At 71.5% G+C, this 114,577-nt stretch carries 95 protein-coding genes, 1 tRNA gene and 2 pseudogenes (1 of these 98 cut by a window edge); 50 read left to right on the top strand and 48 right to left on the bottom strand.

What is annotated here, in order from left to right; all coding sequences use genetic code 11:
* The 7 genes from ACIP79_RS38170 to ACIP79_RS38140 form a co-directional block, all read left to right on the top strand.
* Positions 1–1,681, top strand: the 3' portion of a protein-coding gene (locus tag ACIP79_RS38170) for an FAD/NAD(P)-binding protein (RefSeq protein ID WP_401231418.1). Its footprint begins 146 nt before the window's first position; 1,681 of the gene's 1,827 nt are visible here — the last part of the coding sequence; the start codon falls outside the window, past its left edge; its stop codon occupies positions 1,679–1,681.
* A gap of 102 nt (positions 1,682–1,783) precedes the next feature.
* Positions 1,784–2,665, top strand: a complete 882-nt coding sequence (locus ACIP79_RS38165) for an amino acid ABC transporter permease (RefSeq protein ID WP_401231415.1) — start codon at positions 1,784–1,786, stop codon at positions 2,663–2,665.
* Positions 2,666–2,712: 47 nt separating this feature from the next.
* Positions 2,713–3,465, top strand: a complete 753-nt coding sequence (locus ACIP79_RS38160; RefSeq protein WP_401231562.1) for an amino acid ABC transporter ATP-binding protein — start codon at positions 2,713–2,715, stop codon at positions 3,463–3,465.
* Positions 3,466–3,525: 60 nt separating this feature from the next.
* Positions 3,526–4,503, top strand: coding sequence for an ABC transporter substrate-binding protein (locus ACIP79_RS38155; protein ID WP_401231413.1), 978 nt, complete (start codon positions 3,526–3,528; stop codon positions 4,501–4,503).
* Between the two features lie 171 nt (positions 4,504–4,674).
* Complete coding sequence (locus tag ACIP79_RS38150; protein ID WP_401231411.1) at positions 4,675–5,754, top strand: LLM class flavin-dependent oxidoreductase; 1,080 nt, start codon at positions 4,675–4,677, stop codon at positions 5,752–5,754.
* Entirely contained in the window at positions 5,751–7,049 is a 1,299-nt protein-coding gene (locus tag ACIP79_RS38145; protein ID WP_401231408.1) for an NtaA/DmoA family FMN-dependent monooxygenase, read from the top strand. Before ACIP79_RS38150 ends, ACIP79_RS38145 begins: the two co-directional genes overlap by 4 nt.
* Before the next feature lie 4 nt (positions 7,050–7,053).
* Entirely contained in the window at positions 7,054–7,836 is a 783-nt protein-coding gene (locus ACIP79_RS38140; protein WP_387186888.1) for a DUF1684 domain-containing protein, read from the top strand.
* A 74-nt stretch (positions 7,837–7,910) separates the two neighbouring features.
* On the opposite strand, the gene ACIP79_RS38135 is transcribed toward ACIP79_RS38140, so the two are convergent.
* On the bottom strand, positions 7,911–8,774 hold the full coding sequence (locus ACIP79_RS38135) for a hypothetical protein (RefSeq protein ID WP_401231405.1): 864 nt from the start codon (positions 8,772–8,774) through the stop codon (positions 7,911–7,913).
* A 74-nt stretch (positions 8,775–8,848) separates the two neighbouring features.
* Positions 8,849–9,559: a GntR family transcriptional regulator gene (locus ACIP79_RS38130; protein ID WP_401231402.1), complete on the bottom strand. Its 711-nt coding sequence runs from the start codon at positions 9,557–9,559 to the stop codon at positions 8,849–8,851.
* Positions 9,560–9,791: 232 nt separating this feature from the next.
* Between ACIP79_RS38130 and ACIP79_RS38125 the strand changes: the two genes are divergently transcribed.
* From ACIP79_RS38125 to ACIP79_RS38110, 4 genes are all read left to right on the top strand, one after another.
* On the top strand, positions 9,792–10,331 hold the full coding sequence (locus ACIP79_RS38125) for a YbhB/YbcL family Raf kinase inhibitor-like protein (RefSeq protein WP_401231399.1): 540 nt from the start codon (positions 9,792–9,794) through the stop codon (positions 10,329–10,331).
* A gap of 572 nt (positions 10,332–10,903) precedes the next feature.
* The gene (locus tag ACIP79_RS38120) at positions 10,904–11,806 is read left to right on the top strand and encodes a S1 family peptidase (RefSeq protein WP_401231398.1); all 903 of its coding nucleotides are present in this window, start codon (positions 10,904–10,906) and stop codon (positions 11,804–11,806) included.
* A 179-nt stretch (positions 11,807–11,985) separates the two neighbouring features.
* Complete coding sequence (locus ACIP79_RS38115) at positions 11,986–12,930, top strand: slipin family protein (RefSeq protein WP_401231560.1); 945 nt, start codon at positions 11,986–11,988, stop codon at positions 12,928–12,930.
* Between the two features lie 278 nt (positions 12,931–13,208).
* On the top strand, positions 13,209–14,291 hold the full coding sequence (locus ACIP79_RS38110; protein ID WP_401231395.1) for a S1 family peptidase: 1,083 nt from the start codon (positions 13,209–13,211) through the stop codon (positions 14,289–14,291).
* A gap of 230 nt (positions 14,292–14,521) precedes the next feature.
* Here ACIP79_RS38110 and ACIP79_RS38105 read toward each other — a convergent pair whose 3' ends face one another.
* Positions 14,522–15,565, bottom strand: a complete 1,044-nt coding sequence (locus ACIP79_RS38105) for a DUF3533 domain-containing protein (protein WP_401231392.1) — start codon at positions 15,563–15,565, stop codon at positions 14,522–14,524.
* A 410-nt stretch (positions 15,566–15,975) separates the two neighbouring features.
* Here ACIP79_RS38105 and ACIP79_RS38100 point away from each other — a divergent pair, with 410 nt between their 5' ends.
* From ACIP79_RS38100 to ACIP79_RS38090, 3 genes are all read left to right on the top strand, one after another.
* A complete protein-coding gene (locus ACIP79_RS38100; protein WP_401231390.1) occupies positions 15,976–19,458 on the top strand; it encodes a DNA polymerase III subunit alpha in 3,483 nt (1,160 codons plus the stop codon).
* An 89-nt stretch (positions 19,459–19,547) separates the two neighbouring features.
* Positions 19,548–20,534 carry a DNA polymerase thumb domain-containing protein gene (locus ACIP79_RS38095; RefSeq protein ID WP_401231557.1) on the top strand — a complete coding sequence of 329 codons (987 nt, stop codon included), beginning with the start codon at positions 19,548–19,550 and terminating at the stop codon, positions 20,532–20,534.
* Between the two features lie 195 nt (positions 20,535–20,729).
* Positions 20,730–21,587, top strand: coding sequence for an esterase/lipase family protein (locus ACIP79_RS38090; protein WP_401231388.1), 858 nt, complete (start codon positions 20,730–20,732; stop codon positions 21,585–21,587).
* Positions 21,588–21,645: 58 nt separating this feature from the next.
* On the opposite strand, the gene ACIP79_RS38085 is transcribed toward ACIP79_RS38090, so the two are convergent.
* Entirely contained in the window at positions 21,646–22,719 is a 1,074-nt protein-coding gene (locus tag ACIP79_RS38085) for a lytic polysaccharide monooxygenase (RefSeq protein ID WP_401231554.1), read from the bottom strand.
* A gap of 515 nt (positions 22,720–23,234) precedes the next feature.
* On the opposite strand from ACIP79_RS38085, the gene ACIP79_RS38080 reads away from it, so the two are divergent.
* Positions 23,235–23,918, top strand: a complete 684-nt coding sequence (locus ACIP79_RS38080; protein WP_401231385.1) for a class I SAM-dependent methyltransferase — start codon at positions 23,235–23,237, stop codon at positions 23,916–23,918.
* 60 nt (positions 23,919–23,978) lie between these two features.
* On the opposite strand, the gene ACIP79_RS38075 is transcribed toward ACIP79_RS38080, so the two are convergent.
* Positions 23,979–24,488, bottom strand: coding sequence for a DUF402 domain-containing protein (locus tag ACIP79_RS38075; protein ID WP_401231382.1), 510 nt, complete (start codon positions 24,486–24,488; stop codon positions 23,979–23,981).
* The gene (locus ACIP79_RS38070) at positions 24,469–25,398 is read right to left on the bottom strand and encodes a GNAT family N-acetyltransferase (RefSeq protein WP_401231380.1); all 930 of its coding nucleotides are present in this window, start codon (positions 25,396–25,398) and stop codon (positions 24,469–24,471) included. Before ACIP79_RS38070 ends, ACIP79_RS38075 begins: the two co-directional genes overlap by 20 nt.
* A 71-nt stretch (positions 25,399–25,469) precedes the next feature.
* Here ACIP79_RS38070 and ACIP79_RS38065 point away from each other — a divergent pair, with 71 nt between their 5' ends.
* Positions 25,470–25,838, top strand: a complete 369-nt coding sequence (locus ACIP79_RS38065; protein WP_401231377.1) for a GntR family transcriptional regulator — start codon at positions 25,470–25,472, stop codon at positions 25,836–25,838.
* 156 nt (positions 25,839–25,994) lie between these two features.
* On the opposite strand, the gene ACIP79_RS38060 is transcribed toward ACIP79_RS38065, so the two are convergent.
* Entirely contained in the window at positions 25,995–27,089 is a 1,095-nt protein-coding gene (locus ACIP79_RS38060; protein ID WP_383684321.1) for a DUF5925 domain-containing protein, read from the bottom strand.
* 216 nt (positions 27,090–27,305) lie between these two features.
* On the opposite strand from ACIP79_RS38060, the gene ACIP79_RS38055 reads away from it, so the two are divergent.
* Positions 27,306–28,721 carry a xylan 1,4-beta-xylosidase gene (locus tag ACIP79_RS38055; RefSeq protein ID WP_401231374.1) on the top strand — a complete coding sequence of 472 codons (1,416 nt, stop codon included), beginning with the start codon at positions 27,306–27,308 and terminating at the stop codon, positions 28,719–28,721.
* Positions 28,722–28,784: 63 nt separating this feature from the next.
* Here the strand turns inward: ACIP79_RS38055 and ACIP79_RS38050 are convergent, their stop codons facing one another.
* The 7 genes from ACIP79_RS38050 to ACIP79_RS38020 all read right to left on the bottom strand — a co-directional run bounded on the left by ACIP79_RS38050 (position 28,785) and on the right by ACIP79_RS38020 (position 38,797).
* Positions 28,785–32,855, bottom strand: a complete 4,071-nt coding sequence (locus ACIP79_RS38050; protein ID WP_401231372.1) for a lipopolysaccharide biosynthesis protein — start codon at positions 32,853–32,855, stop codon at positions 28,785–28,787.
* Complete coding sequence (locus ACIP79_RS38045) at positions 32,848–33,669, bottom strand: polysaccharide deacetylase family protein (RefSeq protein WP_401231370.1); 822 nt, start codon at positions 33,667–33,669, stop codon at positions 32,848–32,850. Before ACIP79_RS38045 ends, ACIP79_RS38050 begins: the two co-directional genes overlap by 8 nt.
* Positions 33,666–34,682: a glycosyltransferase family 2 protein gene (locus ACIP79_RS38040; protein ID WP_401231369.1), complete on the bottom strand. Its 1,017-nt coding sequence runs from the start codon at positions 34,680–34,682 to the stop codon at positions 33,666–33,668. Before ACIP79_RS38040 ends, ACIP79_RS38045 begins: the two co-directional genes overlap by 4 nt.
* Positions 34,679–35,497 carry a glycosyltransferase family 2 protein gene (locus ACIP79_RS38035; RefSeq protein ID WP_401231366.1) on the bottom strand — a complete coding sequence of 273 codons (819 nt, stop codon included), beginning with the start codon at positions 35,495–35,497 and terminating at the stop codon, positions 34,679–34,681. The genes ACIP79_RS38040 and ACIP79_RS38035 overlap by 4 nt, the downstream gene beginning before the upstream one ends.
* 368 nt (positions 35,498–35,865) lie before the next feature.
* On the bottom strand, positions 35,866–36,960 hold the full coding sequence (locus ACIP79_RS38030) for a GNAT family N-acetyltransferase (protein WP_401231363.1): 1,095 nt from the start codon (positions 36,958–36,960) through the stop codon (positions 35,866–35,868).
* A gap of 1 nt (position 36,961) precedes the next feature.
* On the bottom strand, positions 36,962–37,402 hold the full coding sequence (locus ACIP79_RS38025) for a hypothetical protein (protein ID WP_401231360.1): 441 nt from the start codon (positions 37,400–37,402) through the stop codon (positions 36,962–36,964).
* 186 nt (positions 37,403–37,588) lie between these two features.
* Positions 37,589–38,797 (bottom strand): S8 family peptidase, encoded by a 1,209-nt coding sequence (locus ACIP79_RS38020; RefSeq protein ID WP_387186868.1) that lies wholly within the window; start codon positions 38,795–38,797, stop codon positions 37,589–37,591.
* A gap of 310 nt (positions 38,798–39,107) precedes the next feature.
* Here ACIP79_RS38020 and ACIP79_RS38015 point away from each other — a divergent pair, with 310 nt between their 5' ends.
* Positions 39,108–39,917, top strand: a complete 810-nt coding sequence (locus tag ACIP79_RS38015) for an SGNH/GDSL hydrolase family protein (protein WP_383684334.1) — start codon at positions 39,108–39,110, stop codon at positions 39,915–39,917.
* 61 nt (positions 39,918–39,978) lie between these two features.
* On the opposite strand, the gene ACIP79_RS38010 is transcribed toward ACIP79_RS38015, so the two are convergent.
* The 4 genes from ACIP79_RS38010 to ACIP79_RS37995 form a co-directional block, all read right to left on the bottom strand.
* Positions 39,979–41,616 carry a serine/threonine-protein kinase gene (locus ACIP79_RS38010; protein ID WP_401231355.1) on the bottom strand — a complete coding sequence of 546 codons (1,638 nt, stop codon included), beginning with the start codon at positions 41,614–41,616 and terminating at the stop codon, positions 39,979–39,981.
* A gap of 57 nt (positions 41,617–41,673) precedes the next feature.
* Positions 41,674–43,437: a sulfite exporter TauE/SafE family protein gene (locus ACIP79_RS38005; protein WP_401231353.1), complete on the bottom strand. Its 1,764-nt coding sequence runs from the start codon at positions 43,435–43,437 to the stop codon at positions 41,674–41,676.
* Complete coding sequence (locus tag ACIP79_RS38000) at positions 43,434–45,119, bottom strand: hypothetical protein (RefSeq protein ID WP_401231350.1); 1,686 nt, start codon at positions 45,117–45,119, stop codon at positions 43,434–43,436. Before ACIP79_RS38000 ends, ACIP79_RS38005 begins: the two co-directional genes overlap by 4 nt.
* 207 nt (positions 45,120–45,326) lie before the next feature.
* Entirely contained in the window at positions 45,327–46,862 is a 1,536-nt protein-coding gene (locus ACIP79_RS37995) for a DUF4331 domain-containing protein (protein WP_401231347.1), read from the bottom strand.
* A gap of 275 nt (positions 46,863–47,137) precedes the next feature.
* On the opposite strand from ACIP79_RS37995, the gene ACIP79_RS37990 reads away from it, so the two are divergent.
* The 3 genes from ACIP79_RS37990 (at position 47,138) to ACIP79_RS37980 (ending at position 48,850) form a co-directional block, all read left to right on the top strand.
* On the top strand, positions 47,138–47,680 hold the full coding sequence (locus ACIP79_RS37990; RefSeq protein WP_383683310.1) for a sigma-70 family RNA polymerase sigma factor: 543 nt from the start codon (positions 47,138–47,140) through the stop codon (positions 47,678–47,680).
* The gene (locus ACIP79_RS37985) at positions 47,677–48,465 is read left to right on the top strand and encodes an anti-sigma factor domain-containing protein (protein ID WP_401231343.1); all 789 of its coding nucleotides are present in this window, start codon (positions 47,677–47,679) and stop codon (positions 48,463–48,465) included. The genes ACIP79_RS37990 and ACIP79_RS37985 overlap by 4 nt, the downstream gene beginning before the upstream one ends.
* A 115-nt stretch (positions 48,466–48,580) precedes the next feature.
* Complete coding sequence (locus ACIP79_RS37980) at positions 48,581–48,850, top strand: hypothetical protein (protein ID WP_401231341.1); 270 nt, start codon at positions 48,581–48,583, stop codon at positions 48,848–48,850.
* A 380-nt stretch (positions 48,851–49,230) separates the two neighbouring features.
* Here ACIP79_RS37980 and ACIP79_RS37975 read toward each other — a convergent pair whose 3' ends face one another.
* The 3 genes from ACIP79_RS37975 to ACIP79_RS37965 form a co-directional block, all read right to left on the bottom strand.
* A complete protein-coding gene (locus tag ACIP79_RS37975; protein ID WP_401231338.1) occupies positions 49,231–50,427 on the bottom strand; it encodes a CaiB/BaiF CoA transferase family protein in 1,197 nt (398 codons plus the stop codon).
* A 205-nt stretch (positions 50,428–50,632) separates the two neighbouring features.
* Complete coding sequence (locus tag ACIP79_RS37970) at positions 50,633–51,415, bottom strand: ABC transporter permease (protein WP_401231336.1); 783 nt, start codon at positions 51,413–51,415, stop codon at positions 50,633–50,635.
* Positions 51,412–52,410, bottom strand: a complete 999-nt coding sequence (locus ACIP79_RS37965) for an ATP-binding cassette domain-containing protein (protein WP_401231333.1) — start codon at positions 52,408–52,410, stop codon at positions 51,412–51,414. The genes ACIP79_RS37970 and ACIP79_RS37965 overlap by 4 nt, the downstream gene beginning before the upstream one ends.
* A gap of 63 nt (positions 52,411–52,473) precedes the next feature.
* On the opposite strand from ACIP79_RS37965, the gene ACIP79_RS37960 reads away from it, so the two are divergent.
* Positions 52,474–53,190 (top strand): TetR/AcrR family transcriptional regulator C-terminal domain-containing protein, encoded by a 717-nt coding sequence (locus ACIP79_RS37960; protein WP_383683320.1) that lies wholly within the window; start codon positions 52,474–52,476, stop codon positions 53,188–53,190.
* Positions 53,191–53,196: 6 nt separating this feature from the next.
* On the opposite strand, the gene ACIP79_RS37955 is transcribed toward ACIP79_RS37960, so the two are convergent.
* Genes ACIP79_RS37955 through hmgA form a run of 3 tightly spaced genes read right to left on the bottom strand, consistent with a single transcriptional unit; the run spans position 53,197 to position 56,533 of the window.
* Positions 53,197–54,393 carry a type ISP restriction/modification enzyme gene (locus ACIP79_RS37955; protein WP_401231330.1) on the bottom strand — a complete coding sequence of 399 codons (1,197 nt, stop codon included), beginning with the start codon at positions 54,391–54,393 and terminating at the stop codon, positions 53,197–53,199.
* Between the two features lie 24 nt (positions 54,394–54,417).
* Positions 54,418–55,167, bottom strand: a complete 750-nt coding sequence (locus ACIP79_RS37950; protein ID WP_401231327.1) for a GntR family transcriptional regulator — start codon at positions 55,165–55,167, stop codon at positions 54,418–54,420.
* A gap of 49 nt (positions 55,168–55,216) precedes the next feature.
* Positions 55,217–56,533 (bottom strand): homogentisate 1,2-dioxygenase, encoded by a 1,317-nt coding sequence (hmgA, locus tag ACIP79_RS37945; RefSeq protein ID WP_401231325.1) that lies wholly within the window; start codon positions 56,531–56,533, stop codon positions 55,217–55,219.
* A gap of 150 nt (positions 56,534–56,683) precedes the next feature.
* Between hmgA and ACIP79_RS37940 the strand changes: the two genes are divergently transcribed.
* The 7 genes from ACIP79_RS37940 to ACIP79_RS37910 all read left to right on the top strand — a co-directional run bounded on the left by ACIP79_RS37940 (position 56,684) and on the right by ACIP79_RS37910 (position 66,007).
* The gene (locus ACIP79_RS37940; RefSeq protein WP_401231323.1) at positions 56,684–57,319 is read left to right on the top strand and encodes a hypothetical protein; all 636 of its coding nucleotides are present in this window, start codon (positions 56,684–56,686) and stop codon (positions 57,317–57,319) included.
* Entirely contained in the window at positions 57,316–57,966 is a 651-nt protein-coding gene (locus ACIP79_RS37935; RefSeq protein WP_401231320.1) for a TetR family transcriptional regulator, read from the top strand. Before ACIP79_RS37940 ends, ACIP79_RS37935 begins: the two co-directional genes overlap by 4 nt.
* Before the next feature lie 188 nt (positions 57,967–58,154).
* Positions 58,155–60,413, top strand: coding sequence for a molybdopterin oxidoreductase family protein (locus ACIP79_RS37930; protein ID WP_401231319.1), 2,259 nt, complete (start codon positions 58,155–58,157; stop codon positions 60,411–60,413).
* A gap of 149 nt (positions 60,414–60,562) precedes the next feature.
* The gene (locus ACIP79_RS37925; protein WP_401231316.1) at positions 60,563–62,014 is read left to right on the top strand and encodes a CitMHS family transporter; all 1,452 of its coding nucleotides are present in this window, start codon (positions 60,563–60,565) and stop codon (positions 62,012–62,014) included.
* Positions 62,015–62,129: 115 nt separating this feature from the next.
* Positions 62,130–63,386, top strand: coding sequence for an MFS transporter (locus ACIP79_RS37920; protein ID WP_401231313.1), 1,257 nt, complete (start codon positions 62,130–62,132; stop codon positions 63,384–63,386).
* 132 nt (positions 63,387–63,518) lie between these two features.
* Positions 63,519–64,907, top strand: a complete 1,389-nt coding sequence (locus tag ACIP79_RS37915; RefSeq protein ID WP_401231311.1) for an aldehyde dehydrogenase family protein — start codon at positions 63,519–63,521, stop codon at positions 64,905–64,907.
* 11 nt (positions 64,908–64,918) lie between these two features.
* The gene (locus tag ACIP79_RS37910) at positions 64,919–66,007 is read left to right on the top strand and encodes a Zn-dependent alcohol dehydrogenase (RefSeq protein WP_401231308.1); all 1,089 of its coding nucleotides are present in this window, start codon (positions 64,919–64,921) and stop codon (positions 66,005–66,007) included.
* 354 nt (positions 66,008–66,361) lie between these two features.
* Here ACIP79_RS37910 and ACIP79_RS37905 read toward each other — a convergent pair whose 3' ends face one another.
* The 3 genes and pseudogenes from ACIP79_RS37905 to ACIP79_RS37895 all read right to left on the bottom strand — a co-directional run bounded on the left by ACIP79_RS37905 (position 66,362) and on the right by ACIP79_RS37895 (position 68,934).
* Positions 66,362–67,291, bottom strand: a complete 930-nt coding sequence (locus ACIP79_RS37905; protein ID WP_401231305.1) for a DMT family transporter — start codon at positions 67,289–67,291, stop codon at positions 66,362–66,364.
* 219 nt (positions 67,292–67,510) lie between these two features.
* Positions 67,511–68,235: pseudogene (locus ACIP79_RS37900) on the bottom strand (ArsR/SmtB family transcription factor).
* 39 nt (positions 68,236–68,274) lie between these two features.
* Entirely contained in the window at positions 68,275–68,934 is a 660-nt protein-coding gene (locus tag ACIP79_RS37895) for a TetR/AcrR family transcriptional regulator (protein WP_401231302.1), read from the bottom strand.
* Between the two features lie 67 nt (positions 68,935–69,001).
* Between ACIP79_RS37895 and ACIP79_RS37890 the strand changes: the two genes are divergently transcribed.
* From ACIP79_RS37890 to ACIP79_RS37880, 3 genes are all read left to right on the top strand, one after another.
* Positions 69,002–70,153, top strand: coding sequence for an acyl-CoA dehydrogenase family protein (locus ACIP79_RS37890; RefSeq protein WP_387186851.1), 1,152 nt, complete (start codon positions 69,002–69,004; stop codon positions 70,151–70,153).
* A 59-nt stretch (positions 70,154–70,212) separates the two neighbouring features.
* Entirely contained in the window at positions 70,213–70,500 is a 288-nt protein-coding gene (locus tag ACIP79_RS37885) for a YiaA/YiaB family inner membrane protein (RefSeq protein WP_383683344.1), read from the top strand.
* Between the two features lie 82 nt (positions 70,501–70,582).
* A complete protein-coding gene (locus ACIP79_RS37880; RefSeq protein ID WP_387186850.1) occupies positions 70,583–71,209 on the top strand; it encodes a TetR/AcrR family transcriptional regulator in 627 nt (208 codons plus the stop codon).
* Positions 71,210–71,316: 107 nt separating this feature from the next.
* Here the strand turns inward: ACIP79_RS37880 and ACIP79_RS37875 are convergent, their stop codons facing one another.
* Positions 71,317–71,778: a MaoC family dehydratase gene (locus tag ACIP79_RS37875; protein ID WP_401231298.1), complete on the bottom strand. Its 462-nt coding sequence runs from the start codon at positions 71,776–71,778 to the stop codon at positions 71,317–71,319.
* Positions 71,779–71,885: 107 nt separating this feature from the next.
* On the opposite strand from ACIP79_RS37875, the gene soxR reads away from it, so the two are divergent.
* Complete coding sequence (gene soxR, locus ACIP79_RS37870; RefSeq protein WP_401231295.1) at positions 71,886–72,416, top strand: redox-sensitive transcriptional activator SoxR; 531 nt, start codon at positions 71,886–71,888, stop codon at positions 72,414–72,416.
* A 75-nt stretch (positions 72,417–72,491) separates the two neighbouring features.
* On the opposite strand, the gene ACIP79_RS37865 is transcribed toward soxR, so the two are convergent.
* From ACIP79_RS37865 to ACIP79_RS37855, 3 genes are all read right to left on the bottom strand, one after another.
* Positions 72,492–73,559 (bottom strand): RNA ligase (ATP), encoded by a 1,068-nt coding sequence (locus ACIP79_RS37865; RefSeq protein ID WP_401231292.1) that lies wholly within the window; start codon positions 73,557–73,559, stop codon positions 72,492–72,494.
* Positions 73,560–73,661: 102 nt separating this feature from the next.
* Positions 73,662–74,396, bottom strand: coding sequence for a 3-keto-5-aminohexanoate cleavage protein (locus ACIP79_RS37860; RefSeq protein WP_401231288.1), 735 nt, complete (start codon positions 74,394–74,396; stop codon positions 73,662–73,664).
* Between the two features lie 363 nt (positions 74,397–74,759).
* Complete coding sequence (locus ACIP79_RS37855; RefSeq protein WP_383683356.1) at positions 74,760–75,365, bottom strand: hypothetical protein; 606 nt, start codon at positions 75,363–75,365, stop codon at positions 74,760–74,762.
* A 326-nt stretch (positions 75,366–75,691) separates the two neighbouring features.
* On the opposite strand from ACIP79_RS37855, the gene ACIP79_RS37850 reads away from it, so the two are divergent.
* Positions 75,692–78,484: a penicillin acylase family protein gene (locus ACIP79_RS37850; protein ID WP_401231285.1), complete on the top strand. Its 2,793-nt coding sequence runs from the start codon at positions 75,692–75,694 to the stop codon at positions 78,482–78,484.
* Between the two features lie 130 nt (positions 78,485–78,614).
* Here the strand turns inward: ACIP79_RS37850 and ACIP79_RS37845 are convergent, their stop codons facing one another.
* Positions 78,615–79,853 (bottom strand): exo-beta-N-acetylmuramidase NamZ domain-containing protein, encoded by a 1,239-nt coding sequence (locus tag ACIP79_RS37845; protein ID WP_401231283.1) that lies wholly within the window; start codon positions 79,851–79,853, stop codon positions 78,615–78,617.
* A 246-nt stretch (positions 79,854–80,099) separates the two neighbouring features.
* On the opposite strand from ACIP79_RS37845, the gene ACIP79_RS37840 reads away from it, so the two are divergent.
* The 3 genes from ACIP79_RS37840 to ACIP79_RS37830 are packed head-to-tail and all read left to right on the top strand — an operon-like array spanning position 80,100 to position 83,156.
* Entirely contained in the window at positions 80,100–80,864 is a 765-nt protein-coding gene (locus ACIP79_RS37840) for an SDR family oxidoreductase (RefSeq protein WP_401231280.1), read from the top strand.
* On the top strand, positions 80,861–82,528 hold the full coding sequence (locus tag ACIP79_RS37835; protein ID WP_401231279.1) for an AMP-binding protein: 1,668 nt from the start codon (positions 80,861–80,863) through the stop codon (positions 82,526–82,528). Before ACIP79_RS37840 ends, ACIP79_RS37835 begins: the two co-directional genes overlap by 4 nt.
* Before the next feature lie 34 nt (positions 82,529–82,562).
* Positions 82,563–83,156: a TetR/AcrR family transcriptional regulator gene (locus ACIP79_RS37830; RefSeq protein WP_383688621.1), complete on the top strand. Its 594-nt coding sequence runs from the start codon at positions 82,563–82,565 to the stop codon at positions 83,154–83,156.
* Positions 83,157–83,255: 99 nt separating this feature from the next.
* On the opposite strand, the gene ACIP79_RS37825 is transcribed toward ACIP79_RS37830, so the two are convergent.
* The 3 genes from ACIP79_RS37825 to ACIP79_RS37815 form a co-directional block, all read right to left on the bottom strand.
* A complete protein-coding gene (locus ACIP79_RS37825) occupies positions 83,256–84,470 on the bottom strand; it encodes an acyl-CoA dehydrogenase family protein (protein WP_387188528.1) in 1,215 nt (404 codons plus the stop codon).
* Positions 84,471–84,476: 6 nt separating this feature from the next.
* The gene (locus tag ACIP79_RS37820) at positions 84,477–85,499 is read right to left on the bottom strand and encodes a phosphotransferase family protein (protein ID WP_401231275.1); all 1,023 of its coding nucleotides are present in this window, start codon (positions 85,497–85,499) and stop codon (positions 84,477–84,479) included.
* 164 nt (positions 85,500–85,663) lie between these two features.
* Entirely contained in the window at positions 85,664–85,960 is a 297-nt protein-coding gene (locus ACIP79_RS37815; RefSeq protein ID WP_401231273.1) for a hypothetical protein, read from the bottom strand.
* A 123-nt stretch (positions 85,961–86,083) separates the two neighbouring features.
* Here ACIP79_RS37815 and ACIP79_RS37810 point away from each other — a divergent pair.
* Positions 86,084–86,927 (top strand): annotated as a pseudogene (locus ACIP79_RS37810) (NADP-dependent oxidoreductase); the annotation flags it as partial.
* 276 nt (positions 86,928–87,203) lie between these two features.
* Here the strand turns inward: ACIP79_RS37810 and ACIP79_RS37805 are convergent.
* Together ACIP79_RS37805 and ACIP79_RS37800 are read right to left on the bottom strand one after the other, a co-directional pair.
* Positions 87,204–87,611 carry a DUF202 domain-containing protein gene (locus tag ACIP79_RS37805; RefSeq protein WP_401231270.1) on the bottom strand — a complete coding sequence of 136 codons (408 nt, stop codon included), beginning with the start codon at positions 87,609–87,611 and terminating at the stop codon, positions 87,204–87,206.
* Positions 87,608–88,000, bottom strand: coding sequence for a YidH family protein (locus ACIP79_RS37800; protein WP_383688193.1), 393 nt, complete (start codon positions 87,998–88,000; stop codon positions 87,608–87,610). Before ACIP79_RS37800 ends, ACIP79_RS37805 begins: the two co-directional genes overlap by 4 nt.
* A gap of 52 nt (positions 88,001–88,052) precedes the next feature.
* Here ACIP79_RS37800 and ACIP79_RS37795 point away from each other — a divergent pair, with 52 nt between their 5' ends.
* Positions 88,053–88,847: a hypothetical protein gene (locus ACIP79_RS37795; RefSeq protein WP_401231267.1), complete on the top strand. Its 795-nt coding sequence runs from the start codon at positions 88,053–88,055 to the stop codon at positions 88,845–88,847.
* Here the strand turns inward: ACIP79_RS37795 and ACIP79_RS37790 are convergent.
* Both ACIP79_RS37790 and ACIP79_RS37785 read right to left on the bottom strand, forming a co-directional pair.
* Entirely contained in the window at positions 88,829–89,344 is a 516-nt protein-coding gene (locus tag ACIP79_RS37790; protein ID WP_401231264.1) for an NUDIX hydrolase, read from the bottom strand. The genes ACIP79_RS37795 and ACIP79_RS37790 overlap by 19 nt on opposite strands.
* A 57-nt stretch (positions 89,345–89,401) precedes the next feature.
* A complete protein-coding gene (locus ACIP79_RS37785) occupies positions 89,402–90,295 on the bottom strand; it encodes a DMT family transporter (RefSeq protein WP_401231261.1) in 894 nt (297 codons plus the stop codon).
* 362 nt (positions 90,296–90,657) lie between these two features.
* Between ACIP79_RS37785 and ACIP79_RS37780 the strand changes: the two genes are divergently transcribed.
* The 3 genes from ACIP79_RS37780 (at position 90,658) to ACIP79_RS37770 (ending at position 93,861) form a co-directional block, all read left to right on the top strand.
* The gene (locus ACIP79_RS37780; RefSeq protein WP_401231258.1) at positions 90,658–92,313 is read left to right on the top strand and encodes an FAD-binding dehydrogenase; all 1,656 of its coding nucleotides are present in this window, start codon (positions 90,658–90,660) and stop codon (positions 92,311–92,313) included.
* Between the two features lie 145 nt (positions 92,314–92,458).
* Positions 92,459–93,232 carry a molybdopterin-dependent oxidoreductase gene (locus tag ACIP79_RS37775; RefSeq protein WP_401231255.1) on the top strand — a complete coding sequence of 258 codons (774 nt, stop codon included), beginning with the start codon at positions 92,459–92,461 and terminating at the stop codon, positions 93,230–93,232.
* Positions 93,232–93,861, top strand: coding sequence for a cytochrome b/b6 domain-containing protein (locus ACIP79_RS37770; RefSeq protein ID WP_383689269.1), 630 nt, complete (start codon positions 93,232–93,234; stop codon positions 93,859–93,861). The genes ACIP79_RS37775 and ACIP79_RS37770 overlap by 1 nt, the downstream gene beginning before the upstream one ends.
* A gap of 210 nt (positions 93,862–94,071) precedes the next feature.
* Here the strand turns inward: ACIP79_RS37770 and ACIP79_RS37765 are convergent, their stop codons facing one another.
* Together ACIP79_RS37765 and ACIP79_RS37760 are read right to left on the bottom strand one after the other, a co-directional pair.
* Positions 94,072–95,469 (bottom strand): gluconate:H+ symporter, encoded by a 1,398-nt coding sequence (locus ACIP79_RS37765; RefSeq protein ID WP_401231253.1) that lies wholly within the window; start codon positions 95,467–95,469, stop codon positions 94,072–94,074.
* Positions 95,470–95,513: 44 nt separating this feature from the next.
* Positions 95,514–96,041, bottom strand: coding sequence for a gluconokinase (locus ACIP79_RS37760; protein ID WP_401231250.1), 528 nt, complete (start codon positions 96,039–96,041; stop codon positions 95,514–95,516).
* Positions 96,042–96,199: 158 nt separating this feature from the next.
* On the opposite strand from ACIP79_RS37760, the gene ACIP79_RS37755 reads away from it, so the two are divergent.
* A complete protein-coding gene (locus ACIP79_RS37755; RefSeq protein WP_401231247.1) occupies positions 96,200–96,901 on the top strand; it encodes a FadR/GntR family transcriptional regulator in 702 nt (233 codons plus the stop codon).
* A gap of 3 nt (positions 96,902–96,904) precedes the next feature.
* On the opposite strand, the gene ACIP79_RS37750 is transcribed toward ACIP79_RS37755, so the two are convergent.
* From ACIP79_RS37750 to ACIP79_RS37740, 3 genes are all read right to left on the bottom strand, one after another.
* On the bottom strand, positions 96,905–97,279 hold the full coding sequence (locus ACIP79_RS37750; protein ID WP_401231245.1) for a YchJ family protein: 375 nt from the start codon (positions 97,277–97,279) through the stop codon (positions 96,905–96,907).
* A 34-nt stretch (positions 97,280–97,313) separates the two neighbouring features.
* Positions 97,314–98,693, bottom strand: a complete 1,380-nt coding sequence (locus tag ACIP79_RS37745) for a M1 family metallopeptidase (RefSeq protein WP_401231242.1) — start codon at positions 98,691–98,693, stop codon at positions 97,314–97,316.
* Between the two features lie 77 nt (positions 98,694–98,770).
* Positions 98,771–102,772, bottom strand: a complete 4,002-nt coding sequence (locus tag ACIP79_RS37740) for a Pls/PosA family non-ribosomal peptide synthetase (protein ID WP_401231239.1) — start codon at positions 102,770–102,772, stop codon at positions 98,771–98,773.
* 644 nt (positions 102,773–103,416) lie between these two features.
* Between ACIP79_RS37740 and ACIP79_RS37735 the strand changes: the two genes are divergently transcribed.
* A complete protein-coding gene (locus ACIP79_RS37735) occupies positions 103,417–104,616 on the top strand; it encodes a N(5)-(carboxyethyl)ornithine synthase (RefSeq protein ID WP_401231236.1) in 1,200 nt (399 codons plus the stop codon).
* Positions 104,617–104,696: 80 nt separating this feature from the next.
* Here the strand turns inward: ACIP79_RS37735 and ACIP79_RS37730 are convergent.
* A tRNA-Leu gene (locus ACIP79_RS37730) sits at positions 104,697–104,784 on the bottom strand.
* A 186-nt stretch (positions 104,785–104,970) separates the two neighbouring features.
* Here ACIP79_RS37730 and ACIP79_RS37725 point away from each other — a divergent pair.
* From ACIP79_RS37725 to ACIP79_RS37715, 3 genes are all read left to right on the top strand, one after another.
* The gene (locus tag ACIP79_RS37725; RefSeq protein WP_387181488.1) at positions 104,971–106,296 is read left to right on the top strand and encodes a M20/M25/M40 family metallo-hydrolase; all 1,326 of its coding nucleotides are present in this window, start codon (positions 104,971–104,973) and stop codon (positions 106,294–106,296) included.
* Between the two features lie 177 nt (positions 106,297–106,473).
* The gene (chpH, locus tag ACIP79_RS37720; RefSeq protein WP_365434825.1) at positions 106,474–106,707 is read left to right on the top strand and encodes a chaplin ChpH; all 234 of its coding nucleotides are present in this window, start codon (positions 106,474–106,476) and stop codon (positions 106,705–106,707) included.
* A gap of 199 nt (positions 106,708–106,906) precedes the next feature.
* Positions 106,907–107,716, top strand: coding sequence for a chaplin (locus ACIP79_RS37715; protein ID WP_401231233.1), 810 nt, complete (start codon positions 106,907–106,909; stop codon positions 107,714–107,716).
* A gap of 99 nt (positions 107,717–107,815) precedes the next feature.
* On the opposite strand, the gene ACIP79_RS37710 is transcribed toward ACIP79_RS37715, so the two are convergent.
* On the bottom strand, positions 107,816–108,004 hold the full coding sequence (locus tag ACIP79_RS37710) for a DUF5703 family protein (RefSeq protein WP_030053310.1): 189 nt from the start codon (positions 108,002–108,004) through the stop codon (positions 107,816–107,818).
* Between the two features lie 47 nt (positions 108,005–108,051).
* Between ACIP79_RS37710 and ACIP79_RS37705 the strand changes: the two genes are divergently transcribed.
* A complete protein-coding gene (locus ACIP79_RS37705) occupies positions 108,052–108,738 on the top strand; it encodes a hypothetical protein (RefSeq protein ID WP_383685287.1) in 687 nt (228 codons plus the stop codon).
* A 256-nt stretch (positions 108,739–108,994) separates the two neighbouring features.
* On the opposite strand, the gene ACIP79_RS37700 is transcribed toward ACIP79_RS37705, so the two are convergent.
* Positions 108,995–111,241 (bottom strand): helix-hairpin-helix domain-containing protein, encoded by a 2,247-nt coding sequence (locus tag ACIP79_RS37700; RefSeq protein ID WP_401231228.1) that lies wholly within the window; start codon positions 111,239–111,241, stop codon positions 108,995–108,997.
* Positions 111,238–112,221, bottom strand: a complete 984-nt coding sequence (locus ACIP79_RS37695; RefSeq protein ID WP_401231225.1) for an aldo/keto reductase — start codon at positions 112,219–112,221, stop codon at positions 111,238–111,240. The genes ACIP79_RS37700 and ACIP79_RS37695 overlap by 4 nt, the downstream gene beginning before the upstream one ends.
* Before the next feature lie 151 nt (positions 112,222–112,372).
* Between ACIP79_RS37695 and ACIP79_RS37690 the strand changes: the two genes are divergently transcribed.
* Positions 112,373–113,428: an LLM class F420-dependent oxidoreductase gene (locus ACIP79_RS37690; protein ID WP_401231222.1), complete on the top strand. Its 1,056-nt coding sequence runs from the start codon at positions 112,373–112,375 to the stop codon at positions 113,426–113,428.
* A 226-nt stretch (positions 113,429–113,654) separates the two neighbouring features.
* Positions 113,655–114,443: a ferritin-like domain-containing protein gene (locus ACIP79_RS37685; RefSeq protein WP_401231551.1), complete on the top strand. Its 789-nt coding sequence runs from the start codon at positions 113,655–113,657 to the stop codon at positions 114,441–114,443.
* Positions 114,444–114,577 lie beyond the last annotated feature (134 nt).

Here is a 114,577-nt window from a genome sequence, read left to right as displayed (position 1 = left end):
CGCGGGCGCCGGGGACGACCCGGGGTTCGACATCCATCTCGTCGACCCCCATCCGCCGGGCGGCGGACGCATCTGGCGCGAGGAGCAGTCGCCGCTCCTGTGGATGAACTCGCAGGCCCAGGACGTCACCATGTTCACCGACGAGACGGTGGCCATGGACGGACCGGTGGTCGAGGGCCCCACGCTGCACGAATGGGCGGACCTCGACGGACGCGTCTTCGCGGACCGGCAGCGCCAGGGCGGCTACCTGCGCTGGGTGTACGAACGGACCGTGGACGCCCTGCCGCCGGGCATCCGGGTGCGGCACCACCGGCGCCGTGCCCTGCGCGTCGAAGGACCGCGCGGAGGCCGCCAGCAGGTGTGGCTCGAAGGCGTGGCCCGGCCGCTCGCCGCAGACCTCGTGGTCCTCACGCTCGGCCACCTCGACGCCGAACCCGACGATGAGCAACGGGACTTGGCGGCGTACGCGGAGCGGCACCACCTGGTGCACCTGCCGCCTGACTTCACCGCCGACAGCGACCTCTCCGCGCTGGAGGCGCGCGAACCGGTGCTGGTGCGCGGCTTCGGACTCGCCTTCGTCGACCTGATGGTGCTGCTGACGGAGGGGCGTGGCGGACGGTACGAGGGCGACACGTACATCCCGTCCGGGCGCGAGCCGATCATGTACGTCGGCTCGCGGCGCGGGGTTCCCTACCACTCCAAGATCGGTTACGACTGGGAGGGCGAACGGCCGCCGCTGCCACGGTTCCTGGGGCCCGCCGAGATCGACGGACTGCTGGCGCGGCCGGACGGGTTCGACTTCCGGCGGGACGTCCAGCCGCTGATCGAGAAGGAACTGGGGTTCGCGCACTACCACCGGCTGTTCGCGGCCCACTCCGAGCGCACGCGGATGGCCTGGACGGACTTCGAGGAGAAGTACGCCGCCGCCGACTCCGCCGAGATCCAGGCACTGGTGGCGTCCGCCGTGCCGGATCCGGGCGACCGGCTCGACCTCGCGGCCCTCGACCATCCGCTGGACGACGTGCGGTTCACGTCGTCCGAGGAGCTTCAGGCGGGCCTGCGCGCGTACATCGAAGAGGACCTGACACGCCGTCATGATCCGGCCGGCAGCCCGGATCTGGCCGTCTTCCTCGGGCTGCTCTCCGTATACGGTCAGCTGGTCAGGCTCGGTGACATCGGCCCGTGGTGGCACGGCTTCTTCAGCTGTCTCGCGTCGGGGCCGCCCGGACCCCGGCTGCGGCAGCTGCTCGCCCTGTCGCGGGCCGGGATCCTGAGGTTCGTGGGCGCCGACATGACCGTCACCGCCGAGGACGGCGTCTTCCGGGCCCACAGCGCCACCGCGCCCGGCGTGAGTGTCGAGGCCCGCGCGCTCGTCGAGGCGCGGCTGCCGCACCCCACGGTCGAGCGCACCTGTGACCCGCTGCTGCGCCGGCTGTACGCGGAGGGCGCCGCCGCCACTCCCGAGGGGCTGCTCGCCGTGGACCCCGTCGACAGCAGGGTCCTGGACCGCTCCGGCACCCCGCATCCCCGGCGTTTCGCGCTCGGTCCGCACACCGACGCGCGCGGCTCGGGGGCGTTCACCCGGCCGCGTACCGGCGGTCCGGCCTTCCGGCAGAACGACGCGGCCGCGCGTGCGGCGCTGGCGTTCCTGCGCGCGCTCTCCTGTCGGGCCGCGGCCTGAAGCTCCGAGCACGACGCGCTCACCACCCGGCTCTCCGCCCCCGGTCCGCCGTACCCGCCCGGCGTTCCGCCCACGTCCCCCTCCTGCCTCCGAGGAACCCTCATGTCTCTGACCAGTGATCCACCCCGCGCCAGAACGGCCTCCGAACCGGAGGACCTGGGTGCGCTCAAGGTCGTGCCGGTCCGCCACCCCTGGCGGTGGGCGGCGGTCGTCGTGACCGCTGTGCTGCTGGCGCAGTTCGCGCACGGGCTCGCCACCAACGCCGGCTGGGAGTGGGAGGTGTTCGCCGACTACATAACGGCGGACGTGGTCCTCAAGGCCGTCTGGGTCACCATCCAACTGACCTTCTACGGGACGGCGTTGGGCTTCGCGCTCGGTATCGTGCTGGCCTTCATGCGACTGTCGGCGAGCCCGTTCCTGAAGGGCGTGGCCTTCGCCTACATCTGGGCGTTCCGCTCGATCCCGCTGATCGTGCAACTGCTCTTCTGGTTCAACCTCGCCTACCTCTACCAGGAGTTGCGGTTCGGCATCCCGTTCGGGCCCGGCTTCTTCTCCTTCCCCACGATGGACCTGGTCGGGGCCATGAGTGCCGCCGTGCTCGGGCTCGCGCTGCACCAGGCGGCCTATGCGGCGGAGATCGTGCGCGGCGGCGTACTGGCCGTGGACGGCGGGCAGTTGGAGGCCGCCGCCGCGCTCGGCATCCCCCGGCTGCGGCAGATCCGGCGGATCGTGCTGCCGCAGGCGATGCGGTCGATCCTGCCGAACGCCGCCAACGAGGTGATCTCCCTCTTCAAGGGCACCTCGATCGTCTCCGTGATGGCGATCGGCGAACTCTTCTACCAGGTCCAGGTGATCTACGGCCGCAACGGCCGGGTCGTGCCGCTCCTGATGGTCGCCACCGCCTGGTACATCCTCCTGACCACGGTGCTCTCGATCATCCAGTACTACGTCGAACGACACTTCGCGAAGGGGACCACCCGATGAGCGCCACGGTCACGAAGGACGAGGGCACCCAGGACCGGACGGGACCGATGGTCGACATCAAGTCCGTCCACAAGAGCTTCGGTTCGCTGGAGGTGCTCAAGGGTGTCGACCTGGAGGTGCGCACCGGCGAGGTGACCGTCATCCTCGGCCCGTCCGGATCCGGCAAGTCGACGCTGCTGCGCACCATCAACCATCTGGAGAAGGTCGACCAGGGCTGGATCAGCGTCGACGGCACGCTCGTCGGCTACCGGCGCTCCGGGGACAAGCTCTACGAACTGCGCGAGCGCGAGATCCTCAGGCAGCGCACCCGGATCGGCTTCGTCTTCCAGAACTTCAACCTCTTCCCGCACCTCACCGTGCTGGACAACATCGTCGAGGCACCCGTCTCCGCGCTGAAGCGGCCGCGCAGGGACGCCGTGGAGGCCGCGGGCAGACTGCTCGACCGGGTGGGTCTCTCCGACAAGGCGGACGCCTACCCCAAGCAGTTGTCCGGCGGTCAGCAGCAGCGCGTCGCGATCGCCCGTGCGCTGGCCCTGGAGCCGAAGCTGCTGCTCTTCGACGAGCCGACCTCCGCGCTCGACCCCGAACTGGTCGGCGAGGTCCTCGACGTCATCAAGGACCTGGCCCACCAGGGCACCACGATGATCGTGGTCACGCACGAGATCGGCTTCGCCCGCGAGGTGGCCGACACCGTCGTCTTCATGGACGACGGCCGCGTGGTCGAGCAGGGCGCCCCCGGTGACGTACTCGACAAGCCACGGCACGAGCGGACCCGGGCGTTTCTCTCCAAGGTCCTGTGACGAGCCCTCAGTTCCTTCTCGACTCATCAGTAAACCCCTGCAAACCCAAGGAGTTCGCCCATGTTGTCCCGACGTACCTTCGCAGTCTCGGTTGCCGCCCTCGTCACCGCACCGCTGCTCAGCGCCTGCGGCGGTGACAGTGACGCGGCGACCGGGACGGGCGGTTCGGACACCAAGAAGGTCGGCAGCATCAACATCGGCCCCGACCAGAACCGGGTCCGCGGCAAGAAGGTCGACGAGATCGCCGCGCTCGTGCCGGCGGCCATCGCCGAGCGCGGCACGCTGAAGCTCGGCCAGAGCGCCGACGCCTCGCCGCCACTCGGGTTCTACGCGACCGACGACAGAACCCGGATCGGCTCGGAGATCGACCTCGCGACGCTCGTCGCGGACACCCTCGGACTCAAGCTCGACAACGAGGAGGTGTCCTGGGAGAACCTCTTCGTCGGGCTGGACAGCGGCAAGTTCGACGCCGTGTTCTCCAACGTCACCGTCACCGAGGAGCGCAAGGAGAAGTACGACTTCGCGACCTACCGCCTCGACAACATCTCCTTCGAGGCGAAGAAGGGCGGGGACTGGGCGGTCAAGGAACCCAAGGACGTCGCGGGCAGGACCATCGCCGTCTCCTCCGGCACCAACCAGGAGAAGATCCTCGTCGACTGGAGCAAGCAGAACGAGGACGCCGGGCTGGAGCCCGTGGACATCAAGTACTTCCAGAAGGACACGGACTACTACCTGGCGCTCCAGTCGGGACGTATCGACGCCTACCTCGGCCCGAGCCCGTCGGCCGTCTACCACGTCGCGTCCGCCGGCCAGACCGAGATCGTCGGCACGCTCTCCGGGGCCGGCGACGAGCTCCAGGGCAAGATCGCCGCCACCACGAAGAAGGACAGCGGGCTCGTGGACGCCTACGCCGCCGCCATCGACCACGTGATCGAGAACGGCACCTACGCCGAGGTGCTCAAGCGCTGGGGGCTGTCGACCGAGGCCGTCGAGAAGTCCGAGATCAACCCGCCCGGTCTGCCGAAGACCCAGTCGTAGTGCACTCCGGTCTGCCGTAGACCGGGTCGTAGTCCATCCACTCCGGTCTCCCCAAGGCCCGGTCGTAGTCCGCTCCGGTCCGCCCAAGACCCAGTCGTAGTCCACCCGGGTCCGGCGGGTTCCGCACGGGTTCCGCCGGACCCCAGTTCCTCGCTGAGAGGTCCACCCAAGATGACCGCACCGAACGGCCGGGCGCTTCTGCACCTGGCCGCCGCCCTCGACCAACCGGCGGCGTACGACGCCGCCTCCCACGTGGAGTTGGCGCGGCTCGCCGAGCGCGGGGCACTCGACTTCGTGACGCTCGGCGACACCTTCGCGCGCCCGGGACCCGACGCGCTCGCCGTCCTCGCACGGGTCGCGCCCCTCACCCGCCGGGTCGGTCTGGTGCCGACCGTGACCACCACACACACCGAGCCCTTCCACGTCCAGGCGGCCGTGGCCACCCTCGACTGGGTCAGCCGCGGCCGGGCCGGCTGGCGGATCGACGTGTCGACGTCCGAGGGCGAGGCGCGGCTGTTTGGCCGCCGGCACGCCGCGACCGCCGACGCGCTGTGGCGCGAGGCCGGCGAAGTCGCCGACGTGGCCGCCCGGTTGTGGGACAGCTGGCAGGACGACGCCGAGATACGCGACGAGGAGACCGGGCGCTTCATCGACCGGGACAGGCTGCACCACGTCGACTTCGAGGGCCCGACCTTCTCGGTGAAGGGCCCCTCGATCGTGCCGCGCCCTCCGCAGGGCCACCCGGTCCGGGTCGTCGACGCCACCGAGAGCCACGCCCGGCAGACCGCGGCCCGGTACGCCGACGTGGTGATCGTGCGGGTCGCGGGCCCGGCGCAGGCCCGAGCCCTGCGGGCCGAACTGCGGGACGGCGCCGCGCGGTTCGGGCGGAACCCGGACGAGCTGCGGGTCCTCGCCGGACTCACCGTCGACCTCGGCGACGGCGAGCACGCGGCCGAGCCCGGCCACGGCGGCGGCGGACCCCGGCAGACCGCGCGGGGCCCGCTGTACCGGGGCGGGCCCGTGGACCTCGCCGACCTGATCGCCTCCTGGCACCAGGCCAACGCAGCCGACGGCTTCCACCTCACGCCCGTCGAACCGCACCGTGACCTGGAGCGGCTCGTCAACGGAACGGTGGCGCTGCTCCAACACCGAGGTCTCTTCCGCACCTTCTACCCGGGCAGCACGCTCCGGGACCACCTCGGGCTCGCCCGGCCCGCCAACCAGTACGCCGTGACAGGGGGAACGTCATGACCGTACGCAAGCGACTGCATCTCGCCGCGCACTTTCCCGGCGTCAACAGCACCACCGTATGGGCCGATCCGCGGTCCGGGTCCCAGATCGACTTCTCCTCCTTCGAGCATCTCGCGCGCACCGCCGAGCGCGGTCTCTTCGACTTCTTCTTCCTCGCGGAGGGGCTGCGGCTGCGCGAGCACCGGGGGCGGATCCACGACCTGGACGTGGTGGGGCGGCCCGAGTCGATCACCGTGCTCAACGCGCTCGCGGCCGTCACCGAACGGCTCGGGCTCGCCGCCACGGTCAACGCGACCTTCAACGAGCCGTACGAACTCGCCCGCAGGCTGGCCACGTTGGACCACCTCAGCGGCGGCCGGGCCGCCTGGAACGTGGTGACCTCCTCGGACGCCTTCACCGGCGAGAACTTCCGGCGCGGCGGCTATCTCGACCGTGCCGAACGCTATGCGCGCGCCGCCGAATTCGTCGCCACCGCGCGGGAGTTGTGGGACTCCTGGACGCCGGAGGGGCAGCCACGCCCCTTCGCGCACCGGGGGCGGCACTTCGACATCGCGGGCGAGTTCGCCGTACCGCGCTCGCCGCAGGGGCACCCCGTCGTCATCCAGGCAGGGGACTCGCCGGAGGGCCGCGAGTTCGCCGCGTCCGCCGCCGACGTCGTCTTCACCCGGCACGGCACGCTGGAGGCGGGCCGCGAGTTCTACGCCGACGTGAAGGGGCGGCTCGCGCGGTACGGCAGGGCGCCCGAGGACCTGAAGATCATGCCCGGGGTCACCGTCGTGCTCGGCGACACCGCCGCCGAGGCCCAGGAACGGGCCGCCGAGATCCGCCGGCTGCAGGTCTCGCCGCGGAACGCGATCCTCGCGCTGGAGCAGGTATGGGGCGTCGACCTCTCCTCGTACGACCCCGACGGCCCCCTTCCGGACATCGACCCGGAGCCCGGATCGACCCTGGTCCAGGGGCGGGTGAAGGTCGGCGACCCCTTCGCGGTCGCCGAGAGATGGCGGGCGCTGTCGCGCGAGAAGGGGCTGTCGATCCGGCAGACCGTGATCGAGGCGAGTGGCCGGCAGTCCTTCGTCGGCACCCCGCAGGCCGTCGCCGCCGAGCTCGACGAGTTCGTGACGCGGGACGCCGCCGACGGCTTCATCCTCGTACCCCATCTGACCCCCGGCGGCCTCGACGAGTTCGTGGACCGGGTGGTGCCGCTGCTCCAGGAGCGCGGCGCGTTCCGTACGGAATACCCGGGCACGACGCTGCGCTCACACCTCGGGTTGCCGGATCCGGTGTGGAAAGGTTGATCACATGACGACGGACGCACCCGAGGACTGGAAGCACTGGCACGAGCACCGCACCGCGACGGTGTCGGCGCCCTACGGACCGCTCGCGCTCACGGGCACCCACTGGATCGAGGACTTTCCGGAGGGACAGCTTCCGGGTATCCCGGGACGGTGGGCCGCCGAGGCCGACGCGGTCCTGCTGACGGCGACGGCCGAGGACGGTCTCACCGTCGACGGGAAGCCCTTCACCGGCGAGATCACGCTCGGCGCCGACCTCGGCCCGGCGGACGGGGCCCGGGTCGGGCACGGCGAGCGCAGGTTCGTGGTGCTGGTGCGGGAGGGGATCTGGGGCGTGCGCGACTTCGACCCCAACTCGCCGGGGCGGCAGGCGTTCAAGGGCATCGAGGCGACCGAGTACGATCCGCGCTGGTCGGTGCCGGGGCACTTCACGCCGTACGGCGAGAGCCGCACCGTGCGGGTCGAGAACGCGGACGGGCGGGCGCGCGGGCTGGGACTAGGCGGAGTGCTCGCCTTCACCCTCGACGGGCAGGACCTCACGCTCCAGGTGTCGGTGGAGAGCGACGGCACGCTCTGGGCCGTGTTCGCCGACTCCACGAGCGGGGACAGCAGCCACCGTTTCCGCTTCCTGCGGCCGGCGGCGCCCGACGCCGAGGGGCGTACGACGGTGGACTTCAACCGCGCCCTGCTCCCGCCGTGCGCCTTCGCGGACCACTTCATCTGCCCGTTCCCGCCGCCCGGGAACACCCTGGGCACGCCGATCGCGGCGGGGGAGCGGAACCTGCTCTGAGCGGTCCGACGCGGTCGGTCGGAACCAGGGCGTGCGCGTACGAGGGCACCGGGCTCCCGGCCCGGCCCCGGCCCTCAGCCCTTGCCGAAGTGCACCGCGGGGAAGGCCCCCGCTGCTCGGAGGGTTGCGGAGAAGCCGCCGGCCAGTTCTGTGAGGCGTGCGGTGGCGGCCGGGCCGAGGTGGTCGTAGGGGGCGGCGTCGAGGCGGTCGGTGAGCACCTCGGCCTCGCCGCGCAGGTCTGTGCCCGCGTGCGTGAGGTTGCCTCCCTCGTCCAGCAGGCCGCGCTCGCGCAACCGGTCCCGGGCGGCGTCCCACTGCTGCGTGGACCACCCGCGGGTCCGCGTGAACAGGGCCGAGGTCGGTGCCGTGCCGGTGGCGTTGTGCAGGACCAGCGCCTCGATGCCGGACAGGCCGGCGATCGCCAGGGCGGCGAGGTGACCGTCACCCCGGTGTTCGCGCAGCAGTGTCGCGGCGTGCCACAGGGCCAGATGCGGTTCTTCGGGTACGGGGAGGTCGGCGTTGGCGGCGTACAGCGGCCGTGCTTCTCGGCGGCAGGCTTCGGTGGCGTGCAGGGCCAGTTCGGCCGCCTCGGTCATTTCCGTGGAGATGAGGGCCTCCTTCCCGAGCAGCCGCCGGAGCGTTCGGTCCGCGGCGTGCAGGCGTGCCGTGAGCACCGCCTCCGGTGTGGTGATGGTCCACACCGCGGGGATGTACCGCCGCACATGCTCGTGGTTGAAGTTGTAGAACGTCGCCGTGACGGTGCCCGCGTCAACGGCCCCGAGCGGTGCGGCGCGGCTCGCGAGGTAGACCATGGCTCCGTGCTCCAGTCCCAGTGCCGCGAGTTCCTCCCGCGGCTCCGGCGCGAAGTACACGGATGCGTGCAGAGGGCTGACGGCGTTGTGGCAGTGGCGGCCCGTGCTCGCCTCGAAGGTGGTCATGCTGTGGCTCCGGTTCCGGTGATCAGGTGTCTTGGTTGTGCGGTCAGGTTGTGCGGCCAGGCAGGCAGGGCGCGTCAGGGTTCGTCCGTGGGTTCGGGGTGGGGGCAGTCGGTCAGTCCGGCCGCGGTCTGGGTGAGGTGCTGGGTCAGGACCTGGACCGCGGTGTCGGCGTCGCGGGCGAGGGCCGCCTCCTCCAGTCGGCGGTGCTCCAGGGCGCCGTCCCGGTCGGGGTTGCGGTGCGCCGACCAGCGGCGGGCCAGCTCGCTCGCGGTCCACATCCGGTCGAAGGTCTCCAGCAGGACGAGGTTGCCGCACCCCTCCAGCAGTGTGCGGTGGAAGAGGCGGTGGGCTTCGGCCCATGCGCTGCTGTAGTGCTCCCCCTCCTCCGGTAGGTAGGCCGGGGTGCGGGTCAGACGGTGGTGGGCGGCTCGTACGCGGGCTTCCCAGTCGACGTCGCCGCGTTCGACGGACATGCGCAGCATGGCCGGTTCGACGGTCCGGCGGGCCTCCGCGATCTCCTGCCAGCGGCGGTCGGAGAAGGCCGGGACGGCGAAGCCGCGGTTGGGCAGCCGGTCGGCGAGGCCCTCGCCGACCACCCGCACGAGCGCCTCGCGCACGACGGCCAGGCTCACGCCCTGCTCTTTCGCGAGGTCCTGGGGTTTGAGGGCGTCACCGGGGGCGTGGTCCCCGCGCATGATCGCCTCTCGCAGATGTGTGTAGACCTGCTCGGAGAGCATCTGCTTCCCCGCCGAGGGTGAGGTCGAGGGATGAGGTGTCTGGGTCATGCTTACACAATAGACGATTAGACAGATAATCGATTATCGGTGTTATGGTCGATCTCGGTGGTGAACGGAAGCGCGGCAGCACTGCCTTCCGGTGCCGCCCCGGACGGATCTCCGTCGGCCGCGTCACCACCACCCCACAGCGCATCTGAAACAGCGCGCCTGAAACAGCACGCATGGATCAGCGCACATCGATCAGCACACGTGGAACAGCCCACCTGAAAGGCACGGCACCATGAGCTCCAACGACCCCTTCGCCCGTCTCCCCGAGGCGGCCTCTTTCACCGTTGTCAGCGCCACCGTCACCGACGGCACCGGCTGGCCGATCGAGCAGTACTCCGGCCTCTCCGGCGTTCCCGGCGGGAAGGACGTCTCCCCGCAGTTGTCCTGGAGCGGCGCCCCGGAAGGCACCAGGAGCTACGCGGTCACGGTCTACGACCCCGACGCCCCGACCGGGTCCGGGTTCTGGCACTGGGCGGTCGCCGACATCCCCGCCACCGTCACCGAGTTGCCCGAAGGTGCCGGCGACGACACCGGCTCGGGTCTGCCCGAGGGCGCCTTCCAACTGCCCAACGACGCCCGCGCGGCCCGCTTCATCGGCGCCGCCCCGCCGGCCGGACATGGCCCGCACCGCTACTTCACCGTGGTGCACGCCCTCGACGTCGACACCATCGGCGTCCCCGCCGACGCCACCCCCGCCGCTCTCGGCTTCACCATGGCCGGCCACATCCTCGGCCGCGCGATCCTGACCGCCACCGCGGAGACCCCCGCCTGACGAACGGCCACGCGACCCGCGCCGAGCGCAACCGAGCCCTCCGCCTGAGCCTCCGCCGAGTGGGGGGGCTCAGGCGGGCGTGGATATCCGCGCGGGTCGAGGCGTCCACCTCGGTGCGCATTCTCTAGGCCGTCCTGTCGAAGGCGGAGAACTCCGGCGGCTCCAGCCGGCTTCCGGACACGCGTTCGCGGGTCCGGACCGTATCTCCCTGTGAGACTGCTGTGTTCATGACAGGAATTCGCCAATCTCGGCCACTGTCCGGCGCGCCGGGTGGTGAGGCCCGGTGTATGTGTCAGTCATCGGCGATCAACGCGGTGACATGGTCGGAGCCTGTCAACACGCGTAGCTCGGGGGTGCGGCGGACGCAAGATCAACCCCCTTCCGCTGTCGCTCAGTTGAACCCTGCATGACCGAAAGGGGCCCTTGCGAACAGTGGCCGCGCCGCCGAATACTCCCCCACAGCGCTTGTCAGGAGCACGGCTTGTCCGGAATCCGGACGGGGGTGTCTCTGGCTGCGCCTCACGGGCCCCGACCCCACGCGGGCCCCCGACATCCCCATCGGAGGGACGAACGTGAGGATCAAGCGCACCACCCCCCGCAGCGGTATCGCGAGACGGACCCGGCTGATCGCCGTCACCACCGGACTCGTGGCCGCAGCTGCTGTCACCATCCCCACCTCGAGCGCGAGCGGCGCCGAGCCCTTCAGCGCGTCCGAGCTGAAGAGCGCCAGCTCCTCGGTGCTCAAGGCCGATGTCCCCGGCACCGCCTGGGCGGTCGACGCGAAGACCAACAAGGTCCTCGTCACCATCGACAGCACCGTCTCCGCGGCGGAGATCGCGGAGATCAAGCAGACCGCGGGCGGCAACGCCGGCGCCCTTGAGATCAAGCGCACCCCCGGCAAGATCAACAAGCTGATCCAGGGCGGCGACGCCATCTACGCGACCAGCTGGCGCTGCTCCCTCGGGTTCAACGTCCGCAGCGGTTCCACGTACTACTTCCTGACCGCCGGTCACTGCACCGACGGCGCGGGCACCTGGTACTCCAACTCCGGTCGCACGACGGTCCTCGGCCCGACCGCCGGCTCCAGCTTCCCGACCAACGACTACGGTCTGGTGCGCTACACCAACACCACCATCGCCAAGGCGGGCACCGCCGGCGGCGTGGACATCACCAGCGCGGGCACCCCGTCCGTGGGCACCACGGTCTACCGTGACGGCTCCACTACCGGCACGCACAGCGGCCGGGTCACGGCCCTCAACGCGACCGTCAACTACGGTGGCGGCGACGTCGTCTACGGCATGATCCAGACCACGGTCTGCGCCGAGCCCGGCGACTCCGGTGGTTCGCTCTACTCCAACAGCGGTATCGCCTACGGTCTGACCTCGGGTGGCAGTGGCAACTGCTCCTCCGGTGGCACGACCTTCTTCCAGCCGGTCGTCGAGGCCCTGAACGCCTACGGCGTCAGCGTCTTCTAGGACCGGCCCGCACCACCGAACCCCCCACGGCACCACCGGACCCCCCACGCACCATCTGTGGCCAGCAGCAGACGAGCCCCCGCACGCAACTGCCGTGCGGGGGCTCGCCCTTGCTCGGGTGACGGAGCTACCTTCGACATACATGCCTGATGCGCCCACTTCGGACCCTGGGGGCCGTAATGGTGGAGGAGCTGGTGGCGGCGGGAGTCTCCGTCGCGTCGGTGGGGCTGGTCTACGTGATGGCCGGGGCCCGTGTCGTCAAACAGTACGAACGGGGCGTGGTGCTGCGGCTCGGCAGGCTGCGAACCTCGGTGCGCGGCCCCGGGTTCACGATGATCGTGCCCTTCGTGGACAAGCTGCGTAAGGTCAACATGCAGATCGTGACGATGCCGGTGCCCGCGCAGGACGGCATCACCCGGGACAACGTCACGGTCCGGGTGGACGCGGTCATCTACTTCAAGGTGATCGACGCCGCGGAGGCGGTCATCCAGGTCGAGGACTACCAGTTCGCGGTCTCGCAGATGGCGCAGACCTCGCTCCGCTCGATCATCGGCAAGAGCGACCTTGACGATCTGCTGTCCAACCGCGAAAAGCTCAACCAGGGGCTGGAGTTGATGATCGACAGCCCGGCGGTCGGCTGGGGTGTGCAGATCGACCGGGTCGAGATCAAGGACGTGTCCCTGCCCGAGACGATGAAGCGGTCGATGGCCCGGCAGGCGGAGGCCGACCGCGAACGCCGGGCCCGGGTCATCAACGCGGACGCGGAACTCCAGGCGTCCAAGAAGCTGGCCGAGGCCGCCGGGGTGATGTCCGAACAGCCCGCGGCACTCCAACTCCGCCTGCTCCAGACCGTGGTGGCGGTCGCCGCCGAGAAGAACTCCACCCTCGTCCTGCCCTTCCCGGTGGAACTGCTGCGATTCCTGGAGCGCGCACAGCAGGGGGCCCCGCCGCCCTCCCAGCCTCAGCCCCAGCCCTCGCCGCCCCGATCTTCGCCGCCCTCGCCGGTCTCCTCGCCGTCCTCCCCGCCGGTCTCCTCGTCCCAGCAATCGGTGCGGGAGCAACTCCCGTCCGCCGCGGCCCCGGTGGAACCGGACAGCGGAGAGTCGAAAACAAGACAGGACTAGACCTCACAGGCTGCACAAAGGGTGCTCGCGCTGTGTGTTTGCACTGCGAACCAAGGTGGTGTGACCACGCACAGCCAAGATGCGGGGGGCGTACGCCCCTTGGCGTGCGCGAGTCCTGAAGTCGACCTTGTGTGTCCCCTGTCAGCCTCGCAATAGTGGGCGTCGAACATTGGCATGGACGCGGCTATTTGCTGTGTGCCGGGCCCGTGTCCATACGCCTTCCGGCCGGTGAGGTCCCCACAACCTCTCCGGTCGATCCCCCCACAGGAGGACGTGACTTGAAGCACCGACGTATACCCAGGCGGCGTGTCGCCATCGCGGGTGCGGGCATCACCGCACTGGTCGCCGCGGGCGTGACCTTCCAGACTGCGAACGCGAGCGAGACCCCGAAGACCCCCGCCCCGCAAACGCTTTCACTCGCGGCGGCCGGAAAGCTCGCCTCGGCCCTGGGCGAGACTCTCGGCGCCGACGCGGCGGGAACGTACTACGACGCGAAGGCCGGACAACTCGTCGTCAACGTGCTCGACGAAGCCGCCGCCAAGTCCGCCCAGACGGCCGGGGCCCGCGCCAGAATCGTCGAGAACTCCCTCGCCGAGCTGACGGGCGCCCGCGCGACGCTCAAGAAGGACGCGACCATCCCCGGCACCTCGTGGGCGACCGACCCCGAGAGCAACAAGGTCGTCGTCACCGCGGACCGCACGGTCTCCAAGGCCGAGCTGGCCGAGCTGACCCAGGTCGTCGACGGACTCGGCTCCAAGGCCGAACTCAAGCGGACGAAGGGGGAGTTCAAACCCTTCATCGCAGGTGGCGACGCCATCACCGGCGGCGGCGGTCGCTGCTCGCTCGGCTTCAACGTGGTCAAGGGCGGCGAGCCGTACTTCATCACCGCCGGGCACTGCACCGAGTCGATCACCAGCTGGTCGGACTCGGGCGGCACCGTGATCGGGGAGAACGAGCAGTCCAGCTTCCCCGACAACGACTACGGCCTGGTCAAGTACACCGCCGATGTCGACCACCCGAGCGAGGTCGACCTCTACAACGGTTCCGCGCAGGCCATCACCCAGGCGGGCGACGCCACCGTCGGCCAGGCGGTGACCCGCAGCGGTTCCACGACCCAGGTGCACAGCGGCACGGTCACCGGTCTGGACGCCACCGTGAACTACGGCAACGGCGACATCGTCAACGGACTCATCCAGACCGACGTCTGCGCCGAGCCCGGTGACAGCGGTGGCTCGCTCTTCTCGGGCTCCACCGCGATCGGTCTCACCTCCGGCGGCAGCGGCGACTGCACCTCGGGCGGAGAAACGTTCTTCCAGCCGGTCACCGAGGCGCTCTCGGCCTTCGGGGCGGACATCGGCTGACCGTCTCGTCGCGAACACGGAGTCCCGTCCCCTGCAGGTTAGGGGCGGGACTCTCGTGTGAGTGGGGGGCGGGTGGGTTTCTGGGGGCGGGACTCTCGTACGGGTGAGGGCGGGCGGTTCCTGGGACCGGCTTCTCTTGGTGCGGGTGAGGGCAGGCGGGTTCCTGGGACCGGCCCCTCTGGTGCGGGTGAGGGGCGGTAGGTGTCTGTCCGGATGGGAGTCGAGTTCCCTCAAGCCTCGACCCGCTCCGGGGCACGGTTCGAGCGGAGGGTCGCCGCGAGGAGTGTCACCGCGCTTCCCACCACCGCCCACGCCGAGAGCACCAGCAGTGAGCCGGTCAGGTCGTTGCCCTTGAAGTACGCGATCGAGCGGGCCGCCCAGGTGCCCGCGCCCGGCGGCAGGGCCGGGCCGATCGCCTTCCAGAAGGGCGGCAGCATCGGCAGCGGGAAGGCGCCGCCCGCGCTCGGGTTGCCCGCGATCACCACCAGCAGGATGGCCAGGCCGATGCCGACGATCCCGAAGACGCCCTGGAGGGCGAGCGTGGCGGCGCCGACCGCGAAGGTGATCAGGGCGCCGAGACCCCAGAGGGCGCAGACGCCGCCCGGCAGGGCGCCCAGCACCGGCCCGACGATGACGGCGCCGCCGAGCCCGCCGGTGATCGCGACCAGGGCCATCACGACGAGCCGGATCACCGCGCGTCTCGGGTTCGCGGGCCGCGCGCCGGAGCTGATCGCCAGGATCGACGCGGCGAGGTAGCCGCCCACGCACCAGCCCACGACCAGGTAGAAGGACGAGAGCCCGTCGAAGTCCCGGGCGGAGGCCGGGGCCACGTCGACGGTCCTCACCGTGCGCCGCTCGGCCTTCTCGACCGTGCTGATGAGCGTCTCCAGCGAGGTGGCGAGGACGGTGCCGCCGCCGGAGGCGACCAGGAGCGTGTCGGTGGTCCCCGCCGGGTCGATCACCATGGCGCCGTCGATCTCCCGGTTCAGGATCCGCTCACGTGCCGTGGCCTCGTCGGCGATCGCGCGCGGGTCCAGCGGCTCGCCCGGGATCCGCGCCAGCCGGGTCACCGTCTGCTCGGCCGCCGCCCGCGGCGCGACGACCCCGAAGGGCACGTCCTTGGGCTTCGGGTCGTGCAGCGCGCCCACGTAGGAGGCGATGAAGAGCAGCTGGAGGGCGATCACGCCGATGACCAGCAGTGTGGCCCGCGGGGTGACCGCTTCCCTGACCTCGCCGAGGAAGGACCTGCCTGCTGCGGGAGCTGTCTGCGTCATGCCTTCACGGTCGAGGCCGGCCGGTGTTCGCGCAGGTGGGGCGGGGCCGAACGGATGCCCCGGCCCGTTCGGCCCGGATGCCCCCAGCTCGTTCGGCCCGGATGCCGCCGGATCGAACGGGCCGGCGACGGGACCAGGGCCGGCGTCCTCGCCGCGTGACCAAGCTCATCGTGACGGACGTACGGACGTGATGCGCGGGGCGTCGGACCCCAACTGCGCCGTCGGGTCGTGGAGCTGACGGAGAGGCAGCCTTTTCGGCCACCGTTGTCGGCCCTCCAGATACGTTCACGCGTTCGATTAAGGTCGCTGACCGGGGCTGATGGGGCTAGGGTAATCGAACGAGCGTACGATAGACGTATCGGATGTATCGGACGCATGGCTGAAATGGGGCGGAGGGACGGAGGTGTGGCATGGCGGGCTTCACTCATCTGCATGTCGCGTCCGGTTACTCCGCCCGCTACGGCGCCGCCCACCCCGAGCAGCTCGCCCGGCGGGCGGCCGAGCGCGGCGCGACGGCGCTCGCGCTCACCGACCGGGACACGGTCACGGGCGCCGTGCGGTTCGCGCGGGCCTGTGCGAAGGAGGGGGTCCGGCCGGTCTTCGGTATCGACCTGGCGGTGGAGGCCCTGGCGCCCCCGCCGCCCGCCCAGCGGCGCCGCACCCCCGCGCGCGGAGGCGCGCACGTCGTCGAGCCGCCCCTGCGGTTCGTGCTGCTCGCGCGGGACCGTGCGGGCTGGGCGCGGCTGTGCCGCATCACGTCGGCCGCCCATGTGGGTGCCGTGTCCGGTACGCCGCCGGTGGTGCCGTGGGAGGCGCTGCGCGAGTACGGCGGTCCCGGTCTGGTCGTGCTGCTCGGGCCGCTCTCGGAGCCCGTGCGGGCGCTGGCGGCGGGCCGGGAGGACGTCGCGGTGAAGCTGCTGGCGCCGTGGCGGGAGGTCTTCGGGGAGGGTGTTCGATTGGAAGCCGTTGCGCAGAAACGTTTTGGCACAGGTCCCGGCTCCCTGCGGCTGGCCGCCCGCACGCTCGCCCTGGCCGACCGCACCGGGACGACCGCCGTGCTCTCCAACGCCGTCCGCTACGCCGACCCCGACCAGCACCGGCTGGCCGACGTGCTGGACGCGGCCCGGCTGCTGCGACCGATCGACCGGCGCCGCCTGGACAGCGGGCAGCGCTGGCTCAAGGGCGAGGGAGCGATGGCGGACCACGCGCGGCTGATCGCCGAATGCGCGGGAGCGGGTCCCGCACGGGCGGCCCGTCTGCTGGCGGACACCGCGGCCACCGCGGCCGCGTGCACCGTCGATCCCCGGGCCGACCTCGGGCTCGGCACTCCGCACCTCCCGGAGCCGGCACTGTTCGGCGCCGCTCCGGAAGCGGGCGGTGCGGCCCGGCTGCTACGGCTGAGATGCGAGGACGGCCTCGTCCGGCGCGGCCTCGACCGCGACCGGGCGGCGCTCGAACGGCTGGAGGAGGAACTCGACGTCATCTCCCACTGGAACTACGACGCGTACTTCCTCGCCATCGGCCAGGTCGTCGCCGACATCCGGGCCAAGGGCATCAGGGTCGCCGCCCGCGGCTCCGGCGCCGGCTCGCTGGTCTGCCACGCGCTGGACATCGCCACCGCCAACCCCCTCGACCACAGCCTCCTGTTCGAACGGTTCCTGAGCAAGCGCCGCGAATCGCTGCCCGACATCGACATCGACGTGGAGTCCGCCCGCCGCCTGGAGTGCTACGACACGATCTTCGAACGCTTCGGCAAGGAGCGGGTGGCGGTCACCGCGATGCCCGAGACCTACCGGGCGCGCCGGGCGCTGCGGGACACCGGCCTCGCGCTCGGGATCGCGCCGGCGGACGTGGACCGGATCGCCAAGAGCTTCCCGCACCTGCGTGCCTCGGACATCACGAGCGCGCTCGCCGAACTGCCCGAACTGCGGCAACTGGCCGCCGAGGCGGGCCGCTACGGGCCGCTGTGGGAGCTGGCCGAGGGCCTCGACTCCCTGGTCCACGGCATGGCCATGCACCCCTGCGGTGTGGTCATCAGCGACGCGACCCTCCTGGACCGGCTGCCGGTGCAGCCCACCCCGCAGGGCGACTACCCCATGGCGATGGCCGCGAAGGAGGAGATCGAGGCGCTGGGCAACATCAAGCTCGACGTCCTGGGCGTGCGGATGCAGTCCGCGATGGCCCACGCCGTCACCGAGATCGAACGCATCACCGGCGACCGCATCGACCTGGACGATCCCGAACAGGTGCCGCTCGACGACGTCTTCGCCTTCAAGCTCATCCAGGAGAGCCAGACGCTGGGCCTGTTCCAGCTCGAATCGCCAGGCCAGCAGGACCTGCTGTCCCGCCTGCAGCCCCGGGACCCGCAGGACGTGATCGCCGACATCAGCCTCTTCCGTCCCGGGCCGGTGGCCGGCGGTATGCCCGAGCGGTACATCGCCGCCCGGCACGGCGGCACCCCGGTCTACGCCCACCCGCACCTTGAGCCGGTGCTCGCCGACACCTACGGCGTGACCATCTGGCACGAGCAGATCATCGACACGCTGCACGTGATGACCGGCTGCGACCGGGCGATGGCCGAGATCGCCCGGCGCGCGCTCGGCGACAAGAACCGGTTGCCGAGGATCAGGGACTGGTTCCACGGCCTGGCCGCCGCGCGCGGTTACGACGCGGCGGTGCGGGAGGAGGTCTGGAGAACCGTCGAGGCCTTCGGCGCGTACGGCTTCTGCCGCGCCCACGCGGTCGCCTTCGCCGTACCCGCCCTGCAGAGCGCCTGGCTCAAGGCGCACCATCCGGCGTTCCTGCTGGCAGGCCTCCTCGAACACGATCCCGGCATGTGGCCCAAGCGCGTCCTGGTCTCCGACGCCCGTCGGCGTGGCGTGCCGGTTCTGTCCGTCGACATCAACCGCTCGAAGGTGAGGCACACGGTGGAGAAGGCCGACGGAGAGCAGTGGGGCGTACGGCTGGCGCTGTTGGCGGTGCACGGCATCAGCGAGGAGGAGAGCGCGCGGATCGAGGAGAGCCAGCCGTACGGATCGCTGTCGGACTTCTGGCAGCGGGCGCGTCCCAGCAGGCCGGTCGCCGAGCGGCTGGCGGAGATCGGTGCGCTCGGCTGCCTGCACGACGGGCGCCTCACCCGACGTGATCTGCTGCTCCAGATCGCCGAGTTGCACCGGCAGTCCCGGGGCCGGTCCGCGGGATCGGGTCAACTGCCCATTGACGCCGGGGCCGTTGGGGGAGCGGAACCAAGTGGGCTTCCGGAGATGACCGGACGGGAGGCGCTCAGCGCCGAGTTGGGCACCCTGGGTATCGACGTCTCCAGGCACCTGATGGAGCATCACCACCGGCTGCTGCGGGAGATCGGCGCGACCGACTCGGCGCATCTGGCCGGGCTGCGCGCCGGTCAGCAGGTGCTGGTCGCCGGTGTACGGGCGTCCACGCAGACCCCGCCGATCGCCAGCGGCAAGCGGGTCATCTTCGTCACCCTGGAGGACGGCTCGGGCCTGGTCGACCTGGCCTTCTTCGAGGACTCCCATCCGGCGTGCGCGCACACCGTGTTCCACAGCGGGCTGCTCCTGGTGCGCGGCACGGTCCAGGTGCGCGGTACCCGCCGTACCGTCGTCGGCACCATGGCCTGGGACCTGGACGAGATCGCCGCGGCCCGCCGTGACAACGGTCCCGAGGCCGCCCTCGCCCTCCTCGGCGAGAGCCGGCCGCACCCGACCCCCGCCCAGCCGGTTCCGGGACGGCCGCACCCGGCCCAGCCGCAGCGCACCCTGGCCAACGGCACCACCGGCGCCCGTCTGCACCCGTACGCCGACCTCCAGCCCGCCGGCACCCGCTCGGCCGACCTGAAGAAGTTCGGTCACCGCAGCCCGGGGAGTGCGGGGTGAACGGGGTGAACGGGGTGAACGGTGCCCACGGGGCGGCGTCGACGGCGTCGCGGCAGCGGTATATCGCCCATCTCCATCTGCACGCGGCGATGGGGGATGCGTGGGAGGCTCAGTACGATGACGTAATCGAACTGATGTCTGGTGTCACGCCTCATGTGCAGGCTGTTCCGCCCAACGCCGTCCAGCTCGATCTGACGTCGGCGCTCAGGTACTTCGACCTGTCTCCCTACGACATGGTCCAGACGGCGATGATGCGGCTGAAGCTGTTCTACGGCATCGACAGCAGTGCCGGTCTCGCGAACAACCGCATGCTGGCGGCGATGGCGGCCGACGCGTCCGCGCCGGGCGGGACCACCTGGATCCGCGACGGGCAGGCTCCCGACTGGCTCCGCCCCCGCCCGGTCACGGCGCTGCCGGGGATCGGCCGGACGGCGGCGGACACGCTCAGCAGGTACGGGCTGCACACCATCGGCCAGGTCGCCGACCTGTCCGCGGCGACCCTGCAACGGCTGCTCGGCGCCCGCTCGGCCCGGCTGCTGGCCGAGCGCGCCCGCGGGCACGACCCCCGCCCGGTCGTACCGTCGGAACCGGCGGCGCACCTGGTGGCCGACCTCGTACTCGAACGGGACTGCCTCGACCCGGCGCAGCAGCACCGGGCCGTCCTGGGGCTCGCCGACCGGATCGGCGGGCGGCTGCGCGGCGAAGGCCGGACCGCCGGCCGGCTCACCCTCACCGTGCGGTACGCCGACCGTACTTCCAGTACGCGGACGCGCACGCTGCCGGAGCCCACCAACCACTCACCCGCTCTCGCCGCGGTCGCGCTGGGCCAGTTGGCCGCCCTGGGGCTGCAACGGGCTCGAGTCCGCGCCTTCGCCGTACGCGCCGAAGACCTGCTGCCGGCCGACACCGCCTACCGTCAGCTCTCGCTGGATCCGGGCGACGCCCGCGCCCGTGCCGCCGAGGCCGCCGCCGACCGGGCCCGCCGCCGCTTCGGCCCGGAGGCCGTACGGCCGGCCGCGCTGGCGGACGACCGGCACTCCGGGAGCCAGGCCCTGACGGCGGGCCGACCCCTGTAGGCCCTGTCGGGCAAGCCTGGTGGCAGGTCGTCAGGGGTGTCACCACAGTTTCTGGGCGCCACTTGAGTCTTTACTGACGCGTAACTTCACACTTGGGCTACTCGCCCGTAACTTGAAGGGTGAACAGCATCCTCGTGATCCGGATCACAGGGCGTACACCGTCGTAACTCCCTTGAGCCGCAAGGAGATCACTCGATGCTGCCCTGGAAGCGCCTGCTCAGACCCCTGACCGCGCTCCTGCTCACCGCCACGGTCGTCCTCGTCCCCGCCGCCACCGCCGAGGCCGCCGCGCCGAGCGCAGGCTGGAACAACTACTCCTGCAAGCCCTCCGCCGCACACCCCCGACCCGTCGTCCTCGTGCACGGCACCTTCGCCAACTCCGTGGACAACTGGCTGGCCCTCGCGCCCTATCTGGTGAACCGGGGCTACTGCGTCTACTCCCTCGACTACGGGCAACTGCCCGGCGTCCCGCTCGTCCACGGGCTCGGCCCGATCGAGAAGTCGGCCGGGCAACTCCAGGGCTTCGTCGACACGGTGCTCGCCGCGACCGGCTCCGCCGAGGCCGACCTCGTGGGCCATTCGCAGGGCGGCATGATGCCCCGCTACTACCTCAAGTTCCTCGGCGGAGCCGCCAAGGTGAACGCCCTCGTGGGCATCGCGCCCGACAACCACGGCACCACCCTCCTCGGACTCACCAAACTGCTGCCGTACTTCCCCGGTGCCGAGGGCCTGATCTCCACCGCCACCCCGGCGCTCGCCGACCAGATCGCCGGATCCCCGTTCCTGACCAAGCTCAACGCGGGCGGCGACACCGTCCCGGGCGTCCGCTACACGGTCATCGCCACCAGGTACGACGAGGTGGTAACGCCGTACCGCTCACAGTTCCTCACCGGACCCGACGTCAGGAACGTCCTGTTGCAGGATCTGTGCGCCGTCGACCTGTCCGAGCACGTGGCGATCGGTCTGCTCGACCGCATCGCCTTCCACGAGGTGGCGAACGCGCTCGACCCGGCGCACGCCACCGCCACCACCTGCGCGTCCGTGATCGGCTGAGCACACGGCCGGGGTCTGTCCGGCCTGAGCCGCCGGACAGACCCCGGAGTCCGCACGATCAGCGGCCGTGGCGTCCGCCGGTCACCGCACGGCGGCGGACCGAGGCGAACAGCGCCGCGGCGCCGAGTGCCAGGGCGGCGGCACCGCCGACCGCGACGTACGTGGTGCTGCTGTCGCCGCCGGTCTCGGCGAGGTTCTCCGAGGCGCCTGCCGCCTGGGCCTGGTTGGCCGTCGTGGCCGCCTCCGTCTCCGCGGACTCCGGTTCCGTGGCGGTCGCGGTGGGCTCCGCGGACGTACTGGCGTCGTTGTCGCCGTGGCCGTGGTGCTCGACCGTCGACTTGTCGGCGCCGGCCTCGATCTGCTCCTCGGAGGGCGCGGAGGCGGTCGGCGCGGGGGCCGGGGAGGAGCTGCTCGTCGTACCGCCGCCGGTGCCCGTGCCGCTGTCGGTGCCCGTGCCGCCGGTGGAGCCGCTGTCGGCGGGAGTGCCGCCGGTGCTGCCGCCGTAGGTGATGTCCGAGCAGGAGTAGAAGGCCTCCGGGCTGTCCGAGCGCTGCCAGACCGCGTACAGCAACTGCTTGCCGGAGCGCTGCGGGAGAGTGCCGGAGAACGTGTAGAAGCCGCCCGACGCGGTCGGGTCGGTGGCCGTCGCGACCGGGTCCTGCAGATCCAGGTCGTCCCAGGCCAGCGGCTGCGACGGGTCGTAACCGGCCTTGGTGACATAGACCTTGAAGGTGCCCTTGTGCGGCGCGGTCACCCGGTACTTGAACGTGTACGATCCGCTGCTCACGCTCGTGGACGGCCAGTCGGCACGGGCCAGGTCCAGGCCCTTGAACTCGTCGCTGTTCGCGCTGCACAACCTGCCGTCCGGGATCAGCGCCTGGTGCTGCCCGTTGGCGTCACCGATGCGTATGCCGTTCCAGTCGTAGAGCGCCTGTGTGCCGCCCGCGGCGACAACTGCCTTGCAGGCGGCCGACTTGGGGCTCTCCGGACCCTCCGCGTAGCACTGGGAGACCCGGCTGACCGGGTCTCCCATCGTGCCGTGCGCGGCGGCCGGTACGGCGGCGAGCGCGGTCAGGGCGAGCGGGGCGACACCGGCGACGGCGATCGCGGCGGCCTTGCGGCGGGTGGACAGGGCGGCGGTCATGGGGGAACTCCTCGAAACGGTCCCGGATGCGTGGGCTGATCCCGTGGGGGGTGATCAGCAAACTAGCCCGGGGAAACCGTCAAGTCGCCTGCTGGAGGCGGGAGATGGAGATCCTTATGGCCGCGTTAAGGAAGCGCTGAGGCTGCGATCAGGTAGCCGGTGTCCGGTGCCGTGACGGCGGGGCGGGCGCCGCCCGCCGGAGGTCGTCCCGTGGCCGCCGCGCGGGGCCGCTCACCCGTCCGGCCACCACGTGCGGTGGATGTCCTTTCGGACTTCCGGACGCTCGACCGGGCGCTCGTCGGATTCGTCCCGCACACGGCGGGAGTCCGACTTCCTCAAGGGCTTCTGCACGGTTACACGGCGCATGGCGGCCTCCTTGCGTCTACCCGTTCCCTTTGTGGTACCCAGGTAGACCGTTTCGGGGAGAGTTCCTCATCGATCCTGTTCTGTCTGTGGTGCCGGTCACGATTCGACTGTCAGTGGTGGGTGTCACCCTGAAGCGCATGATGAGTAACAACGACATGAATCCGGTGATTCCAGCGACCGAAGTCGACTGGGACGCCGAGTCCGCCCATTTCGACGAGGAGCCGGACCACGGGCTGCGCGACCCCGCCGTACGGGAAGCCTGGGCGGCCCGGTTGCGGGCCTGGCTGCCGCGGCGGGCCGGAGACGTCCTCGACCTGGGCTGCGGCACCGGCAGCCTGTCACTCCTCGCGTCCGAAGCGGGACACCACGTCACGGGCGTCGACCTCTCGCCGGGCATGATCGGCCTCGCCCGCGCCAAACTCGCCGGACGTGACGCGGTGTTCCTCCTCGGTGACGCGGCGATACCGCCCGTCGGCGAGCAGCGGTTCGATGTGCTGCTGGGCCGCCATGTGCTGTGGGCGCTGCCCGATCCCGGCCGCGCCCTGCGGCACTGGTGCGGACTGCTGCGCCCCGGAGGGCGGCTGGTCCTCGTCGAAGGGGTGTGGGGCACGGCGAGCCCGGTCGGCATCTCCGCCGACCGGCTCACCGCCCTGCTGGAGCCCCTCGCGGCGGACATCCGGGTCGAGCGGTTGTCCGACGATCCGCTGCTGTGGGGGCGGGAGGTGGCGGACGAGCGGTACGCGGTGGTGGCCACCGACATCCGGGCGGCGGCGGACATCCGGGCGGCGGCGGACGGCAAGGCGAGCGGGTCCGCCGGGTGAGCACGCCCTCTTACATGAGCAGGTTCTCACGTGAGCAGGTTCTCGCGTGAGCAGGTTCTCTTACGTGAGCAGGTCCTCGAAGTCACCGCTGCGGGCGAGGAGTTCGAGTTCGTCCAGGGCGTTCTCGGCGGCGGCCGCCGCCACCGGATCCGTCGTCGCCAGACCGCTCGCCGCGAACTCGTCCTCGTCGAGGCGGAGTACGGCCGTGCCGTCGCCGGAGAGCCACAGGTCCAGGTCGAGATCCTCCACGACGAGCTCGGTGGCGGAGACCGTCGCCGGGCGGGTGATGTCGCAGTACCAGCCCTTCAGTACGCCCTCGGCGTCGCGGACCTCCTTCACCGCGTACCAGCGGTCCCGCCAGTAGTACTCGGTGAAGACGTCACCCGGCTCGAAGCGTACGAAGCCGAAGTCGCGGACGCCCTCGCCGGCCCACGGGGCGCGTACGGTGACGCGGTCGCCGTCGTCGGCGAGCAATTCGGCGGGGTAGCGGATCTTTGTGCGGCCCGCCTTGACGAGGACGATCTCCAGCCCGGCGAACGGGGCGGGGGATTCAGGGGAGTTCGCGGACATGACGTACCTCCGTGGCGCAGATCTCGTAGCCCAGCCACTTGTTGATCGCGATCATCGGGCCGTTGCCCGAGTCGTTGCCCGTGAACGCCTCCGTGAGGCCGGCGGCGCGGGCGCGGTGCAGGGAGTCGGTCTTGGCGAGCTTGGCCAGGCCGCGGCCCCGGTGGGCTCGGGCGGTGCCCGTCATCACCGTGCCGTAGCGGGTGCCGCCGTCCGTGCGGACCGCGCTGAACGCGGCGGGGCGACCGTCGACGACCGCGACCGACGTCAGGTCCGGACTGAACAGCGGGTGGTTCCAGGTCTCCTGGAGCCAGGCCCCGTAGTCCGTGAACTCCTGTGCCACGTCGCTGGGTTCGTCCGCCATGGTCTCCGCGTCGAGCGCGAACAGGGGGCGCGGGTCGGTGGCGTAGTCGGAGCCCGTGCGGAGTTCGACGTCCGGGGGGAGCGGAGGGCGGGGCGGCAGGGTGGCGGTGGCCAGGTCCAGGCGGAGGAAGTGCGCGGAGCGGCCGGCGTGGTAGCCGTGCTTCTCGGCGAAGGCGCGGTTGCCGGGGGAGTCCAGGACCCACGCGAAGAGCTTCCTGGCGCCGAGGGCCGCGAGGTGCTCCTCGGCGGCGCGCACCAGGAGCGAACCCGCGCCCTCGCGGAGGCGGTTCGGGGCGACGTACACGTTGAGGTAGCCCTGGCCCGGGTCCGGGCTGTCGTGCACGATGCCGACCTGGGCCGTGCCGATCGGTTCGCCGTCCCGCTCGGCGAGCAGGGGGCGGTAGTGCGCCCCGGGGTGCGCGTGCGTGACGTCGTACCCGACGGATTCGGGGGTGTGCAGCATGAAGGGGAGCGCGAGGGCGCGTACTCGGGCGAAGCCCTCGGCGTCCCGCCGGTCGTCGGGGCGGACGGCGCGCACGATCACTGTCATGACGGCTCACGCTACGCGGGGGCCGTGTCCGGGTGCCTCTCATTTTCCGCCGGGTGCGGGACAATCACTCCGTGACGCTGAAGATCCACATCGATGAGGGGGCCGCGCCCTACGAGCAGGTGCGCGCCCAGATCTCCGAGCAGGCCCGCTCCGGCGCGCTGCCGGTCGGCTACCGGCTGCCCACCGTACGGGGGTTGGCCGACTCGCTCGGCCTCGCGCCCAACACGGTCGCCAAGGCGTACCGGGCGCTGGAGGCGGACGGGGTGATCGAGACGCGGGGCCGCAACGGGACGCTCGTCGCCGCGGCCGGCTCCGCCGCGGAGCGCGAGGCCGCGACCGCCGCCCAGGCCTACGCCGAGCGCGTACGGCGCCTCGGGCTCACGGAGTCCGCGGCGACGGACGCGGTACGGGATGCCCTGCGGGCGGCTTACGGGGGGTAGGGGCGCGGGTACGCCGGGGGCGCTCCTGGGGTGCACTCGGGGTGCCTGGCAGGGACAACTGACCCCGGGTACAGGCGCCGGGACAACCGCCCCCGGGGCAGCGGGGAACGGGGTGTCGGGTGCTGCCGTGCCCGGATCCCGGCTCGCCCGGGGCGGTTACAGGTACAGCCCCGCGTCCGCACCCTCCCGGGGGTCCGGTACCTGGGTGGGGGACGTGCCTCGGCGGAGGGCGTACAGCTCGGCGAGGGTGGCGCCCTCGCGGGGGATGCCTTCTTCCGTGCCGAGCCAGTTCGTGGCCTCGCGGCGGGTGAGGGGGCCCACCTCGATACGGGCGAGGCAGCGGCCGGGGCGGACGACCGCGGGGTGGAGGCGTTCGAGGTCCTCGTTGGTGGTGACGCCGACGAGGACGTTGCGGCCCTGGCCGAGCAGACCGTCGGTGAGATTGAGCAGGCGCGACAGAGCCTGACCCGCCGTGTGCTTGGCCTCGCCGCGGATCAGCTCGTCGCAGTCCTCCAGCAGGAGCAGCCGCCAACGGCCCTTGCCCGTGCCGTCCTCCTCGCCGATCGCGATGTCCATCAGATAGCCCACGTCGGAGAAGAGCCGCTCGGGATCCAGGACGCAGTCCACCTGGCACCAGTCGCGCCAGGAACGGGCGAGCGTACGCAGGGCGGAGGTCTTGCCCGTCCCGGGCGGCCCGTGGAGCAGCAGCAGCCGGCCCGCGATGTCCTCCGGCGTCGTCTTCATCAGGCGGTCCATCGCGTCCGCCACCGGCGTGGTGTAGTTCGGCCGCACCTCGTCCCAGGTGCCGGCCGAGATCTGCCGGGTGGTGCGGTGCGGACCGCGGCGCGGCGACACGTACCAGAACCCCATCGTCACGTTCTCCGGCTGGGGTTCGGGCTCGTCGGTCGCGCCGTCCGTGGCCTGCCCGAGGACCTTCTCCGCCAGCTCGGTGCTGGTCGCGGTGACCGTCACATCGGCGCCGCGGTTCCAGCGGGAGACCAGCAGGGTCCAGCCGTCGCCCTCGGCGAGCGTCGCGCTGCGGTCGTCGTCGCGGGCCGAGCGCAGCACACGCGCGCCCTGCGGCAGCAGCGTCGCCCCGGACCGTACGCGGTCGATGTTCACCGCGTGCGAGTGAGGCTGCTCGCCCGTCGCGAAGCGGCCGAGGAACAGCGCGTCGATGACGTCCGACGGCGAGTCGCTGTCATCGACGTTGAGCCGGATCGGCAGTGCGTCGTGCGGGTTGGCAGACATGTCGCCATGATCTGTCACCGAGGGAACCTGTGCACGGCATTTCCGCCGCCAGGTCCGGGTGTCCCCCGCGAGGGGCTCCAGCTCAACCGGCGTTCGACCGGCTGTCCGAGCGGCAGCCGCCCGCCCGCGGCGGACACGGCCACCGCGGAAGGGCACGGAGGCGCGGTCATCCGGAACCTGTCACACCGCCGATCCGCACAGTTACTGTTGCCCTTGATGGGACGTCATGGGTGGAATTCGGGGGCACGGCGGTGGCAGCTCACCGCGGTGCTCGGGGTGGGAGCGGCCGCTCTCGCCCTGCTGGTGACGCTGCTGCACACCCTGCCGGGCGACGGCGCGGGCACCGCGGGCACCACTCGCGACGGCGACAAGGTGCACGGCACGCCCGCCGTCCCGGCGAAGGCCGCGGAGCCCGAGGTCGGCTGGGGCTTCACACACACCCAGTTCAGCGCCGACGAGGGCGAGGCCGCGGCCACCGGGCGCGTGAAGGGGCGGCTCGCGGAACGACCGCTGCCGCAGATCCAGCACATCATGGGCTGGGGAGCCGGCAACCCCGAACCGGCCAAGGGGCGTTACGACTTCGTCGAGATGGACCGCCGTATCGACTTCGTGCGGGAGTCGGGCGGCACTCCGGTCGTCACCCTGTGCTGCTCCCCGGACTGGATGAAGGGCGGTGACTCCGGCGACACCGACTGGAGCCAGGCCGCCCTGGAGACCGCCCCGGACCGCGCCCACTACGACGACTTCGCCGCGCTCGCCGCGACCGTCGCCAAACGCTACCCGGACGTACGGCACTTCATCGTCTGGAACGAGTTCAAGGGCTTCTGGAACGACGAGAAGGCGCGTTGGGACTACGAGGGTTACACCGAGCTTTACAACCTGGTCTACAAGGCGTTGAAGAAGGTCGACGAGGACATCATGGTCGGCGGGCCGTATCTCGTCATGGACAGTCTCGACCCGCGCCAGAAGCACGACGCCTCGCCGACGGTGAAGGGCACCTGGGGCACCATGGACCAGCGTGTCCTCGACGCCTTCGAGTACTGGAACGAGCACCGGGTGGGCGCGGACTTCGTCGTCGTGGACGGCTCCAGCTACACCAGGGACGACGACCTGCTGCCCGACGAGTTCGCGGCCACCGACAAGTTCACGGCCGTCGGCGAGTGGGTGCGCGAGCGGACGGGTGACCTGCCGCTGTGGTGGGCGGAGTACTACGTCGAACCGGCCGACGGCGACGACGAGCGCGAGGGCTGGTCCGAGACCCGTCGCGTCGCCGTGCACGCCGCCGGTCTGATCGCGATGGCCCGCGGCGGCGCGACCTCCGGCTTCTACTGGAACCCGGAGAAGGAGAACGGCCCCGACTGCGCCGGCTGCCTGTGGACGCCGGTCGACCGCGCCGACGGTGGCGCGGCGCTGCCGATGTACGGCCTACTGTCCCGGTTCAGCGCCGAGTTCCCGCCGGGGACCGCCTACGCCCAGGTGCCCGTCGCCGCCGCCGACAGGTCCCGTGTCCGTCTCCTCGCCACGGGCACGACCGCCCTCGTGGTCAACACGCTGGACCGCTCGATCAGCGCACGGATCGACGGCAGGCGGGTCGAGTTGAACGCGTACGAGGTGAAGTGGCTACGACGCTGAGCCACTTCACCTGATGAGGGCTCGCCAGGCACGCCGTGCCTGCCGCCTCACCCCCGCCCCCGGCTACTTCATCGTCAGGAACCGCTGCACCAGCGAGGCCAGCAGCACCGCCAGCAGGGGCAGCGCGAACCAGAAACTGCTCTGCAGCCAACGGAGTTGCCGTACACTGGGCCGCACGGCCACCCGCACGACCTCCCGCAGGGTCAGCATCAGGATGAGCGAGACGGCCGCGAGCCCGCCCACCACCGACCACGGCGTCCAGGTCACCTGGGGCCCGATCGGACCGGGATCGGCCTTCGGGATCTCGCCCTCGGGCTGCTCGCGCAGGGTGTACACCGTCGCGTCGTCGTTGACGAACACCTTCTTCAGTTCCTGCCGTTGGTCGAGGTTCCTGACGAGCCGCGACTCCCAGGTCGGCGAGTAGCCCACGTCGAGCTGGAGGTAGACCACCTGGCTCCGGTTGATCATCAGGTACGAGTTCGGGCCGGCGTCCCTGAGCGCCTTGACCAGGCTCGACACCAGGACCGGGTCGACGGGCGCCAGCGTGGGAAGGTACTCCACCTTCTCCATGTCCCGCGCGCCCCACGGCATGGCGGGCGTCACGTTCTCGACCGTGTCGTTGCTCATCCACAGCAGGCGTGCGGTCGGATCGTCGTGCGCGTACACGTAGTCCATGGCGGCCACCTCGCCGGGCCTGATCCGCTCGAAGGACTCGTTGCCCCAACGGGCCACCAGGAAGCCGCCCATGAGGACCAGGCCCGCCATGAGGGCCGCGATCGGGGCGAGGCTCACCCGGTCCCGGTCCCGTTCCTTCGCGGTGACGCCGGTGCGCGGGAAGAGCCCGAGTGCGGCGAGCAGGGCCGCGCCGGGCAGCGCGAACATGAAGACACGCAGGGCCATCTCGCCGCCGTACGACTGCATGCCGAAGCCCAGGAACGGCACGAAGGTGAGGACGAGCAGCGAGCGTTCGCGGTACTTGTTCTCCCGTCGGCGCCACCAGCCGTAGCAGGCGAAGGCCATCACGCCGCCGGCCAGCAGGACCCGCGCGTAGAGGACGAGTTTGTGGGTCGAACTGCCGCCCTCGATACGGCCGGAGACCGACGAGGACACATTGCCGCCGACGCCGCCGATCCCGCCGAACAGTTCGTCGAAGTGGCCCGACCAGTACGGCTCGGCCATGAAGCCGACCCAGGCGGCGACCAGCACGGCGAACAGGATCGGCAGGCCGCGCAGTTCGGAGCGGCCGACGAGGACGAGGGCCGCGAGGACGCCCAGCATCACGAACGGCGTGAGCTGGTGCGCGGGGACGGTCACCGCGAACAGGCCGATCAACACCACGAGCAGCACTGCCTGTTGGCGGCGGTCCGCCGGCTCGACCTCCGCCTCGCCCGGCCGCCTCCTGGTCCACAGCACGCGCGGAGCACGGAACCAGACGAGCAGGATCGCCACGAAGGTGAGATACAGCAGATACGTGAAGCCCTGCGGGGAGAAGTAGTCCTGGCCCACCCAGCCGCTGAGCACGAAGATCCAGATGCCGGTCCACTTGGCGCGCCAGCTCGCCCGCATCGACCGTACGAGCAGGAACATCGGTGCCAGATAAAGGAGTTGAATGGTGAGCGGCCACCAGCGGATCACCTCGGTGAGGTCGGTGACCCCGCAGGCCTTCGCGAGGAACGCGATCACCGCGAAGAAGCCCGGCCAGCTCCAGCGGGCGTCCAGGTCGGGTACGGCGGATCCGGTGCGGTCGATGTAGTCCAGGAACCCGAGATGCTGCCAGGCCGTCGCGAACCTCGGCTCGGTCTCGATCACCGCCGGAAGCGCGTGCAGGGAGACCACCGTGGCGAGCAGGGTCACCAGGAGGAGCGCCCTGTGCTCCCGGGCCCTCCAGAGCAGTGAGGCGAACACGGTGACCAGCAGGGCGGCGCCGACGAGGGTCGGCAGCGGCAGCACCGAGACGAGGCCGAGGCCGCCCATCCGGTCGAGGGCGGCGTCGTCGAGGCTCAGCACGGGTGCCCAGTAGAGGAGCAGTGCGGAGGCCAGCAGGAAACCCAGGAGCACTCCCGGTCCGGACGGGTGTGTCAGGCGCCGGCGCAGGGAGAGGGGCGGGGGCGGGCCGTCCGCCGGGCGCGGCGCCACCGGGGCGGGCCGCACCCATCCGGCCAACTCTCCGGGCATCGCGCTACCGGCCCCCAAGGAGACACCTTCCGCTTCCGAGGACTCGCTACGGGAACCTTCCGACCCGGTGGCCCGGCTACGGGAACCCTCCGACCCGGTGGCCCGGCTACGGGAACCCTCCGCCCCCGTGGCCCGGCTATCAGAACCCTCCGTCCCCGAGGACTCGCCCCGACCGTCCGCCGCCTTCTCCGTCCCCTCCGCCTCCTCCGCCTCCTCCGTCCCGGAGCGGGTGTCCTCCGCCTCCTCCCTCCGGGACTCCTCCTTCGTGAACTCCTCCTCGCTGAAGGGCGCGTCCACCTCCGGCGCCTCCGCGGGGCCGAGTGATGCCTCCGAACCCGGCTCCCGCGCCTCGACGGGCAGCCCGACCGACGGCCTTCCGAGGGCCCACGTCGGGCGGTGGTCCGGCCGCACCCGGGGCGTCCCCGTGGGCGGCGTCCCCGGTCCCGGCCGCACGTCCGGCCGGCGCTCCAGGTGGTCGAAGTCGACGTGGACGCCCAGGGCGAGGGTGTCGGAGTCCAGCGCCCAGGCGGGCCCGCGCCGGGGCGCCGGTACCTCGCGCGTCCCCAGGTCGGCGAGGTCCCCGTCCGGGGCGGCGCCCGCGGGCACCTCGGCGGGCGCGGCCCGCAGGATCCGGTAGAGCCGGGGCGCGGCGATGGCCACGATCACGGCGAGGCTGACGACCTCGGCGACACCCGCGCCGGTCAGGCCCATGCGGGGCAGCAGGATCACCGTCAGCCCGAGCACCAGAGTGCACAACAGGCCCTGCAACCAAGCGAGTCCGGCCGTACGGCTCTGGGCGCGCAGGACCGCGAAGTACGTCTCCATGACGACTCGGAGCAGACCCCCGACGGCGAACCAGCGCAGCAGCGGGGTCGCCGCGTCCGCGTAGGCCTGGCCGAAGACGCGCAGGATGAGCGGCGCGCCGAGGAACAGCAGCGCGCCCACCGGCAGCATGATCCGCGCCATCCGCCTGAGCGCGGCCCGGGTGTTCGCGGCGAGGCGCGCCGGGGCGTGCGAACCCTCGACGGTGAGCGAGGCGCCCATGTTGATGGCGAGCAGGTTGACCGTGCCGCCTATGGTCGCGGTGATGTAGAAGTACGCGTTGTCGGCGGAGCTGACCTGCGAGGCGACGATGACCGGTACGAGGTAGACCACGGCGAGCGAGAACAGCGAGCCGGTGTAGTCGCCCGCGAGGAAGCGCCCGATCTCCCTCGTCGAGGGCGGCTCCGCGTCCTCGCCGGTCGCCTTCACGTGACGGGGGACCAGTCGCCGGAAGACCAGCCAGCCCAGCGGCACCGTGGACACGGCGATCGCCGCGACCCACGACACGAAGACACCGGTCGCGGGGACGGCGGCGGCGACGGCGACCAGCAGCACCAGCTTCACCGCCGAGAACACCGTGTTGCCCACCGGCACCCACAGCGCGCTGCGCAGACCGGTCAGCACCCCGTCCTGGAGCGTCAGCAGCGACCAGGCGACCACGGCGAGCACGAAACCGACGCCGGCCACCGGTCCGTGCAGGAACCGGTACGAGGGTCCCCACACGCTCAGGGTGAGCAGGAAGACGACGGCGGCCAGCGCCACCACCACCGAACTGCCCGCGTACGTACGGAGGATGAGGCGTCCGGTGGAGCGCCCGGCGACCGGGATGAAGCGGGCCAGCGCGCCCGTCAGCGTCACCGCGGTGAGTCCCGCGAGCAGCTTCATCGCGGCGATCGCCGCCGAGCCCTGGCCGACCGCCGTCTCGGAGTAGTAGCGGGCGGCGACCAGCCAGTAGCCGAGCCCGAGCACCGCGGAGATACCGGTGTTGAGCATCAGGGCGTAGGCGTTGCGGAACAGCTGGTTCCCCCCGCTCCCGCCCCGGCCTCGGCCGGGCAGACGGAGGCGGCGGCCCGTGCGCTGTGCGGGCGCCTCGGTCGTCGGCGAAGAGGTGTGCGCTGTGGTCGTCGTGTCAGACACGGGTACGGATGGCCTTTCGGCGGACCTGTCGTGCTCTTCGGACCACGGCGTACCCCTTGGTGAGGGCGCGGTCCCTGGCGAAGTTGAGGGCGATCGCGCGGCCTTGGACCAGCCGTTCGAACTCCTCGATACCGGTGCCGCGGCGCACGGTGACGCGCCGCAGGGCGTACGGCCCCTGACGGCGGTGCGCCAGCGCGTTGCCGACGGCGAGCGCCTGGTCGAAGCCCGCCTCGCGCACCGCGCGGCGCACCCGCGGGCTGGAGTAGCCGTACGGGTACGCGAACGACGCGGGCCGGCCGCCCAGTTCGTCCGCGACGATCTCCCGGCAGCGTGTCACCTCGGACCGCAGCTCCTCGTCGCCGAGCTGGTCCAGCTGGGGATGCGTGTGGCTGTGCCCGCCGATCTCCACCTGCTCGGCGGCGAGTCGGCGCACCTGGTCCCAGTCCAGCATGGTGTCGAGGCCGCCTCCGGTGTCGTACGCGCCCCTGAGCCAGCCCGTCGACACGAACAGTGTGGCGGCGAAGCCGTGTTCGGCGAGCACGGGCAGTCCGTGGCGGTGCACGCCCTCGTAGCCGTCGTCGAAGGTGACCAGGACGGGCCGCCGAGGGAGTGTTCCGCCCTCCCGCCAGCACGCGCCCAGACGGGCGGTGCTGACGGGTGTGAACCCCTGTTCGCCGAGCAGGCCCATCTGCTCGGCGAAGGCTTCGGGGGTGACGGACAGCTCGCGCGTCGCGTCGGTCGGCTCCCGAGCGATCGAGTGGTACATGAGGATCGGCACAGCTCCTCTCATGCCGGTCGGCACAGCTCGACTCATGCCGCGGCCTCCTTGCCGTCGGTCGTCGGGGACGGGACCCCCTCGATCTCCACGACGGAGAAGGTGGCGCCGCCCGCGCGCGCCCGGATGCTCCCGAGTGCGTACCCGCCCGCCGCCGTCAGCACTCCGGTGACGATGGCGACCGCACGGCCGGCGCCGCCCGGACGGCCCAGCACCGTGTCCCGCAGCCCGCGCGCGACCCCGGCGGGCAGCACCCGGGTGGTGTAGCGGCGCTCGGACTCAAGTCCCCTGCCCGCGCCGACACTTCGGGCGACAAGGGCCTTGGAGAGCCCTTCGGCGTAGGTGCGGGTGCGGAAGTACGCGAAGTGCTCGCGCACCGGCGGCACCCGGTGGTGGATCACCGCACGGTCGTCGATCAGCAGGATCGCGTCGGGCCGGGCCCGGGTGAGGCGGATGCACAGCTCCGTCTCCTCGCAGCCCAGCGGACGCTTGTCGCCGTCGCGCCCGATGCCCGTCGCGAAACCGCCCGCCGCGTCGAACGCGGTGCGGCGGAAGGAGGCGTTGCCGCCGAGGACGTTACGGACCCGCACCCGGCCCGGGGGCAGCCCTTTGTACGTGCAGCCCACCACCCAGTCGAACTCCTCGGGGAACCAGGCGGGTCGGCGGCCCGACGCCCAGATCGGCATCGTACGGCCGCCGACGGCCATGACACGCGGATCGTCGTACCCCGCGGCGAAGTGCCGCAGCCAGTCCCGTTCGGCCACGGCGTCGTCGTCGAGGAAGGCGATGATCTCGCCGCGTGCGACGGAGATCCCGGTGTTGCGGCCCGCGGACAGGCCACGGGGGCCCGCGTTGGCGAGCACCCGCACGTCGTCGGCCTCCTTGAACTCCCGGTTCAGGCGGTCGAGGAGCGTGGCGTTGTGATCCACCACCAGGAGTGTCTCCCGGGCGGGCAGGGACTGCGCCCGCACCGAGGAGACCGCCGCGAGGATGTCCTCCCAGCGGTCCTCGGTGTAGACGCAGACCACCACGGAGATGGACTGCTCGCTCAAGACACCTCGCCCCGGGCCGAGTTGAGCTGAGCGGCGTGCGGTGTGCGGCGCAGCGCACGGCGGTTGGAGCGCTCCCCCAGGATCACCTTGAGCACCCGGAGTCCGTCCCGCACGGCTCGCAGATTGCTCGACCCGTGGATGCGGAGGTACTCGTGGCTCGGGATCTCCTGGACCTTCAGGCCCGCCTTGACGACCCGGATGTTCATCAGGGTCTCCACCTCGAAGCCGGTGCAGTCGAGGTCGATCTTGTCCAGGCAGTGTCGCCAGAACGCGTTGTACCCGTAGCAGAGGTCGGTGTAGCGGGCGCCGAACTTGGCGTTGACGGTGGCGCACAGCACGTGGTTGCCGAGCTTGCGGATCGGCGTCATGTCGGACGTGCCGCCGCCGTTGGCGAACCGCGAGCCCTTGGCGAAGTCCGCCCCCGACACCAGTGCGGAGACGTACGACACGATCTCGCTGCCGTCGGCCGAGCCGTCCGCGTCGACCATCACGATGATGTCGCCGGTGCACGCCTCGAAACCGGTGATCAGGGCATCCCCCTTGCCCTTGCCGAGCTGTTTGACGACCTTCACGTCGGGCCGGAGTTCACGGGCCACTTCGACGGTGTTGTCGGTGGAATTGCCGTCGACGAGAACCACTTCGTGAATCCAGCCCGGAAGTGTCTTGAAGACATAGGGGAGATTCTCGGCCTCGTTCATGGCCGGAATCACCACGCTCACCGGAGGCGTTATCGCCAGGTGAGAGGAGATGGGCCGGTACTTTCCGGCCGTGGTCGGATCATCGCCCGAAACCGCTGGGCGCAGGACTGAGCTCATGAGTCTGGTCCCTCTCGTCCGGTGGACCGCCCGCCCCTGGGCGGTCCGGCTCTTTGTCCGGTTCGAAAGGGGGGTTCTCACTTACGGCATGCCGAAATAGATCTCCGTACCTGCCGGGTGAGCTGGCAAAACTGCCGGCTTCCGGAATCGGAAGCCGGGCGCGCGGACGACTCGGCACAACTGGTCACCGAGCACGGCACCCCCCTACCGCGCCCCGCCCCGGGCCATCGTCGCGATCTTGAGCCCTCCCCTAGATCGCATATACGTTGATGAACCGATGCGGGTGAGATGTACGACGGTATTGATGAATGAGACCGTATGGCAAGACCTGGAACGAGGCCTCACGTTTTTGTTGGTTTGACCGTTACCTAACCCCTCGAACGGATCTTGCCCACCCGTTTGAGTATCCTGTCGACCGGTTCGAACAGTTCCGGCCTTGCCAGCACCGCATTGCGCAGTGCCCGGACCGGCGCGCGGCGCGCTCTGTGTCCGATGGCGATCGGGTGACGTCGAGTCACCCACCCCTCGGAAACGGTGAGTTCCCGTGTCTTCAGGGAGTCCTTGTATTCCTTCTGGCCGCGCCCAAGATCCAGATAGGCGATTCCGTCGGCGGCGGCGGCCTCGGCCATCCGCAAATGCAGGATCAGGCCGGGCGAGTATTTCGAGAACGCCGGATCGTACGCCGGGAACCAGCAGGCGAGCACCCGCTCGGAGCGCAGCCCGAAATGCGCGGCCACCGGCCGGCCTTCCGCGTACAGCACCGACAGGATCCCCGCGAACTGCCCGGAGCGGGTGTGGAAGAGCTGCTCCACCAGCCGGCTGATCCAGGGGTGCGCGAAGCGGTCGCTGCGCCCGGTCCTGCGGTACTGCGCCGACTTCCAGCCCATCAGGGTGCGCAGTGCCTCGGGATCGCGCTCGTCGTGGACGTAGCGCATGCCGTCGAAGTCCCGGCCGAGCCTGCGCTCCTTGGCCAGCGTCGACTTCGTGAACTTCGGCGAGCGCTCGCGCAGTTGGCGCAGATACGTCTCGTAGCCCTGGTCGACGTCGATGACCGGGGAGGGGAAGGTGCCGGAGGCTCCCGCCCCGAACGGCTCCTGTCCTTCCACCAGATGGTCGAACTCCCACACGGCGAGCCCGCAGGCCCGCAGCAGTTCCCGGGCGTCCCAGGTGAAGCCGGGCCGGTGCACGATCCCCTGGCAGTCGGAGACGCCGAGGCCGACGGCGCGGCCGATGCCGGTGCCGGTGCGCTGGAACGGGAAGTAGGCCACTCCCTCGCCGTCCTCCCGGACCACCGCGATCCGCACGCCGCGCCGGCAGCGGCCCGCCGCGAGCGTGAACTCGGGGGACAGGAAGGGGTTCGCCAGTTCGGGCGAGCCGTTCAGATGGGCCTTCGCCTGGAAGGCGGTCCATGTCGCCCGGTCGGCGGCGGTCAGCTCACCGGGGCGGTACACGCTGATGTCCACGTCAGGAGTCCCGCTTTCCGGATCGCTCTCCGGCGGTACGGCCGTGCGTGCGCCGTACCGACGCCAGCAGGAGCGTGAGAGTGCTGATCGCGGTCACGGCCACGATGCCCCCGGTCGTCGACCACTGGTGCAGGGCCAGCATGCCTTGGGCCACCAGCATGTTGACGGCCACTGCCGCGGCGACCGACACCAGCAGCCGGCTGAAGGGTTCGAGGCCGCGCAACGCGGCGGCGACGGCCGTCGACGGCGCGGCGAGCAGGAAGAACAGGGTGAACGGAGCGCGCAGCGGCGACTCCACGTCGGCGAGCGCGAGCACCGCGCCGACCACCGCGACGACGGTCGCGGCGCCCCCGAGCAGCGGCAGCAGGTCCCTCCCCGGATCCCGCCCCGTCTCCTGCGTGCTGTCTGACGTAGATGTCCTGATGCGTCGTATGGTCTGCATTGGCGACTTTGCCCCCCGAAGCGCCGGATGCCGGGCTTCAATGTCGCGCAGCGTACGGCGGGCCGTCAAGATGCGGAAGCTGTTCGCAGGACTCACCTCCGCACGGAGACACCAGTTCCCCGAAAGCGCGTCCGCTTCCGGGGAACTGCCGTACGGGTCAGGCGAGTTGGGGAGCCCGCCGGGGTGCTACGGGACGATCTTGAGGAGCTTGTTCGGTGAGCCGGTGCCGGGGCTGGTGACCACGTTGGACGTGGCGCCGTTCACCAGGGCGGTGGAGACCTGCGCCGGGGTGGCGGAGGTGTGGCCCGCGAGGTAGACGGCGGCCGCGCCCGCGACGTGCGGCGTGGCCATCGACGTACCCGAGAGCGTGGCGGTGGCGGTGTCGCTGGTGTTGTACCCGGCGATGATCGAGGAGCCGGGGGCGAAGATGTCCAGGACCGAGCCGTAGTTGGAGTAACTGGCCCTGGCGTCCGTGCTGGTGGTGGCGCCGACCGTGATCGCGGCGGCGACCCGGGCGGGGGAGTACGAGGAGGCGTTGGCGCTGCTGTTGCCCGCCGCGACCGCGTAGGTCACGCCGCTCGCTATGGAGTTCGCCACGGCCGTGTCCAGCGTGGTGGAGGCGCCACCGCCGAGGGACAGGTTGGCGACCGAGGGACCGCTGTGGTTGCTGGTCACCCAGTTGATGCCCGCGATGACGCCCGCGGTGGTGCCCGAGCCGGCGTTGTCGAGCACCCGGACCGCCACGATCTTCGCCTTCTTGGCGACGCCGTAGGTCGAGCCCGCGATGGTGGTGGCCACATGGGTGCCGTGGCCGTTGCCGTCCTGCGCCACGGTGTCGCCGTCGACGGCGTCGTAGCCGTTGGTGGCGCGTCCGGCGATCTGGGTGTGTGTGATGCGTACGCCGGTGTCGATGACGTACGCGGTCACCCCGGAGCCCGCCGTGTCGGGGTAGGTGTACGTGGTGGAGAGCGGCAGCGCCGCCTGGTCGATGCGGTCCAGGCCCCAGGGGGCGCTGGTCTGCGTGGTGTCGGTGACGTGCACCGTCTGGTTCTGCTCGACCGTGGCGACGGCCGGGTCGGCGGCGAGTCTCGCGGCCTCCTGGGCCGAGAGCGTGGCGGTGTAGCCGTTCAGCGCGGCGCCGAACGTCTTCCTCACCGTGCCGCCGTACTCGCTGATCAGGCCCTTGCCCTCGCTGGAGGAAGCCTTGAAGCCGGCGGTCTTCTTGAGCGTGACGATGTAGCTGTCCTTGACGGCTGTGGGGGAGCCGGCGGCCAGGACCGTGCCCGTCGCCGGGGCGGCCTGGGCGGGGAGTGCGGTGAGGCCGCCCACGAGGGCGGCGGTCGCCACGGTGGTTATCGCGGCGATCCTGATCTTCTTGCTACGCAGTTGTGCCATTACGAGGGAGTCCTCCTCGGGCGGCGGCGCCTGGGTGGGGCGCGCGCTGTGTGGGGGTGCGCGGTGATCGGCGCACAGCCCGGAGTGTCGCGTTCCACTCGGGGCCCGGGTAAAGACTCGGTGATCTCCCCCGGCGGCTCAAGGGAGTTGGGACCTTGTCACGACTCTGTCATGAGCACGCAATCAAATTCATGGTGAACACACAGGGTGGAGCCCGGAAAGGGCCCGAAAGTTCTGGCATGGACACTTCCTGTCAACACGCGTAGCTGGTACGAAAGTTATGGCAGAGATCCTGCTAAACGGAGGTTCCATGAGACGTTCCCGAATTACGGCATACGTGACCTCACTCCTCCTCGCCGTCGGTGCTGCCCTGACCGGCGCGGCGACGGCGCAGGCGTCCCCAGCCCTTGCGGCCACCGGCTATGTGGCCCTGGGCGACTCCTACTCCTCGGGCGTCGGTGCGGGCAGCTACATCAGCTCCAGCGGCGACTGCAAGCGCAGCACGAAGGCGTACCCCTACCTCTGGGCGGCCGCCAATTCACCCTCGTCGTTCAGTTTCACGGCTTGCTCCGGCGCTCGTACGGGTGATGTCGTCGCCAACCAGTTGACCCCTCTCAACTCCACCACCGGCCTCGTCTCCGTCAGCGTCGGAGGCAACGACGCGGGCTTCGCCGACGTCATGACGACGTGTGTGCTCCAGTCCGAGAGCTCCTGCCTCGCGCGGATCGCCACCGCGCGGGCGTACGTCGACTCGACACTCCCCGGCAAGCTCGACACCGTCTACTCGGCGATCAGCGCGAAGGCCCCGTCCGCCCATGTGGCCGTCCTGGGATACCCCCGCTTCTACAAGCTCAACGGCAGCTGCCTGACCGGTCTCTCGGAGGCCGAGCGAGCCGCTATCAACGGCGCCGCCGACTACCTGAACAGCGCGATCGCCAAGCGTGCCGCCGACCACGGCTTCACCTTCGGCGACGTCAGGGGCACCTTCACCGGCCACGAGATCTGCTCGGGCAGCGCATGGCTGCACAGCCTGAACCTGCTGAACATCGGTGAGTCCTACCACCCGACGGCGTCCGGACAGTCCGGCGGCTACCTGCCGGTCTTCAACGGCCTGGCCTGACCCGACCTGGGCGCTGTCCGGGCCGCACCCCGCCGGTGCGGAGTGCGCGGCCGGACGGCGCCTAAGGAGACGCGGAGGCGGAGGCGGAAGCCTCGCCGGTCGGGCTCTGTGTCACGCAGGCCACCGTGAACGGCACCGAGTTGGACCGCACGTGCACGGGACCGCGGACCTCCACACCGATCTCGTTCTCGTACGTCCCCGACTCGTCGTACGTCGTCACCACGACCGTCACCTGCCGGGTCCTGCCGCCGCTCGCGGGGAACGACAGGGTCTTCCAGCCCGGGTCGGACACCTGACCGGTCTTCGTCACCCAGCGGTACGCGACCTCCGCGGGCACCCGCCCGACCGTGAACGTCGCCGTGAACGTGGGCGCCTGCGCGTCCGGAGGCGGACAAGCGCCGGAGTACTCGGTGTGCGCCCCCGCGACCGTCACCCGCACGAACTGCGCGGGCGGCGCCGTGGTCGTGCGGCTCTCACCGGGCGACGCGGTGGAGGAGGGGCTCCGGGTGCTCGCACCCGGGTCGCCGCCGCCGTCATCGTCGTCACCCGTGTCCGAACTCGCCCCGCCCGCGCCGTTGTTCGTGTCGCCACTGCTGACCTTGTCCGCGCCGTCGCCACCCTTGTCACGGTTCAGCAGCGCGTACGTCAGCCCTCCCAGCGCCAGTGCGAGGGCCACCATCCCCGCGATCAGGACGACGGCGGCACGGCGGTTGCGGTCGGGCTCCGCCGCGCCGCCGGCCGAGGCGACGGTGGCGTCGGCCGGCCGGTACGGCATCGCCGGTGTCGGACCGGAAGGAGACCGCGGGAAGGCGGCGAGCGTAGGCGCCTCGGGGATCACGGGCGGCGGCCCGAAACCCGCGGCGGCGAGGGTGCCGCCGGCCGCGACGATCCGCAGGTCGTGCTCGGCCCGCTCGGAACTCAGGCGCTCGGCCGGGTCCTTGGCCAGCAGCCCTTCGATGACCGGCCCGAGCGGGCCCGCCCGGTGCGGCGGCGGCAACGGCTCGTCGACGATGGCCCGCAGGGTGCTGAGCGGAGTGTTCTGCCGGAAGGGCGAGTTGCCCTCGACCGCCGCGTACAGCAGCACGCCGAGCGACCACAGGTCCGACTCGGGCCCGGGGGTACGGCCCAACGCCCGTTCGGGGGCGAGGAATTCGGGCGAGCCGATGACCTCGCCGGTCATGGTCAGCGCGGAACTGCCCTCGACCATGGCGATCCCGAAGTCCGTCAGCACGATCCTGCCGTCGTTCGACATCAGGACGTTGCCCGGCTTCACGTCGCGGTGCAGCACCCCGGCCTCGTGCGCGGCCCGCAGCGCGGCGAGCACCTCGACGCCGATGTGCGCGGCCCGTCGCGGCGGGAGCGGCCCCTCCGCGTCCAGCAGATCGGAGAGGGCGATGCCCCGGATCAGCTCCATCACGATCCACGGGCGGCCGTCGTCGGTGGCCACGTCGTACACCGTGACCACGTTGTGGTTCGTGATGCGGGCCGCCGCCCACGCCTCGCGCTCCAGCCGCGCGTACATCCGCTCCGCGTCGTACGCCGGGATCCCGCCGGGCGCGCGGACCTCCTTCACCGCGACCTCGCGCTGGAGCACCTCGTCGCGGGCACGCCACACCGTGCCCATGCCGCCCTCGCCCAGCGGCGACAGCAGCCGGTAGCGCCCCGCGATCACACGTTCACCGCTCTGCCCCTCGGACACGGGTGTCCCCCCATTCGTATCCGCCGCGCATCCGCGTGATTTCCTCCCAAAAGTAACTCAGCCGAGTACGGATGCCGCCCCCCTGAACACCAATCCAGCCCCAAGGGCGACGACCACCAACGCCGATGCCAGCGGTGCCGTCCCGCGCAGCAGGGTCACCACGGGGCCGCCCGCCCACCGCGGGCGCCGTTCCAGCGCCCGGTTCACGCCGTCGCCCAGCTTCACGACGGCGAACCCGGCCGCCGTGAGCGTCAGGGCGAGCCCGACGCCGTACGCGAGGACGAGGAGCAGCCCGAACCAGGCCTGCCCCAGGGCCGCGGCGCCCACCAGGACGACCACGGCGGACGGACTGGGCACCAGCCCCCCGGCGAAGCCGAGCAGGATCGTGCCGCGCAGAGTGGGGGCGGTGGGGTGGGTGTGGGTGAAGCCGCCGTGGGTGTGTTCGAGGAGACGGGGCGTCCGGTTCGGCTGGGGGACGGTCGCACGCGGGCGGGCAGGGGATGCCTTGCGGGTGGCCACCGCCGTGGACGCGTGGGCGTGCGCGAGCACCAGGTGACGCTCGCGCTGCTCCGAGTGCGGGTGTTCGTGCGGGTGTTCGTGGTCGTGCGGGTGCTCCGTGTGCGTGTGGTCGTGGTTCTCGGCGTGCGGGTGACCGTGACCGTGGCCGTGCGCGTGATCGTGCGGGTGGCCGTGGCCGTGGCCGTGGCCGTGGCCGTGGTCGTGCGGGTGGTCGTCCCCGTGGTCGTGCGTGGGCGCGGGTCCGGGGGAGTGCCCTTGGCCGGGCGACCGGTTGCGCCAGGCACGGCGTACGAGGGTGGCGCCCGCCAGCGTCACCAGGAGCCCGCTGGTGACGCCCAGCCAGGCGATCACGGAGGGCGCTGCGGCCGAACCGGCCGTGATCATGAGACCGAGCGCGACCACCCCCAGCGTGTGGGTGACCGTCACCGAGGCGGCGAGCGGCAGTACGTCACGCAGGCCCGCCCGGCCCCCACGGGCGGCGGCCGTCGCCGCCATCAGCGTCTTGCCGTGGCCCGGCGCGAGCGCGTGCATGGCACCGAGACCCACCGCGATGAGCAGCGCGAGAGCGGCGAAACCGACGGTCAGGTCGTGCCGGGCCACCAGGGAGTCGAGGGCGCGCGTCCAGCGGTCGGCGCCGCGCGGGAGGACCGAATCGGCGGGCGCGGCACGGTCGTTGTCGACCAGGGCGGGCCCACCGGCCCGCACCCGCAGGGACGCGGACGCGGTGTCGGCCGGCGAGGAGAGCAGTTCCCGCGGGTACTCGGTGAGCTGCCGGGACACCGACTCCCGCGGTACGTCCGAGGAGTCCAGCGTCATCCGGTCGCCCCGGGCGGTGATCTCCCGCCAGCCGGGCCCCTTGTCGGCCCCCGCTCCCCGGAACCCGATGTCCATGGCGTCCTGTCGGGGGAGCTTCGCCGTCAACCGGCACTCCACGCGCAGGGTGTCCAAGCCCGCTTGCCCGGGCCGCACCCGCGCGACGCTCGTGCCGACGGTGAGCGGGACCTCGTCGCCGCCGACGGCCACCCTGCTGTCCCGCGCGGCGCTCTCGCACCGCTCCCGGGCCCAGGCGGTCAGGCCGAGCTCCTTGATCCGCGGCCCGGCCTGGGTGGCGGGGATCTCGGCGAGGTCCTCGACGTGGTCGACGCCGAGCAGGCCGGGCGCGACGACCAGGCCGTCGTAACGGTTCACGGTGAAGTTGCCGAGCGGGTGGGCGCTCGCCTGTCCGGAGGGGACGAGGACGAGCGCGCAGGCGGCGGCGAGGACGGCCGCGCAGGAGCCGAACACGCGGCGGATACGCGTCACTTGACGGCCTCCAGAGCCTCGCGGGCCTGCGCGGCGCCGAGCGGCGAGAAGCCCGGGTTCAGGCCGTGGGCCGAGTTCAGGGAGGCGCGGGCCTCCTTCTCGTGGCCGGTGGCGCGCTCGATCATGCCGCGGTGGTAGAGGAAGGAGGCGTTGCGATAGCCGGTGGCGGTCGCTTCGCGGGCGTACGGCAGGGCCTCCTCGTCCTGGCCGTCGACGTGCAGCGCCCAGGCGAGGGCGTCTGCGGTGTGCACGGTGTGCCGGCGGTCCCACTCGGCGCGGGCCGCCTTCAGCGCGGCCTTCCGGTCACCGTGGTCGGCGGCGGCCAGCGCGGTGTCCAGGTCGGCGTTGACGCCGTTGGCGCGGGCCAGCGACACCCACGCGTCCACCAGGGCGTACTGGTCGCGGGCCTTCTCCGCGTCGCCCTCCTCGCCGCGCGCCTCGTACAACTCGCCCAGCTCGACGAGCGGTTGGGGCAGCGGATAGCGCTCCACGACCTGTTCCATGCCGGTGATCGCCGCCGCGTCGTCACCCTGGGCGGCCTGGGTGCGGGCGCGGCCCTCCAGCGCCGGGAGGTAGGTGTCGTCGGCGGCGAGCGCGCGGGCGTAGTAGGTGAGCGCCTCGTCGTACTCGCCCTGGTTCCAGGCGAGTTGACCGAGCGCGGAGGCCACGTAGGTGACGTCGCCGCGCGTGGTCGCCGTGTCCAGCGCCTGCTCCAGGACACGGCGGGCGGTCTTCACGTCGCCGCGCAGCTCCTGGACGTAGGCGTACCGGGTGAAGACGGGGACGCCCGGTCGGCGTGAGTCGGCAGTGTCGGCGGCCTTCGCGGCGTCCTGGTAGCGGCCCAGTTCGACGAGGGCGTCGATGCGCGTGGCGAGGGCGCGTTCGCTGTACGGATTCTGCTTCAGCGCCAGCTCCGCGTACTTCAGGGCGCCGGTGAAGTCGTGCCGCGCGGCGGCCAGGGCGGCGCGGCCCGCGAGCGCGGGGTCGTTGTCCGGGCGCAGCCGCAGGGACCGGTCGAGTGCCTGCTGCGCCTGTGGGTACCGCGAGGGGTCGCCCATCGTGCGGGCCTGCTCGATGTAGGCGAGTCCGAGCGTCGACCAGCTCCCGAAGTCCTGCGGCTGGGAACGGAGATGGGCCTGCAGCGAGGAGATGCCCGCGTCGAGGTCCCCGCCGGCGAGCAGCTGCGGGGACACCCCGGCGGCGACCGCCACGCCGGCCGCTCCGCCGTCGTCCCGCAGGGCGCCGGTCACGATGGCCCCGGCGGTGAGAGCCACGGCCAACGCGGTCGCACAGAAAGCGAGTTGGGCCGCCCGCCAGCGCCTGCCGGACTCCGAAAGCCGCCGGACGGCGGCGACACGCGGGTCGGCGATGTCACCGGGTCCGTCGACGGACGCGTCTGCGGATACCGGGTCCGGCGCGTCCGCCTCGGGCTGGGGCTCTGCTTCGGGCCGGGGCTCGGTCTCGGCGGTGGGCTCCGCCTGGTCCGTTGGCTCGGCCTCGGCGTTGGGCTCCGACTGCTCCGTTGGCTCCGCCTCGGCGTTGGGCTCCGACCGGCCCGTGGGTTCCGCCTCGGACCGGGAAGCCTTCGGCGTGGACGCGTCGGACCCGGGCGTCTCGGTGCGGTGGACAGGGCCGTCGCCGCGCTCGCTCTCCGGTGCGCCGTCGTTCGTACGCGGGGGCATGCCCTCTCCTCAAAGTCCTTGTTGCGAACGGTCGTTGCGGGGGCGGGGTGGCGCGGCCCACGCCGTGGGGGACGAGTACGCGCGGGCCGCGCCAGTCGGTGGGCCGGGCCGTGGGGTGCCCGGCGGTGGGATGCACGGTGGTGGGGGTGCCCGGCGCTGATCCGCGACCGGGTCAGTGGTGGCCCGGCCGCGGATCCGCGAGCCCGGTCAGTAGGCCCGGTCGTGCATCCGGCGGCGCCACCACATGAGGCCGGTGCCGATCAGCAGGAAGCCGGCCGCGCCCGCCGCCGCGGAGGCCGCGATCAGCATCGTGTCGGACTCACCGGAGGTCCCGGTGGGCTGCAACGCGTCGCCCAACTGGCTGCGCACGTCGGTCCCGCCGCTCGTTCCCTTGGCGAGCGGACCACGTGAACCCGAGGTCGGCTCGGCCAGGTACGGGAAGGAGTGGCCGAACTTCTTGTCGTTCTTGTCGACGGCGTCGCCCAGGTCGTTCTTGGAGCCGACCAGTTCGCCCTCGACGACCTGGAGCGCGATGTCGAGCACGTCGTCACTGAGCCGGCGCCCGTTCGGGAAGCCCGCGGTGTCGCCGTCCAGCACACCGAGCCGCTTGGGCTTGGCGACCGGCTCGATCGAGGTGTTGAGCCGCAGCTCCTCCGCCGGGGTGACGTTCGGCGGCTGGTTGAGGCCCTCCACACCCTTCAGGAACACGTCGACGAGGTCGTTGCGCGGCTCCGTCGGCGCCGGGATCTTGTAGATCGCCTCGATGAGCTTGGGCAGTTCGGGGTTGGTCACGTTCTTCAGGAAGTCGCCGTCGTTCCAGGGTGAGGACGCGTTGAACTTGTCCTTGTCCTTGATCGGGTTGACGACCTCGTTCACCAGCGGCATGCCGAGCCGGGAGACCTGCGTCCAGTGACCGCGCGCGTCCTTGCGCTGAGTGGTGGACCAGATGCCGACGATGGGCTGCTCCGCCGACTCCTGGATCATGTGGCTCGGCACCTGCAGGGCTATCGAGTTGACGTTGTAGCCCTTGAGCGTGTCCCGCCCGACCTCGGACAGGTTCCCGCCGTACAGCAGGTCGAAGACCCGCAGATCCAGGAAGAACGGGTCGTCGGCCTGACCGGCGAAGGTCGTCGAGCCGCCCGCGAGCTTGTGGACCGCCTGGTCGCGCAGCTTGCCGTAGTCCGGCATCGACGCCTTGCCGACGTTCGACGGCGCCACCGGCACGTCGTCGGCGACCTTCGTCTTCGACACCAGCCGCTGGTTCTTCAGCCGCAGCAGATCGATGTCGTACGTCTGCGTGATGTTGAGGTCCGGGTCGTCGAGACTCTCGACCGCACCCGTGTTGTAGAGGAAGGTGTCGCCGTTCTTGACGTGCGTCTTGAAGGTGTAGCGGTAGAGCAACTCGCCCTGCGCGTCACCGTTGTTGTCGATGTGGATGTCGTACTGGGCGTCCTCGGCGAACGTGAAGAAGTTCGGTCCGCCGGCCGGTTCCTCGAAGGGGATCCAGTTGGCGACGATGGTCGTCGTATCCGGTTTGTCCGGGCTCACGAACGCGTACACGTCCGTGTTGTCGTACTGCGGAGCCCCCGAGATGAGCGGGGCCTCCCGGTGGCTGGAGGCGGCGGCCGCCCCCGGTTCCAACAAGGTCACGCCGGCGGCTGCGAGCCCCCCGGCGGCCAGCGCACCACAGACGAGGGTCGCGAGACTCCTGCGTCCCGCGCCACTCCTGGTGATAGGTGTCATTGCCGTCCGTCCTCACGTCCCGATTGCCTGACGCACGCCATTCGGAGCGGTCGCCGGACTGGATTGGTCGAATCCCAAACGTTCTTACGGCGGGTTTCACAGCTTGTTTCAGCGGCGAGGACTCTTTCCGCGACGGCCCGCCACGACGACGAGTCCGTTTGCCCCGCCGGGGACCCGCGTTTTCGGTTCGCTGATCCGTAACCCATCCGTGAGCGCGTTCGCTTCGAACACGTCGGTGAAGGGACGGGCCGTTCGCGGCCGGAGAGGGGGAACGGGTGGAGGCGGACGAACTCCTGGTGCTCGTGGCCGGAGGCGACCAGAAGGCATTCGAGGAGCTGTACGGACTGGTGTCCGGGCCGGTGTTCGGGCTGGTGCGCCGCGTGGTGCGCGACCCCGCGCAGTCGGAGGAGGTGGCACAGGAGGTCCTGCTCGAACTCTGGCGCTCCGCCGCGCGGTTCGACCCGGGGCGGGGCAGCGCCCTCTCCTGGATACTCACCCTCGCGCACCGCCGGGCCGTCGACCGGGTCCGCAGTGCCCGCGCCGCCAGCGAGCGCGAGCAGCGGGAGGGGCAGCGCGCGCACCACCCCGCCTTCGACCAGGTCGCCGAGGAGGTGGAGGCGGGGCTCGAACGCGAGTGGGTCCGCCGCTGCCTCGACCGGCTCACCGCACTGCAACGCCAGTCCGTCACCCTCGCCTACTACGACGGTTACACCTACCGTGAGGTCGCCGAACGGCTCTCGCTGCCGCTCGGCACGGTCAAGACCCGCATGCGCGACGGACTGACCAGGCTCCGCGACTGCCTGGGAGGTGCCGCATGAGTCTCCTCGACCGACTGCTCGGCCGCGACACGCACTCGCTCGCCGCCCCCTACGCGCTCGACGCCCTCGAACCCGACGAGCGCCGCCGCTTCGAACGCCACCTGCGGGACTGCCCGCGCTGCGCCGCCGAGGTCAGGGCGCTCACCGAGGACGCGGTACGCCTCGCCTGGTCCACCGCCGCACCGGCGCCCGCCGCGCTGCGCGACCGGGTGCTGACCGCCGTACGGACGACGCCGCAGGAGCCGTCGCCGCAGCTCGCGCCACGCCCCCGCGGCCTCCACCAGCCCGAGCGCACGCGGGCGCCACGCTTCAGGCCGCTTCTCGCGCCGTTCGCCACCACCACGGCCGCCGCGGCACTAGTCGTCGCCTCGCTCTTCGCCGTGCAGGCGACGCGGACCCAGGACCAACTGGACCAGGAGCGGGCCCAGGCACGTGAGATCGCCCACGTTCTCGCGGCGCCGGACGCCCGCGCCGCCGGTGACCGGGACGCTCAGGGGCGCGGTATCGGCGTGGTCGCCTCCGCGTCGGAGCGGCGCGCCGTCGTGACACTCAGCGGGTACGGCACCCCGTCCGGGGGGCGCGTGCACCAGCTGTGGCTCATGCGCCCCAACGAGAATCCGCGCTCCCTGGGGCTCCTCGACGGCGACACGCCACTGATCGCCGACGAGCTGAACCCGGCCGCGACATCACTCGCTGTAACCGTCGAGCCCGACGGTGGCTCAGCGCAGCCCACTACCGCACCAGTTGTCCAACTCGCCCTGGAATCGGTTGGATTCGGAGAGTAATCGTCAACACCCTTACAGAGAAGGTGAATCCTGTGCCCGCGATACACGAGTGCCACGAGGGGGCGATAGGGTTAGCCTGCCCGGGCCGGGTGGACTCGTACGGGTGGGGAGTGACATGGAACAGATAACAGTGCGCAGCAGGGCACGTGTCCCTGCGATCACGTGCGGGAGCAGCGCGACCAGCTCGCGCCTCGACCGCCATCTGGCGGTGCTGGGCGGCCCTGCCGTCCCGCAGCGCGAGACGGCCGAGGCGACTTCGCTGATGCGTGAGCTCACCTCGCGTGACCCCGCGCACGACAGCAGCAGCAGGGTTGCGCGAGTGAGGCGTGTCTCGCTCTTCGCGCCGCTGAAGCGGCTGCGCCGTTCGCTGTTCGGCGGCCGCTGAGCAGCGGGTCGGCACCGGCGTCTCCGACCCGCGCTCCGGCGGTCCCACCGACCCCGCGCAGCGTTGCTTCTCCGTGCCCGTCATCCCCAGCGGGCAGCGACGACCGGTGAGCCACCGGGCGCGGGTTCGGGCCATGGCCCACTCGATCGGCGCCAGCGCGTCCGCCGCCGTGCCTGACGAACGTCAGCGTCCCTGACGAGGGTCACTGTCCACGACGTGGGTCACCGTCCACGACGTGGGTCGGCGTGCCCGCCACCTCCATCCGGCGGCGCCACCCCCGTGCCCGCCACCTTCCCCCCAGGCGGCATTCCCTGTGCTCAGCGCCGCGATCCCGTGGCCCGGCGGTACGGAGTCCGGCCGCTCGTGAGCCTCACCGAGCCTCACCGAGCCACACCGTCCCGCAGCAGTTCCGCGACGTCGCCCTCCGTCAGCCCCAGGCCCCGCAGTACCGCTTCCGTGTGCTCCCCGAGTCCGGGTACCGCTCCCATGTGCGACTCCTCCCCGCCGGGCAGCGTGATCGGCGGCAGCATCGCGCGCAACGGCCCCGCCGGTGAACCCACTTGCCGCCAGCGGTCCCGCGCCGCCAGTTGCGGATGCTCCGCGACCTCCCGTACGTCCCTGAGCCGCGCGCACGCGATTCCGGCGTTCTCCAGCCGGGCCACGGCCTCGTCGGCGTCGAGCGCGCCCAGCGCCTTCGCCACCAGGGCGTCCGTGCGCTCCCGGTTCGCGACCCGTGCCGAATTCGTGGCGAACGCCGGATCGTCTGCCAACTCGGGCCGGAACAGCACCTGTTGGGCGAGCCGCCGCCACTCGCGGTCGTTCTGCACCGACAACAGCACCCGTCCGCCGTCCGCCGCCGGGTAGGCGTCGTAGGGCGCGATGACGGCGTGCGCGAGTCCCGTGCGCGCCGGGGGAGTTCCTCCGTGCATCACATGGTGCAGGGGGTGCCCCATCCACTCGGCGAGCGCGTCCAGCATGGACACCTCCACCGGACCTCCGCGCCCCGTCGTACCGCGCCGCACCAGCGCCGCGAGCACCCCGGAGAACGCGTACATGGCCGCCGCGATGTCGGCGGCCGGAATCCCCGCCTTCACCGGCCGGTCCGGCGTCCCCGTCACCGACACGAGCCCCGCCTCGCACTGCACGAGCATGTCGTACGCGCGTCTGCCGGCGTACGGCCCCGACGGCCCGTACCCCGAGATGTCCACGGCGACCAGCCTCGGATACGCGGCGCACAGCGTGGCGGCGTCCAGACCGAGCCGTGCCGCAGCGCCGTGGGCGAGGTTCTGCACGAAGACGTCCGCGCCGGCGACGAGACGGCGTATGACGTCGAGGCCGCGCGGGTCCTTCAGGTCGAGGGCGACGGACTCCTTGCCCCGGTTGCACCACACGAAGTGCGAGGCGAGACCGGCCGCCGCGGTGTCGTAGCCGCGGGCGAAGTCCCCGCCGTCGATCCGCTCGATCTTGATCACCCGGGCACCCAGGTCCGCGAGTTGACGGGTCGCGAAGGGCGCCGAGACGGCCTGCTCGACGGCGACGACGGTGATTCCGTCGAGGGGGAGGGGCTGTGGCTGCATGCGCTGGATCATGTCCCCCGCACGCCGCCCTGTCACCCGGGAAGGGGTGACCGCGCGGCGCTCCACGGCCCGCCGTGCCCGCTCTCCGGGCCCGGCGTCTCCGCTCCGGGCCCGTCGTCACCACTCCGGAGCCGCCGTGTCCACTCCGGGCCGCCCGTGCCCGCTCCGGGGCTCACCGCCCAAGCGCGAGCGAGCCACCCCGCGTTCACCCCCGGCCGCGCGCGTACCGGCGGACGGCGAGTGGCAGGAACACCGCGATGAGCAGGGCGCACCAGGCCAGTGACCCCGCGACGGGATGCGTCACCGGCCATGCTCCGTCGACCGGTACCGGCGCGTTCCCGAAGAGGTCGCGCAGTGCCGTGGTCACCGCGCTGATCGGGTTCCACTCGGCGACGGTCCGCAGCCAGAGCGGCAGACCGCCGGTGGGGATGTACGCGTTGGACAGCAGCGGCAGGAGGAAGGTCGCCCCGCCCAGTTGACCGGCCGCCTCCTCGCTGCCCGTCATGAGCCCCAGCAGGATCCCGACCCAGCTCATCGCGAACCGGAACAGCAGCAACAGCCCGACGGCGCCCGCCGCTTCGAGCACGGACCCCTCGACGCGCCAGCCCACCGCGAGCCCGACCAGCATCAGCGGCACCATGCCGACGGCCGTGACGACGAGGTCGGCGGCGGCCTGCCCGAGCGGAACCGCGGCCCGGCTCATCGGCAGCGTACGGAACCGGTCCATGACACCCCGGTGCGAGTCCTGGGCGGCCTGGAACATCCCGGTCATGACCCCGTTCGCGGCGGTCGCCACCAGGAGCCCCGGCAACAGAAAGGCGCGGTACTCCTGTCCGGGCGTCGCGAGCGCGCTGCCGAAGACGTATCCGAAGAACAACAGCATCGTGACCGGCATGGACTGGGTCAGGATCAGCAGCCCCGGGTTGTGCCGGACGCGCCGCAGGTGGCGGCCCAGCATCGCGGTGCCGTCGTACGCCAACGCGCTCATGTCACCAGCTCCTTGCCGCCGTCGGGGCGGCAGCCGGATTCCACACCTGTGTGCGAGTCCAAGGTCCGGTCTCCGGTGAGCCGCAGGAACACGTCGTCCAGCGTCGGCGGACGCAGGCTCGCGTCGAGCAACGGGATCCCGGCCGCGTCGAGTTCGCGGACCAGCCGGGGCAGCGTCAGAGTCGCGTCGGCGGTGACCGCGCCGACCGCGCACCGCTCGTCGTCGAACGAGGGTGTGCTGCCGGTCAGTTTCCTGACGACGCTCGCCGCCCCGGACACCGCGTCCGCGTGGGCGACCACCACCTCCGCGTACGAGCCTATGAGCGCCTTGAGTTCGGCGGGCGATCCCGTGTGGGCGACCCTGCCCCGGTCCACCAGCGCGATGGTGTCGGCCAGTTGGTCGGCCTCCTCCAGGTACTGCGTGGTCAGCAGCACTGTCGTCCCCTTGGCCTTGAGCGCGCGCACGGCCGCCCAGATCTGGTTGCGGCTCGCGGGGTCGAGCCCGGTGGTCGGCTCGTCGAGGAAGAGCACCTCGGGGCGCCGGATCAGGCTCGCCGCCAGGTCGAGGCGGCGCCGCATACCGCCCGAGTAGGTGGACGCGGCCCGGTCGGCGGCCTCGGTCAGCCCGAAACGGCCGAGGAGTGCGTCCGCCCGCGCCGCCGGGTCACGCACCCGGTGCAGCCGCGCGAACAGCCGCAGGTTCTGGCGCCCGCTGAGATCACCGTCCACCGAGGCGTTCTGGCCGGTGACCCCGATGGAGCGGCGCACGGCTCCGGGCTCCCGGACGAGATCGTGCCCGGCGACACGCGCGGACCCCGCGTCCGGCCGCAGCAGGGTGGTGAGCAGCCGTACGGCCGTGGTCTTCCCCGCGCCGTTCGGTCCGAGAATCCCGCAGACACTGCCCTTGGCCACCGCGAGGTCCAGCCCCCTGACGGCATGGACTTCTCCGAAACGCTTCTCCAGACCTTCACTAAGTACATCGTACGTAGTTGCCATGAGGAGACCATAGCGCACTACGTACGGTGTACGTAACTACGATGGTTGCGAGGTGATCGACCGATGTCAGGGCGCAGTGCCGTACCCGAAGTGATCTGGGCTCGTCCCGAGCGTGCCGGCCGGGGTCCGCGACCGGCCTACAGCCGTGCGGACATCGCGGCCGCCGCAGTGCGGATCGCGGACGCGGAGGGGCTCGACGGAGTCTCCATGCGGCACGTCGCGGCCGAACTGGGCTGCGGCACGATGTCGCTCTACAACTACGTCCCCCGCAAGGAGGACCTCCACGAGCTGATGGTTGACGCCATCAGCGGTGAGCACGACCTGTGGGAGCCCTCCGGGGACTGGCGTGCCGACCTGCTCCGGGTCGCCCACCAGACCCGCGCCCTCATGCACCGCCACCCCTGGCTGCCGCGCCTGATGTCCCCGGTCTACGGCTTCAGCCCCAACGCCCTGCGCTACCTGGAGCACTGCCTGACCTGCCTCGACCCCCTCGACGCGCCCTACGGCACGAAGTTCGAGCTGATCGCGATGGTCAACGGCGTCGTGACGACGTACGTCGGGAACGAACTCGCCACCGCCGAACGGACCCGCTCGCTGCCCTGGTCCGAGGATCAGGAGAACGCCGTCCGGATCGGTTATCTGGGCGGCCGGATCGCGACCGGCGAATATCCGCGGATGGCCGCCGCGTTCATGGAGGACAACGGTCCGATCGACCTGGAGGCGGTCTTCGAGCGGGCGCTCGGCCGGGTCCTCGACGCGTTCGAGCCCAAGAGCGGGTGACGGGCCCTAGAGCAGGGCGAACTGGCCCTCGGGGCCCTCTTCGTGGTGGTCGAGGACCGAGGCCGGGCGCCGTGCCCCCTCCGGCACCGGAAGAACGCCCGCCGTACGCAGCTCCGTGGCGGTGATCGGTGCCGTGGTCGGAGTCTCCATGTTCAACTCGGCCCGCTGGGGGCCGAGTTCCGCGAGCAGTGCCAGTACCGTGACGACTTCGAGCAGCTCGGACGTCCAGGTCTGCGGCCAGGTGGCCGGCCGGATCGCCTCCAGGGTGCCCGGCTCGGGCTGCCGGGTCCGGGCGGCGAACCACTGCTCCAGGACGCGGGCCCCGCCCACCTCGAAGTCCCAGGCCTCCGGCGGAACGGGGGAGATCCGCCCCTCGTCGATCTGGAGGGCCTCCTCGTCGCGGTCGTAGCGCACGTCGACCGGGACGGCCGGGAGCGGGGAGCGGACGTAGGGGCGGCGGCCCCCGGGAAGCTTGGGCCGTTCGCCGTCGCGCCGCATCAGCCACAGCATCCGGCGCCCCAACTCGGCCCCCCGCGACCAGAGTCCGGCATCGGCGGTGAGCGGCACGGTGAGTCCCTTCCGGCCGTGCCGTGCGACCGCCACCGTCCAGGCGAGGACGTCGACGGGATCGGGGGAGTGCCCGAGGCGGCTGCCGAGATGATCCAACAGGCCGGGAGCCAGGTTCGGTTCCAGACCGCCGGGGCGGCGGTAGAGAGGCCGTACGCGCCCTCCGCGACCGGCGGTCAGGGGCAGCACGGAGGCGACCAGCAACACCGGCCCCGACGACTCCGGCACCGCCGTCTGCTCGACCGCGAACAACTGCCGCTCGTCGGCGACCCGCCACAACTCCGGTCGTGCCGAGTCGATCAGCCGGTGGTCCGGGATCAGCCACTGCTCGTCGAAGGGGCCGCCCAGCACCCGGACCGGCTCCGCGCAGGGACCCGACTCGCGGGCCAGCCGGCCGGTCCCGCTCGCCCGCCCCGGCAACTGCGTCACCGCCGACCGCGGCGTCCGCGAGCGGGTGACGCCGAACAGCGCCTCGCGCTCCGCCCCTTCGGCCTTCATCAGGGCGTCCCAGCGTGCCTTCAGGGACGCGCCGTCCGGCGCCGTCGGCCACCCCCGGCCCAGCCTCGGCGGAGCGGCCGACCACGGCATGAGGTCCGCCAGCGGCGGAGCGTCGTCGTCGTGCGTCACGCTCGGCATCGTACGACGTGGTCCACGAGGTGGTCAGTGGGCGTCGAGCGCGACCGTGAAGGAGAAACGGTCACCCCGGTAGTGGATACGGGCCACGTCCAGGGCGCGGCCGTCCTCGCCGTGGATGATTCCCGTGTAGTGCAGGATCGGGCTGAGCAGCGGGACCCGGAGCAGCCGCGCCGTCTCCGGGTCCGCGAGCCGGGCCTCCACGGTGTCGGTGATCCGGCTGATGCGCACGCCCACCACATCGCGGAGCACCTTGGTCATGGGCCAGCGCACCAGGTCCTGCGGGTCGATCAGCGCCGCCAGTTCCGGACGCACGTAGTTGCGCGCGTGGTTGGTGGGTTCACCCGTCGTCTCGTCGCCGCGCAGCCGGTGGTACGAGGCGACCTCGGCCAGATCCGGGAAGTACTCGGCGAGTTCGGCGGACACCGGCGCCGGGCCGTGGTCGAGCAGTTCCGTGGTCATGCCCGACTGCTGCGCCACGATCGCGTCGACCGACCCCAGCAGCCGCACGGGGGCGCCTCGTTGAGCGCTCGGCTCGATGAACGTGCCCCGGCGGCGGTGCCGCGTGATCAGCCCTTCGGACTCCAGCTCCTTGAGCGCCTGCCGCATGGTCAGCACACTGACCCCGTAGTGCTCCGCCAACTGCTCCTCGGTGGGCAGCCGCAGCGGGTCCTGGGCGGAGCGGCCGAGGATCGACGCGCGCAGCGACTGCGACACCTGATACCAGAGCGGCAGCTTGCGGTTCAGGACGATCGAGTCCGGAGCGAAAGAGGTCACCAGCGTATCCGTACCGGTCGTGGGCGTTCAGTGCAACGGGTTCGGGCGCTCAGCCGCCCGCCCGGAAGTTCCGCCGCAGGCCCTGCCACACGTCGTCGTACGCCGGTTGCAGATGCTCCGCCCGCGCGGCCTGTGCCGTGGCGGTCACCGGCCAGCGGGTCTCGAACATGAAGGCCAGCCCGTCGTCGATCTTCTGCGGCCTGAGCTCGGCGGTGCTGGCCCGGTCGAAGGTGTCGCGGTCCGGCCCGTGCGCCGACATCATGTTGTGCAGCGAACCGCCTCCCGGCACGAACCCCTCGGCCTTGGCGTCGTACGCGCCCTCGACGAGACCCATGTACTCGCTCATCACGTTCCGGTGGAAGTACGGCGGCCGGAAGGTGTTCTCGCCCACCAGCCAGCGCGGCGCGAAGACCACGAAGTCCACCCCGGCCAGTCCCGGGGTGTCGCTCGGCGAGGTCAGCACCGTGAAGATCGACGGGTCCGGGTGGTCGTAGCTGATGGACCCGAGCACATTGAAACGCCGCAGGTCGTAGACGTACGGCACGTGGTTGCCGTGCCAGGCGACCACGTCGAGCGGCGAGTGGTCGTAGGTCGCCGTCCAGAGGTTGCCGCAGAACTTGTTCACCACCTCGACCGGGCCCTCGACGTCCTCGTAGGCGGCGACGGGCGCGAGGAAGTCCCGGGCGTTGGCAAGGCCGTTGGCGCCGATCGGGCCCAGGTCGGGCAGTTGGAAGGGCGCCCCGTAGTTCTCGCACACATAGCCGCGGGCGCTCTCCTCCAGCAGTTCGACCCGGAAGCGGACGCCGCGCGGGACGAGCGCCACGTGGCCGGGCTCCGCGTGGAGCAGCCCGAACTCGGTGCGCAGCAGCAGCCCGCCGCGCTCCGGCACGATCAGCAGCTCACCGTCGGCGTCGCTGAAGACGCGCTCCATCGAGGAGTTGGCGGAATACAGGTGCACCGCCATGCCGGTGCGCTGGGTGGCGTCGCCGTTGCCGCCCAGGGTCCACAGGCCGCTCACGAAGTCGGTGCCCGGCGGGGGCTCCGGCAGCGGGTTCCAGCGCAGCCGGTTGGGGTCGGGCACGGTCTCGGTGAAGGGGGCCGTGCGGAGCGCGCCGTTCTCCGTGCGCGTGAACGCGGGGTGCGCGGCCGACGGGCGGATGCGGTACAGCCACGAGCGCCGGTTGTGCGCTCTGGGCTCGGTGAAGGCCGTACCGCTCAGCTGCTCCGCGTACAGGCCCAGCGGTGCCCGCTGCGGCGCGTTGCGGCCGTGCGGCAGGGCGCCCGGGACGGCCTCCGAGCTGTGTTCGTTGCCGAATCCGGAGAGATGGGCAAGCCCCTCGGCCGTCTTTCTCGCGTCCCCGCTCATGACCACTCCCTCGTGCCCGATTCCTATGCTTCACCATAGGAATCGGTTCCGGCGCACGCAAGAGGTAGTACGACTCAGGGGTCGGCGCACCGGCCGGAACCCGACTCCAGGGGGATCCGGCTGTCAGTGCGATGTTCTACGCTCCCCGGCATGTCGTGGACGCGTGGACTGCTCGCCGCGCTCGCGGTCTGTGCCCTGCTCGGCGGACCGACGGGCTGCGGTTCCGGCGATGGGCACAAGCCGAAGGACGGGGTGTCGGCCTCGCCGGTGGGCGAGCTGCTCGACGAGACCGACGAAGGGGGACGCCGGTATCGCGAGATCGAGAAAAAGGGCGCACCCGAGGTCGCGATCGAGGTCCAGCCGGAGTCCGAGAACGGCTGGGACGTACGGCTGACCACGCGGCACTTCCGCTTCTCGGCCGCCGGCGCACGCCCGGTGGCCGTCGCGGGACGCGGTTTCGCCGTCCTCTACCTCGACGGCCGCCGCATGGCCACCCTGCGCACCACCGAGTACCACCTTCCCGGCAATCTCGTCCCGCGTGGAACCCACCAGGTAACCGCACGCCTCTATGCCGATGACCACACCGTGTGGTCCGTGGAGGAGGAGCCGGTGCAAAGCACGGCGGACATCACCGCGTCGCAGACCGGTCCGGCGTCCGGCGCCGCGGAGTCGCCGGGGTCGCCCGAGTCATTGGCGCGTACGGGTGGCGGCGAAGCGACCAAGGCCGACGGCAAGGCGCGTACGGGGACCAGAGGTTCACCGGACCTCCGCGGAAAGGCATCATGAAGCCCGTGCCACACGCGACCTCGCTGCGCCGAGCGCCCGTCCAGCGCCGCAGCGCAGAACGACTGACCAGAATCCTCGACGCCTGCGCCGACCTCCTCGACGAGGTCGGCTACGACGGGCTGAGCACCCGGGCCGTCGCCCAGCGGGCCGGCGTACCCATCGGCTCCGTCTACCGCTTCTTCGGCAACAAGCGCGCGATGGCCGACGCGCTCGCCCAGCGCAACCTGGAGCGCTACGCCGAGCGCGTCACCGTCAGACTCGGCGGGGAGACAGGCACGGCGGCCAAGAGCGCGGACAGGAGCGCGGGCGGGGACGGCTGGCGCGCGGCCGTGGACGCGGTGCTCGACGAGTACATAGCGATGAAGCGCACCGCGCCCGGCTTCTCCCTCGTCGACTTCGGCAACCAGATCCCGGTCGGCTCCCGCGCCGAGCCCAACACCCGTGTCGCCGACCGACTCACCGAACTCCTCGCCGGCTACCTCGGCCGCACCCCCGACGAGAACCTCCGCCGCGTCTTCCTGGTCGCCGTGGAGAGCGCCGACACCCTCGTCCACCTGGCCTTCCGGGTCGCCCCCGAGGGGGACGAACGGATCATCGACGAGACCCGGGTCCTGCTGCGGGCGTACCTGGAGCGGGTGCTCGACTAGACCGGGGCCCGGAAGGGGCCGTGCCGGTCCAGCGACACGGGGCCCGAAGGGTCCGTGCCGGTCCGGCGACGCGACGTACGCGGATTTCCGGCCCCACCCCCGGCACCCCCTCCCCTCCATGCATACCGGTCGGTATGCTCGGCGGCAGTCCGTGTGCCAACGCTGCCACCGCCTCCCGGGAGGACCCCGTGTCCCGCACCACCGGCACCACCCCCGACTCCCGCACCGCCCTGCGGATCTGCCCCCTGTGCGAAGCCACCTGCGGGCTGACGCTCACCATCGAGGACAACCGGGTCACCGGAGCCCGCGGCGACCGCGACGACGTGCTCAGCCAGGGGTTCATCTGCCCGAAGGGCGCCTCCTTCGGGGCGGTCGACGGGGACCAGGACCGACTGCGCGTCCCCCTCGTCCGCAAGGACGGCGAGCTGCGCGAAGCCACCTGGGAGGAGGCCTTCGACGCGGTGGCCGCCGGGCTCAGGTCCGTCGTGGACGCGCACGGGCCGGACGCCGTCGGCGTGGTCCTCGGCAACCCGAACGTGCACACCATGGCCGGCGCCCTCTACCCGCCCGTCCTGCTCACCTCCCTCGGTACCCACAGCGTCTTCACCGCCTCCACCCTCGACCAGATGCCCAAACACGTGTCGTGCGGACTGCTGTACGGCGACGCCAACGCGATCCCGGTGCCCGACCTGGACCACACCGACCACCTCCTGCTCATCGGCGCCAACCCGGTGGAGTCCAACGGCAGTCTGTGCACCGCCCCCGACTTCCCCGGCAAGCTCAAGGCGCTGCGGGCGCGCGGCGGCACCCTCACCGTCATCGACCCGCGACGGACCCGTACGGCCAAACTCGCCGACCGGCACGTCGCGATCCGCCCGGGAACGGACGCGCTGCTGCTGGCCGCCATGGCGAACGTCCTCTTCGAGGAGAAGCTCGTCGAACTCGGCGACCTCACCCCGCACGTCCAGGACGTGGACGAACTCGCCGACGCCGTAAGGGACTTCACCCCCGAAACCGCCGCCGAGGCCTGCGACGTCCCCGCCGGCACGATCAGGGCGCTCGCCCGCGAACTCGCCGCCGCGCCCACCGCCGCCGTCTACGGCCGCATCGGCAGCTGCACCGTCCCGCACGGCACCCTGGCCAGCTGGCTCGTCGACGTCCTCAACATCCTCACCGGCAACCTCGACCGGCCCGGCGGGGCGCTCTTCCCGCAGGCCGCCACCGACAGGACACCCCGGCCCGCCGGACCCGGCCGCGGCTTCGCGCTCGGACGCTGGCACTCAAGGGTGAGCCGGCACCCGGAGGCCAAGGGCGAACTCCCGCTCGCCGCCCTCGCCGAGGAGATCGACACCGCCACCGAACAGGGCGAACCGATCCGCGCGGTCATCGCCGTGGCCGCCAACCCCGTCCTCTCCGCACCCGACGGAGACCGCCTCGACAAGGCCCTCGACTCGCTGGACTTCATGGTCAGCGTCGACCCGTACCTGAACGAGACCTCACGTCACGCCCACGTCGTGCTCCCGCCGCCCCCGCCCTCGCGCAGCGCCCACCACGACTTCGCCTTCAACACCCTGGCCGTGCGCAACCAGGTCCGCTACACCCCCGCCGCCGTCCCGCTGGAGCCGGGCCGGATGGCCGAGACCGAGATCCTCGCACGGCTCACCCTGGCCGCCACCGGCATGCACGGCACCGACCCGGCCGCCGTCGACACCATGGTCATCGCCGCCACCCTCGGCAAGTCCGTCACCGAGGCGCACTCCCCGGTGCACGGCCGCGACCCGAAGGAACTCGCCGCACAGCTCACCGGCGGGACCGGCCCGGAGCGACGGCTCGACATGATGCTGCGCCTCGGTCCCTACGGCGAGGGCTTCGGCGTACGACCCGACGGGCTCACCCTGGAGAAGCTGCTCGCGCACCCGCACGGCATCGATCTCGGGCCCCTGGGTTCGCGACTGCCGGGCCCTCTCAAGACCCGCAGCGGGAAGATCGAGCTGCTGCCCGGCCCGATCGCCGACGACCTGCCCCGGCTCCGGGACGCGCTGCGCGAACGCCCCACGGCCATCGTCCTCGTCGGCCGCCGCCACCTGCGCTCCAACAACAGCTGGATGCACAACGTCCCCGCCCTCACCGGCGGCACCAACCGCTGCACCCTGCACATCCACCCCGAGGACGCCGAACAGCTCGGACTCACCGACGGGGCCGCCGTCCGCGTCAAGGGCGCCGGGGGAGAGGTGACCACCCCCGCCGAGGTCACCGACACCGTGCGACGCGGGGTGGTGAGCCTGCCGCACGGGTGGGGACACGGCCGCGCCGGCACCCGGATGAGCCACGCCGCGCTCGACCCCGGAGTCAACGTGAACCAGCTGCTCGACGGCAGCCTGCTGGACCCGCTGTCGGGGACGGCCGTCCTCAACGGCGTGCCCGTCGAGCTGACACCCGTGCACTGACTCGCGCACTGACAAAGCCCTGACCTGGAGTTTTGCGCTTATTGCTCGCGTGTCAACGTCTTGTTAAGACTTGCGTGGCCGACCTAACGTCACTCGCACCGCCGCCCCAGGTGGGAGTTCAAGGGCGAACGAACGTTAGGTATCCACTCATGCTGACCATCCTCGGCTTCACCATGATCGCGACCTTCCTGGTCCTGATCATGCTGAAAAAAATGTCGCCGATCGCGGCGCTCGTGCTGATCCCGGCGCTCTTCTGTGTGTTCGTCGGGAAGGGCGCCAAGCTCGGCGACTACGTCATCGACGGCGTCACCAGCCTCGCCCCCACCGCGGCGATGCTCATGTTCGCGATCGTCTACTTCGGAGTGATGATCGACGTCGGGCTCTTCGACCCGATCGTGCGCGGCATCCTGAAGTTCTGCAAGGCCGATCCGCTGCGCATCGTGGTCGGTACGGCCGTGCTCGCCGCGATCGTCTCCCTGGACGGCGACGGCTCCACCACCTTCATGATCACGGTCTCGGCGATGTACCCGCTCTACAAGCGCCTCAAGATGAGCCTCGTCGTGATGACCGGTGTCGCCGCCATGGCCAACGGCGTGATGAACACCCTGCCCTGGGGAGGCCCGACCGCCCGCGCCGCGACCGCCCTCAAGGTCGACGCCAGCGACATCTTCGTCCCGATGATCCCGGCCCTCGCCGTCGGCCTCCTCGCCGTCCTCGTGCTCTCGTACGTCCTCGGCCGCCGCGAGCGCGCCCGGCTGGGCGTGCTGACGCTGGACGAGGCGCTGGAGCCGCGGGAGACCGAGACGGTGCTGGTCGGCGCGGGTGCCACGGCCGGCGGCAGCGGCCCGGTCGACCTCGCGAAGAAGCCCGTGGGCACGGGCGGTTCGGGCACCGGCACCGGTACGGACGCGGGCGTGGGCGTTGGCGCGGGCGCTCAAGGCCCCGAGGAGGACGACGCTTTCGCCGTCCTCGACCCCGACCGCGCCACCCTGCGGCCCAAGCTCTACTGGTTCAACGCCCTGCTCACGGTCGTGCTGCTCACCGCCATGATCATGGAGTGGCTGCCGATCCCGGTGCTGTTCCTGCTCGGCGCCGCCCTCGCGCTCACCGTCAACTTCCCCCACATGCCCGACCAGAAGGCCCGCCTCGGCGCCCACGCCGAGAACGTCCTCAACGTCTCCGGCATGGTCTTCGCCGCCGCCGTCTTCACCGGCGTCCTCCAGGGCACCGGCATGGTCGACCACATGGCCGACTGGCTGGTCTCCAACATCCCGGACGGCATGGGCCCCCACATGGCCTTCGTCACCGGCATCCTGAGCATCCCGCTCACGTACTTCATGTCGAACGACGGCTTCTACTTCGGCATCCTCCCGGTCCTCGCCGAAGCCGGGCAGGCCCACGGCGTCTCCTCCCTGGAGATCGCCCGCGCCTCCATCGTCGGCCAGCCGCTGCACATGTCGAGCCCGCTGGTCCCCGCCGTATACGTCCTGGTCGGCATGGCCAAGGTCGAGTTCGGCGACCACACCAGGTTCGTGGTGAAGTGGGCGGCGCTCACGTCGCTGGTGGTGCTCGGCTCGGGGATCCTGTTCGGGATCATCTGACCCCCGGCACGCACCTGAGGGGCACGCACCGCAGGGTCGTACGTCGGAGGGGTGCACGTCGGAGGGGTGCACGTCCGACGGGGGAGTTCACTCGTTCATCGGTTGGAGGATCACTGTGGGGCCCGGTGGAAACCGCGGCTGGTTGCTGCGTCTCGTCATCGCCTTCGGCTTCGCGCAGGGGGCGGTGTCGATGGCGCGGCCCGCCGTCTCCTACCGGGCCCTCGCCCTCGGCGCCGACGAGCGCGCGATCGGCGTGATCGCGGGTGTGTACGCCCTGCTTCCACTGTTCGTCGCCGTACCGCTCGGCCGCCGTACCGACCACGGCCGCTGCGCCCCCCTGCTGCCCGCGGGCGTGGTGCTCATCGCGGGCGGCTGCGCCCTCAGCGGCCGGGCGAACTCCCTCACGGAGATGGCCGCGTGGAGCGGGGTGATGGGCCTGGGGCACCTCTGCTTCGTCATCGGCGCCCAGTCGATCGTCGCCCGCCAGTCTGCGCCGCACGAACAGGACCGCAACTTCGGCCACTTCACCATCGGCGCCTCCCTCGGCCAGCTCGTCGGGCCGATCGCCGCGGGCGCCCTCATCGGCGGTCCCGACATGGCGGGCAGCAGCGCCCTGGCCCTGCTCGTGGCCGGCGCGGTGGCCGCGGTCTCGTTCACCTCGCTGTGGCGCATCGAACACCGCGCGCCGGTCAACTCCCGTACGGCGCAGGGCGACCGGGTCCCGGTTCACCGGATACTGCGCACCCGGGGCGTTCCCGCGGGCATCTTCGTCAGCCTCGCCGTACTGTCCGCGACGGACATCCTCACCGCGTACCTGCCGGTCGTCGGCGAACACCGGGGTATCGCGCCGTCCGTGGTCGGCCTGCTGCTGAGCCTGCGCGCGGCGGCGACGATCGCCTGCCGGCTGGTGATGACGCCGATGCTGCGGCTCCTGGGCCGGAAAGCGCTGCTCACCACGACCTGTCTGGCGGCCGGCGTGCTGTGCGCGGGCATCGCGCTGCCGGTGCCCGTCTGGGCGCTGGCGGCGATTTTGCTGGTCCTCGGTTTCTGTCTCGGCGTCGGGCAGCCGCTGTCGATGACGACGGTGGTCCAGGCGGCCCCCGAGGGCGCCCGTTCCACGGCCCTCGCCCTGCGGCTGACCGGCAACCGGCTCGGCCAGGTCGCCGCGCCCGCCGCGGCGGGCCTGGTCGCCGGGATCGCGGGGGTGGCCGCGCCGTTCGTGATGCTGGGCGCGCTGTTGCTGGTGTCCTCGGGTATCGCGCTGCGCTCGCCCGCGAAACCGGAGGCTCCGGGCTCGGGCCCGAGTACGGGGCCTGGCCCGGACGAGCCCGCCCGGCGCCGGATGCCCGTGCGTCGCAGAAGCGACATCTGACCCCTCGGACCCCTCGGGCACCCCACGTCACCCGGGCCGTGACCTCGTGAGGCCCCCGCACCCCTGGCGCCAGAAAACTAACATCGCTAGTTTAGTGTCGGCCGACGCTGCCCCGCCCAGGAGGAACAGGGAATGAAAGCTCACGACGGCATGTATATAGGCGGCGAATGGGTTCCCGCCCTCGGCGCGGACACGATCGAGGTCGTGAACCCGGTCGACGAGCAGGTGATCGGCACGGTCCCCGCGGGCACCGCCGCGGACGTCGACCACGCCGTACGGGCCGCCCGCGCCGCGTTCCCCGGCTGGGCCGCGACCCCGCCCGCCCAGCGCGCCGCGAGGCTGGCCGCCCTCCGGGACGTGCTCGCCGCCCGCAAGGACGAGGTGGCCGAGACGGTCACCGCCGAGCTCGGCTCACCGTTGGCGTTCTCGCAGGCGGTGCACGCGGCGGTGCCGGTCCTGGTCGCGGGCTCGTACGCCGAACTGGCGGCGACCCACGCCTTCGAGGAGAAGGTCGGCAACTCGACCGTCCACCAGGAACCCGTCGGTGTGGTCGCCGCGATCACGCCCTGGAACTACCCGCTGCACCAGATCGTCGCCAAGGTCGCCCCGGCGCTGGCCGCCGGCTGCACGGTGGTGCTGAAGCCGGCCGAGGACACCCCGCTGACCGCCCAGTTGTTCGCCGAGGCGGTGGCCGAAGCGGGCTTTCCGGCCGGCGTCTTCAACCTGGTCACCGGCCTCGGCCGGGTCGCCGGCCAGGCCCTCGCCGAACACCCGGACGTGGACCTGGTCTCCTTCACCGGCTCCACGGCGGTCGGCAAGCAGATCGGCGCGGTGGCCGGCGCGGCCGTCAAGCGGGTCGCCCTCGAACTCGGCGGCAAGTCCGCCAACGTCATCCTGCCGAGCGCCGACCTGGTCAAGGCCGTCAACGTCGGCGTCGCCAACGTGATGTCCAACTCCGGCCAGACATGCAGCGCCTGGACCCGCATGCTGGTGCACACCTCGCAGTACGAGCGGGCCGTCGAGCTGGCCGCCGCCGCGGCGGCCAAGTACGGCGACCGCATCGGCCCGGTCGTCAACGCCAAACAGCGTTCCCGAGTCCGGGGTTACATCGAGAAGGGCGTCGCGGAAGGCGCCCGCCTGGTCGCCGGGGGGCTCGATTCCCCGCGTGAGCAGGGGTACTTCGTCAGTCCGACGGTCTTCGCCGACGTCACACCGGAGATGACCATCGCCCAGGAGGAGATCTTCGGGCCGGTGCTGTCGATCATCCGGTACGAGGACGAGGAGGACGCCCTCCGGATAGCCAACGGCACGGTGTACGGGCTCTCGGGTGCCGTCTGGGCGGCCGAGGAGTCGGAGGCGGTGGCCTTCGCGCGACGGCTCGACACCGGGCAGGTCGACATCAACGGCGGGCGCTTCAACCCCCTTGCCCCGTTCGGGGGTTACAAGCAGTCCGGGGTCGGGCGCGAACTCGGCTCGCACGGGCTGTCCGAGTACCTCCAGACCAAGTCCTTCCAGTTCTAGGCCCGAGGAGCATGCACGTGGTTCGAGCCGCCGTACTTCCCGCCGTGGGCGCTCCTCTGGAGCTCGCCGAGATCGATCTGCCGGAGCCCGGCCCCGGACAGGTCCGTGTCCGGCTCGCCGCCGCCGGGGTGTGCCACTCCGACCTCTCCCTGTCCGACGGCACCATGCGGTTGCCCGTTCCCGCGGTCCTCGGCCACGAGGGCGCCGGTTTCGTGGTCTCCGTCGGAGAGGGCGTCACCCACCTCGCGCCCGGCGACGAGGTCGTCCTCAACTGGGCGCCGTCCTGCGGAAACTGCCACGCCTGCTCACTCGGCGAGGTGTGGCTGTGCGCCAACGCGCTGAGCGGCGCGAACGACGTCTACGCGCGGCGCGCCTCCGACGGGAGCGATCTGTACCCAGGTCTGAACGTCGCCGCGTTCGCCGAGGAGACCGTCGTGCCCGTCGGCTGCGTACTTCCGGTACCGGACGGGGTGCCGCTCATCGACGCCGCCCTCCTCGGATGCGCCGTCCTCACCGGGTACGGCGCCGTCCACCACTCCGCGCGGGTGCGGGAGGGCGAGACCGTCGCGGTGTTCGGGGTCGGCGGGGTCGGACTCGCCGCGATCCAGGCCGCCCGGATCGCGGGCGCCTCGAAGATCGTGGCGGTGGACGTCTCGCCCGCCAAGGAGTCCCTCGCACGCGACGCGGGCGCCACGGACTACGTCGTCGCCTCCGACACCACCGCCCGGGAGATCCGCGCCCTCACCGGCCGACAGGGCGTCGACGTGGCCGTCGAGTGCGTGGGCAGGGCCGTCACCATCCGCACGGCCTGGGAATCCACCCGGCGCGGCGGCCGCACCACCGTCGTCGGTATCGGCGGCAAGGACCAGCAGGTCACCTTCAACGCCCTGGAGATCTTCCACTGGGGCCGAACCCTCGCCGGCTGCGTGTTCGGCAACTCCGACCCCGCACGGGATCTGCCGATGCTGGCCGAGCACGTACGAGCGGGCCGCCTCGACCTGGGAATGCTCGTGACGGAACGCATCGACCTGGAGGGCATCCCGGGAGCGTTCGAGAACATGGTGGCAGGGAAGGGCGGACGGGCGTTGGTGGTGTTCTAGGGCCGGGGTTCGACCCCGGGTGGGGCCGGGGTCGGGCCAGTTGGGGGCAGGAGCAGGAGCAGGAGCAGGGGCAGAGGCAGGGGTTCGGGTCTGGGCGCCGGCCCTCGGGCGGCAGGACCCGGCCCCCGCCAAGGGGCGTGGCGAGGTGAGGCTGACGCGGCGCGGACTCCGCGAGGCCGTGCGGACGCGCTCGCCCGCCCGCGCCGGGCCCGAGCGCAGGCCGCAGTGCGCTCTGTCCAGCCCTGCGCAGGGCCTCGGGGCAGCCGGGCCCAGCCCGAGTGCAGGACCTTGGACCGGCCCCTCCGAGGCGTGGCCCCTAGGCAATCGTTCCGGTGCTCAGCCCCGTTCCGGCGCTCAGCCCCGTTCCGGCGCCGCCTCCGTCACAGCCGTCCTCGGTCGGGATCGGGACACCGCCACACCGGCGAGGCACAGCAGGCCGCCGCAGAGGGTCAGAAGGCCCGGGACCTCGCCCAGGAACAGCCAGGACATCAGCACGACGAGCGCGGGCACCGCGTAGGTGGTCGCGCCCATCCGGCTCGCCGTCGTACGGGCCAGCGCGTACGCCCATGTCGTGAACGCCAGCGCGGTCGGGAACACGCCCAGGTAGACCATGTTGAGCGTCGCGGACACCGGCGCGTCCGCAGCTTCGTGCACGAGCTGTCCCGCGAAAGGCAGGCACGCCACCGCTCCGATGAGGCAGCCGAAGGTCGTGGCCTGGAGCGGGCTCGCCAGGCCGAGAACCGGCTTCTGAGCGACGACCCCGGCCGCGTAGGTGACGGCCGCGAGCAGACACAGCACGACCCCGAGGACCGAGGAACCGCCGTTGCCCGACATCGAGAGACCCACGGCGACCGCCCCCGCGAACGACACCGCCATCCCCGCGAGCAGCCTCGGCGGCATGGGGTCGCCGAGCAGCCGGGACCCGAGCAGGGCGATGAGGATCGGGCCGATGTTCACGACCAGCGCGGCCGTACCGGCGTCCACCTGCTGCTCTCCCCAGTTGAGGGCGACCATGTAGACGCCGAACCAGAGCACCCCGGAGACGGCGATCCCTCGCCAGGCCGCACGCGGTGGCCAACCCACCCTCCGTACAAGGCAGATGGCGCCCAGCATGACGACTCCCGCCAGCAGCCGCCCCAGCGCGAGCGCGCCCGGCGAGTACGCCGATCCCGCGCTGCGGATCGAGACGAAGGCCGAGGCCCACAGCACGACGGTGACGGTTGCGGCGGCCGCGGCACGCGGATCGGTGCGCCGGGCGGTGGCCTGGGCAGGGGTGATCATCATGCTCCTGAGGCTAGAGGGCGTGTCGGGGCGAGGTCTTGCGGATTTCGGACGTCACGTCCGAGGGCACGCGGCGTACCGGGCCGCGGGGCCACTGTCGTCCGGCTCGACCGGGGTGAACCGGGCTCGAACTCGGGCGAGTTCGCCCCAGCTCGGTCAAGACCGACCGAAGTCACCCCAAGCGGAGGAGAGTTCGGCCCCGCCGGTCAGGTCCCGCGCCGCTCAGCGCAACGCCGCCCCCTCGATGCCGAGAAGCTCGGCGAAGGCCCGTTCGCCCTCGGGCGTGACCATGACCGCCCGCTCGGAGCCGATCCGCACGCACCAGCGGGAGTCCAGCGCGTGCCGGCACAGGGCCGCGCCTGCGGTTCCCGCGAGATGGGGCCGGCGCTCGGTCCAGTCGAGGCAGGCCCGGCTGAGGGGACGACGGCCGGTGCGGTCGAGGCCGATGCCCACGGCGTCGAACCAGTGCAGCCCGGCGTCCGTGAGCGCGAACCCGTGTCCTGCCGGAGGAGCCCGCGGCCGGTGAGGGCGTCGGTGAGCGCGATGCCGAGGCGCCCGGCGAGATGGTCGTAGCAGGTGCGGGCACGCGCCATGGCCGATCCGGCGCCGGCCGCCCGCAGCGTGCGGGGCCGCTTCGCGGCGGTGGGCGCGACCTGCGCGGCGAGATCCTCGACGAGTTGCGCGACCCGGGTGTCGGCGAGCCGCACGTACCGGTGCCTGCCCTGCCGCTCTTCGGTGAGCAGACCGCCCGCGACAAGCTTGCCCAGATGCTCACTGGCGGTCGACGCGGCGACCCCGGCGTGCCGCGCCAGTTCCCCGGCGGTCCACGCCCGCCCGTCGAGCAGCGCCAGCAGAAAGACGGCCCGGGTCTCGTCGGCGATCAGCCCCGCCAACGCGGCCAGCCCCGGGCCCACCGGATCCTTCGCTCTCGTCATGCCTCCCAGCATGCGCCGGGAACACTTCGGCGCCCGCCGAACGATGGACGTTCAGGGGGAAAGGCTGCCCGAGTCCTTCCGCCGCAGCCCCTCGAACTGCGAAGCCAGCCCGTCGAGCAACGCCCTGAGCCCGGTCTCGAAAGCCCGCTCGTCGATCTTCTCCTGGTTCTCCGCGAGCAGGTGCGCCTGCCCGAGGTGGGGATAGTCGGCGGGATCGTACGCGGTGGCGTCGTCCACGAAACCGCCGGCGAAGGAGCCGAGGGCGGAGCCCATGACGAAGTAGCGCATCAGCGCGCCGATGGAGGTGGCCTGGGACGGCGGCCAGCCCGCCTCGACCATCGCGCCGAAGACGGCGTCCGCGAGCCGGAGCCCGGCGGGCCGCCGGCCGGGCCCGCGCGCGAGCACCGGCACGATGTTCGGGTGGTCGCGCAGCGCCGCCCGGTAGGACACCGCCCAGTCGTGCAGCGCCGTACGCCACTCACGGCCGTCCTCGAACATCGACAGGTCGACCTGAGCGCTGACCGAGTCGGCGACCGCCTCCAGGATCTGGTCCTTGGTCGCGAAGTGGTTGTAGAGGGACGGGCCGCTCACGCCCAGCTCGGCCGCGAGCCGGCGTGTGGAGACGGCCGCCAGGCCCTCGGTGTCCACCAGCGCGCGTGCCGTGTCGACGATGCGGTCGGTGCTGAGGAGGGGCTTGCGCGGTCGGGCCATGGCGCACATAGTAGGGCTGCGCCTGTAAACTAGCAGTGCTAATTAAAACGTCTTGGGGTGACTCGGCATGGACCTGGAGCTCAGCGAGGAGCAGACCGCCGTCCGGCGGCTCGCCAGGGACTTCGTGGAGCGCGAGATCGCCCCGCACGTCATCGAGTGGGACCGCGCCGAGGATGTCGACCGGTCGATCGTCAAGAAGCTCGGCGAGGTCGGCTTCCTCGGGCTCACGATCGACGAGGAGTACGGCGGCAGCGGCGGCGACCACCTCGCGTACTGCCTGGTGACGGAGGAGCTGGGCCGCGGCGACTCCTCCGTGCGCGGCATCGTCTCCGTCTCGCTCGGCCTCGTCGCCAAGACGATCGCGTACTGGGGGAGCGAGGAGCAGAAGCGCCGGTGGCTGCCGGGACTGACCTCCGGCGGGTACGTCGGATGCTTCGGCCTCACCGAGCCCGGCACCGGCTCGGACGCGGGCAACCTGTCGACCAGGGCCACCCGTGACGGCGACGACTACGTCATCAACGGCACCAAGATGTTCATCACCAACGGCACCTGGGCCGACGTCGTCCTCCTCTTCGCCCGGTCGACCGACGCCCCGGGCCACAAGGGCGTCTCCGCCTTCCTCGTGCCGACCGACACCCCCGGCCTGTCCCGCCGCACCATCCACGGCAAGCTCGGTCTGCGTGGACAGGCCACCGCCGAGCTGGTTTTCGAGGACGTGCGGGTCCCCGCCTCCGCGATGCTGGCGCCCGAGGGCAAGGGCTTCGCCGTCGCCATGTCCGCGCTCGCCAAGGGGCGGATGTCGGTGGCCGCGGGCTGCGTCGGCATAGCCCAGGCGGCACTGGACGCGGCGGTGACGTACGCGACCGAGCGTGAGCAGTTCGGCAAGAGCATCGCCCGTCACCAGCTGGTGCAGGAACTGCTCAGCGACATCGCCGTGGACGTCGACGCGGCACGCCTGCTGACCTGGCGGGTCGCCGATCTCGTGGACCGCGGGCTGCCGTTCGCCACCGAGTCCTCCAAGGCCAAGCTCTTCGCCTCGGAGGCCGCCGTGCGCGCCGCGAACAACGCCCTCCAGGTCTTCGGCGGCTACGGCTACATCGATGAGTACCCGGTGGGCAAGCTGCTGCGCGACGCCCGCGTGATGACCCTGTACGAGGGCACCAGCCAGATCCAGAAGCTGGTCATCGGGCGGGCGCTGACCGGGGTCTCGGCTTTCTGAGTACCCCTCTGAGTATCCGGGCGGATACGCTCCCGCGGCTCACGGCCGACACTGGATCCATGAGTGAGACACCGGTCAAGCAGCAGTCCACCGCCGCCTTCTACGGCCAGGCGGTCATCTCCTTCGCCGTCGCCATCGTCGCGACCGCCATCGGCATCTTCAAGCTGGACGCCGACGCCTGGGTGCGCTCCTTCCTGGGCATCGCTGTCCTCTATCTGGTGACCTCGTCCTTCACGCTGGCGAAGGTGATCCGGGACCGTCAGGAGGCCGGGCAGATAGTCAGCCGGGTCGACCAGGCGAGACTGGAGAAGCTGCTCGCCGAACACGACCCCTTCGAGAAGCTCTGATCCGCGCTGAGCGGGCACTCTAAGCGCCCGCTCAGGTTCGGGGGTATGGTGTCCCCCTGCCAGTGGAAGGGGCGAACCAGCGATGAGTACGGCGGAGGAGACGGCCGGTGCCGAGAGGCAGCCGTGGGCCGAGGTCACCCCGGACGCGGCCAGGCGGCTGCTCGTCGCCGCCGTGGAGGCCTTCGCCGAGCGCGGGTACCACGCGACGACGACCCGGGACATCGCGGGGCGCGCCGGCATGAGCCCGGCCGCGCTCTACATCCACTACAAGACCAAGGAAGAGCTGCTCCACCGGATCAGTCGGATCGGGCACGACAAGGCGATCGACATCCTGCGCAGCGCCGCGGAGCGCGACGGCAGCGCGGGGGAGCGCCTCGCGGACGCGGTGCGGTCCTTCGTACGGTGGCACGCGGCGCAGCACACCACCGCGCGGGTCGTTCAGTACGAGCTCGACGCGCTCGGTCCCGAGGCCCGCGCGGAGATCGTCGCCCTGCGCAGGCAGAGCGACGCGGCCGTGCGCGGCATCATCCAGGACGGGGTCTCGGCGGGCGACTTCGACGTACCCGACGTCCCCGGCACCACCCTCGCGGTGCTCTCGCTCTGCATCGACGTGGCGCGCTGGTTCAACGTGGACGGCCCCCGTACCCCCGACGAGGTCGGCGCCCTCTACGCCGACCTCGTGCTGCGCATGGTGGGGGCCAAGCGGTAGCGGCGGGCCCCGCGATGGCGGCGGGCCCCGAAGCGGCGGGCCCCTCAGAAGCCGCCGACCCGCTCAGAGAAGCCGCGCGGATCGCGCAGAGAAGCCGCGCGGATCGCTCAGAAGTAGTAGCGGGACACCGACTCCGCCACGCACACCGGCTTCTCGCCGCCCTCGCGTTCGACGGTGACCGCGGCCGTGACCTGCACTCCGCCGCCCGCCTCGGTGACCTCCGTGAGGACGGCGGTGGCGCGCAGCCGCGAGCCCACCGGGACGGGCGCGGGAAAACGGACCTTGTTGGTGCCGTAGTTGACGCCCATCTTCATGCCCTCGACGCGCAGCACCTGCGGCACCAGCGTGGGGAGCAGCGAAAGCGTCAGGTAACCGTGCGCGATGGTCGTGCCGAAGGGGCCCGCGGCGGCCTTCTCGGGGTCGATGTGGATCCACTGGTGGTCACCCGTGGCGTCCGCGAAGAGGTCGATCCGCTTCTGGTCGATCTCCAGCCATTCGCTGTACCCCAACTGCTCGCCCACCGCGGCCTTCAGCTCGTCGGCGGACTCGAAGATCCTCGGCTCTGCCATGTCCCTGGCCTCCCGCGTGTGAATGTCTAAGCGACTGCTTAGCATGGTCGGGTGCGGACCGGATGTCAACGGACCCCACGGGCGCCGGGGTGGGTAGGGTTGGAGGGGTGCCCCAGATCCCTGAGAAGATCCACGAGCTGACCGTCGGGCAGCTGTCGGCCCGCAGCGGCGCCGCCGTCTCCGCCCTGCACTTCTACGAGTCCAAGGGCCTCATCACCAGCCGCCGCACGACCGGGAACCAGCGCCGCTACCACCGTGACGCGCTGCGCCGTGTCGCCTTCGTGCGGGCCGCCCAGCGGGTCGGCATCCCCCTCGCCACCATCCGCGCGGCACTCGCCGAACTCCCGGAGGAGCGCACTCCGACCAGGGAGGACTGGGCCCGCCTGTCGGAGGCCTGGCGCTCCGAACTCGACGAGCGCATCACGCGGTTGAGCCGCCTGCGGGACCACCTGACGGACTGCATCGGCTGCGGCTGCCTGTCCCTGGAGAACTGCGTGCTCTCCAACCCGGACGACGCCTTCGGCGAACGCCTCACCGGCTCCCGCCTGCTGGCGGAACGCGCCCGCCCGGCCGAGAAGCGGGACAGGCGGGCCGCACCCTCCGCGGCGCCGCACAAGGAGCCCGAGGACTGCCGGTGATCCGGCACCCCGGGCCCCGTACACCCGACGGGCCCCGCTGAGGCTCCCTGCTCCCTACTTCTTACTCCCTACTTCTCACTCGTACTCCGTGCCGCCCTTCCGCGTCAGGTACGCGGGGCTGATCGCCTTCGCTATGGCCCGGCCGCCCGTCACCGGGCTGTACCGCTCGGTGGCCGGGCGTACGACCACCCCCTCGCGCAGATGCAGCCCCCGCCCGGAGACGGTCTCCCGCCCGGAGGCGATCTCCAGGACGCGGTCGATGTCGTACGGGCCCTCGAACAGCCTGGGAACCAGCGGCAGTTCGCCTTCGAGCAGCGCCGCCGCGTCGAGCCAGCGGACCTCGCCGTCGATGTCCGCGGACACGTCGAACACGGCGTAACCGAGCGTCTCCCTGCGGCCGTCGGCGCCGTAGGACAGGTCCTGTACTCCGGCCCCGTACACCTCGCCGAAGACGCCGACCCGGCGCGCGCCGAGCCGCTCGGCGAGCCGGGCGGCGATCTCGGGGACGCCATGGCCGAGCAGCGCGCGCCAGTACAGGTTGAGCGGATCCTCCTTGAGGGCGAGGGACTTGGAGCCGAAGCCCTTGGAGGAGACCTGGACGCGTCCCTCGTCCGCGAGGTACGTGAGCAGACAGGCCGAGCCGTGCAGCTTCTCGGTCAGGACGACGGGCTCGCCCGGCGTGAAGATGCCCGGATACCGCTGGATGTTCTCGATGTCGACCCAGGGCAGCAGGTCGGGCGCGGACTCGACGTCACCGCTCATGGTGGGCGGGATCGGCGGTACCCATTTGACGATGCCGAGCGCCTCCGCGAAGTCCGTACCGTCCTCGACGGCCTTCGCCAGGTCGACGTCCGCCACCGCCTTCGGGAGGCAGACGATGCCCTGTGACAACTCGCCGCGCAGCCGCACGGCCTTGACCCGGTCCGAGCCGCTCCCCGCAAGCCGCCCGGTCAGGCCCAGTTCCTCGATCAGCCCGGCCGGGAGCACGGACTGCTCGGGGATGTAGAGGGCCCGCTCGCCGGTGCGGTAGGCGCCCTTGGCGACCACGGCTCGATACAGGCCGACCTGGGCCAGTTCGAGCGCGTCGGCGTTCGGATGCTCATGGATGGTCAGGACTTCGGCGGTGACGCGCAGTGTCGACATCGGGCACTCCCACGGTTCATCGGCTGTCTCTCATCGCCCCCAAGTGTCCGGGCGGGAAAGGGCTGGAACGAACGGATTCACGGCTGCTAGCGTCTCGACTCATCACGACGAACGCCGCTCTCTCCCGAGCCGGTGCTGGACGAGTCCCTCCGCCACCAACTGGCCGTTGGACACGGCCCGTTCGCCGTCCGGGAGCAGCAAGGTGTCCTCCAGGCCGATCCGAGTTGCGAGGCCGAGCCGTCCCGCGAGCCGGAGCACCGGCCAGGTGCCGCCTTCCATGCCGTGCAGCAGGACGGGGCGGCCGTGGGCGCCGCCCAGCTCCGTGAGCAGGGCGCGCGCCGAATCCTCCGCCGTGTCGGCCGAGGTGTCCACCACCTCGGCCAGCACCCGGAGCACCCGTGGCCCGAGCGGCGACACCGCGAACCGCGCGGCGCCCTCCGTACCGGACCAGATGCCCGCCTCCACACCGATCCCGCGGTCGATGAGCGCCGCCGCGACCTCCTCGGCGCCCGGCTCGTGCCAGTTGACCGAGGCGTGGTCGGGCAGCACCGTCCAGGAACGGACGCGGGCCAGGCGGGCCGCCGGGTCCGGCTCGGCCCAGGCGCCGGTGGTCACGCCGACCGTCACGCCCACCCGGGCCCGTATCGCCTCGATCGTCGGGGTCACCGCCTTGGGCGACAACGTGTCGTGCCCGCAGGGCGACTTGGGATGGACGTGGATGTCGGACGCGCCGGCCGCGACGGCCTCGACCGCGGACGCGGCCATCGAGCCGGGCGACAGCGGCACGGCGGCACCGTCACCGGCGCCCCGGGCTCCGTTCAGACAGACCTGCACCATGCCCCGATGGTGACATCCACCACTGACATCCGGACGCCGGCCGTCAACCCACCGACTCCCGACTCCCGACTCCCGACTCCCGACTACCGACCCAAGCGGCACCCGGCACTGAAGACCCCGCGCACGCCGAGAACAGGGCACGCGCAAGCCGCGACCAGACCACACGCGGGCCGAGGACATCCATGCCCCCGCCCCGGACACCACCGCGGCATCCGCCATCGACCATCGGCGACGACCCCACGGTCGTACGCCGCCCGGCAAGGGCGCGGGGCCGACATCGATCACCCGGCGGGACGGCCCGCCCGGCCTCGGACGGCCCACGGCGGACGGCTCACCGGCAGTACGCGTGAAAGCTTGGCGCCCTCACGCCGAGACGAGCAGTTGCCGTCCGCGCCGGGCCTCCGCCAGCGCCTCCGGGGTCAGAACGGGCCGCGGCACCACGATCCCGCAGCGAGTGCAGACGGGACCGGACGACGGTTCGTGCGCCAGGTCGTACTTCCAGTCGAGGCGCTCGCCCGTGCACACCGGGCACACCGCGCCCGGCTCGCGCTCCAACGCGGCGATCAGCCGGCGCAGCACCTCGGCCAGTGGTTCATGGGGGTGGACCCGCGGGTCGTCGCACCACGCGACCCCGAAGCCGCCCCAGGTCAGCCGGTGCCAGTCGTCCACGCTGCCCGGCCTGCGCAGCCCGTCGTGCTTCTCCTTCTTGCGCCGCTCGGCGAACCCGACCTCATAGGCGAGCCAGACCGAGCGGGCCTCCTCCAACTCGTCCAGTGCGGCCACGAGCCGCGCCGGGTCGGGGGAGCGGTCCTCGGGACCGAACCCGGCCCGCGAGCTCAAGTGGTCCCAGGTCGCCCGGTGCCCGTAAGGGGCGAACCTCTCAAGGCACTTGCGCAGTGAGTAGCGTCGCAGTGCCAGATCACTCCGCGGATCTCGCACCTGTCTCGCCAGACTCCGGAAACCGGCCATCGCCCTGCACCTCCGTCACACCTGTACCTGTACTTCGGTCACTTCGGCGTCGTCGTACGGACTTCGCCGAATAGACGTATCGACAAGCGATTCGGCTCCATCCGATTTCCGATGACCTCCCATAAGCCATCTGCCGAACCCCTCATGGAGTACCTCCGCACTCTGTGAGCTGCCTGTTGTCCACCTGTCGGATGCCCTCGCGGGCGGAGCCCCGAGGTGCGGGACCTCTCACCGGGTACCCGATCCGAAAAAGTGACGCATGTTCATCTTCAAACTCGGGGATACCGGCGGTAACGTCCGGCCCACCCCCGTCGCGAGGAGCTGCCATGTCACGGCGCACCCCACGCACCATCCTGGACAGACTGAGAACTCCCCGCAGATTGCCCAAGTTCCTGAAGACGACATCTGTATGCCTGCTCATTGCCGGTCTTTTGACTCCCCTTACCCAGGCATCCGCCGCGGATACGGGGATCACGGCGGCGGCCGGCGATTACTGCGGCAGTCAGTGCTCGGACATCCTGCCGCCCGGTGAGAACGGCAACGCCACCCTCGCCCAGATCCTGCTCAACCAGGTCTTCGGCACCCAGCCCGCGCACGCCGAGGACCAGCTCGGCCCCTACGCGAACCTGGCCTCGGGCTACTCGGCGCTCACCGACACCAAGATCAACGACTTCTTCAACGACGCCTCGTTCGGTGTCCCGGCCGACCAGGTGGAGTCGACCACGAAGCCCGCCGGACGCACCGACGTCACGATCGTCCGGGACAAGAAGACCGGTGTTCCCCACATCACCGGCACCACCCGCTACGGCACCGAGTTCGGCGCCGGGTACGCCGCCGCCCAGGACCGGCTGTGGCTCATGGACGTCTTCCGGCACGTCGGACGCGGCAAGCTGACCCCCTTCGCCGGCGGCGCCCCCTCCAACCAGGCCCTTGAGCAGCAGTTCTGGCGGACCGCGCCCTACACCGAGGCCGAACTCCAGGCCCAGATCGACAGCGTCACCGCCAACAACGGCGCCCGCGGTCAGCAGGCGCTCGCCGACGTCAACGCCTACCTCGCCGGCGTCAACGCCTACATCGACGCGTCGGACAGCGGCCGCTACTTCCCCGGCGAGTACGTACTGACCGGCCACAAGGACTCCATCACCAACGCCGGGACCATCGAGCACTTCAAGCTCACCGACCTGGTCGCGCTGGCCTCCGTCATCGGCGCGCTCTTCGGTTCCGGGGGCGGCGGCGAGGTCAACAACGCCATCTCGCTGCTGGCCGCGCAGTCCAAGTACGGCGTGGCGGAGGGCACCAGGGTCTGGGAGTCCTTCCGCGAGCGCAACGACCCCGAGGCCGCCCTCACCCTGCACGACGGCCAGAGCTTCCCGTACGCGACGAAGCCCGCCGTCGCCCAGGGCCAGGCGCTGCCCGACGCCGGCACGGTGACGCAGGAGCCGCTGGTCTACGACCGCACGGGCAGCGCGGCCACCACGGCCGCGGCCAGGACCTCGGCCGCGGCGGCCGACACCGCCCTGTCCTCGGCCAGGAAGGGCATGTCCAACGCCCTGGTGGTGAGCGGCGACCACACCGCGAGCGGCCACCCGATAGCCGTCTTCGGTCCCCAGACCGGCTACTTCGCGCCGCAGCTCCTCATGCTCCAGGAGATCCAGGGCCCGGGGCTCAGCGCCCGCGGCGCCTCGTTCGCAGGACTGAGCTTCTACGTCGAACTCGGCCGCGGCCAGGACTACTCCTGGAGCGCCACGACCTCCGGCCAGGACATCATCGACACGTACGCCGTCGAGCTGTGCCAGGACGACTACCACTACCTGTACCACGGCACCTGCACGGCCATGGACAAGGTCGAGCAGACCAACGCCTGGGTGCCCACCGTCGCCGACGGCACCGCCGCGGGCTCGTACCGCATGCAGGTCTACCGGACCAGGTACGGCCCGGTGGAGTACCGCGCGACGGTCGGCGGCAAGAAGGTCGCCTACACCTCCCTGCGCTCCTCCTACATGCACGAGGCCGACTCGATCATCGGCTTCCAGATGCTCAACGACCCCGACTACGTCAAGAGCCCGCAGACCTTCCAGGCCGCGACGCAGCACATCAACTACACCTTCAACTGGTTCTACGCGGACGCGAACCACACCGCGTACTACAACAGCGGCGACAACCCCGTCCGCGCCACCGGCATCGACGCCGAGTTCCCGGTGTGGGCCCAGGCCCCGTACGACTGGCAGGGATGGAATCCGGCCACGAACACCGCCACCTACACCGCCCCGTCGGCGCACCCCAACTCCATCGACCAGGACTACTACATCTCCTGGAACAACAAGGTCGCCAAGGACTACACGACGGCCCCGTGGGGCAACGGTTCCGTCCATCGCGGCAACCTCATCGACGACCGGGTGAAGAGACTCGTGACCGCGGGAGGCGTGACCAGATCCGCGCTCGTGAAGGCGATGGCCGACGCCGCGGTCGCCGACCTGCGGGGGGAGGACGTGCTCCCCGACCTGCTCAAGGTCGTCAACAGCCAGCCGGTGACCGACACCGCGGCCGCGGCGGCGGTGAGCAAGCTGTCCGCCTGGGTGACGGCGGGCTCGAAGCGCGCGGAGACCTCTTTGGGCTCGAAGACCTACGCCCACGCCGACGCCATCCGCATCCTGGACGCCTGGTGGCCGCTGCTGGTGAAGGCCGAGTTCGAACCGGGCCTCGGCACCGACCTCTACACCGCCATCACCGGGAACCTTCCCATCGACGAGGCGCCCTCGGCCGGACACGGCCCGACCGGGTCGCACGCCGGAAGCTCCTTCCAGTACGGATGGTGGAGCTATGTCGACAAGGACATCCGGGCGGTGCTCGGTGAACCGGTGCAGGGCGGTCTGGCGCAGAAGTACTGCGGCGGCGGCACCCTCACCGGCTGCCGGACCGTCCTGATCAGCACGCTGAAGGAGGCGGCGGGCAGGACCGCCGCCCAGGTCTACCCCGGCGACGACAGCTGCGCGGCGGGCAACCAGTGGTGCGCCGACTCGGTCATCCACCGCACCCTCGGCGGCATCAAGCACTACGGCATCAGCTGGCAGAACCGTCCGACCTACCAGCAGGTGGTGGAGTTCACGTCGCACCGGTGACGGTGTGAGGCGGTACCCGTCCGTGTCGGCCAACGAGTCCTCGTCCCGGACTCGTTGTCCGCGCGCGCGGGCCGTGACGCCGCCGCGGATCCCGTCGCGGCTCACAGCCACGACGGGCGACAGTCACGGCTCACCGATAAAGGAGATACTCCCCGCGCACGCGCCGGAACGCCGCCAGTTCGTCCTGCCAGGCGGCGACGACCTCGTCGGTGGCCGCCCCCGCGTCGATCAGGGTGCGGACGCTCGTGGACCCGGTGAGTCTGTCGATCCAGTTGTCGGTGCGCCAGGCGAAGCCGCTCCAGACCTTCTGGGCGGTCACCAGGAGTGCGACACCGGTCCGGACGGGGTCGAAGGCGGCCCGGTCGTGGACGTGGATCTGCACCCCGCCGATCGTCTTTCCCTGGAACTTGGAGAAGGTGGGAGCGAAGTACGCCTCCCTGAAGTCCACCCCGGGCAGGCCGAGTCCGGCGGCGGCCTCGGCCCAGTGCCGGTCGATGCCCTCGGCGCCGAGCAGTTCGAACGGGCGGGTCGTACCCCGGCCCTCCGACAGGTTCGTTCCCTCGAAGAGACAGGTCCCGGAGTACACCAACGCGGTGTCGGCCGTCGGCATGTTCGGGCTCGGCGGCACCCAGGGCAGGCCCGAGGTGTCGTAGAAGTCCGAGCGCCGCCAGCCCGACATCAGGACGGTCTCCAGCGGTACCGGCGCCGTCAGGAACTCCCCGTTGAACAGCCGGGCCAGTTCCGCCACGGTCATCCCGTGCGCCTGCGCGATGGGCTCCCGTCCGACGAAGGTCGCGAACTCCTTGTGCAGGACGGGCCCTTGGGCCGCCCGGCCGGTGACCGGGTTCGGCCGGTCGAGCACCACGAAACGCTTGCCGGCCAGCCGGGCCGCCTCCATGCAGTCGTACAGCGTCCAGATGTAGGTGTAGAAGCGCGCGCCCACGTCCTGGATGTCGAAGACGACGGTGTCCACGCCGGAGGCGGTGAAGATGTCGGCGAGCGGCCGGCCGCTCTTCAAGTACGTGTCGTAGACGGGCAGTCCGGTGGCCGGGTCGTCGTAGCGGCCCTCCGAGCCGCCCGCCTGCGCGGTGCCGCGGAAGCCGTGCTCGGGGCCGAAGACGGCGATCAGGTCCACCCGGTCGTCGGCGTGCATGACGTCGACGATGTGGCGGACGTCGCGGGTGACCCCCGTGGGGTTGGTGACGACGCCGACGCGCTGTCCGTCGAGGACGGCGTAACCGCCCGCGGCCAGGCGTTCGAAGCCGGTACGCAGCTTGCGGCCGCCGGATTCCTCCGCCGACGCCGGTACCGGCGTCAGGGCCGCCGCGGCGGTACCGGCGGCGAGCAGTGCCCGTCTGGACAAGCGCATGGTGTGACCTCCGTGATCGCGGAAGGCTGGCACGGGCACGCTAGGCGCTCCGCCGGTGGTTCGGAAGCCGCGGGCCGCCCGTGGCTGGTCGCGCCCGCGCGGCGGCGCCGCGAATGTCACACCCCGCGCCCCTGCGGGCGCTCCCCGGCCCCCCTTCCCTCGCTACATACCGACTGGTTAGTCTGGCGGACGCAGCGGTAGCCGTGCTGCGAGCAGAGCCGATTCTCGTCGCGTCGAAGGAGACCGATGGTGGAAGCCGTGCAGGATGCCGGAGTGATCGTCACCGGAGCGGGGGGCGGTATCGGGGCCGCGCTCGCCCGCCGCTTCGCCGCCGCCGGGGCCAGAGTCGTCGTCAACGACCTGGACGCGGCCAGGGCCAAGGCGGTGGCCGACGAGATCGGCGGCTTCGCGGTCCCGGGCGACGCGTCCACGATCGTGGCGGACGCCAGGGACGCGCTCGGCGGCACGGTCGACGTGTACTGCGCGAACGCGGGCGTCGGCTCCGGCGGGACCGAGGCCGCCGAGGAGCAGGTCTGGTCGCTCGCCTGGGACGTCAACGTCATGGCGCACGTGCGGGCGGCCCACGAACTGCTCCCGGCCTGGCTGGAGCGCGGCAGCGGCCGGTTCGTCTCCACCGTCTCGGCGGCCGGACTGCTCACCATGATCGGCGCCGCGCCGTACTCCGTCACCAAGCACGGCGCGTACGCCTTCGCCGAGTGGCTCTCGCTGACGTACCGCCACCGCGGTCTGAAGGTCCACGCGATCTGTCCGCAGGGCGTGCGCACCGACATGCTCGCCGCCACCGGCAGCGCCGGTGACCTGGTGCTCCAGCCCACCGCCATCGAGCCCGAGGCCGTCGCGGACGCCCTCTTCGCCGGGATCGAGGAGGACCGCTTCCTGATCCTGCCGCACCCCGAGGTCGCCGGTTACTACCAGGCGCGGGCCACCGAGCCCGACCGCTGGCTGGCGACCATGAACCACATCCAGCAGAAGTGGGAGGCGGGCCGATGACCGTGTCCCCGTACGCCGAAAAGCCCTGGCTGCACCTGCTCAACGACGTCCAGCGCGGACCGGTGAGCCCTCCCGACTCGCTGGTGCACGCCCTGCGCGCCGCCGTCACCACCGCGCCGGACCGACCCGCCCTCACCTACTTCGACGGCCGGCTGAGCTACCGCGAGGTGGACGAACTGAGCGACTCCGTCGCCGGACACCTCGCCGCGCGTGGCCTGGAGCGCGGCGACCGGGTCGCGATCGTGCTCCAGAACTCCCCGCACTTCGTGCTCGCCCTGCTCGGCGCCTGGAAGGCCGGCGCGATCGTCGTACCGGTCAACCCGATGTACAAGTCGGCCGAGGTCGCCCACGTCCTGCGGGACGGCGAGGTCGCGGCACTGATCTGCTCCGACCGCGCCTGGGACGCGTATCTGCGCGAGACGGCCGCCGACTCGCCCGTGCGGATCGCGCTCACCGCCTGCGAGCTGGACTTCCAGACCCGCGGCGACGCGCGCGTGCTGACCTTCGAACGGCTCCCGGCCGCCGAGGACGCCGACGACCTCGTGACCGTCGCGCGGCAGGGCCACAAGGCGCCCGAAGGCCGCGACCCGGGCCCTTTCGACATCGCGCTGATCAGCTACACCTCGGGTACCAGCGGCGCCCCCAAGGGAGCCACCAACACGCACGGCAACATCATGTACAACGCCGAGCGGCAGCGGACCGGACTCGCGCTGCCCGAGGCGCCCGTCTACTTCGCGATGGCGCCGCTGTTCCACATCACCGGGATGGTCTGCCAGCTCGCCGCCTGTCTGACGAGCACGGGGACCCTGGTCCTCACCTACCGCTTCGAGTCGGGCGTCGTCCTCGACGCGTTCGCCGAGCACCGGCCCCTCTACACGGTCGGCCCCTCGACCGCCTTCATGGCCCTGGCCGCGCACCCCGCCGTCACCCCCGCGCACTTCGCCTCCTTCGCGAACATCTCCTCCGGCGGCGCGCCGCTGCCGCCCGCCCTGGTGGAGAAGTTCCGGGCCGGGTTCGGGCCCTACATCCGCAACGGCTACGGACTCACCGAGTGCACCGCCCCCTGCGCCTCCGTACCGCCCGCCCTGGAGGCACCCGTCGACCCGGTCTCCGGCACCCTCGCGGTGGGCGTGCCGGGCCCCGACACCGACGTACGCATCCTGGACGAGGCGGGCCAGGAGGTGCCGCTCGGCGAACAGGGCGAGATCGTCGTACGGGGTCCGCAGGTCGTGCCCGGCTACTGGCGCCGCCCCGAAGCCACCGCCGAGACCTTCCCCGACGGCGAGCTGCGCACCGGCGACATCGGTTTCATGGACTCCGAGGGCTGGCTCTACGTGGTCGACCGCAAGAAGGACATGATCAACGCGTCCGGCTTCAAGGTGTGGCCGCGTGAGGTCGAGGACGTCCTCTACAGCCACCCCGCGGTGCGCGAGGCGGCCGTCGTCGGGATACCCGACGGGTACCGCGGCGAGACAGTGAAGGCGTACGTCAGCCTGCGGCCGGGGGCCGACGAGGCCCCAGAGACGTTCACCGCCTACTGCGAGGAGAGACTGGCCGCCTACAAATATCCGCGCCAGGTGGAGATCCTGCCCGACTTGCCGAAGACGGCGAGTGGGAAGATCCTCCGTCGGGAACTGCGTTCCCGACCGCAACAGAGCAAGTAGCACGGCAGAACATCGAGAAAGGCAGGTGGCGGCAGTGCCCAGAACTACGGACGGTGACGGCACGCCCGTCCCGCAGCGGCTCTTGGCCGCCGCCACCCGGCTCTTCGCCGAGCAGGGCTACGACCGGACCTCCGTGCAGGAGATCGTCGAGGCGGCGGGTGTCACCAAGGGGGCGCTCTACCACTACTTCGGCTCCAAGGACGACCTCCTGCACGAGGTCTACGCGCGCGTGCTGCGCCTCCAGCAGGAGCGCCTGGACGCGTTCGCGGACTCCGACGCGCCCGTCGAGGACCGGCTGCGGGGCGCGGCGGCCGACGTCGTCGTCACGACCATCGACAACCTCGACGACGCGGCGATCTTCTTCCGCTCCATGCACCACCTCAGCCCCGACAAGCTCAAGCAGGTGCGTGCCGAGCGCCGCCGCTACCACGAGCGCTTCCGCGCGCTGGTCGAGGAGGGCCAGAAGAAGGGCGTCTTCTCCACGGCCACTCCGGCCGACCTGGTCGTCGACTACCACTTCGGCTCCGTGCACCACCTGTCGACGTGGTACCGCCCCGACGGCCCGCTCACCCAGCAGGAGGTCGCCGACCAGCTGGCGGACCTGCTGCTGCGCGCGCTGCGTTCCTGAAGTCCCGGAGCCCGGGGGACGACGGGGCCCGGAGGACGACGGGGCCGTTGGGGCGCGCAGCCGCCAACGGCCCCGTCGTGTCCCACGGGTGACGCGGTGTCAGAGGTGCTTCTTGATCTCCCGCCGGGCCAGCGACCGCTGGTGCACCTCGTCGGGGCCGTCCGCGAGCCTCAACGTCCGGGCGCTCGCCCACAGTTCGGCCAGCGGGAAGTCCTGGCTCACGCCGCCCGCGCCATGCAGCTGCACCGCCTTGTCGAGGATGTCGACGACCGTGCGCGGAGTGGCGATCTTGATGGCCTGGATCTCCGTGTGGGCACCCTTGTTGCCGACGGTGTCCATCATCCAGGCGGTCTTCAGGACGAGCAGACGCAACTGCTCGACGGCGACCCGGGAGTCGGCGATCCAGTTCTGGACCACGCCCTGCTGGGCCAGCGGCTTGCCGAAGGCGGAACGGGACACGGCCCGGCGGCACATCAGCTCGATCGCCCGCTCGGCCATGCCGATGAGCCGCATGCAGTGATGGATCCGCCCCGGACCGAGCCGCGCCTGCGCGATGGCGAAACCGCCGCCCTCCTCGCCGACCAGGTTGGCCACCGGGACCCGGACCTGGTGGAAGGCGACCTCGGCGTGCCCGCCGTGCGAGTGGTCCTCGTAGCCGTACACCTGCATGGCGCGCCGGATCTCCACACCCGGGGTGTCACGCGGCACCAGCACCATGGACTGCTGACGGCGGATGTCGGACCCCTCCGGGTCCGTCTTGCCCATCACGATGAAGATCTTGCAGTCCGGGTTCATCGCACCGGAGATGTACCACTTGCGGCCGGTGATGACGTACTCGTCGCCGTCCCGCTCGATGCGCGTGGTGATGTTCGTGGCGTCGGAGGAGGCCACCTCGGGCTCGGTCATCGCGAACGCCGAACGGATCTCACCCGCGAGCAGCGGTTCCAGCCACTGCTTGCGGTGCTGCTCGTCGCCGAACTGCGTGAGCACCTCCATGTTGCCCGTGTCGGGCGCCGCGCAGTTCAGCGCGGTGGGCGCCAGATGCGGGCTGCGGCCGGTGATCTCGGCCAGCGGCGCGTACTGGAGGTTGGTGAGCCCGGCGCCGTACTCGGAGTCCGGCAGGAAGAGGTTCCACAGGCCCTGCCGGCGTGCCTCGGCCTTCAACTCCCCGACCACGGCCGGGGTGTCCCACGGAGAGGCCAGCTGGGCGCGCTGCTCCTCGGCGACGCTCTCCGCCGGATAGACGTACTCGTCCATGAAGGCGAGCAGCTTCCCGCGCAGTTCCTCGGTGCGCGCGTCGAATGCGAAGTCCATTGCGGGTCAGCCTTCCTGAAGGGTGGTCAGGCCGTGCTCGATGAAGACGGGGGTGAGTTCGCCGATGCGGTCGAAGCCCGCGCCGACCGTCTGGCCCTGCGTGTAGCGGTAGTGGATGCCCTCCAGGATCACGGCGAGCTTGAACCACGCGAACGCCGTGTACCAGGAGACGGCCGACACGTCGCGCCCCGAACGGGCGGCGTACCGCTCGACGATCTCGGCCGGATCCGGGTGCCCGGCGGCCGAAGCGGTCGTACTGATGGGGGAGTCGGGCAGTTCGAGCGGGTGGCTGTACATGACCATCAGCCCCAGGTCCGTCAGCGGGTCGCCGAGCGTGGACATCTCCCAGTCCAGGATCGCGTTGATCCGGTCGTCGGGGCCGATCAGCACGTTGTCGAGCCGGTAGTCGCCGTGCACGACGGTGGACGCGGGGGAGTCGGGCAGCGCGCGGCCCAGGGCCGCGTGCAACTCGTCGATCCCGGTCAGCTCGCGGTTCCGGGAGGCGTCCAACTGCTTGCCCCAGCGGCGCAGTTGGCGGTCGAGGAAGCCCTCGGGCCGGCCGAAGTCGGCGAGGCCCACCTCGGCGGGATCCACCGCGTGCAGCTCGACCAGCGTGTCCACGAGTCCGAGCACCGCGTCACGAGTGCGCTCGGGGCCGAGAGGGGCGAGCTCCTGCGAGGTGCGGTACGGCGTGCCCTCCACGAACTCCATGACGTAGAACGGCGATCCGAGCACCGACTCGTCCTCGCACAGCAGCAACGGGCGCGGCACCGGCACCGGCGTCGGGTGCAGCGCGCTGATCACCCGGTGCTCGCGCCTCATGTCGTGCGCGGTGGCCAGCACATGCCCGAGCGGCGGCCGCCGTACGACCCACTTCGCGGCGCCGTCCGTGACCTCGTAGGTGAGGTTCGACCGTCCGCCCTCGATCAGCCGGCCGGTCAGCGGGCCGTTCGCCAGTCCGGGCCGCTCGCGGTCGAGGAGCGCACGCAACCGGTCGAGATCAAGACCTGGCGGATGGTCTGGGCACATCGTCGCTCCTACACGCGGGGAAACAGGACATGACTATGATGCCGACCAGTCGGTATGTCGTCCAGCGGGTGTGCGAAACGTGATCGGCGTCTCCCCCGGGGCCCGGAGGCCGAGGATCGGGGGAGACGCCTGGTGACCGGGCCGTTCTGGGTGGCCGGGCCGTTCTAGTGGTCGTCCCAGTGGCCCTCGTGCTCGGCGTGCCGGTGGCCGTCGTGCACGTAGTCGACGTGGTCGCCGTGCTCGACCGCGGGGTGTCCGCAGTCGGCGCCGTGCTGGTGCCCGTGGTCGGCGTGCGCGGTGTGCCCGCTCGGCTCGCACTCGTCCCAGTGCCCGGAGTGCTCGCGGTGCAGATGCCCGTCGTGCGCGTAGTCGACATGATCGCCGTGCCGCACCGCGGCGTGCCCGCAGGTGGGGCCGTGGGCGTGCTCGTGGGCGGAGTGCTCGGCGTGGAGGGTGGTCATGGCGCTCACCTTCGGAGGGTTTCAGAGTGGTTGAGAGGGGGGGGAACGACGGCTCAGACTAGCGGCAAAAAGCACCTCAAATCATCCTATTCCGGCTTGCGTGCCGCCTGTGGGGCACGGAGGCTCGACAGCATGCTGGAAGCGGTCTTCCCGGTGATCCCCGGCTGGGACGTCTCCGGCGTGGTGGTCCAACCCGGCGCGGCCGTCACGGAGTTCGAGGTCGGCGACGAGGTCATCGCGTACGCCCGCGAGGACTTCCTCTCCCGCGGCACCTTCGCCGAGTACGTCGCCGCCCCCGTGCGCACCCTCGCCCGCAAACCGCTGAACCTCTCCTTCGAGGAGGCGGCGGGCCTGCCCCTGGTGGGACTCACCGCGTACCAGGTGCTGATCAGGGTCCTCGACGTGCAGGCGGGCGAGACCGTACTCGTCCATGCCGCGGCGGGCGGCGTCGGCTCGATCGCGGTCCAGCTCGCCCGGCACCTCGGCGCCCGCGCGATCGGCACGGCGAGCGAGCCGAACCCCGCGCCCGCCGGGATGGAGACGAGTACGTCATTGACGGCCAGAAGGTGTGGACCACCACGACTTCGTACGGTCCCTGGGCGGCGAGCCGGTCACCTACGGCGAGGGTCTCGCGGAGCGGTTACGGGCGCTCGCACCGGACGGTGTCGACGCCGCCTTCGACACGATCGGCGGCGAGACGATGAAGGTCTCCGCCGAACTGCTCGCTCCCGAGGGCCGGTTGGCCTCCATCGCCGACCCGGACGTCGTCACCTTCGGCGGCCGCTACTACTTCGTCCGCCCGGCCGCCGACGACCTCCAGCACCTGTCCGAGCTGGCCGAGCGGGGTGTCGTCTCCGTCCATGTCGCCGAGACGTTCCCGCTGGAGAGGGCGGCCGACGCCCATCGGCTGAGCGCGGAGGGCCGTACACGGGGGAAGATCGTGGTGACGGTGGACTGGACGGAGTGAGGCGGTGCCGCTGCCGGTCCGGGGCTGGCTGCCGGTCCGGGTCCCGCCGCTGGGCTGGTTCCTGGTCCGGGTCTCGACGCGGGTCCGACGCCGGTACGGATCCGGGGTCCGACGAGGTGCGGGTCCTCGTTCCGGTCCCGGTCCGGGGACGCCTGGCCGCACCCTGAACACCGGCCGTCCCGTAAGTTCCCCTGGACTCCGGCCGTCCCGTAAGTTCCCCTGGACTCCGGCCGTCCCGTAAGTCCCCTGGACTCCGGCCGCCCCGTGGCTCGTTCCTCAGAACACCAGCGCCGCGGCGCACACCGCCAGCGCCACCGTGCACAGGGTCGCGGCGGTCGCGTGCCGGGGGGTGAGCGCCGGCGGCCCTTCCCCGCCGGTCGCCGCCGCGAGCACCCGGATACGGCGGTGCGCGATGGCGAGGAAGGTCAGCCAGAGCGCGCAGCACAGCGCGCAGACGAGCACCCCGGTCACCGATCCGCCACCGTGCAGCGTCGTCTTCGCGGCCAGCACGGCGGCCACGGTGCTCGACAGTGTCGTACGCCGCCACGCGAGCCGCGTCCGCTCCGGTTGCAGGCCGGGATCCCGTTCCGCGCCCGTCTCCGCGGGCCCTCCCGCGCCCCGGTCACCACCCTGGCCCCCGCCCAGGTCCGCGCCCCGGCTCCCGTCCCGGGCGGGCCCCGTCATCCTTCCCAGCCGGCGAACACGACGACGACCATGGCCACGGCGACGACCGCGACCACGATGCTCAGCACGGCCGGAAAACGCGACACCGGCAGGTCCTCGCCCTTCCGCATCGCCAGCTCGCACCGCACCCAGTGATTGACCGCGCGCAGCGAGCAGAGCACGCCCGCCGCGAGCAGGGCGAGCGCGAGGCCGACGCGCCAGCCCCACCGCAGATCCGGCAGGAACTGGTCCACCGCGAAGCCGCCGCCGATCAGCGCCAGCGCGGTACGCAGCCACGCCAGGAAGGTCCGCTCGTTCGCCAGCGAGAACCGGTAGTCGGGCGTGCTGCCCTCCGCGTCGGCGTCCCGGGGCGCGAACCACAGCTGGACGTCACGTACGAATCCGATCACGCCCTGGACCCTACCGGGAGGGTTGTCGGTGCGGCTCGCTACCGTTCGGCGCATGGATGTTCCCATGTCACTGGCCCGGTACGCCGCGCCCGGCCACGGCATCGCCCCGGCCGAGGAGCTGCTCGGCCTTGCCGGTTTCTGGCCCGCCTACTTCCTGCCGGCCTGGGACGAGTTCATGGAGGAGCCCGAGCTCTTCGGCGCCGACGAGGCGGACGTCGACGCCGCGACCGAGGCGCTCTACAGCGCGCGGGAGGTCTGGCCGGCGTACCGCATACCGCTGGCCGGAAGACACCTGCTGTGGACGGTCCACCGGAACTTCCCCGACGACCCCGGCACCGACTACCTGATCACTCACCCGGACTGGGACCGGGACGTGCCGCTGGCCTCGCTCGAGGGCCACTTCAGCGGCCCGGGACTGTCCTGGCCCGAGCTGGTCGCGGTCGCCGACTCGGCACCCGCGCGGGCGGAGGGCGTGCGCGACCCCGCGTTGCGGCTCCTCCTCCTGCTGCCGGCCTTCGGGGACGCGGACGTGCCGGTGGCCGAGGCTCAGGCGCGGATATCCGGTGCGCTGACCGCGGTCGGGGTCGCGACGGGGGCGGCGCCCGGCGTGGCCCGGCGGCTGCTCGACCACCCGTTCTGGGACGGCCCCACGTGGACGGCGCGAGGCGGGAGCCCGCTGAGCGGGGGCACGGCGGGCTCGAGCCCGCTCGCGGTGTGTGACGGGCACTACAGCCCGCGCGCCCTGCCGCCGTACCTGGGCGGCGACCCCGCCCACGCCCGTGCCCAGGCGCTGGCGAACGCCCTCGGCGGGAGCGCGTCCGGAGCCGATCAGGCTTGCCTGCGGTAGTCCCTGAGCCGCTCGTACGCCGCGAGGCCGTCCGGGACCCAGGTCCAGTCGGTGAGCCGGCGCTCCACCTCGTCCTCGGGGAGGAACTCGTGCCAGGCGACCTCCTCGACCTGCGGGTCGACCGGGAGATCGCAGCGGACCTCGTAGACGGCGCACCACCAGCTCTGGCCGGCCCCGTTCTCGTAGAGGAACCTGAAGAGGGGCACGGGACGCGGGAGCCCAAAGACGCCGAGTTCCTCCTCGGCCTCCCGCAGGGCCGCGTCGTCGTACGTCTCGCCCGCCCCGACCACTCCACCGACGAACATGTCGTACAGGGAGGGGAACACCAGCTTGGTGGGTGTCCGGCGGTGCACGAAGATCCGGCCCTCGGCGTCCCGGGCCTGGATGAACACGCACCGGTGACGCAGCCCGAGCGCGTAGGCCTCCCCGCGCGGGGACTGCCCGGTGACCTGGTCGTTCTCGTCCACGATGTCGAGGATCTCGTCAGCGGCGCTCATGCCCCCATCCAAGCAGGGCCGGGAACGCCGAGGAGCCGCGCCGGGTACCGGGGCCCCTCAGTGCGGCTGGAGGTCCAGCGTCGGCTTCTTGGCGGACGTCCCACGTGGCATCGCCGGATGCAGTCCGAGCAGCACGATGCCCGCCACGACGGCCGCGAGCCCCGCCGCCTGCCAGGCGAGTGCCCCGGTGTCCGTGCGCAGCTGGTCGCCGAGGAACCCGACCCCGCAGACGATCCCGGCCAGGGGCTGGGCCGCAGTGAGGGCCGGCAGCGACATCCGCAGGGGCGCCATCTCGAAGGCGCTCTGCACCAGCACGAGCCCCGTCACGCCGAGGACGAGAACGCCGTACGGCTGCCAGCCGGTGAGCAGTTCGGTCCAGCCGCCCTCGCCGAACCGCTGCCCGCTGACCCGGGTGAGGGCGTCCTGCACGCCGTACAGCAGGCCCGCGGCCAGCGAGAGCAGCACGGGCGCGGAGCTGAGCCGGGTCCGTTTCGCGTACGCGGTCATCATGAGCGCGAGGCCGACCATGATCCCGATGATCAGCCAGTGCCGCAGCGGATCGCTCACCGCGTCACCGCCCTCCGGCTGACCGGCCACGATGAAGGCGCTGACGCCGCCCGCGAGCAGCAGGAGACCGGCCCAGCCCTGCCGGCCCAGCGGCTGCTTCGTCTGGTGGCGGGAGAGTGCGAGCGCGAAGAGCAGGTTCGTGGCCAGAAGGGGTTCCACCAGGGAGATCTCGCCCTTGCCCAGGGCGATCGCGCCGAGGACCATGCCGCACACCATGAGCCCGATGCCGCCCAGCCACCGGGGGACCCGGATGAGGTCGAGGAGCAGGCGGGGAGAGAGGAAGTCGCTGAGGGGGGCGTGCGAGGCGGCGTTCTGCTGGAGCACGAACCCGAAGCCCAGGCAACAGGCCGCGCTCACGGAGAGGACCAGAACGAGAACCGACACGCTGTGCACCTCGATACGTCGGGGAGTCGGTGCGGGCCACGGGTGCGTTTCGCGCCGACCTCGGTGCCATGGGCCGGGGCGTGCCCCGACAGTACCCGGATCCGGGCGGTTGACTCGGTCACTCCTCTTGCCGAAGGATCTGACCGATCAGTAACAACGGGTGGTCGGGCACCTCGGCGACCACCGCCTTCCGCACCATCAATGTCTCATCAATCAGCGACGAAGCCGATCCGTTCGTGACGAAGCCCTCATGAGTCAGCCATGACGTATCTCATGTCCCATGATGTACCTCATCGCGTGACTTGTGACGCCCTTCGTGGCGGCACCGGTCCGGCCCGTCGGTATGCCGAGAGGACGGGCCCATGGCCTACGACGCAGATGTGATCGTGATCGGAGCGGGCCTCGCGGGGCTCGCCGCGACCGCCGAGCTCGTCGACGCAGGCCGCAAGGTGATCCTCCTCGACCAGGAGCCGGAGCAGTCGATCGGCGGCCAGGCGCACTGGTCCTTCGGCGGGCTCTTCTTCGTGAACTCGCCCGAACAGCGCCGCCTGCGGATCAAGGACAATCACGCGCTGGCCCTCCAGGACTGGATGGGCACGGCCGGATTCGACCGTGCGGAGGACCACTGGCCGCGGAAATGGGCCGAGGCGTACGTCGACTTCGCGGCCGGTGAGAAGCGTTCCTGGCTGCACCGGCAGGGCGTCCGCTTCTTTCCCGTGGTCGGCTGGGCCGAACGCGGGGGCTACGACGCCAACGGGCACGGCAACTCGGTGCCCCGCTTCCACATCACCTGGGGGACGGGCCCCGGCCTGGTCGCGCCCTTCGAGCGACGCGTGCGGGCCGGTGTCGCCCGGGGCCTCGTGGAGCTGAAGTTCCGCCACCGGGTCACCGGCCTGACCCGCAGCGCGGGCGCCGTCGACACCGTCACCGGCGAGATCCTGGAACCGTCCGGCATCGAGCGCGGCCAGGCGAGCAGCCGCACCGTCAGCGGCGCCTTCGAACTGCGCGCCCAGGCGGTGATCGTCACCTCCGGCGGCATCGGCGGCAACCACGACCTCGTACGCGCCAACTGGCCCGAGCGGCTGGGCAACCCGCCGGAGCGGATGGTCGCGGGCGTCCCCGCGCACGTCGACGGCAAGATGCTCGCCATCGCCGAGGAGAGCGGCGGCCGCCTCATCAACCGCGACCGCATGTGGCACTACACCGAGGGCCTCCAGAACTGGAACCCGATCTGGGAGAATCACGGCATCCGCATCCTGCCGGGCCCGTCCTCCCTCTGGCTCGACGCCCGCGGCAAGCGGCTGCCGGTGCCGCTCTTCCCCGGCTTCGACACCCTCGGCACGCTCGAACACATCATGCGGACCGGGTACGACTACACGTGGTTCGTGCTGGACCAGAAGATCATCGGCAAGGAGTTCGCACTCTCGGGCTCGGAGCAGAACCCCGACCTCACCGGCAAGTCCGTCCGGGACGTCATCGGACGGGCCCGCGCCGATGTGCCCGGTTCGGTCAAGGCGTTCATGGACAACGGCGCCGACTTCGTCGTCGAGAAGGACCTCGGCGCGCTCGTCCGCGGCATGAACGCGCTCACCAAGGAACCCCTCATCGACGAGGCCGCGCTGCGCCACGAGATCGTCGCGCGCGACCGGGAGATCGCGAACCCGTTCACCAAGGACCTCCAGGTCATGTCGATCCGCGGCGCCCGCAAGTACCTCGGCGACAAGCTGATCCGTACGGCGACCCCGCACCGCATCCTCGACCCCAAGGCCGGCCCGCTGATCGCCGTCCGCCTCAACATCCTCACCCGCAAGAGCCTCGGCGGTCTGGAGACCGACCTCTCCTCACGTGTGCTGACCGAGGGCGGGGACCCGCTGGAGGGGGTGTACGCGGCGGGCGAGGCGGCCGGGTTCGGCGGCGGCGGCGTCCACGGCTACCGCTCCCTGGAGGGCACCTTCCTCGGCGGCTGCCTGTTCTCCGGACGTACGGCGGGCCGGGCGGCGGCCGGGTCGGTCGGCTGACCGGCGGCCCGGATGCCGTGAACAGCGCGTTTTCCGGCACCGTGCGACGCGCGCGTCCCAACAGCGCGTAATAAGTGGTTACGGAATTCTGACGAGCACCCGCTGCCCCTGGCCTCCGGGGGGTCGCGGGTGCTCGAATCAGTGGGTGAACTCTGAACATCCCGCCGCGCGTGGACCCGAGCGGCCGCAGGCACGGGAACCGGAACACCCCGAGGAGCGGGGCGTGCCGGTCGGCCGCCGGGTGTTCCTCGGCACCGTCGGACTCGGCGCGCTCGGTGTGCTCGCCGCGCCCACCCTCCAGCGCGGCATGGAGTCCTTCCTCGCCGGCGCGTCCGACAAGGACCCCACCGGCCTGACGGGTCTCCTCCCCAACGGGGGCGGCTTCCGCTACTACTCGGTGGCCTCCTCCGTTCCCCACAAGGACGCCACGGACTACCGCCTCACCGTCGACGGTCTGGTCCGCCGACCGGCCTCCTACAGCCTGGCCGACCTGAAGGCACTGCCACAGACCCGGCTCGTGCAGGACGTCCAGTGCGTCACCGGCTGGCGGGTCCCGGCCACTCCCTTCGAGGGGGTCCGCCTGTCCGCCATCCTGGACGCCGCGGGGGTGCGTTCCACGGCCGGCGCGATCCGCTTCACCTGCTTCGACGGCGTCTACACGGAGAGCCTCACCCTGGAACAGGCCCGCCGCCCGGACGTCCTGGTCGCCCACCGCATGCAGGACAAGGCCGTCGCCCACAGCCACGGCGGCCCGGTCCGCCTCTACGTCGCCCCCATGTACTTCTACAAGTCCGCCAAGTGGCTCTCCGGCATCACGGTCACCGAGAAGGTCCGGCCCGGGTATTGGGAGGAACGGGGCTACGACGTGGACGCCTGGGTCGGCCGCTCCAACGGACGCGACGACGAGCCCACGAGCTGATGACGAACCTACGAGTCGACGACGCCCCCGCCCTCTCCTCCCGTGTACGGCGCTTCAGCCGCGCCGAGCGCTGGGTGCACCGGCTCACCGCCCTGCTCATGGGCGTGTGCGTCGTGACGGCCGCGTGCCTGTACGTGCCTCAGCTCGCCGAGCTGGTCGGCCGCCGTGAGCTGGTGGTCCGGCTCCACGAGTGGGCGGGGCTGCTGCTTCCGCTGCCCGTCCTGGCGGGGCTCGCCTCCCGTGCCTTCCGCGCGGACCTGGGGCGGCTCAATCGCTGGGGGCCGCACGACCGCCAGTGGTTCCGGGCGGTCCTGCGCCGTGATCCCCGGCCCTCGGCCCGGCCCGCCGGGAAGTTCAACGCCGGTCAGAAGACCTATGCCGCGTGGATCGCCGGGGCGACGCTCGTCATGCTCGGCACGGGGCTGCTGATGTGGTTCACCCATCTCACGCCCCTGATGTGGCGCACCAGCGCGACCTTCGTCCACGACTGGCTCGCCCTGACGATCGGCATCGTCCTCGCCGGCCACATCGGCATGGCCCTCGGCGACCCGGAGGCCCGCCGAGGCCTCCGCACCGGCTCGGTCCCCCAGGACTGGGCAGACCGGGAGCACCCCCTCTGGCGCCCGTAGCCTTCTTCGCCCCCTCCGCCCCTGCCCGTCCCGTACTCGGGGGCTCCGCCCCCGAACCCCCGCTCCTCAAACGCCGGAGGGGCTAAATCCTTTTCAGCCTGTCCGGCGATTGAGGACGAGCGCGTCAGCGCGAAAGGGGGGTCTGGGGGCGCAGCCCCCAGGGACGGGACGGGAAGGGGCGGAGGGGGCGAGAAAACCCGGCCCGTACCCCTAGATCACCAGCGAGAGCAGCAGCACCAACCCGCCCGCGACGACCGAGATGATCGTCTCCATGACCGACCAGGTCTTGATGGTCTGGCCGACGTTCAGGCCGAAGTACTCCTTGACCAGCCAGAACCCGGCATCGTTGACATGGCTGAAGAAGAGCGAACCGGCACCGATCGCCAGCACCAGCAGAGAGACGTGCGCGGTGGACATGTCCGCCGCGAGAGGAGCGACGAGCCCGGCCGCCGAGATGGTGGCGACGGTCGCCGACCCGGTCGCCAGCCGAATCGCCACCGCGATCAGCCAGGCGAGGAGCAGCGCGGGAATCGACCAGTCCTTGGAGATGTCCAGGATCATCTGACCGACGCCGGAGTCGATCAGCGTCTGCTTGAAACCGCCACCCGCGCCGACGATCAGCAGAATGCCCGCGATCGGGGCGAGCGACTTCTCGACGGTCGTCGACAGCCGGTCCCGGGTGAAGCCGGCCGCGCGGCCGAGCGTGAACATACCGACGATCACGGCCGCGAGCAGCGCGATCAGCGGCGAGCCGATGACGTCGAAGACCCGCTGCACCATGTGCGTGGGATCGTCCACGACGATGTCCACCAGCGCCTTGGCCAGCATCAGCACGACCGGCAGCATGATGGTGGCGACGGTGACCCCGAAGCCGGGGCGCTTCTCCAGGTCCTCGGAGGCGCGCACCGGGATCATCTTGTCGGGCGCGGGGACGTCCACCCAGCGGGCGGCGTACTTCGAGAAGACCGGCCCCGCGATGATCACCGTCGGGATGGCGACCAGGATGCCGAGGGCCAGCGTGAGGCCGAGGTTGGCCCCCACCGCGTCGATCGCGACCAGCGGGCCGGGGTGCGGCGGGATCAGGCCGTGCATCACGGACAGGCCCGCGAGGGCGGGGATGCCGATGCGCATCAGGGAGTAGTTGCCGCGCTTGGCGACCATGAGGACGACCGGGATCAGCAGCACGATGCCGACCTCGAAGAACAGCGGCAGTCCGATCACCGAGGCGATCAGGACCATCGCCCACGGCATCGCGCGTCCGCCGGCCTTGGCGAGGATAGTGTCGACGATCTGGTCGGCGCCGCCCGAGTCCGCGAGCAGCTTGCCGAGTATCGCGCCCAGCGCGATCAGGACGCCCACGCCGGCGACGGTCGAACCGAGTCCGGCGGTGAAACTGGTGATGGCCTTGTCCAGCGGAGCCCCGGCGAAGGCGCCGAGGGCGAGCGAGCCGATGGTCAGGGCCAGGAAGGCGTGCAGCTTGAACTTCGTGATGAGCAGCACGATGACGGCGATGCCCGCCAGAACGGCGATGCCCAGCTGAGCGTGGCCCGCCGAGGTGATCGGCTCCACGGGGTCTGCTGCCAGCAACTCGACGCTGAGTCTGGTCACGGTGATTCCCTACGTGAGAACAGTGGTGAGGTGAGAGGGGTGGACTACCGCGAGGACGGCGGCAGGTCGGCGAGCGCGGCCACGGCCCGTTCCGTGATGTCCCCGGGATCACCGGTGACCTCCACGGCGACGCCCGCCTCGTCCGGCGCCAGCGGCTGGAGGGTGGCGAACTGGGAGTCGAGCAGCGCCGTCGGCATGAAGTGCCCCTGGCGCTGCCTCATCCGCTCCTCGATGAGCGCGCGGTCGCCGGTGAGGTGCACGAACACGGCATCGGGCGCGACCGCCCGCAGCCGGTCCCGGTAGGCGCGCTTCAGCGCCGAACTGCTGACCACGCCGCCGAGGCCGGCCCGCTCGTGCGCCCAGCGCCCTATGGCGTCGAGCCAGGGCCACCGGTCGTCGTCGGTCAGGGGGGTGCCGGCCGACATCTTGGCGATGTTGGCCGGGGGATGGAAGTCGTCGCCCTCGGCGTACGGAACGCCGAGCCGGGCCGCGAGCAGGGGACCGATGGTGGTCTTCCCCGTGCCCGACACGCCCATGATCACGACGACATGCGGGGTCTGCGTCAGCTGCATGCTCTCGCTGTCCTCATCGTCTTCGTCGACATGTGGGACATCCGATGGAGACATCCGATGTCGACGCCACTGAAACCCATTAGGTACGACAAATTCAAGAGTCTGTGACATATAAGTCTGACTTTTTGATCCGAGCCGTTGACTCGTACGCTGGCTCCATGAGCACACGGGGCCGGGGCCTGCACGAGCACGTACTGGGAACCCTCGGTCCGGCGATCACCGCGGGCGAGTACCCACCCGGGAGCGTCCTGCGCACGGACGAACTGGCCCAGCGCTTCGAGGTGTCCCGTTCGGTGATGCGCGAGGCGGTGCGCGTCCTGGAGTCCATGCACCTGGTCGAGTCACGCCGACGCGTCGGCGTGACGGTCCTGCCCAAGGTCGAGTGGAACGTGTACGACCCTCAGGTCATCCGCTGGCGGCTGGCCGGCGCCGACCGCCCGCACCAGCTGCGCTCGCTCACCGTGCTGCGCTCCGCCGTCGAGCCGATCGCCGCGGGCCTCGCCGCCGGACACGCCACCGCCGAGCAGTGCGCCGAACTCACCGAGTGTGCCCTGGGCATGGTCGCCAACTCACGCGGCCACCGCCTTGAGGGCTACCTCTTCCACGACGTCGCCTTCCACCGGGTGATCCTCACCGCCTCGGGCAACGAGATGTTCGCCCGGCTCGGCGACGTCGTCGCCGAGGTCCTCACCGGCCGAACCGAGCACGAGGTCATGTTCGAGGACCCCGACCCGGCCGCCGTCACCCTGCACGTCCAGGTCGCGGAGGCCGTACGCGAGGGCGACGCCGTCCGCGCCGAGGCACTCACCCGCGAGATCACCGTCGGCGCCCTCCAGGAACTGGACGTACTGGCGCCGTAACGGCTACTCGACGAAGTCGCCGTCCACGTACACCCAGGCACCCTCGACCCGCTCGAAACGGCTGCGCTCGTACAGCGACCCGCCCCGGTAGGAGGCGCGGAAGGTCACCGTCCCCGCCGAGTGGAACGCCGACCCGCCGGCCGTCTCCAGGATCTCAAGACCGGTCCAGCGCATCCCGGGATCGAAGTCGACGGACGAGGGCCGCGTCCGCGGATGCCAGGTCCGCAGCAGGTACTTCTCGTCGCACCGCACGAAGGCGGCGTACCGCGACCGCATCAGAGCCTCGGCGGTCGGCGCGGCCACGGCCCCCGAGTGATGGCGCCCGCAGCACTGCTCGTACGCCTGGGGAAGCCCGCAAGGGCAGGAACGCTTGCTCATGGACGCCATTCCGGGAGGAGGACCGGGCCGAGGACTACGCCGGGTCGGCGTTGGTCGGCGGATACGTGGGCCGCGCCGGCAGGTGGCGCGCGGGTGCGGGCAGCGGAGGGAGCGGCGTCTCGTACAGCCAGGCCGCGAACACGTCGTCCAGCGGTTCGGCCGCGTACCGGGCGACGTGCGCGGTGAACACGGCCGTCGTGACGGCGCCGCCCCGGTGCTGGGCGACCCAGCCGCGCAGCATCCGGAAGAACGCCTCGTCGCCGAGCGCACAGCGCAGGGCGTGCAGCACGAGTCCGCCGCGCTCGTAGAGCCGGTCGTCGAACATCAGCTTGCGCCCCGGATCGGCCAGGCGCAGATCCTGCGGCCTGGAGGACAGCTTCCGGTGCGCCACGGCGGCGAGTTGGTGCGCCCCGCGGCCTCCGGAACGCTCCGACCACAGCCACTCCGCGTACTTCGCGAACCCCTCGTTCAGCCAGATGTGCCGCCAGTCCGCGATGGACACGCTGTTGCCGAACCACTGGTGCGCCAGCTCGTGCGCGACCAGCCGCTCCGAACCCCGCGCCCCGTCCACGTGGTTGGCGCCGAACAACGACAACCCCTGTGCCTCGACGGGGACATCGAGCTCCTCCTCCGTCACCACCACCGCGTACTCGCCGAACGGATAGGGGCCGAAGAGATCCTCGAACAGCTCCATCATCGCGGGCTGCCGGGCGAAGTCCCGGGAGAAGGCGGGCAGCAGGTCCGAGGGCAGATGTCCGGTCTGCGGCACCCCGCCGAGGCCGGGATCGCCCAGCAGCACCGTCTGGTACTTCCCGATCGACATGCCGACCAGATAGCTGGACGTCGGCGCGGGCTGCTCGTAGACCCAGGTGGTCGTCGACGCCTTCGTCGTGCGCGTCAGCAGCCGGCCACCGGCCACCACGGAGTACGAGGACGGCGTGGTGACCGAGATCTGGTACGAGGCCTTGTCGGCCGGACGGTCGTTGCACGGGTACCAGGAGGGCGCCCCGACCGGCTGGCTCGCCACCAGCGCCCCGTCCTCCAGCTCCTCCCAACCGATGCCGCCCCAGGGGCTGTTCACCGGCTTGGGATTGCCCGCCCAGGCCACCTCGACGGTGAAGGCGGCGCCCGCCCGGATCGGCTTCGGGGGCCGGACGCGCAGCTTGCCGCCGCGATGCGTGTAGTGCGGTGCCTTGCCCTCGACCCGGATCCGGCCGATCCGGAAGTCGGCCAGGTTCAGCTGGAACTCGGTGAGCGGGGAGCGGCCCGCTATGGCGTTGAGCCGCACGGTGCCGGAGAGCCGGTTCGGACCGGGGCGGTAGTCCAGCGCGAGTTCGTACCGGTGCACCCGGTAACGGGGATCACCGTTGGCCGGGAAGTACGGGTCCGGTCCCACTGTCTGCTGAACGCTCACCGCTGAGTCTGCTCCCTGCCCTGTGCTCGTACGACATGCCGGTACACCGCCCTTCGTATCCGATCCGGCCATCTCTTCTATGAACGCCATGACTCAATCGGGTTGCCCAACCAGCGGGTGTCGTCGGGAACGGACTCCGCCGCCATCACCAGCGAGGCGGGACCCAGCGTGGCACGGGCCCCGACAGTGCTGCCGGGCAGGACGATCCCGCCCGGGCCCAGGGTGGCGCCCTCACGGAGGACAACAGTATCCGTCCGCAAGATCCGGTCGTGGAAGAGGTGAGTCTGCAGGACACAGCCCCGATTCACCGTCGAGGCGTCGCCCAGCGTCACCAGGTCCGTCTCGGGCAGCCAGTAGCTCTCCACCCAGGTGCCCTTGCCGATCCGGGCACCGAGCCCGCGCAGCCACGCCGTCATCAGCGGCGTACCCGGCACCGAACCGGCCAGCCACGGCACCGCCACCACCTCGACGAAGGTGTCCGCCAGCTCGTTGCGCCAGACGAAACCGCTCCACAGCGGGTGCTCCCCGGCCCGGTGGCGCCCCACGAGCACCCACTTCGCCACGATGGACACCACACACGCGAGCACACCCGTGCCGAGCAGCACCAGCCCGGCGAGCGCCCAGGCCCAGGCCCCCAGCGCACTCAGCGCCGCCACCGTCAGCACGGCCAGCGCCGCCGAGCAGAACACCGGCACGATCCGGCACAGCTCCACCAGACCGCGGGCCCACAACAGGTGCGCGGGCGGGTCGTACGTACGGCTCTGGTCGCCGCCCTGCGTGGAACGCGGCAGCTTCACCGGCGGCAGCCCCAGATACGAGCTGCCCTTCTTCGCCTTCTTCGGCGTCGCCGACAGCACCCCCACCAGACCGCCGTCCGGCACGCTGCGCCCCGGCGCGGTCATCCCGGAGTTGCCGAGGAACGCCCGGCGGCCGATCTCGGCCCGCCCGATCTTCATCCAGCCGCCACCGAGCTCGTAGGGCGCGGTGAGAGTGTCGTCGGCGAGGAACGCGCCCTCACCGACCGTGGTGAGGCTCGGCAGCGCCAGCACGGTGGACACCTCGGCGCCCCGCCCGATCTTCATCCCGAGCAGCCGCAGCCACACCGGCGTGATCAGCCCGGCGTACAGCGGGAACAGCGTGTCCCGCGAGCGGTCCATCAGCTGCGTGACCGTCCAGGCCTGCCAGCCGATCCGGCTGTGCGTCGGATACGTGCCCGCGCGCAGCCCCACGCTGAGCAGCCGCACCGAGACCAGGAGCAGCAGCGCGTAGGCGAGGCCGAAGGCGAGCGTCGCCGGCACCAGCGCCACCGCGGCACCCCGCAGGGCCTCGCCGAGCCCGGCGTCCGCGCTCACGAACACATGGGCCACCAGCAGCGCGGCCAGGCCCGCCACCAGCGGCAGCGCGGACAGCGCGAAGCCGGTCGCGCCGTACATCACGCGCCAGTACGTGCCACGCGCCGGACGCTCCTTGGGCCAGGCCCGCTTCGCCCTGCCGAGCTTGACCGCGGGCGCTCCGGCCCAGCGCTGCCCGGTCGGAACGTGCCCGGCCACCGCGGAACCGGGCGCCACCTCGGCCCGCTTGCCGACCCGCGCACCGGGGAAGAGCAGGCTGCGCGTGCCGACCACGGCGTGCGCGCCCACCTTCACGGCGCCGATCTCCAGCCGGTCGCCGTCCAGCCAGTACCCGGACAGGTCCACCTCGGACTCGACGGCCGCGCCCCGGCCCAGCTTGAGCATGCCGGTCACCGGCGGCAGCGAGTGCAGGTCCACGTCGGGGCCGATCCTGGCGCCCAGGGCACGCGCGTACCGCTCCAGCCAGGACCCGGTCAGCGAGGTCGCGCCGCTGAACTCGGCCAGCCGCTCGGCCGTCCACAGCCGCAGGTGCACACTCCCGCCGCGCGGGTGCCGCCCCGCCTTCACGCCCCGCAGCAGCAGCCGCGCACCGCCCGCGGCGATCGCGAGCCGTCCCGGCGGGCTGAAGAGGACGAGGGCCCCGGCGGCGACGAGCCACCACGAGGCCGTGGGAGCCCACGGATAGGGCCCGAACCAGTGCAGTACGTTCCCGAGCGCGGTCAGCGCCACCGTCCAGCGCAGGCCGAGGAGCGTGAACAGCGGGATCAGCAGCAGGAGCTGGGCCGCCTTGGTCCGTGGCGGGACCGGCGCGATGATCCGCTCGGCGCCGTCGTCCTGCGCGGACTTCTCCAGGTGCCGGGCCAGCTTGCGCAGCGTGGGCTGCTGGTAGATGTCGAGGACCGCGGCGCTGGCGTAACGGGTGCGCAGCCGCGTGGTGAGCTGGGCGGCGGCCAGGCTGCCGCCGCCGATCGCGAAGAAGTCGTCGGACGCGGTGGCGACGGGGATGCCGAGCACCTCGCTCCACTGCTCGGCGAGCCAGGCCTCGGTGCCGTAGAGCTGTTCCTTGGCGCTGCCGGTCTCCAGGTTCTCCAGCGGCCAGGGCAGCGCGTTGCGGTCCACCTTGCCGGACGTCCGGGTCGGCAGGTCGGCCACCGGGGCGAGCAGCGGGACCAGGGCGGCGGGCAGCTCGGCGCGCAGCCTCTCGACGGCCGCGGCCTGGTCCCAGCCCTCCTGGGTGACCACATAGCCGACGAGCAGCTGGTTGCCGCTGCGCGCGGTCCGTACGGCGGCGGCGGCGCCCGCGACCCCGGGCAGCGCCTGGAGAGCGGTGTCCACCTCGCCGAGCTCGATCCGGCGCCCGCCGAGCTTGATCTGCTCGTCGGCGCGGCCGAGGAAGGCAAGCCCCTCGGGCTCCGCCCTGACGAGGTCACCGCTGCGGTACGCGCGCTTCCAGCCCAGGGACTCCAGCGGGGCGTACTTCTCGGCGTCCTTCTCGGGGTCGAGGTAGCGGGCGAGTCCCACCCCGCCGATCACCAGCTGACCGCTCTCGCCCATCGCCACCGGGGTCCCGGCCTCGTCGACGACGGCCAGCTCCCAGCCGTTCAGGGGCAGCCCGATCCGGATCGGCTCGTCGCCGGTCATCAGGGAGGCACAGGCCACGACGGTCGCCTCGGTGGGCCCGTAGGTGTTCCACACCTCGCGCCCCTCGGTCACCAGCCGCTGGACCAGCTCGGGCGGGCAGGCCTCACCGCCGAAGATCAGCAGCCGGACCTCGTTGAGCGCCTCCGGCTCCCAGAGCGAGGCCAGCGTCGGCACGGTCGAGACGACCGTGATCTCCTGCTCGATGAGCCAGGGCCCCAGGTCGGCGCCGCTGCGGACCTGCGAGCGCGGCACGGGCACCAGGCAGGCGCCGTACCGCCAGGCCAGCCACATCTCCTCGCAGGAGGCGTCGAAGGCGACGGAGAGACCGGCCATGACACGGTCGCCGGGCCCGATCGGCTCCTCGGTGAGGAAGAGGTCCGCCTCGGCGTCGACGAAGGCGGCGGCACTGCGGTGGCTGACGGCCACACCCTTGGGCTTGCCGGTGGAGCCCGACGTGAAGATGATCCAGGCGTCGTGCTCGGGGCCGGGCCGGGTCTCGGAGGCACCAGGCGCCGCGGGACGGGGACGCGCGACGGGGGCTCCGGACTCACCGGCGCCGGTCACAAGGGCTCCTGAGGCACCGGAGGCGGTCACGGGGGCGTCCGGCGTACCGGCGGCGGTCGTGGGCGCGTCCGGCGCTCCCGTGACGGTCAGCTCGTGTCCGGCTCCGACGACGGCGCGCACCCCCGCCTCCCCGAAGACCAGCGCGGCCCGCTCGTCGGGGTCCTCGGCGTCCACCGGGACATAGGCGGCGCCCGCGGCCAGTACGGCGAGGATGGCGACGTAGAGGTCGTTGGTGCCCGAGGGGACCCGCACGCCGACCCGGTCACCCGGCCGCACACCGGCGTCAGCCAGCGCGCGCCGGAGGCTCTCGACCTCGACGGCGAGCGCGCGGTAGGTGAGGGAGAGCACGCCGTCGTCCAGGGCCGGCTCGTCGGGGTACGCCCGGACAGAGGCGTCGAGGATGTCCACAAGGGTGCGCGGAGAGGCGGCGGAGGAGGCGGAGAAGCGCGCCTGCTCACCGAACTCCGCACGCACCTCCTCGTCGGACAGAGCGAGCGCAGGGCCTTGCTCTAGGGCTGCCATCGGGTCCTCACGTGGTGTTCCCGGAGCGTCCGGGGCGCTGGTGGGCCCGCAGGTACGCTTGGGGATGTTCCGGTCCAGCTCCAAACAAGCGTGGAATTTTAGTACGACGCTAGTCGCGTTGTTGCACGTCAGCCACGTGGGGAGGCCCCGGAACGGCTCCGGAACCACAGATTCCGGGTTGCCGACCGGGCTCTGACGTGGGGGTATGTCATCCTGACGAGATCTGCCACACATCTCGCCGTAACACGTCGTACGGCGGTGCGACGGGCGCTTTCCGTCCGGCCGGCGCCGATGCCGGACATCCGCGGATTCACGCTCCGCGCGGCAACCGGGCTCAGGACGGCCGCAGTTGACGGCGCCTTTCGTCGTTCTGCGCACGTCACGCGGGGTTGGAGGGGCCGACAGGGGAGTACCGTTGGGGTACCGGGCGCATCCCGCACGCCGTCATCCGTTTCGGCGTCACCCTCGGGGAACGGCAAGGCCGGAGGACGTCGCGTCCCGGCGGAAAAGGGCCACCCCGTGACTGCTCGGCCGCGCTGTGGCACCGGATCCCGCCTCCCGACTGGCGCCCCTGGTCAGCGGAGTTCCCGGCCGAACGACCCCACGTACGACGACAACTCAATAACTCGATGATGAGGAAGCGTATGAGCCGCAAGAGCCTGATGAGTCTGGGAGTACTCGCCTCCTCCCGCAAGGAGAACGAGTTCCGACTGCCGCTGCACCCCGGTCACCTCGGCCGGATCGCCCCGGACGTACGCGAGAAGATCTTCCTCGAACAGGGCTACGGCGAGCGGTTCGGCGTCGGTGACGACGCCCTGCGACCGCTGGTCGCCGGCCTGCGCACCCGGGAGGAACTCATCGCCGAGTGCGATGTCCTGCTGCTGCCCAAGCCGACGCACGACGATGTCGCCGAGCTGCGCCGGGGCCAGGTGCTGTGGGGATGGCCGCACTGCGTGCAGGACGACAAGATGACCCAGATCGCCATCGACCGGCAGCTGACCCTCATCGCCTGGGAGGCCATGAACCACTGGACCTCCACGGGCGCCTTCAGCGTCCACGTCTTCCACAAGAACAACGAACTCGCGGGCTACTGCTCGGTGTTGCACGCCCTTCAGCTCGGCGGGCTGACCGGCAGCTACGGACGCCGCCTGCGCGCGGCGGTCATCAGCTTCGGCGCCACGGCCCGCGGGGCGGTCACGGGCCTGGGTGCCATGGGGGTCTCCGACGTCACGGTCCTCACCCAGCGCGCCGCCGCGGCGGTGGCCTCGCCGATGCCGTCGGTCGTGATGGGGCACTTCGAGGAGACGGAGGACGACCCGTCGAAGCTGCGGGCCGTCACCGCGGCCGGTTCCGTGCCGATGGCGGAGTACCTCGCCGGGTTCGACATCATCGTCAACTGCGTCCTCCAGGACACCGACGCCCCCCTGACGTTCGTCACCGACGAGGAGCTCGCCCTGTTCCGGCCGGGCACCTTCTTCGTCGACGTCTCCTGCGACGAGGGCATGGGCTTCGGATGGGCCCGCCCGACCACCTTCGGCGAGCCCATGCTGACGGTCGGACCCGGCTGCCACTACTACGGCGTGGACCACAGCCCCTCGCACCTGTGGAACTCGGCCACCTGGGAGATCAGCGAGGCGCTCCTTCCCTACCTGCGCAAGGTCATGAGCGGTCCGGCGGCATGGGAAGCCGACGTCACGGTCGGCAAGGCCATCGAGATCCGCGACGGCATCGTCCGGAACCCGAAGATCCTCTCCTTCCAGCACCGCACGGCCAAGTACCCGCATCCCCGCGAGGCCCAGGCCCAGACCCCCGCCCAGGCCCCGGTACCGGCCCCGGCGGAGTGACCGGGCGGAGCTGACGCGGGACGGCGAAACGCGAACGGTGCCGGCGGAGAATCCGCCGGCACCGTCCGCCAAGAACCATCTGGTGTCCGAGGGGGGACTTGAACCCCCACGCCCGATAAAGGGCACTAGCACCTCAAGCTAGCGCGTCTGCCATTCCGCCACCCGGACAAGGTGTCTGTCGCGCGGGGTTTCCCTCGCGGCGACAGAGAAAACATTACCAGGCTTCCGAGGACGTCCGATCACGCCCCGTTCCCGCGTGAACTGCGTGTGACGGGCCGGGTCCGGCCTTGGACGCGGCGGGGGTCGGAGAGAGGATGAGGGGGACCACCAGCAGTGACAGTGGGAGGAAGCAGCGTGAGCGAGTCGAACACGGCCAGGGGCGTCTCTGGCGAGGACGAGGTCGTGGACCTCTGTCGCGACCTGATCCGGATCGACACCAGCAACTACGGCGACCACTCCGGACCCGGTGAGCGCGCGGCCGCGGAGTACGTCGCCGAGAAGCTCGCCGAGGTGGGCCTCGAACCGCAGATCTTCGAGTCGCACCGGGGCCGGGCCTCCACCGTCGCCCGCATCGAGGGCGAGGACCCGTCCCGCCCCGCGCTGCTGATCCACGGCCACACCGACGTCGTACCGGCCAACGCGCAGGACTGGACCCACGACCCCTTCTCCGGCGAGATCGCGGACGGCTGCGTGTGGGGCCGGGGCGCGGTCGACATGAAGGACATGGACGCCATGACGCTGGCGGTCGTACGCGACCGGCTGCGCACCGGCCGCAAGCCGCCCCGCGACATCGTGCTGGCCTTCCTCGCGGACGAGGAGGCGGGCGGCACGTGGGGCGCGCGGCACCTCGTCGACAAGCACCCGGACCTCTTCGAGGGCGTCACGGAGGCGATCGGCGAGGTCGGCGGGTTCTCCTTCACGGTCAACGAGAACCTGCGGCTGTATCTCATCGAGACCGCCCAGAAGGGCATGCACTGGATGAAGCTGACCGTGGACGGCACCGCCGGGCACGGTTCGATGATCCACCGCGACAACGCCATCACGGAGCTGTCCGAGGCCGTCGGCCGGCTCGGGCGGCACAAGTTCCCGGTCCGCGTGACCAAGACGCTGCGGCACTTCCTCGACGAACTCGGCGACGCGCTCGGCACCGAGCTCGACCCGGAGAACATGGACGGGACGCTGGAGAAGCTCGGCGGTATCGCCAAGCTCATCGGCGCCTCACTCCAGAACACCGCCAATCCGACCCAGTTGGGCGCGGGTTACAAGGTCAACGTGATTCCGGGACAGGCGACCGCGCACGTCGACGCGCGTTATCTGCCGGGTTACGAGGAGGAGTTCCTCGCCGATCTGGACCGGATCCTCGGCCCGAAGGTGAGGCGCGAGGACGTGCACTCCGACAAGGCGCTGGAGACCACCTTCGACGGCGCCCTCGTCGACGCCATGCAGACCGCGCTGTCCGCCGAGGACCCGATCGCGCGGGCCGTCCCCTACATGCTGTCGGCCGGTACGGACGCGAAGTCCTTCGCCGACCTGGGCGTTCGCTGCTTCGGCTTCGCCCCGCTGAAGCTGCCGCCGGAGCTGGACTTCGCCGGCATGTTCCACGGCGTCGACGAGCGGGTGCCGGTGGACGCGCTGAAGTTCGGCGTGCGCGTCCTCGACCGTTTCATCGACGCGTCCTGAACGGGCCCGGTGGGGTGGCGAGTCGGTCCACCGGCGTGTGACGCCGCTATTCGCCAGCCCGTGCGGGAGTTACTGAGAAGAGTGAATGAGACGATAAGCGCGTAGCCCCATTACTTCCTCATCGTTACAGGTGATGCGATCCGAAGCTGGGATCGCATTTGCCAACAAGGAGGAATAATGATCAAGAAGATCGTCGCCGCTGCGGCTGCCACCGGTGGTCTGGTTCTGGCCGGTGCGGGCCTCGCCGTCGCCGACTCGGGTGCCCAGGGTGCCGCTGTCGGTTCCCCGGGTGTCGTCTCGGGCAACGTCATCCAGGTGCCCGTTCACATCCCGGTGAACGTCTGCGGCAACACGATCTCGGTGATCGGGCTGCTGAACCCCGCCTTCGGCAACACCTGCATCAACAAGTGACGTTGTGCCTCATCCCGTGAGGACCGGTCCCCACCGAGGGACCGTGCTCACGAGGAACTGACTCCATGAGGGTCTGAGCCCGTCGGCCCCGGAGCGCGCGCCATGCGCTCCGGGGCCGACCGGCTTTCCGCGCACGCGTCGGTCGGGTGTGTGCGCGTTCCGGATGGTCAAAGCCAAGGGCGAAGGCAGGGATACAGCTATGCGACAGGTCACCCGCAAGGGCCTGATGACCGTGGCGGCGGCGAGCGGTGTGCTCGTCGTGGCCGGCGGCCACGCACATGCCGACTCGGGTGCGAACGGCTCCGCTTCGGACTCGCCCGGCGTGCTGTCGGGCAACACGGTCCAGGCGCCGGTGCACGCGCCGGTCAACGTCTGCGGCAACACGGTGAGCGTCGTCGGGCTGCTCAACCCCGCGACGGGCAACAAGTGCGCCAACCAGGGCGGTGGCCGGGGTTCGCACGGGGGCGGCTACGGGGACGACGGCTCCCACTCCGGCGGCGGCTCGCAGGCGGGCGGCCACACCAGCGACTCACCGGGCGTCGGCTCTGGCAACCACGTACAGGCGCCGGTCGACGTGCCGGTCAACATCTGCGGCAACAGCGTGAACGTCGGCGGCATCGGCAACTCCGTGACGGGCAACGAGTGCGGGAACGGAGCGGGCGCCGGTCACTCCACCACCCCGCCCGGCGGACCCGGGACGCCGTCCGGGGGCAAGCCCGCCCAGCCGGGGAATCCGGGACACCCGGGCGAGCCCGGCACCCCCGGTCAGCCCGGAAAGCCGGGGCACCCGGACACTCCGGCCGAGCAGGCCGGTCTGACCGAGGAGAACCTCGGCGGCTCCGCCGCGCACGCCGACCACCTCGGCGAGCGGTCCGCCGCCCAGCCCCAGGGCATCGGACAGCTCGCCCACACCGGCGGCGACCTGCCGCTGGGCGCGGTCGTCCCGATGGGGCTGGGCGCACTGCTCGGCGGCGCCGTGCTGTACCGCAGGGCTCGATCGGCGGCGTAACCGGGGCAGGCGTGATCGAAACGCCACGAAAATCTCCGTGGCGAGCGGAACGGAGCGGTCCCGTGACGGCGGGACCCGCTCCGTTTCAGCCTCTCGTGCTCACCAAGTCGCCCGCACCTGACGGATGATCCGCCGACGCAACCGCACCTTGCGGCTGCCGTCGCGCAGCAGGCTCAGACGGTCCAACTCCCAGTGTCCGTACTCCGCGTGGTCTGTCAGCAGACGTGTGGCGTCCTTGCGGGAGACCCCGCGCGGCACGTACACGTCGACAAATTCGTATTCCGGCATCGCATCTATTGTGCGGGCAGAGGCCCGGTACGGATAGCGTCTGCACTATGTCTGATGCTGTGCAGCCCACCGCTGCCGAGGTACGCGCCGCCGCCGAGGCGATCAAGACCGCGCTCGATCGTCACCTGGCCGCGGTCGAGCGCAGGACGGGTGACGACGACCCGGCCGTCTACGAGGCGTTCAACGAGCTGGCCGCCGCGGCCGAGGAGTACGACGAGCTTCTCTACGACCGCTACGACGAGGTCACGCCCTTCGAGATCCCCGGTTCGGAAGACACGCTGCCGCCGTACACGGGCCCGGAGGAGCCGAACGCGCTGAGCGTGCTGATCCGCCGGGACTACGCGGTGGTGGAGCCACAGCGCCTGCTCGCGCAGGCCCAGCGGGTGGAGGCCGTGGAGGAGGACGGGGCCAGTGTGAGCGCGGCCTTCGACGCCGCGGCCGGCACGGTGCACGGGGCGCTCGGCGTCCTGTTCGGCGAGTTCGAACCGGACGAGATCGCCTCCCGGCACAAGGAGTTCGGTCTGGAGGAGGGCGACTCCACGCTCTGGGTGACGGCCGCGGACGAGGCGGCCGAGCCCGGGGAGTGGCTCGAAGCCCCCTTCGAGGCGATCGATCCGCAGCGGGTCGTCTGCCGCTTCGACGTCAGTGCTGTCTTCGACGACGACGCGGACGACGACATCGAGGACGACCTCGGGGTCGGCGGAGGCCTGGAGCCACTGGACGCGGATCGCTGAGCCCGCCCGCTCGTAAGAAGTGGCGGTCACCGGGTCGGTGACCGCCACTTCTGTGTGTGCGGGGGCGGTCACGGGTCGGTGACCGGCGTCTTCGGGCGTACGGGTCGGTGACCGCCACCTCTGTGTGTGCGGGGCGGTCACGAGGGTCGGTGACCGCTGCCTCCGTGTGCGGGGGCGGCCGCGGGGGTGGGTGACCGTCGCCCCTGTGTGCGGGGGCGGTCGCCGGGGTCGGCGACCGCCCCCTCTGGTGTGTGGGTCAGTTCGCGGGTGTGGGGATCGGTACCTGTGCCTTGAGGAGGGCGGGCAGGCGGGTCGTGCGCGGCTTCTGGGGGACCTCGGCCACCGCTCGCGCCAGCGCCTGGTCCACCCCGTGCACGACGGACAGGTGGCGCTCGGCGCGGCCGAAGGCGGTGTAGATCCACGGCCTGGTCAGGGCCTGCGCGGCGTCACCGGGAAGCACCACGACCGCGGCCGGCAGCCGCAGGCCCACCGCCTGGTGTGCCGTGAGCGCCCAGCCGAGCCGCACGGACCGCTCCACCCGGTCCTTGGGTACGACGACGGGTGCGCCCGCGCACTCCAGGTGCAACCCGTCGGCGTCGGCCCGCACCACGAGCCCCGGCACCGTGCGCCCCGGCTCGGGGGAGTAGGCGATCCGGTCACCCGGGTCGAAACCGCCGAAGCGGCCGGGGCCGGGGTTGAGCCGCTCCTTCAGCGCGACGTTCAGCGCGCGGGTGCCGGCCGCTCCGCCGTGCCCCGGAGTGATCACCTGCGTCTGCTCGGCCGGGATGCCGAACGCGCGGGGCACCGAGTCCGCCACCAGCTGCACCGTGCGGTGCACCGCCTCACCGGCGTCACGCACCGGGACGATCACCACCTCCTTGCCGGGCGCCTCGACCTGGTTCAGCTCGCCGATCCCGATGCCGGACACCAGCTCGCCGATGGGACCGGGGTCCGGCGTCCGCGAGGCCACCTGCGGCCAGACACGGGCCGCGAGCAGGTCCGCGAAGACCCGCCCCGGGCCCGCCGACCACAGCACCCCGGGATCCCCGCTGAGCACCAGTCGCGCGCCGTCCGGCAGTGACTCCGCCAACATCGCCGCCGTCTCGACGTCGAGCTGCGGTGCGTCCAGGACGACGAGCAGATCCAGGCTGAACGTGCCCTCCGCGTCCCGGCCAGGTCCCTCGGCGCCGGCGAGCAGCCCGGCGACAGTGACGGCCGCCCGGTCCGTGCCACCGGGGACGCCCTCTTCGCCACCGGGGGCGCCTTCACCCGCTTCGCGGACCTCCCCGCCCGACGACTCCGCGTGCGCGAGCAGCGCGGCGAAGCGCCGGCGGCCGTCAGGTGTGTGCGCTGCGGCGTACGCCCGCAGGCCCAGACGGCCCGCCGCGACGACGAGCGCGGCGGCCTCCGCGCGGGACGCCTCACCGCCGGTGTGCAGCACGATGCCGTGACCGGCGACCGCGCGGATCAGCTCGGCCGCGGAACCGGACGCCGAGGCGGCGGCGGACGGCCAGTCGGCCGTGTCCTCCTTCGGCAGGGAGTTGACCACGCGGGCGAGGCCGTCGGCGAGGCTCTCCTCGGCCAGCGCGTACCTCTCAAGACCCACGAGGACGCGGACCGGGCGCTCCTCGCCCTCCTCGTCGTCCTCCTGCGCGGGCGCGGCCGGCTCGAGTGCGTCCTGGAAGAGCAGGGCCTCGCCCTCGGCCAGCGCGCTCTGCACGGCCGCGTCCGGGTCCGGCACCGAGCGCTGGGCGAGAGCGGCGGTGAGCGCCGGGGCGTCGAGCGCGGTGTGTCCCGCGATCGCCGCCTGATCGAGGAGCCAGACGGTGAGCGCCCGGCCGCGCCGCTCGTCGTCCGGGCCGCACTCCGCGCCGAGCAGCGCACGGGCGAACCCGTCGGCCTGCTCGGGCCGCACCCCCGGCACCCGCAGCAACTGCCAGGGATCCTCGCGGAGTCGTTCGTCCGCGCCCTCGCCCAGAACTTCGGCGACCTGTGGCGCGAGGGTGTCGGGCGCGCCGCCCTCGACGAGCACCGCGCTCACCGTCCCGACCGTCTCGGGCGCGGGAGCCGACGGTGCGGCGGCCGGGGCGGGGACGGGGGCGGGCCGCCGCGCGGGTTCCGGCACGGCGGCACGGGGAGCCGGCTCCGGCGCGCGGAACGCCGTGGTCGCCGGCTTCTCGCCGTTCTCCACGGCGCGGACCGCGGCGAGCAGGTCGGCGGCCGTTCCGCTGAGCTTGCCGCCGGCCGCGACGGGCCCCTGCTTCTCGGCCTTCCGCCGCGCGATGCGCTCGCGCTCCAGCCGCTGGGCCGCCAACTCGGCCGCGGCCTCGGACAACTGCTTGGCGGCGCCCTCCGGACTCTCCACGCCTTCCGGGCTCTCCGCCCCCTCCGCGGTCGCGGTCGAACCGCCGTCCGCGCCGGCACCCGTGTCCCCGCCCCCGGGGGTCTCCGCACCAGGCGCCCCCGGCTCCCCGTCCTGCGTGGTCTCGGGCTCCGTGCTCACAGCGTGCTCCAGTCGTGATCGGGATAGTGGTGCACCGGTGCCGACACGTCGTCGAGCGCCCGGCAGATCTCGTCAGGAAGACTAAGGGTCTCCACTGACAACGCGGCCGTGAGCTGCTGCGCGTTGCGCGCGCCGATGATCGGGGCGACGACGCCCGGCCGGTCACGCACCCAGGCGAGAGCCACCTGGAGCGGGGTCACGGCGAGGCCGTCCGCCGCGGTCGCCACCGCGTCCACGATGCCGCTCGCGGCCTCGTCCAGGTACGGCGCGACGAAGGGCGCCAGGTGTTCGGAGCCGCCCCGGGAGTCGGCGGGCGTGCCGCCGCGGTACTTGCCCGTGAGCACACCCCTGCCGAGCGGTGAGGAGGGGAGCAGGCCGATGCCCAGGTCGAGGGCGGCGGGCAGCACCTCCCGCTCGACGCCGCGCTGGAGCAGGGAGTACTCCATCTGCGTACTGGCCAGCCGGGTCCGCACGCCGGGTGCCGCGAGCTGCCAGGTGGCCGCCTTGGCGAGCTGCCAGCCGCAGAAGTTGGAGACTCCCGCGTACCGCGCGCGACCGCTGCTGACGGCCAGGTCGAGGGCCTGGAGGGTCTCGTCGAGCGGTGTGCCGGGGTCGAAGGCGTGGACGTGCCACAGGTCCACGTAGTCGGTGCCGAGGCGGGTGAGCGAGGCGTCCAGGGCCGACAGGAGATGTCCGCGCGACCCGTCGAACCGGCGGTCCGGGTCGGGCACGCTCCCCGCCTTGGTCGAGATGACCAGATCCCGGCGCGGTACGAGCCCTTCCATGAGCTGTCCGAGCAGGTACTCCGACTCCCCGTCCCCGTACACGTCGGCCGTGTCGACGAGGTTCCCGCCCGCTTCCCAGAACGCCTTCAACAGGTGCGCGGCGTCGCTCTCGTCCGTGTCCCGGCCCCATGTCAGGGTGCCGAGTCCGATCCGGGACACACGCAGGCCGGTACGGCCGAGATGCCTCTGCTCCATGGACGCCGAGATTACTGGCCGCGGCTCTCCGCGTGGGGCCCTGTGGACAACCAGAATCGTCCGAGGCCGATCCCGTCCCTGCCACGGCGCCCACCAGCGCGCTAGTGTCTCGGACACAAGGGACGTTACTGATCAGTAAGGGGAATCGGTCATGCAGCTCGGGATCAACCTCGGCTACTGGGGCGCCGGTATGGACGCGGACAACCTCGCCGTCGCCCAGGAGGCCGACCGGCTCGGATACGCCGTCTGCTGGGCGGCCGAGGCCTACGGCTCGGACGCGGCCACCGTGCTCAGCTGGGTCGCCGCCAAGACCGAGCGCATCGACGTCGGCTCGGCCATCTTCCAGATCCCGGCCCGTCAGCCCGCGATGACCGCGATGACGGCCGCCACCCTGGACTCGCTCTCGGGCGGCCGTTTCCGTCTCGGCCTCGGCGTTTCGGGACCGCAGGTCTCCGAGGGCTGGTACGGCGTCAAGTTCGACAAGCCGCTGGCCCGCACCCGCGAGTACGTCGAGATCGTCCGGAAGGCCATGACGCGCGAGCGTCTCTCGTACGAGGGCACGCACTGGACCCTGCCGCTGCCGGACGGCCCCGGCAAGCCGCTCAAGCTGACCGTGCACCCGGAGCGCGAGCACATCCCGCTCTACATCGCCGCCATCGGCCCCAAGAACCTGGAGCAGACCGGTGAGATCGCCGACGGCGCGCTGCTGATCTTCCCCTCCGCCGACCACCTGGAGGACACCGCGATCACGCACCTGCGCGCGGGCCGGGAGAAGGCGGGGAAGACGATGGAGGGCTTCGACGTCTGTCCGACGCTGCCCCTCGCGCTCGGCGACGACAAGGACGTGACCACGCTGGCCGACATGTTCCGGCCATACACGGCGCTGTACGTCGGCGGCATGGGCAGCCGCAAGCAGAACTTCTACAACCAGCTCGCGCAGCGCATGGGCTACGAGAAGGAGGCCGCCGAGATCCAGGACAAGTACCTGTCCGGCGACAAGGAGGGCGCGGCCGCCGCCATCCCGCACTCGCTGATCGACCAGACCACGCTGCTGGGATCCGTCGACCGCATCGCCGACCGCATGAAGGCGTACGCCGCGGCCGGGGTCACCACGCTCACGCTGGCCCCCGCGGGCTTCGCGCTGGAGGACCGGCTCGCCTCGCTCCGGGCCGGCACCGACGCCCTGGAGCGCGCCGGTCTGGCGTAACCGGGCGGACGTCCGCCAAAAAGTTTCCGCGGCCGTGGTGGGGGCTCGGGGGTCTTCCCCGCCACGGCCGTCACCGGGAACAACGCGTCCGGGCCCTCTCGGGTTACGCCCTCGGACGTCCCTCTCCGTCCTTCGTTCGGCGGAGTTGTCCGACATATCGGTTGCCGCGCTCCTGCCAACCCATTTGACTCGGTTTCTGCGGAAACCCTGTATGGAGGTGGCAATGATGCTTTCGGCCAAGAGTCTGTTCCAGGAGATCCTCGACAACGACGAGTCGTTCCGGCTCTTCTGCTCCATCGCCGCCAGCGGTGAGTCTCAGGGAGGCTGGGAGAACGCGCGGATCGCCGCGCTCGTCCCGGAGAGCGAGCGCGACCTCGCCCCCAAGATCACCCGGCACGGCGCCGACGAGGACAAGCACGGGCGGATCTTCAACGCCCTCATGAAGAAGCGTGGCCTGAGCCCTGTCGAGGTCCCGTCCGACACCGACTACACGATGCTCCTGGAGCGCCACGGCATCGGCCTGGCGCACGACAAGCTCAAGTCGGACGAACCGCTGAGCGTCCAGGACATCGTGACCTACCTCGCCCACAGCAGGGTCACCGAACAGCGTGCCTCCGAGCAGATGGAACTGCTGCGCAGGAACTTCGGCGACGACCCCGACCTCGGGCGGGCGGTGAAGATGATCTCGAACGACGAGGACAACCACCTCGCCTACTGCCACGAGGAACTGCTGCGCTTCGCGCGGGCCGGGCACGGCCGCGCCATCCAGCGGACCCTGCGCGAGTGCGCGTACGCCGAGATCCGTGTCTACCGGGACGTCAGTCTCGCCGTGATGGCCCACATGGGGCGCATTCTCGGCTGGTCCAGGCCCAGGGCCGCGACGCTCGCCGCGGGTATCCACGCCGTCTACGCCTACGAGCGGGTCATGGGCTGGCGCCGGATGGTCTCACTCAGGATGCCCGAGCGGCGCGACGCGCTGGGCGGGCCCGCGACGGCCGCGCCCGAGTTCGCGTAGTGGGGTGGCCCCCCCCCCGGGCCCCCCCCCAACCCCCCCCCCCCCCCCCCCCCCCCCCCCCCCCCCCCGGGGACAGCCCCCCCCCCCGCGGTAACATGCCGTACAGGCCCCCCCACAACCCCACCAACAGAAAC

Origin of the sequence: Streptomyces sp. NPDC088747 (genome assembly GCF_044751025.1) — a bacterium.
Taxonomy (GTDB): domain Bacteria; phylum Actinomycetota; class Actinomycetes; order Streptomycetales; family Streptomycetaceae; genus Streptomyces.
The sequence above is the reverse complement of the archived record's forward strand: the minus strand, read 5'-3'. Positions and strand labels throughout refer to the sequence as shown.

Bases quoted from the DNA above. Each gene is read 5' to 3' on its own strand.
- ACIP79_RS37695 (WP_401231225.1), bottom strand. From the start codon at position 112,221: ATGGAGCAGAGGCATCTCGGCCGTACCGGCCTGCGTGTGTCCCGGATC.
- ACIP79_RS38105 (WP_401231392.1), bottom strand. From the start codon at position 15,565: ATGACGCAGACAGCTCCCGCAGCAGGCAGGTCCTTCCTCGGCGAGGTC.
- ACIP79_RS37685 (WP_401231551.1), top strand. From the start codon at position 113,655: ATGCTTTCGGCCAAGAGTCTGTTCCAGGAGATCCTCGACAACGACGAG.
- chpH (WP_365434825.1), top strand. From the start codon at position 106,474: ATGATCAAGAAGATCGTCGCCGCTGCGGCTGCCACCGGTGGTCTGGTT.
- ACIP79_RS37960 (WP_383683320.1), top strand. From the start codon at position 52,474: ATGTCAGGGCGCAGTGCCGTACCCGAAGTGATCTGGGCTCGTCCCGAG.
- ACIP79_RS38015 (WP_383684334.1), top strand. From the start codon at position 39,108: ATGAGACGTTCCCGAATTACGGCATACGTGACCTCACTCCTCCTCGCC.
- ACIP79_RS37780 (WP_401231258.1), top strand. From the start codon at position 90,658: ATGGCCTACGACGCAGATGTGATCGTGATCGGAGCGGGCCTCGCGGGG.
- ACIP79_RS38140 (WP_387186888.1), top strand. From the start codon at position 7,054: ATGACGACGGACGCACCCGAGGACTGGAAGCACTGGCACGAGCACCGC.
- ACIP79_RS37970 (WP_401231336.1), bottom strand. From the start codon at position 51,415: ATGAGCGCGTTGGCGTACGACGGCACCGCGATGCTGGGCCGCCACCTG.
- ACIP79_RS38020 (WP_387186868.1), bottom strand. From the start codon at position 38,797: ATGGCACAACTGCGTAGCAAGAAGATCAGGATCGCCGCGATAACCACC.
- ACIP79_RS37740 (WP_401231239.1), bottom strand. From the start codon at position 102,772: ATGGCAGCCCTAGAGCAAGGCCCTGCGCTCGCTCTGTCCGACGAGGAG.
- ACIP79_RS37890 (WP_387186851.1), top strand. From the start codon at position 69,002: ATGGACCTGGAGCTCAGCGAGGAGCAGACCGCCGTCCGGCGGCTCGCC.
- ACIP79_RS38080 (WP_401231385.1), top strand. From the start codon at position 23,235: ATGATGAGTAACAACGACATGAATCCGGTGATTCCAGCGACCGAAGTC.
- ACIP79_RS37860 (WP_401231288.1), bottom strand. From the start codon at position 74,396: ATGGTGCAGGTCTGTCTGAACGGAGCCCGGGGCGCCGGTGACGGTGCC.
- ACIP79_RS38130 (WP_401231402.1), bottom strand. From the start codon at position 9,559: ATGACCCAGACACCTCATCCCTCGACCTCACCCTCGGCGGGGAAGCAG.
- ACIP79_RS37705 (WP_383685287.1), top strand. From the start codon at position 108,052: ATGTCTGATGCTGTGCAGCCCACCGCTGCCGAGGTACGCGCCGCCGCC.
- ACIP79_RS37795 (WP_401231267.1), top strand. From the start codon at position 88,053: ATGGATGTTCCCATGTCACTGGCCCGGTACGCCGCGCCCGGCCACGGC.
- ACIP79_RS38045 (WP_401231370.1), bottom strand. From the start codon at position 33,669: ATGAGTCGAGCTGTGCCGACCGGCATGAGAGGAGCTGTGCCGATCCTC.
- ACIP79_RS37840 (WP_401231280.1), top strand. From the start codon at position 80,100: ATGGTGGAAGCCGTGCAGGATGCCGGAGTGATCGTCACCGGAGCGGGG.
- ACIP79_RS37750 (WP_401231245.1), bottom strand. From the start codon at position 97,279: ATGAGCAAGCGTTCCTGCCCTTGCGGGCTTCCCCAGGCGTACGAGCAG.
- ACIP79_RS37935 (WP_401231320.1), top strand. From the start codon at position 57,316: ATGAAGCCCGTGCCACACGCGACCTCGCTGCGCCGAGCGCCCGTCCAG.
- ACIP79_RS38060 (WP_383684321.1), bottom strand. From the start codon at position 27,089: ATGTCTGCCAACCCGCACGACGCACTGCCGATCCGGCTCAACGTCGAT.
- ACIP79_RS37850 (WP_401231285.1), top strand. From the start codon at position 75,692: ATGTCACGGCGCACCCCACGCACCATCCTGGACAGACTGAGAACTCCC.
- ACIP79_RS37845 (WP_401231283.1), bottom strand. From the start codon at position 79,853: ATGCGCTTGTCCAGACGGGCACTGCTCGCCGCCGGTACCGCCGCGGCG.
- ACIP79_RS38075 (WP_401231382.1), bottom strand. From the start codon at position 24,488: ATGTCCGCGAACTCCCCTGAATCCCCCGCCCCGTTCGCCGGGCTGGAG.
- ACIP79_RS37835 (WP_401231279.1), top strand. From the start codon at position 80,861: ATGACCGTGTCCCCGTACGCCGAAAAGCCCTGGCTGCACCTGCTCAAC.
- ACIP79_RS37885 (WP_383683344.1), top strand. From the start codon at position 70,213: ATGAGTGAGACACCGGTCAAGCAGCAGTCCACCGCCGCCTTCTACGGC.
- ACIP79_RS37925 (WP_401231316.1), top strand. From the start codon at position 60,563: ATGCTGACCATCCTCGGCTTCACCATGATCGCGACCTTCCTGGTCCTG.
- ACIP79_RS38155 (WP_401231413.1), top strand. From the start codon at position 3,526: ATGTTGTCCCGACGTACCTTCGCAGTCTCGGTTGCCGCCCTCGTCACC.
- ACIP79_RS37940 (WP_401231323.1), top strand. From the start codon at position 56,684: ATGTCGTGGACGCGTGGACTGCTCGCCGCGCTCGCGGTCTGTGCCCTG.
- ACIP79_RS37995 (WP_401231347.1), bottom strand. From the start codon at position 46,862: ATGACACCTATCACCAGGAGTGGCGCGGGACGCAGGAGTCTCGCGACC.
- ACIP79_RS38070 (WP_401231380.1), bottom strand. From the start codon at position 25,398: ATGACAGTGATCGTGCGCGCCGTCCGCCCCGACGACCGGCGGGACGCC.
- ACIP79_RS38160 (WP_401231562.1), top strand. From the start codon at position 2,713: ATGGTCGACATCAAGTCCGTCCACAAGAGCTTCGGTTCGCTGGAGGTG.
- ACIP79_RS37690 (WP_401231222.1), top strand. From the start codon at position 112,373: ATGCAGCTCGGGATCAACCTCGGCTACTGGGGCGCCGGTATGGACGCG.
- ACIP79_RS37855 (WP_383683356.1), bottom strand. From the start codon at position 75,365: ATGGCCGGTTTCCGGAGTCTGGCGAGACAGGTGCGAGATCCGCGGAGT.
- ACIP79_RS37965 (WP_401231333.1), bottom strand. From the start codon at position 52,410: ATGGCAACTACGTACGATGTACTTAGTGAAGGTCTGGAGAAGCGTTTC.
- ACIP79_RS38135 (WP_401231405.1), bottom strand. From the start codon at position 8,774: ATGACCACCTTCGAGGCGAGCACGGGCCGCCACTGCCACAACGCCGTC.
- ACIP79_RS37805 (WP_401231270.1), bottom strand. From the start codon at position 87,611: ATGACGGGGCCCGCCCGGGACGGGAGCCGGGGCGCGGACCTGGGCGGG.
- ACIP79_RS37905 (WP_401231305.1), bottom strand. From the start codon at position 67,291: ATGATGATCACCCCTGCCCAGGCCACCGCCCGGCGCACCGATCCGCGT.
- ACIP79_RS38025 (WP_401231360.1), bottom strand. From the start codon at position 37,402: ATGCAGACCATACGACGCATCAGGACATCTACGTCAGACAGCACGCAG.
- ACIP79_RS37910 (WP_401231308.1), top strand. From the start codon at position 64,919: ATGCACGTGGTTCGAGCCGCCGTACTTCCCGCCGTGGGCGCTCCTCTG.
- ACIP79_RS37875 (WP_401231298.1), bottom strand. From the start codon at position 71,778: ATGGCAGAGCCGAGGATCTTCGAGTCCGCCGACGAGCTGAAGGCCGCG.
- hmgA (WP_401231325.1), bottom strand. From the start codon at position 56,533: ATGAGCGGGGACGCGAGAAAGACGGCCGAGGGGCTTGCCCATCTCTCC.
- ACIP79_RS37865 (WP_401231292.1), bottom strand. From the start codon at position 73,559: ATGTCGACACTGCGCGTCACCGCCGAAGTCCTGACCATCCATGAGCAT.
- ACIP79_RS37820 (WP_401231275.1), bottom strand. From the start codon at position 85,499: ATGTGCCCAGACCATCCGCCAGGTCTTGATCTCGACCGGTTGCGTGCG.
- ACIP79_RS37915 (WP_401231311.1), top strand. From the start codon at position 63,519: ATGAAAGCTCACGACGGCATGTATATAGGCGGCGAATGGGTTCCCGCC.
- ACIP79_RS38165 (WP_401231415.1), top strand. From the start codon at position 1,784: ATGTCTCTGACCAGTGATCCACCCCGCGCCAGAACGGCCTCCGAACCG.
- ACIP79_RS38095 (WP_401231557.1), top strand. From the start codon at position 19,548: ATGGGGGATGCGTGGGAGGCTCAGTACGATGACGTAATCGAACTGATG.
- ACIP79_RS37815 (WP_401231273.1), bottom strand. From the start codon at position 85,960: ATGACCACCCTCCACGCCGAGCACTCCGCCCACGAGCACGCCCACGGC.
- ACIP79_RS37825 (WP_387188528.1), bottom strand. From the start codon at position 84,470: ATGGACTTCGCATTCGACGCGCGCACCGAGGAACTGCGCGGGAAGCTG.
- ACIP79_RS37715 (WP_401231233.1), top strand. From the start codon at position 106,907: ATGCGACAGGTCACCCGCAAGGGCCTGATGACCGTGGCGGCGGCGAGC.
- ACIP79_RS38035 (WP_401231366.1), bottom strand. From the start codon at position 35,497: ATGAGCTCAGTCCTGCGCCCAGCGGTTTCGGGCGATGATCCGACCACG.
- ACIP79_RS37760 (WP_401231250.1), bottom strand. From the start codon at position 96,041: ATGCAGCTGACGCAGACCCCGCATGTCGTCGTGATCATGGGCGTGTCG.
- ACIP79_RS38115 (WP_401231560.1), top strand. From the start codon at position 11,986: ATGGTGGAGGAGCTGGTGGCGGCGGGAGTCTCCGTCGCGTCGGTGGGG.
- ACIP79_RS38090 (WP_401231388.1), top strand. From the start codon at position 20,730: ATGCTGCCCTGGAAGCGCCTGCTCAGACCCCTGACCGCGCTCCTGCTC.
- ACIP79_RS37880 (WP_387186850.1), top strand. From the start codon at position 70,583: ATGAGTACGGCGGAGGAGACGGCCGGTGCCGAGAGGCAGCCGTGGGCC.
- ACIP79_RS38125 (WP_401231399.1), top strand. From the start codon at position 9,792: ATGAGCTCCAACGACCCCTTCGCCCGTCTCCCCGAGGCGGCCTCTTTC.
- ACIP79_RS37975 (WP_401231338.1), bottom strand. From the start codon at position 50,427: ATGCAGCCACAGCCCCTCCCCCTCGACGGAATCACCGTCGTCGCCGTC.
- ACIP79_RS37895 (WP_401231302.1), bottom strand. From the start codon at position 68,934: ATGGCCCGACCGCGCAAGCCCCTCCTCAGCACCGACCGCATCGTCGAC.
- ACIP79_RS37790 (WP_401231264.1), bottom strand. From the start codon at position 89,344: ATGAGCGCCGCTGACGAGATCCTCGACATCGTGGACGAGAACGACCAG.
- ACIP79_RS38150 (WP_401231411.1), top strand. From the start codon at position 4,675: ATGACCGCACCGAACGGCCGGGCGCTTCTGCACCTGGCCGCCGCCCTC.
- ACIP79_RS37770 (WP_383689269.1), top strand. From the start codon at position 93,232: ATGACGAACCTACGAGTCGACGACGCCCCCGCCCTCTCCTCCCGTGTA.
- ACIP79_RS37985 (WP_401231343.1), top strand. From the start codon at position 47,677: ATGAGTCTCCTCGACCGACTGCTCGGCCGCGACACGCACTCGCTCGCC.
- ACIP79_RS37955 (WP_401231330.1), bottom strand. From the start codon at position 54,393: ATGCCGAGCGTGACGCACGACGACGACGCTCCGCCGCTGGCGGACCTC.
- ACIP79_RS38000 (WP_401231350.1), bottom strand. From the start codon at position 45,119: ATGCCCCCGCGTACGAACGACGGCGCACCGGAGAGCGAGCGCGGCGAC.
- ACIP79_RS38055 (WP_401231374.1), top strand. From the start codon at position 27,306: ATGGGACGTCATGGGTGGAATTCGGGGGCACGGCGGTGGCAGCTCACC.
- ACIP79_RS37735 (WP_401231236.1), top strand. From the start codon at position 103,417: ATGAGCCGCAAGAGCCTGATGAGTCTGGGAGTACTCGCCTCCTCCCGC.
- ACIP79_RS37710 (WP_030053310.1), bottom strand. From the start codon at position 108,004: ATGCCGGAATACGAATTTGTCGACGTGTACGTGCCGCGCGGGGTCTCC.
- ACIP79_RS38145 (WP_401231408.1), top strand. From the start codon at position 5,751: ATGACCGTACGCAAGCGACTGCATCTCGCCGCGCACTTTCCCGGCGTC.
- ACIP79_RS37980 (WP_401231341.1), top strand. From the start codon at position 48,581: ATGGAACAGATAACAGTGCGCAGCAGGGCACGTGTCCCTGCGATCACG.
- ACIP79_RS38100 (WP_401231390.1), top strand. From the start codon at position 15,976: ATGGCGGGCTTCACTCATCTGCATGTCGCGTCCGGTTACTCCGCCCGC.
- ACIP79_RS37755 (WP_401231247.1), top strand. From the start codon at position 96,200: ATGAGCACACGGGGCCGGGGCCTGCACGAGCACGTACTGGGAACCCTC.